Origin of the sequence: Syntrophotalea acetylenica (assembly GCF_001888165.1) — a bacterium.
Taxonomy (GTDB): domain Bacteria; phylum Desulfobacterota; class Desulfuromonadia; order Desulfuromonadales; family Syntrophotaleaceae; genus Syntrophotalea; species Syntrophotalea acetylenica.
Genome location: NZ_CP015455.1, coordinates 857,672 through 973,014, shown reverse-complemented (window position 1 = coordinate 973,014; position 115,343 = coordinate 857,672). Strand labels below are relative to the sequence as shown.

Sequence of the window (115,343 nt, the reverse complement as noted above, 5' to 3'; positions counted from 1 at the left end):
ATGGCTCCGCAGTTTATCGCCACAAAGGGGCAATCACCCCTGGCGCTTTGACGGTGCAGAGCGCGAGCCACCAGTTCTTTGCCGGTCCCTGTTTCGCCAGTGATCAGCACCGGGCTGAAAGACTGGGCCACCCGGGAAACCATCGCCATGAGATGCTCCATGGCCGTACTCTGAAAAACAATCTCGTGATTCGATTTTCCTCGTGACAGTTTTTTGCGCAGCAGGGCATTTTCACGCTGCAGCCGCAATTTTTGCTGGGCTTTGCGCAGAGCAAGGATCACCTCGTCCGGCTTGAAAGGCTTGGAGATATAGTCATAGGCCCCTGCCTTGAGGCACTGGATGGCCGTCTCCACGCTCCCGTAGGCGCTCATCATAATCACAATGCCACCAATATCCCGGGCTGCAATCTCCCGGAGGAACTCCAGGCCATCCATCTCCGGCATCCGGATGTCACAGAGGATGAGGTCATAGTCTCCGTGCCGCAGATAATCCAGGGCTTCGCGACCATCTTTGGCCTCGGTAACGCGATATCCCCCCTTTTCGAGAACCAGGCGCAGCATATGTCGCATGCCGGCTTCATCATCGACAATCAGCACATCATTTTTTTCATTACGCATCGCCGCTGTACTCCCGTCTCAAAACCACCTTGAAATGGGTTCCGGCCCCGATTTCACTTTTGACCTCGATCCTTCCCCCCGCCTCTTCCAGTACCCGCTGGCAAACGGCGAGCCCCAGCCCGCGCCCCTTGCCAGGGGCCTTGGTGGTAAAGAAAGGATCGAAAATATAAGGAAGGATCGCCTCGGGAATCCCCTGTCCATCATCGGCTATCTCCAGCCAGACCGTCTTGTCATCAAGCCCGCCCGACACGTGGATCTTGCCCTTGAGCGGCGATGCATCCCGCGCATTGACCAGCAGGTTGACAACAACCTGCATCAACCGGTGAGGCGCCATCCTTACAGACGGCAAGTTCTCGGGCAAATTGTCCACCAGCGTCACCACGTCAAACATGCCCTGGCGTTGCAGCATGGTCATGGCCTGGCGTGCCACAGGAGCGGGGTCAATGAGTTCTTCCCGATCGGGATTGGGTCTGGCATAATCCAGCAGGTCACGGACCAGATGGTCGATGCGCTCCAGCTCCGTTCCGGCATGATCGATGATCTGCCGTGTCCGACCTGGAGGCAAATCCATTTTGAGAACTTCCATATAACCGATCAGGGCCGACAGGGGATTGCCGAGTTCATGGGCCATACCCGCGGCAAGATGCCCGATGGAGGCCATCTTTTCCGAACGCAGCAGCGCATCGCGGGTCTCCTTGATCTCCCGGTTGGCCTGCTGCAGCGACCGGATATGTTCGTCAGTGCATCGGCGACTGTCGCGCAGGGTCTCGAGCATAAAATTGAAGGAGCGCGCCAGAGAGGCGATTTCCGCGGGGCCCTCTTCACTGACCTTTTCTTCGAGATTGCCGCCGGCCACCGCCCGCGTGGAAGCCATCAATTTTCGAACCGGCCCGGAGACATTTCGATTCAACTGGTAGAGACCGAACAGAAAAAGCACCGCACCGTAAAGAAACACATATGCGACAAGGATCTTCAGAGATGCGCGGACACGTAAGCCGATCCCGTTCAGGGGAAAGCGCATCTGCAGGACCCCGACGAAATTGCCCCGATCATACAGAGCCCGGGTAATTTTATAATATGAAGCAACGGCATTCGCCGAAGAAAGCCAGGCCTGGGAGTAGGAAAGAAAGCATTGGGAGCCTTGCAGATAGCGCACCGACGCAAGCCTCTGCGCCGAGTCCAAACCGACACCCGCGGCATCCTGCAAAACCATGGAATCGAGGTCAGTTCCCGTCCAACGCCAGACACCGGCAGCCGTCCCGTGGGGCAGGTGCTCGAACAGAGGAGCGGTGCGCTGCCGCAAAATATCGGTTCCCGACTCTGAACCGAGCATGTCGCCGAGGGTGCTGCCCAGAATTTCCGCCGTAATATTGAGGCTGGCAACCCGCTGATCGAGAAGTTCCCGCTCCGTCAGCTTAAGAATCAAAAAACCGCCGAACAAAAGAGCGGCACCCAGCAACATGGTCATATGCAGGATAATCTCGGTGCGTAAACCGAAAGCCCTGGCCATTCTTTCCCCCCGGAGCAGCCTGAATTAATTTACACTAAACAAACGCCAAAATAACACAAGCATCACCCGGGAACAATGAAATGATAAAATCTTTTGCAGACGTCAGGATGGCCGCCAAAACTGGCAGACGAGGCCAGCTCCGGACAAGAAACCGGGTAGCAGGGAATTTCCCGCGTGATTCCAGGACAACCGCTTTTTCATTATGGTGAATCGAGCGCCGTGACCACACTACAGCACAACATAAAAAAACTCTACATCTTCGCCTTCCTCAAGATGACCCTGTTTCCCATGGCGGTCATCACCCTGTTCTGGAAGGACCACATAGGCCTGGACCTGACGGAAATTCTGGTGCTGCAAGGGCTGTTTTCCCTGGCGAACGTGCTGATGGAGTATCCCTCGGGTTACGTCAGCGACCGGCTCGGCTACCGGGCAGCATTGACTGTGGCATCGCTCTTCGGCATTGCCGGCTGGTCTTTTTACCTGGTGGCGGAATCCTTCGCCGGGGCACTGCTGGCGGAATTGCTGCTCGGCGTCTGCTACGCCTTTATCAGCGGCTCGGACAGCGCCCTGTTGTTCGAGACGCTGCAGACCGACGGTCGCGAAGAACACTATGCGCGCTACGACGGACGCATGACCAGTTGGGGGCAGACCGGCGAGGCGGCGGGAGCGCTGTTCGCCGGGGTGATGTACGCAGCCTCGCCGGCCCTGCCCTTCGCGCTGCAGATCGTCATCTGGGTGCTGGCGCTGGGCATCTGCCTGCGCTTGCGGGAACCCCCCGCCGAACATGGCGACATCATCCGCTCGCACCTGCGCGAAGCGCTGGGGGTGTGCCGCTATGCCTGGCGCGAAAATCCGGCGGTGCGCACCACCATGATGTTCGGCACCCTGCTGGGTCTGGCCTCCTTTTATACGGTATGGATGATTCAGCCTTTCATGCAGCAGTGCCGGGTGCCCCTGAGCTGGTTCGGGCCGGTCTGGGCGGGCGCCAATTTGACCGTCGCGGCCTGCTCCCTGGCCAGCCATCGGCTGCAGGCGGCCATCGGCCTCCGCAACATGAGCCTTTTGTTCATCGGCCTGATTGTCGTTGCCTACGGCGGCCTGGGCCTGACCGCGGGAGTGGGAAGCTTTGCCTTCTATTATCTGCTGACCGCCATGCGCGGCCTGCAGGGCCCGATGATACGCCACCGGTTGCAGCAGGCCAGCGCCCGCCGCAACCGGGCCAGCATCCAGTCCCTGCACAGCCTGTCCTTCCGTCTCGGCTTCATTGTCACCGGCCCCCTGATCGGCATGGTGGCTGACAAGTGGGGGCTTGACAGTGCTTTTTTACTGCTGGCAGGAGCGTTTGCCGTGCTGCTGCCGCCCACGGCGAAAAAGTTCTTAACCCGCACCGCAACCTGAATTCTCAGCACCCAGCACTCAGCACTCAGCACTCAGCACCCAGCACTCAGCACTCAGCACCCAGCACCCAGCACTCAGCACTCAGCACCCAGCACTCAGCACCCAGCACCCAGCACCCAGCACCCAGCACCCAGCACCCAGCACCCAGCACTCAGCACTCAGCACTCAGCACTCAGCACCCAGCACTCAGCACTCGAGTTTCGTCCCCAACCCATCCGCCAGTTGTTCGAGAAACGATGCCGCATCCATGACAATACCGAGGGACTGGCGGCTGCCGCGATCCTGCAATTTGGTTACGACCGCCGGATTGACATCGACACAGACCGTTGCCACCGCCGCCGGCAGCAGATTGCCGGTGGCGATGGAATGCAGAGTCGTGCCGATCATGATTGCCATGCCGACACCGGGAATGAGGCCGCGCATGGCGCGCTGCGCGGCGAGCACGTCCGTGATCACATCGGGCAGAGGGCCGTCGTCACGAATCGAGCCGGCCAGCACGAAAGGCACGTCGCAGGTAATGCAGGCGTGCATGATGCCGCCGGCGAGGCTGCCATCCGCCACCGCTGCGGCGATCGAACCTGCCCCGCGGATGCGGTTGATGGCCCACAGGTGGTGGGCGTGCCCTTGGGGGCCGGTGCATCCGTCATCCAGGGGCACGCCCAAAGAGGTTCCAAACAGGGCCGATTCGATGTCGTGGGCCGCAAGGGCGTTGCCGGCGAACAGCACATCGATCCAGCCGTTGCGGATCAGGGCTTCCACTACCGGCCCGGCACCGGTGTGAATGATGGCGGGTCCCCCCACCAGCAGAAGCTTGCGCCCCGCCGCTTTCACGTTGCGCGCGGCCGCCACGATTTTCCGCATCAGTACCCGTTTGGGTTTTTCCGCCGACACGGCACTGGCCATAAAACGAAAATCCTGCTCCTGCCGGTTGCGGTCAGGATAATGCACACGCACCCCCTGCCCCCCGACCACAATGCGCTGACCCTTCCGGACATCGGCCATGGGGACGGCGTGCGCGCTCATGGCCTGCGGCTCCACGACGATGGCCAGGTCCATTTCCGTTCCCTCCACGGCAAGCCACTTCTCGCCCACCAGCACTTGCGTGGGCAGGTTGGTGGTAGCGTAAAACCGGTCGGGCAAAACGCCATCGGCGGGCGCTTCATGCAACACCGCAGGCTTTGCCTGCAGCGCCACAGCTCCCAGCAGGGAGATTTCGCTCAGCACCGCGGTGAGAGTGGCCTGGTCCGGTGCGCCGATGTTCAACAGCACCGTGCTTTCATCCCTGCGGGTGCGGCCGATCGACAGTTCAGCAATTTCCCAGCTACCCCCTGCCAGTTCCACGGCATCGAGCACCCGTGACAGGATCTGCCGGTCGATAACATGGCCCTGCAACTTCACCTGCTGCTCTGACATAACCGCCCTCCTTCAAAAACGGCGCCGCCTGCTTCCTGGCCTGTGATGTTTACCCTGGCACGCGATGCCCCGCATACGGTAGAATAAAACCGGTTGCAAACGAAAGAGATCCCGACATGATCGATGCCCTTGCCCTTCTGGACAAATACTATCCTCCCGGCAGTGACGCCCACAGCATCCTTGTGCGCCACAGTCGAAGTGTCGCCGCCAAAGCCGCCCGTGTTACACGATGCCTGCCCGCCGCAACGGTGGACAAGGCGTTTGTTATCCAGGCGGCCCTGCTGCACGACATCGGCATCCGTTTCACGGCCGCGCCGGCCCTGGGATGTTTCGGCGAACTGCCTTATCTGTGCCACGGCCTGAAAGGACGGGAAATCCTCGAAGCTGAAGGGCTGCCACGCCACGCCATGGTGTGCGAAAGGCATATCGGCGTCGGCCTGACAGCGGCGGAAATCCGTCGGCAAAACCTTCCGCTGCCATGCCGCGACATGGCGCCGATCACGCTGGAGGAGCAGATCGTCGCCTACGCCGACCTGTTTTTTTCCAAAGATCCGGCCAGGGATGGCAGCGAGCGCTCCGCCGATCAGGTCCGGAATGCCCTGATGCGTTTCGGGACGGATAAGGTCGCTATTTTCGATCAGTGGCACGCTATGCTCGCCGTCTGACAAAGCGGTTTCAACGCCACCGCAACCTTCGAAAAAACGGCCGCCTCCCCCGGGGAAAGACGGCCGCTTCCACATGCGTTGCGCTATGGTTCCATCTCGTCAAACTGCAAGTACCGATAAATCTCCTCTTCCCGTGGCGCTATGCGATCCTGATAAACACTGAAATACCTGTCCGGGGTAGGAATCCGCCCCAGGGTCGCCACGATGGCCGCCAGTTCGGCGGAGCCCAGATACACCCGCGCATCATCACCGAGGCGGTTGTCGAAATTGCGCGTCGAGGTCGAGAACACCCGGGCGCCGGCCGGAACCCGGGCCTGGTTGCCCATGCACAGGGAGCAGCCGGGCATCTCGATGCGGGCACCGACAGCGCTGAAAATCGCCAGGCGGGCCTCGTCACGCAGTTGCCGGTAATCCATCCGGGTCGGCGGACAGACCCAGGTGCGCACCGCGGCATTGAAGGAACGGCCCTCCCACAGAGCCGCGGCTGCCCGAAAATGGCCGATATTCGACATGCAGGAACCGATGAAGACATCATCGATAGCCTCCCCGGCGATCTCCGACAACGGGCGCACATCGTCCGGATCGTTGGGACAGCATACCAGCGGTTCCTTCAGCTCATCGAGGTCGACTTCGATAACGGCCGCGTAACCGGCGTGGGCATCGGCACGCAGCAGCCGGGGCTCGGCCAGCCACTGTTCCACGGCGGAAATGCGCCTCTCCAGGGTTTCGGCATCTTCGTAGCCATCGGCAATCATACTCTTCATCAAGGCCACGTTGGAGCGCAGAAAAGCCGCGACCCGCTCTTCCGAAAGCTGGATGCAGCCGGCGGCGGCGCTGCGCTCGGCGGCGGCGCAGGTCAGCTCGAAGGCCTGCTCTACGGTCAGGTCATCGAGTCCCTCCATTTCGAGAATGCGCCCGTTAAAAATATTCTTCTTGTTCTTTTTCGGAACAGTCAGCAGGCCCTGGCCGATAGCCGCATAGGGCACGGCGTTGACAACGTCCCGCAGGGTAATGCCCGGCTGCAGGCTCCCCCTGAAGCGCACCAGCACCGATTCCGGCATATCCAGAGGCATGAAGCCGAGCGCACCGGCAAAAGCCACCAGCCCCGACCCCGCCGGAAAGGATATGCCGACGGGAAAGCGTGTGTGTGAATCGCCGCCGGTGCCGACGGTATCGGGCAACAACAGGCGATTGAGCCAGCTGTGAATGACGCCGTCTCCCGGGCGCAGTGCCACGCCGCCACGCTGCGACATGAATGCGGGCAGCGTGCGGTGCATTTTTACGTCGGCAGTCTTGGGATAGGCTGCCGTGTGACAGAAGGACTGCATGAACAGCGGCGTCTGAAATTTAAGGCAGGCCAGCTCCTTCAGTTCATCGGCCGTCATCGGCCCGGTGGTGTCCTGGGATCCGACGGTGGTCATGCGTGGCTCACAGGCGGTTCCGGGCAGGACGCCGGGCAGGCCGCAGGCTCTGCCCACCAGTTTCTGTGCCAGGGTATAAGCCTGATCCGGTGGCGGCACGGGATTGTCCGGCCGGGTGAAAAAGCTTGCCGGCTCCAGGTCGAGAGCCTTTCGTGCCCTGTCGGTAAGCGCCCGGCCGATGATCAGCGGGATGCGCCCGCCGGCCCGGTATTCGTCGGGCAGGGTATTGGGGGACAGGTCAAAAGTCGTCAGCAGCTTGCCTTCGGCATCCAGGATGCGGCCGGCCAGCGGTTCGATGATCACTTCATCGCCATGCGCAACTCGGTCGACGTCGGCACGGATCGGCAGCGCGCCGGAATCCTGCGCGGTGTTGAAGAAAATCGGCGCGATGGCGCCGCCGATAATCACCCCGCCGCGCCGTTTGTTGGGCACTCCGGGGATATCCTCGCCGATATGCCACAGCAGGCTGTTGCAGGCCGATTTGCGGGACGAGCCGGTACCGACCACATCTCCGGCGAAAGCGATCTGGTGGCCTTCCCTGCGCCAGCGGGCGATGGTTTCGATGCCGCCGACGAAACGGCTGTGCCCCATGCTCAGAGCGTGCAGGGGGATATCCGGCCGGCTCCAGGCATCCCCTGCAGGGGAAAAATCGTCGGTGTTGATTTCGCCTTCAACCTTGAAAATCTTTACCCGAAGGCGGGCGGGGATTTCGGGGCGGGAGTGGAACCAGTCAGCCCGCGCCCAGCTTTCGATCACCTGCCGGGCAAAAACGTTCTCCGCCGCGAGCTTTTGTATGTCTTCAAAAGCATCGTAAACCAGAATCAGACCGCTCAGGGCACTGGCCGCCCGTGACGCCAGCTGGTCATCCCGCAGCGCCGCCATCAGCGGTGCGATGTTGTATCCCCCGAGCATGGCGCCCAGCAGACGAATCGCGTCTTCCCTGCCGATCAGCGGGCTGCTCGCCACGCCGCCCAGGATTCGCCCCAGAAACTCAGCCTTGACCTGCGCCGACGGGTCGACGCCGGGAGATATGCGGTTTTCCAGCAGGTCAACCAGCAGGGCTTCGCGACCGGCAGGAGGAGCGGTCAGCAGACGGCAGAGCTCCTGGGTCTGCGGCACATCCAGCGGCAGCGGCGGGATCCCCAGAGCGGCCCGCTCATCAACATGGTGCAGGTATTCATTGAGCATGGAATATCTCCTCGTATGTTTAAGGCATCGGAAACGGCCGATTGCCTACACCTGTTTAAATGTAAGGACATATGTGTATGCGGTCAAGCGCCGTCTGTCACCGCGCCGGATTTCCCCGCTGGTACTGAAACGCCCGCCCGGATCGGCTCCGGACGGGCGTTTGACAGCGTTTTTTCGAGAGATCTTACTAAGGCTGCATGTTCATTGCTGCTGATTCGGCGTAATGGTAATAGCGACCCGACGGTTCATCTGGCGGCCGGACTCGGTGTCGTTGCCGGCAATCGGCTTGCTTTCACCATAACCGACAGTCGTCAGTCGCGCCGGAGCGACGCCGTAACCGACCAGGACATTTTTAACCGATTCGGCACGTTGCCGGGACAGGGTCATGTTGTACTGTTCGCTGCCACTGCTGTCGGTGTGCCCGGCGATCAGGATATTGGTCTGCGGGTAGTTGTTGAGCACACCGGCCACCCGCTGCAGCTCGTCATAGCCTCCGGGCTTGACCGTATAGGAGTTGATATCGAACAGAAGATCGGACTTGAAGGTCACTGCGAGCACATCGGCGTCGCGCTGGATGCTGGCCCCTTCAACCCCGGCCAACTGCTGGCGCATGCTATTCTCCTGTTTTTCCATGTAGTTGGCGAAAAACCCGCCGGCCGTCCCCCCCAGCGCCGCGCCGATACCGGCGCCAATGAGAGTGCCTTCGGTGTCGCCACCGATCAGCTGACCAAGCCCGGCGCCGACAGCGGCACCGGTACCGGCGCCGACGGCCACGCCTTTCTGGGTACCTGTCATCGGCTGGCTGCAACCGGCCGCCAGCAGGGATATCAGCGCAAAAACCGTGAACATTTTTTTCATAAACTGCTCCTTCCATGAATGAATGGGTGGTAAGAACAAGCGTGCCGATCGCACAAATCATCTATCACATGGGTTGATTTCCGGCATGTATCCGCCCGGAAACGCCAGAGCGATACCGCGTGGGTTCATATGCAAGGCGAGCCATTTTTCGTTGTGGCAGACAAACCCGCGGATTGACGCCGCCATGGCCAAAAGGGCCATTTCAGGATGAAAGCTAGCATGCTTCCCGGAAAAAGCAAAGTCTAATAATGGCGACACATTGCCCTCCGGAAAAAACCGTACGGGCTTTTTGCTTCGTGGACTCAGACGAAGAACAGGCCGATAAGTTTACCTGAAAAACGACGGGCATCCTCATCTGGATAACCACAACCCAATCAAGCAAAGTATAGCATCGCCTGGCCGCACCGTAACGAACACGAGGCGCCTTTTGCCGCCCGGCGTTTTGCGATGCAAGGGTTAAATCTTGAAACACGCTTGTTTTCCATGCTAGTTTGACAGTTTGTGAAAAAGGGTATCTTTCTACAGAGGTGAACCGATGAAAATACAGAGACAACAGGTTGAGCACGTCGCGAAACTGGCACGGCTGGCCATGACGAAGGCGGAACTGGACACCCTGACGGGCGAGATGGACGCGATTCTCGATTATGTCGAAAAGCTCAATGAGCTGGACACGGACCATATCATCCCCACGGCCCATGCCGTGCCGGTGGAGAACGCCTTCCGCGAAGATGTCGCGGGCGCATCCATCGGCACCGAAAAGGCTCTGCTGAACGCCCCGGAAGCAGGAGGCGACTGCTTCGTCGTTCCCAAGGTCATCGAATAGGTTTCCGGCCCGCGGCAACCGGACGCCGCGGCTCCGTGCGACGCATACAAGATACAGGAGAGCAACATGGCATTAACGGATCTGACCATCCACGAACTGCAGACACTGCTGAAAAACCGGGAAGTCTCTTCCCGCGAACTTACCGAAGCTTTTCTGACGCGCATCCAACTCACCGACGCCCAGATCGGTGCCTACATAACCCTTTGTGAAGAACCGGCACTGAACAGCGCCGATGCCGCCGATGCGCGGCTGGCCGCCGGCAATGCCGCCGCACTGACGGGCATCCCGCTGGCGCTCAAGGATATTTTCGTTACCGCCGGGACCCGCACCACCTGCGCCTCAAGGATCCTCGACAACTTCATCCCCCCGTATGACGGCACCGCGGTGCGCCGGCTCAGGGAACAGGGGGCGGTGCTGCTCGGCAAGCTGAACATGGACGAATTCGCCATGGGCAGTTCCAATGAAAACAGCGCCTTCGGCACGGTCAGAAACCCCTGGAATCAGGCATGCGTGCCCGGCGGGTCGTCGGGCGGGTCGGCTGCCGCCGTGGCGGCGCGCCAGGCGGTGGCGACCCTGGGCACGGACACCGGCGGATCGATTCGCCAGCCGGCCTCCCACTGCGGCGTGGTCGGGCTCAAACCGACCTACGGCCGGGTGTCGCGCTACGGCGTCATCGCCTACGCCTCCTCCCTCGATCAGGTCGGACCGCTGACCCGCGACGTGGAAGACTGCGCCATCATGCTCGGCGCGGTGGCCGGTTACGACCCCGCCGACTCGACTTCCGTCAACCTGCCGGTGCCGGATTATCAGGCTGCGCTCCGTCAGGGAATCAAGGGCCTGCGCATCGGTCTGCCCAGGGAATATTTCATCGAAGGGCTCGATAAAGACATCCGGCAGTGCGTCGACAAAGCCATCGCCACCCTGCGGGAACTCGGCGCCGAACCGGTGGAGGTCTCCCTGCCCCATACCGAATACGCCGTGGCCTGTTACTACCTCATCGCCACCGCCGAAGCTTCCAGCAACCTGGCCCGCTACGACGGCGTGCGTTACGGCCGGCGTGTGGATGAGGGGCGAGGCCTGATCGACATGTATATGCAGAGCCGCGCCGCCGGCTTCGGACCCGAGGTCAAACGCCGCATCATGCTCGGCACCTACGCCCTGTCATCGGGTTATTACGATGCCTACTATCTCAAGGCCCAGAAAGTGCGGACCCTGATCCGCCAGGACTTCCTCGACGCGTTCCATCAGGTCGATGTCATTCTCACGCCCGTGGCGCCGACACCGGCATTTCGCATCGGCGAAAAAACCGCGGATCCGCTGCAGATGTACCTGTCGGACATCTTCACCATTCCGGTCAACCTCGCCGGCACCTGCGGCATCAGCGTGCCCTGCGGTTTCTCCCGGAACGGCCTGCCCATCGGCATGCAGCTCGTCGGCCGGCCGTTTGACGAGGCAACGATCCTGAAGACCGCCCATGCCTACGAGCAGGCAACCGACTGGCACCGTCACAAGGCGCCTCTGTAGCCTCGGCATCGACCATGATATTCGTGCAGCAACGGGCCGGAACCGCCCGCTGCCCGCATGCGGAAGGAATCGACCATGAAATCGCGCTATGAAGTTGTCATCGGACTGGAAGTCCACGTTCAGCTCACCACCCAAACCAAAATCTTCTGCAACTGTTCCACGGCCTTCGGCAACCAGCCCAACAGCCAGACCTGCCCGGTATGTCTCGGCCTGCCCGGCGCTTTGCCGGTGCTCAACCGCAAGGTGGTGGAATACGCCATCAAGACCGGCCTGGCCACCAACTGCGGCATCACCCCACGCTCCATCTTCGCCCGTAAAAACTACTTTTATCCGGACCTGCCCAAAGGCTACCAGATTTCCCAGTTCGAACTGCCGATCTGTGAACACGGGCGTCTCGATATCGAGGTGGATGGCCGATCCAAATCGATCGGCATCACCCGCATCCACATGGAGGAAGACGCCGGCAAACTGCTGCACGACAGCGGCGACACCTCTCGGGTCGATCTCAACCGCGCCTGCACGCCGCTGCTGGAGATCGTCTCCGAACCGGACATGCGTTCCTCCGACGAGGCCATCGCCTACCTGAAAAAACTGCATCAGATCGTGGTCTATCTTGGCGTCTGCGACGGCAACCTGGAGGAAGGCTCTTTCCGTTGCGACGCCAACGTATCGATCCGCCCCTGGGGGCAGAAGGAATTCGGCACCCGCGCCGAACTCAAAAACATCAACTCCTTCCGCTTCATCAAGCAGGCCATCGACTACGAGATCGAGCGCCAGACTGACATCCTCGATGACGGCGGCAGGGTGGTGCAGGAAACCCGCCTGTTCGACACCGCCAGCGGCACCACCCGCTCCATGCGCGGCAAGGAAGAAGCCCACGACTATCGTTACTTCCCCGATCCCGACCTGGTGCCGCTCATGGTTTCGGCCGACCTGGTGGAGCAGATGCGCCGTGAGCTGCCCGAGCTGCCCGAAGCCAAGATCGCCCGCTTTATCGGCGAGCTCGGCCTCGCCCGATACGATGCCGAAGTGCTGGCCGCCGACCGCGCCATGGCCGAATACTACGATGCCCTGGTGGTGCTCAACGGCAATGCCAAGCTGTGCGCCAACTGGGTGATGGGCGAGCTGCAGCGCGCCCTGAACGATTCGGGCATGCGTGTCGCCGACTGCCCGGTAACCCCGCCGATGCTGAACGGCATGCTCAGGCGTATCGACGACAATACCATCTCCAACAAAATCGCCAAGACCGTCTTCGATGCCATGTGGCAGAGCGGCAAGGACGCTGACGCCATTATCGGGGAACAGGGTCTGAAGCAGGTCACCGACACCGGGGCCATCGAAGCCGCCATCGACGCTGTGCTGGCCGCCAATCCCGGTCAGGTCGAGGAATACCGCGCCGGCAAGGACAAGCTGATAGGCTTTTTCGTCGGCCAGGTCATGCGCGCCACCAAGGGCAAGGCCAATCCCGCGGCCCTGAACGAGCTGCTCAAGAAAAAACTGGCGGGGGAGTGAACCAGCTGCTTTTTACAGGAGTTGTCCATGTCCATCAGACCCATTGAATATCGGGACGGAGCGATCCGCATGATCGATCAGCGCCTGCTGCCGACGCAGGAGGTGTGGATCCGATACCGCGACTATCAAAGCGTGGCCGAAGCCATACGCAGCATGGTGGTTCGCGGCGCGCCCGCCATCGGCGTGGCGGCGGCCTTCGGCGTCGCTTTCGGCGCCCGCGACATCGCGGCGGCCGGCTTCGGAGAGTTTTACGCCGAACTGGAAAAGGTGTGCGCCACCCTGGCCGCTACCCGGCCCACGGCCGTCAACCTGTTCTGGGCGCTGGACCGCATGCGGACCCGCGCGCGACAGCTGGCCGGCAGCCCCCTCGACGACATCCGCACAGAGCTGCTGAACGAAGCGCTGGCTGTCGCCGCCGAGGACGAGGCCATCAACCGCGCCATGGGCCGCCACGGCGCGGTACTGATCCCCGACGGTGCACGGATACTGACCCATTGCAACGCCGGCGCGCTGGCCACCGGTGGCTACGGAACGGCTCTGGGCGTGATCCGGGCCGCGGTGGAAAGCGGCAAAAGCGTCAGCGTACTGGCGGATGAAACGCGGCCGTTTCTGCAGGGCGCCCGCCTGACGGCCTGGGAGTTGCACAAGGATGGCATCCCTGTCACGCTGATCTGCGACAACATGGCCGGCGCGCTCATGCGCCAGGGAGAAATCGACGGCGTCATCGTGGGCGCCGACCGCATTGCCGCCAACGGTGATGTGGCCAACAAGATCGGCACCTACAGCGTCGCGGTTCTGGCCAGAGAACACGGCCTGCCCTTCTATGTCGCCGCGCCGCTGTCGACCATCGACCGCAACATTGCCGACGGCGACCAGATCCCCATCGAGGAGCGGGACGCCATCGAGGTCACCCACTGCGGCGCCACCCGTCTGGCTCCGGAAGGCATCCGGGTGCGCAATCCCGCTTTCGATGTCACTCCGGCACGGCTGGTGACCGCCATCATTACCGAGCGCGGGGTGGTTCGTGGCGATTACGTCGCCGGGCTGGCCCAGCTTTTCAGGGAGCATCGCTGAGCCATGAGCCCGGAGCAACTGTCGGCCCGACTGGAATCCCTTTGTGTCCAGGGAGATGAAAAAACCCTGGCCACCGTTGCCACCGATCTCGGTTTTTCCGAGGGTTCCAAAACAGCCGCCAATCTTCTGTGTCTCTACCCCTGGGCGGGCAACGGCGCCGCGCTCGCGCGCCTTGCCCGCCAGGCGTTGACCGCGGCCGACCCCGACCAGGCTCTAAACGGTCTCGAACGTCTGGCGGGGATGCTGTCCCCGCTGGACCGGCAGGACCTGTTTTCCCGAAACGAAGCGTGCGGCATGCTGCTGGTGATGCTCGGCGCATCGACCTTCCTGACCAATATCCTGTGCCGGCGCCCGGCCCTGTGTCGCCCACTGTTTGTCGATGACCAACTGCTGCGGGGCAAGGACTTCGACCGCATGCTTGCCGAGCTTCAGCAAACCGCGCCGGGTCCCGGAAATTTCCCGGAACTGCAGAAACAGCTGCGGCTGTACAAACAACAGGAAATCCTGCGCATTGCCGGCCGGGATCTTAACGGACTGGCCTGCCTGACGGAAACCACCGCCGAGCTGTCCGACCTGGCCGCAGCCTGCCTGCAGCGCGCCGTCGACATCTGCGGCAACCTGCTGCAGGCGGAACACGGGGTGCCCCTTGTCGCGCCGTCCGCGGATGCGCCGGCCGCCCGTGCTGAATTCGTGGTTCTCGCCATGGGTAAATTCGGCGGCCGCGAACTCAATTTCTCCTCCGACATCGACCTGATTTACTGCTATTCGAATGATCGCGGCACCACAACCGGCATTCCGGACGAGCACGGAGGCTTGAAAAACCAGCTGATATTGCATCAGTATTTCGTCAAACTGGCGGAACTGGTCACCCGCGCCATCGGTCAGCGCACCGAAGACGGGGTGGTCTTCCGGGTCGATCTCAACCTGCGCCCGGAGGGCAGGAGCGGCGAAGTGGTCAACTCGCTGCGCGGCACCGAATCCTATTACGAAAACTGGGGACAGAGCTGGGAGCGCTGCGCCATGCTCAAGGCCAGGCCGGTGGCGGGCTGCCTGGAACTCGGCGAGGAACTGCTGCGCTATCTGGATCCATTCATCTACCGGCGCTACCTCGATTACACCATGATCGAGGACCTGAAAATAATGAAGCAGAAGATCGACCGCAACCTGACACGTGAAAGGGAGGGCGAGCTCAATCTGAAGCTTGGTCAGGGCGGCATTCGGGAAATCGAGTTTTTTATTCAGGCCATGCAGTTGATCCATTCCGGCAAACATCCGGGCCTGCGCGAACGGAATTCCCTCAAGGCACTGAGCCTGCTGCGCCGCGAAGGCCTCGTCGATGAAGAAACCTACGATATTCTGTCAGCCGCCTACGTATTTCTGCGCAACACCGAACATCGCATCCAGGTAGAGCAGGAGCGGCAGACCCACAACCTGCCGCGCAACCCCCGCGAGCTGCAACTGCTGGCGCGGCGCTGCGGCCATGTCGATGGCTCCGCATTCCTCAGTGAGCTGGAGCATCACCGTGCCGGGGTGAAGGCGATCTATCACGACCTTTTCTATACCGGAGAGGAGGAAGCCGCCGCCGAGGTCGGCCGCGAGGTGCGCATGCTGCTCGACCCTGCCCTCGACAGCGATCTGGCCAAGGATGTCCTTGAGGAAAAAGGTTTCGGCAACCCGGATGCCGCCTATGAAAATCTGCTGACCCTGCGGGACGGGCCACCCTTCGTGCGCCTGTCCGCCCTGGGGCGCCGGCATCTGGAGCGGATCGCGCCGCTGCTGCTGCAGGAATGTCTCGATTCCCCCGAGCCGGACATGGCGCTGGGCAATCTGGAACGCTTCCTGTCGGGGCTGCATGCCCGCGCCACCTTTTACGCCCTGCTGGCCGAAAACCGGCAGATCCTCAAGCTGCTCATCTCCCTTTTCGGCACCAGCCAGTTTCTGTCGCGCAATCTCATTTTGCATCCTGAAATCCTCGATATGCTGGTGGCCCGGGCTCACGCCGTGGAGCGCAAGTCCCGTGCCGACATGGAACAGGATCTCGGACGTCTGCTGCAACTGGCACCCGACTACGAGAGCCGGCTCGACGCCCTGCGGCACTTCCGCAACGAGGAGTTCCTGCGCATAGCGCTCAACGACCTGCACGGCCGCATGCCTCCCCAGGAAGGCCCGCGGCAGCTCACGCAACTGGCCGAGGTGCTTCTCGACAAGGCGGTGTCCATCGCCCGACAGGAACTGCTGCCGCGCTTCGGGCTGCCCATGTGCCGGCAACAGGACGGTTCCCTTGCGGAAGCCGGTTTTGTCATCATCGGCATGGGCAAGCTTGGCGGCCGGGAGATCACCTACCACTCGGAGCTGGACATTATTTTCATCTTTGAGGGGGAAGGAACAACGGTTGCAGCACCGCAAACCGATCCGCGGCGGTTTCGCCGGCGCGACAACCGGGAATATTTTGCCCAACTGGCGCAGCGCATTATTTCCATCCTCAGTCTCACCACCCGCGAAGGGTATGTCTACCGGCTCGATACCCGGCTGCGCCCTTCCGGTCACCAGGGCCCCCTGGTCACCAGCCTGGACGCCTACCGCGCTTACCACGCGTCTTCGGCCCAGTTGTGGGAGCGGCAGGCTCTGATCAAGGCCAGGGTGGTGGCCGGCACGGGGCCTCTGGCCGACCGCGTCGCTACCTACAACCGGGATATTGTTTATCATCAGCCCCTGCCCGCCGGTCACCGGAATGAAATTTACCAGCTGCGCCAGCGCATGGAGCAGGAACTTGCCCGGGAAAATGGCGGCCGCCTCGACATCAAAACCGGCCGGGGGGTATGCTCGATGTCGAATTTCTGGTTCAGTACCTGCAGTTGCTGCATGGTGGCGGGCACCCGTCACTGCAGACGCCCAATACCCTTGAAGCCCTCAAGGCACTGCGCCGCGACGGGCTGCTGGAAAAAACCGAATACCGTCTGCTGGCGGGCGGATACCAGTTCCTGCGCCGGCTGGAGAGTCGCCTGCGGCTGGTCCACGATCAATCCATCAACACTTTTTCCGGTGACAGCGCCACCCTGGCAAAGCTGGCACGGCGCCTTGGCTATGAGCAGGCCGGCGCCGACCGGCAACTCATGGCCGCCTACCACAACGCCACCGAAAATATCCGCGCCATTTTCAACCGCTGCCTGGGTGCCGGCGACAGCCGCGAGAGCTGAATCCCGGCGGCGCCCCCCCTCCCTTCAATCCGGACACCAGCGGAAACGCTACGATGAAGGCTTCAGTCGATGCGAATTTGCCGGCCCTCAAACCCGACGGTCTGTCCGGAGCGGATTTTACACCTTTTGCGCAATTCCACCTGACCGTCAACCGTTACCTGCCCCTGAGCCACGGCCGTTTTCGCCATGCCGCCGCTACCGCACAGCCCCGTCACCTTCAACAGGCTGCAAAGTTCGATAAATTCCTGTCCCCGCAATTGGAAAATCTCCATGATCTGTTGTGTCCCCCTTATGGAATGCGTGCGAAACCGGCTGTCATTATGCCCGCGGCCCACCTTGCGGTCAATCGCAAGTCAGGGGCAAATGCGGGCTTGCGGTCCCGGTGCCGCCTGTGGTACCAATGCCAAAATTTTGTACCTGGAGAGACACCATGATTCACCTTACCAATATCACCAGACAACACGGATCACAGATCCTTTTCGATGGGGCCAGCTTTCAGATACCCGCCGCGACACGCACCGGCCTGGTCGGCCCCAACGGTGCCGGCAAGACCTCCATTTTCCGCCTGATCACCGGCGAGGAAATGCCGGACCGCGGTGAAATCAGCTGCGCAAAGAAAGCCGTCATAGGCTATTTTTCCCAGGATGTCGGCGAAATGTCCGGACGCTCCGCCCTTGAAGAGGTCATAGCCGCATCGGCGCGCACCGTGGAACTCGGACGGAGAATCCGCGAAATGGAAACGGCCATGTGCGAACCGATGCCGGACGATGCCCTGGCAGACCTGCTGGAGCGTTACGGCGACGCCCAGCAGGAATTTGAACACCGCGGCGGCTACGAGCTTGAAAACCGTGCCAAAGCGGTTCTGGCCGGCCTCGGCATCGATCCGCAGGCCCAGGCGCGGCCGGTTGAATCGTTCAGCGGCGGCTGGAAAATGCGTATCGCCCTGGCCAGAATCCTGACCCTGAATCCGGATGTACTGCTGCTCGACGAACCGACCAACCATCTCGATGTCGAATCGATCGTCTGGCTGGAGAACTGGCTGGCGGAAGAATACAGTGGCGCGCTGCTGATGACCAGTCACGACCGCGACTTCATGAACCGGCTGGTAAGCCGCATCGTGGAAGTCGGCAACGGCACCATCACCACCTACGGCGGCAACTACGACTTTTATCTGCGCGAACGCGAAATCCGCCGCGAGCAGCTGCTGGCCAGCTTCCGCCGCCAACAGGAGATGCTGGCCAAGGAGGAAGAATTCATCGCGCGTTTCGCCGCCCGCGCTTCCCATGCGGCGCAGGTCCAGTCACGGGTCAAAAAGCTGGAAAAAATCGAGCGCATCAAACTGCCGCCGGAGCAGAAGGTGGTTCGCTTCGAATTCACGGAACCGCCCCGCAGCGGCGACGACGTCGTCGTCATGCAGGATCTCGGCAAGACCTGGGATCTCCCCGAAGGCGGCGGCAAGTCTGTATTCGGCGGCGTGTCGGGCCTCATCCGGCGCGGCGAAAAAATCGCCGTGGTCGGGGTCAACGGTGCCGGCAAGTCGACCTTTCTCAAGGTTCTGGCAGGACACACCGCCCCCTCGGCCGGTGCGGTGACTATCGGTGCCAACGTGCATGCCGGTTATTTCAGTCAGCATGCCATGGATATCCTCGACCCGGGCAGAACCGTTCTGGAAACGATCAGCGAGGCCCTGCCCACGGCCAGCGTCGGGGTGGTGCGCAACCTCTGCGCCGCCTTTCTGTTTCAAGGTGACGATGTGGATAAACGCATCGAGATCTTGTCCGGAGGCGAAAAGAGCCGCGTGGTGCTGGCTACCCTGCTGGCCCGGCCGCTCAATCTCCTGATTCTCGACGAACCGACCAACCATCTGGATATCGTGTCCCGCGAAGTCCTTCTGGATGCGCTGAAACGGTTTGGCGGCACCGTGGTGCTGGTCAGCCATGACCGGCATTTTCTGCGCAGCCTGGTCGACCGTGTTTATGAAATCGACCACGGCCGCATGCTGGCCTATGAAGGTGATTACGATTATTACCTGCAAAAATCCGGGCAGGAAGCCGTTTCTATCACTCAGGCCGTTTAAAACGGCAAGCTTGTGTCCATCCGGAGGCCCGCCATGGACACAAGCCGGGCCTTGACGTGATGCTCCGGAAAAGGATAAACAAAGGTCTAACCGTTCGGCGTCAGGTATCAAGTTCCATTGGCAATGACGCCGGCAGACATCTGTTGGAGGGCTGCATGAAAAAAATTCTTGTTCTGCACGGGATCAACCTGAACATGTTCGGCAAGCGCGATGCAGCCCATTACGGGACCATCACTTCGGCCGAGATCGACGCCCGCATCGCCGCATGGGCGACCGGTCTCGGCGTCGAGGTCGAGTGTTTTCAAACCAATAGCGAAGCCGACATGGTCGAGCGCATTCACCGCGCCCACGGGGAACAGGTCGCCGCCGTGGTCATCAATGCCGGTGCCTGGACCCATTACAGTTACGGCATTGCCGACGCGCTTGGCATCCTCAACATCCCCATCGTGGAGGTGCACATGTCCAACATCCATGCCCGTGAAGCGTTCCGCCAGCATTCGGTCATCGCCGCGCTGGCAAAGGGGCAGATTTGCGGGTTCGGCGCAGAGAGCTATCATCTCGGCCTGCTCGCGGCCGCAAGCCTGATCCAGGACAACGACTGACACCTTCACGGCGCCGTATCCGTACCGGCGGAAAAACGTTCCCCCTGAAAAACAAATCCTGTTGTTTCATTGCAAAGGGCCCCCGTCCATAGACGGGGGCCCTTTGCAAAAATCACGGCGGTAACCCCTATCAGAGCAGCTGGTTCACCGCATCGATAGCGGCCTGGTAATCGGGTTCCTCCACGACCTTCCTGATCAGCGTCAGGGGATTGCCTTTAAATGTCACCAGTCCTGTGCGTTCTTCGGGCATGGATGCACTCCTTTGAATGGGTTGAGTCGATTTATCAGGAGTATCGCATGTGCATGCATCGTCAAACAGTTCAGGCGAACAGCGGGGGCGACGATTCCTGTCAGGGGCCTTTTTTTCCGCACAATCCGCAGCGGCTGCAACCGGGACCGCAGGGCGGGGTCGGTTCGCCGCGCCGGGCGCGATCGTATTCGGCCCGCAGGAAGCTGCGCGGCACCCCCTGATCGATGATTTCCCAGGGCAGCTTTTCATCTTCGGCGCGTTCCCTCGTCACGTAAAATCCCGCGTCGAGTCCTTCGCGGCGGCAGGCCGCAGCCAGGGAATCCCCTGCGGCCAAGTGCGGCAGCAAACGGCCAGTGCGGCGATCGCCACGGGACAGCAACGCCTGAAGTTCCGAGGACTTGAGGGATTCACAGATGAGGCTGGTGTTGGGCATGCGCCCGACCTGGCGTTTCAGATACTGCAGCTTTTTTTTGAGGGACGCGATCGGTTCCATGGCCGCCCACTGCAACGGCGTGAACGGTTTGGGAATAAACGGATTGACGGACAAGGTCAGGTTACCGAGTCGGCCCCGCCGGCGTCCGGCATCGAGCCATACCCGCCGGATGTCTTGCGCGAGCCGCAGCAGGCTTTCAATGTCCTCAAAGGTTTCGGTGGGCAGGCCGATGAGAAAATAGAGTTTCAGATTGGGAATGCCCCCTTCGGCGATAAGACGGGTGGCGGCAAGAATCTGTGCCTCGCTGAGCCCCTTGTTGATAAAATCGCGAAGCCGCTGACTGCCGGCCTCGGGGGCGATCGCCACGGTACGGTGACCGGAGGCCGCCATCGCTTCGATATCACCGGCCGTCAGCGAATCGATGCGCACGCTGGCCACCGAAATCTGGCCGCCAGCCTGAAGAATCTGCTGAGCGATAGCGTCGATTTCACTATGATCGGCAACCGCCGGGCTTACCAGCCCCACCCGTTGCCGGTTCGCCAGGCCCTCCTCGATGATGGGCCGCAAACCGGCAGCGGAGCGCTCGCGAGGCGGCAGGTAGATATAGCCGGCCGCACAAAAGCGGCATTTGCGGGAGCAACCGCGCGACACCTCGACCAGGGTCATATCGCCGAACTCGGTATCGTCGGCATAGACGCAGGTGCGGCTGGGATGGTCGTCAAGGCGTCGCAGCCATTGGCGCCGGACATGTTCGAGAGCCCCCGCGCAGGGCACCATGCTGGCAAGGGTTCCATCCTCGGTGTAATTCACCCGGTACAGGGAAGGGACATAGATCCCCGGCAGCCGGGCCAGATCGGCCAGCATTGCCGCCCGGGTTTCGTCCGTCCGGCGCAATCTGTCCAGAAACGGGGCCAGCAGAACCTCGGCTTCACCGACGGCAAAACAATCCATGATGCCCGCCAGCGGCTCCGGATTCAGAAACGCACAGACGCCGCCGCACAGCACCAGAGGATATTTATCCTGCCGCTCCTCTGCGAACAGCGGCATGCGCGCCAGCCCGAAGATGTGCGGCAGGTTGAGATAATCGTTTTCGAAGGAGAGGGAAATGGCGACGAGGTCAAACTCTTCGAGAAACCGCCCTGATTCCAGAGAAAACAACGGATAGCCGGTTTTGCGATGTTCCGCCAGATCTTCGAGGTCCGGCAGAAAAAACCGCTCGCACAGCGCATCGTCGCGCCGGTTGATCCACTCGTAGACGGTCTGGAACCCCAGGTTGCTCATGGCCTGATGGTAGACATTCGGGTATATCAGAGCCACCGCCAGTCGCCCGCCCCATGGCCTGGAGGGCAGCCCGCGCTCGGCAGCCAGGCGGCGCTGTGCTTTGTCCAGAAGCTTTCGTGACATGCATTTCTCCCGAAACGACAACAAGCGGGAAGCGATCTTCCGCCCGTTGTGGTGATGCCCGGCGCTGTCCATCGGCACCCATGCGTCGGAGCGGCTATCTTAATCCAGAGCGGTTCTGGTGAAAACCCGAAGCGTAAGAATCGAAGGACCTTCGTGGAAAAGCATGCTTCGGTGATCGCGACCTCGGCAAAAACCTTGAAGCCGGCAGCTTGAAAAAACGGGGGAACCGTCTCAGGCTCCCCCGTCTGGGAATCATCGGATACTACAAATTCTGGGAACAGCGACCCACCGCCTGCCGGCATCACCGACAGACCCCGACCGGCGCGTTCGGAAAAGCGGACACAGGGCGGAGATCCCCGCATCCGGCCGATCCGGACCTGACGCGTCTGGGCCGATGGCCGACCGGATCAGTCGACCCGCTTGCGCATAAAGGTAGGGATGTCGTACTCGTGCTCATCCCCGAGCGTGGTGCGGAACGCCTTTGGCGCCTCTTTCTGCCGGTCACGGATGAAGGTCGGCAGATCACGGTCGACCTTGTCGAGTCCGGCGATGGCCCGGCTGCGCAAGTCCTCGACGTTGCGGCGCCCTTTTTCGAAGGAATCGCCGAAACCGGTCGCGATGGCGGTGATCTTGATGCGGTCGCCCATATCCTCATTGATCACCAGGCCGATAATGATGTTGGCCTCTTCGTGCACCTTGTCATGGATGATGCTGGAAGCTTCGTCGAACTCCTCCATGGTCATGTTGGAGGATGCGGTGATGTTGACCAGCACACCCTTGGCGCCGGAGATATCGATATCCTCCAGCAGCGGGCTGCTGATGGCTTTCTGGGCGGCTTCCGCGGCACGGCGCTCGCCTTCGGCAAGACCGATGCCCATCATGGCCATGCCGCGCTCGCTCATGACCGCCTTGACATCGGCAAAGTCGACGTTGATCAGGCCACTGGTCGTGATCAGCTCGGAGATGCCCTGCACCGCCTGTCTGAGCACGTCGTCGGAGGGCTTGAAGGCATCGAGAATGCTGGTGTTTTTACCGGAAAGACCGAGCAGGCGGTCGTTTGGAATGACAATCAGGGAATCGACCACGTTTTTCAGGTTATCGATACCCTGCGCCGCCTTTTTCATGCGCTGCTTGCCTTCGCGGCTGAACGGCTTGGTCACCACCGCCACCGTCAGAGCACCCTGCTCCTTGGCGACTTCGGCGATGATCGGAGCCGCCCCGGTACCGGTCCCCCCCCCAGGCCAGCAGCGATGAACACCATGTCGGCACCTTCCAGGATCTCGGCCAGGCGCGAACGGTCTTCCTCCGCCGCGTCACGGCCGACCTCGGGATTGGCGCCGGCGCCGAGGCCTTTGGTCAGCTTGCCGCCGATCTGCAGTTTGACCGGTGCGCGGCTTTTACGCAACGCCTGGGCGTCGGTATTGGCGGCCACGAAATCGACCCCTTCCAGCTCCGCCATGATCATGGTGTTGACGGCATTGTTGCCGCCGCCACCGACGCCGATCACCTTGATTTTTGCGGTCTGGTCGATGTTTTCATCGAATTCGAACATGATATGATCCGACATAAATCCCTCCGATTCCCTTGTAGACCGGATCTCTCCGTAACCCGGCCGCGTTGATTAAAGCGCTGCCCCGCCGTGCTCAGAAAAACTCCACAAACCATTCCTTCATGCGACGGAAAACCCGATCGAACAGGTTATCCGTGCTCGCTTTGTTGAACTTGGGCGCACCGCCGCAACGCGCCCCGTATTTGATCAGACCGACCCCGGTGGCATAAATGGGCGAGTTGACCACATCGGTCAGGCCGCCGATGCCCTGCGGCAAGCCGCGGCGCACCGGCAGGTTGAAAATCTGTTCGGCCATTTCCGGCATGCCGGGCAGGATGCAACTGCCCCCGGTCAGCACGATGCCGGAAGCGAGCAGATCCTCCAGGCCGCTCTTGATGATTTCACGCTGCACCAAGGTAAAGATCTCCTCGACCCGCGGTTCAAGAATTTCGGCCAGCAGATGCCGTGACAGGATGCGCGGTTCACGCCCCCCCACCGAGGGCACCTCGATGGTTTCATCCTTGCCGACCATCGAGGTCATGGCGCAGCCGTATTTCTGTTTGATCACCTCGGCTTCCGCCATGGGGGTGCGCAGCCCGACGGCGATATCGTTGGTCAGATGGTTGCCTCCCAGCGACAGCACCGAGGTGTGCTTGATGGCTCCGTCCACAAAAATGGCAATATCGGTGGTGCCGCCGCCGATATCGACAATGGCCACGCCGAGATCCTTTTCGTCCGGAGACAGCACCGCTTCGGACGAAGCCAGCTGTTCCAGCACGATATCGGCCACTTCCACATCGGCTTTGTAGCAGCTGCGCACGATATTCTGGGCACTGGCGGTGGCCGAAGTCACGATATGCACCTTGGCTTCAAGGCGCACGCCGCACATGCCGAGGGGGTCGAGAATGCCGTCCTGGTCGTCGATGATATATTCCTGCGGCAGGGTATGGATGACTTCGCGGTCCATGGGGATGGCGATAGCCCTGGCCGCGTCGAGCACCCTGCGGATATCGTCATGGGTCACTTCCCGCGTCTTGATGGCGATGACGCCCTGGGAATTGAATCCGCGGATATGGCCTCCGGCGATACCGGCATACACGCTGTCAATCTTGCAGTCAGCCATCAGTTCGGCATCGTTGAGAGCCTTGCGAATCGCCTCGACGGTACTTTCTATGTTGATCACCACGCCCTTGCGCAATCCGCGCGAAGGGCTGGTGCCAATGCCGACGATATCCAGACCTTCTTCGGTCTGATGGCCGACAATGGCGCAAATCTTGGTGGTGCCGATATCCAGGCCTACGATCAGGCTGTTTTTGTTATTGCTCATGTGCGTGCCTTCCCCCTTGGTATCTAACCCTTGCCTCTTGCCTCGCCGGTTTCCAGCTTGACGATAACCCGCCGCGCGACATTCAGGTCGATGTAATCGATGATCCCCAGCCGTGTTGCCAATTGGGGAAAAATTTTCTCGAGGCGATCCAGCTTGGCACTGAAACCATCGTGTCCCAGGCGCACCGGCACGCCGCCTTTGCAAGTATAAAGCGTAATGCCGCAGGTGTCGTCAAGTTTTAATTCGGAAACGTCCGCCGGCCTGAATACCTTGCGGTGCTCCAGTTCTTCCAGCAGCCGGATCGCTTCGTTGAGTCGCTGCAGGGTCGCATCCCTGTGCTCCAGCAGCGCCTGGCGCTCGATGCCGGAAATCACCGGAAAATTCAGACCATCGCCCCGTTCCAGGCGCTTGAAGATCTGCCCCGAAGCGTCAACGTAATACAGATAGTCGAGACGCACGATAGCTTTCGGGGTGCGCTCCTCGACCCGGATGACGAGTTGATCGGGAAACATGCGCCGCACCCTGGCCTCGGCGATCCAGGGATTTTGCTCGATGCGCCGGCCGATACGTTGCAGATCGAGTTCGAAAATATTGGCTCCGGCACGGACATCCGAAAGGGCGAGTATTTCCTTGCCGGGAATCCGGCGGTTGTTCTCCACCCGGATGTTCTCGATCCGGAAAAAATCGGAAGAGGACAGCGTCTGGCCGGCAAAGCGGGCGCCGGCAACCACCAGCGCCGCGCTGGCCAAGGTCAGGACAATCAAAAGTCCGCCGGTCAACAGGCGGCGCCAGGGAACAACCCGGCGCGGCTTCCTGAAATGATTGCCTTTGCCCTTGGAACGCCGCTGTTTAGGGGGGGCCATATTCACCATGCTCACCTACCCTCTCCGGAAAATGTCTGGCTGAAGCAAGCTATTTCCTCAGAGCGGCACCTTCGAGAATGCGCTCCACCAGTTCATCGAAAGACAGACCGGCGGCCTGGGCCGCCTTGGGCAGCAGACTGGTTTCGGTCATACCCGGAATGGTATTGACCTCCAGACAGTAAAAATCCGTATCGGTCACCATGAAATCGACCCGCGCGGCGCCCTGGCAACCGACCGCCCTGAAAACCCTGACGGCGGCTTCCTGCAGTGCCAGATAAGTCGCCTCCGGCAAGGGTGCGGGCAGCAGATATTCGGTTTCACCCGGCGTATACTTGGACTGGTAGTCGTAAAATCCGCCCTTGGGTACCACCTGGATCACCGGCAACGGCTGACCATCGAGAACGCCCACTGTCACTTCGGCACCGGCAATGAACTGTTCCACCAGCACCAGGTCATCGTGCCGGAAAGCCTCCGCCAGACCTTCCTCCAGAGCGCGCCGGTCGTTGGCTATGCTGATGCCGATGGTGGAGCCTTCCCGGGCCGGCTTGACCACCAGGGGATAATCCGGCAGGTTGTCCGCAATAACATCGCCCTGGCGCAGCTCCGCAAACGCGGGGGTAACGATGCCATGGTAACAGAGCATCTTCTTGGTGGCCACCTTGTCCATGGCCAGGCTGGAAGCGAGCACGCCACTGCCGGTATAGGGAATGCCACATAGTTCCAGCAATCCCTGAACGGTGCCGTCCTCGCCGAAACGGCCATGCAGGGCAATGAATACCACCTCGGCACCGGCCCGCTCCAGTTGAGCCGGAAGATCCCGCCCGGCATCGATTTCAACAATCTGATAACCGCAGCGCTGCAATGCCTGACCGATGGCGCGGCCGGTGCGCAGCGATACGTCCCGCTCCGCCGAAAGTCCCCCCATTAATACCGCAATCTGCTTTTGTTTCAATTCCTGGCGCTGCATTTTGTCTCCCATTTCTGTTTGGTCGGGGACCCGCAAGGGCCGTCAGGCGTCGCCCACCACCTGTACTTCCGGTTCAAGCAGGATGCCGGTTTGTTCCCGGACTATTCTCTGAATCTCGGCGATCAGGGCCAGCACGTCCGAAGCCCTGGCGCCGCCGCGATTTACAATGAAATTGGTATGTTTTTCCGAAACCTCGGCATTGCCCACCGCGTACCCCCGCAGTCCGGCCCTGTCGATGAGTTTCCAGGCCTGCTCGCCTGGCGGGTTTTTGAACACCGAACCGGCGTTGGGCTTGCCGACGCCCTGCGCCTTGCGCCGGTTCTGCAGGCGGCTCTGAATGCGCTGCTCCAGCCATTGCGGGTCCGCGGGCTGAAACCGCAGCAGCGCCGCGGCGACAATCCGCCCATGCGGTAGCGCTGCCCGGCGGTAGCCCAGGTCGAGGCGTGCCGCGCTGCAGATTTCGATACCGTCCGGTCCGGCCAGAGAAACCGTCTCCAGAACTCCGGCGATGTCCTGGCCGCCAGCCCCCGCGTTCATGGCCACCGCACCGCCCACGGTCGCCGGAATACCGGCGAGATCTTCCAGACCGGCAAGACCCTTCCGGGCACAGGCGCGGACCAGGCGCATGAGCGGCAGGCCGCCGCCAACCCTGACCCTGCCTTCACCCAGGAATTCCGAATCGCGCAAGGCGCCTGTATGAATCACCGCGCCGCGAAAGCCTCCGTCTCTTATCAGCAGGTTGCTGCCGGTTCCAAGGGGCAGCCAGGGCACATCGACCCGCGCCAGAAGCCGCAGCGACGCCAGCAGTTCCGTCTCGTTTCGCGGTGCGATGAAAATATCGGCGGGGCCACCAATGCGCCAGGTGGTGTGGCGGCGCAAAGGTTCGCCGACCAGCACCGGTCCCTGCAGAATGTCGCGCAATTCGGCGGCCAGAAAATTCATCTCAGCCTCGCTGCTTGAGCCATTCGGCCAAAGTTTCGCCAACCTGCCAGACATTGCCGGCCCCCAGGGTCAGCACCAGGTCGCCAGGCTTGACAACCTGTTGCAGATGCGCCATCACCGCCTCGGCATCCGGGCAGAAATGGACCTCGCGATGACCGTGTCCGGCGATACCCTCGGCCAGCAGGCGGGCCTCGACCCCGGGAATCGGAGTCTCGCCGGCGGCATAGATATCCATCACCACCAGATAATCCGCCTGATAGAACGCGGTCACGAATTCATCGAACAGCGCGTGGGTGCGGCTGTAGCGATGCGGTTGGAACACCGCGACAATGCGGCGGTTCCACCCGGTACACGCAGCGGCCAGGGTCACCTTGATCTCGGCGGGGTGATGGCCGTAATCATCCACCACCATGATGTCCTGCCCCTGGTATTTGGGCTGGAAGCGCCGCTGCACACCGCAGAAATCGCGAAAGCCTTCGGCGATCCGGTCAAAAGGGATTTCCAGTTCGCGGGCGACGGCCACGGCAGCCAGCGCGTTGAGCACGTTATGCCGCCCCGGCATGCGGATCGACAACTGCCCGAGGCGTTCGCCCTGATAACAGACCGTAAAGGTGGTCCGCTCTTCCTGATGGCAAACATCCAGTGCGTTGTAATCGGCCTGGGTAGTCATGCCATAGGTGACGAAACGCTTGCGCACCTGGGGGATCAGGGACTGCACGTTGGCATCGTCAAGACACAGCACCGCCACGCCGAAAAAGGGAATTTTGTTGATGAAGTCGACGAAGGTCTGCTTGATCTGATCCAGGTCGGCGTAATAATCGAGATGATCCGCGTCGACATTGGTGACCACGGCAATGGTCGGCGACAGCTTGAGAAACGAGCCGTCCGATTCGTCGGCTTCGGCAACCAGAAACTTGCCCTGTCCGAGTTTGGCGTTGGAGCCGATGGAATCGAGCCGCCCGCCGATCACCACGGTCGGGTCGATGCCGGCCCGGGACAAAACGGTGGAAACCATGCTGGTGGTCGTGGTTTTGCCGTGGGTGCCAGCCACCGCGATGCCATATTTCATGCGCATCAGTTCTGCCAGCATTTCCGCACGCGGAATCACCGGGATCAGCCGCCGGTGGGCTTCGACCACTTCAGGGTTTTCGGGCTTGACGGCTGTCGAGGTCACGACCACATCCGCTTCTCCGAGGTTTTCGGCAGCATGCCCATAGGCAATGACACCGCCAAGATCGGTCAAGCGGCGGGTGATCTCGGTTTCCCGGAGGTCTGAACCGCTGACCCGATAACCAAGGTTAAGCAGCACCTCGGCGATACCGCTCATGCCGATGCCGCCGATACCCACAAAATGTATGGTGCGAATTTTTCCGTACATAAACCGAATATTGACTTTCCCCGCTCAGAGCGGTGTTAAAAAACCGGTCAGTGTCTGTCGTACACGGAGCGACAAACGTTGAGAATGCGGTCGGCGGCCCCGGCAATGCCCAGCGACCTGGCCGCTGCCGCCATGTTCATCAGTTGCGAACGATTATCGAGCAAATCGCTGACGAGGCTCGCCAGGTGTTCGGCGGTCAGATCAGGTTGCGGCAGAACCAGCGCCGCCCCCTTTCTGGCCATCGCCCGGGCGTTGATGGTCTGGTGATCCCCGGCCGCATGCGGATAGGGTATCAGAATCGCGGCCCGCCCGCAGGCCGCCAGTTCCGCCAGGGTGGTAGCGCCGGCGCGGCACACCACCAGGTGCGCCCGGGTGTAGGCGGACGCCATGTCGTCAATAAAAGGCACCACGGTTGCCTGAGGCCAGCCGGCCTCCGCATAGCCCTTTTGCACCCGCTGCAAATCCTCGGAGCCGGTCTGGTGCACGATCGTCAGCCTCTGCCGCCACCGGGAGAGCAACGGCAGGGCCGCCAGCACCGCGTCGTTGATGGCGCGGGCGCCGCGACTGCCGCCGAAAATCAGCAGTTCGGGCTGGTCGCCGCCGGGTGGAGAACTGGCTTCCATACCCTTGCGCAGGGGATTGCCGGTAACGATGGTGGTGGCGCGATGGAAGGCCCGCTCCGCTTCTGAAAAAGACAGGCAGACACAGCGTGCCCAGCGTCCCAGCAGGCGATTGGTCAGCCCCGGCCAGGCATTCTGCTCATGAATCACGGCGGGAATGCCCTTGAGCCGTGCCGCCACCAGCAGAGGCGCCGAAGCGTAGCCGCCGACACCGAGCACCACGTCGGGCCTGAATTCCCGCAGGATGCGCAATCCCTGCCAGACACTCCGTACCAGGCAGGGGACCATGCCGAGCTTGCCCAGCAGACCCCGATTGACAAAACCGCGGATATCAATAAACCGCAGCGGCATGCCAAGGGCGGGAATCACCCGGGCCTCGATGCCGCGCGTGGTACCGACAAACAGTACCTGTGCGGTCGGATCCTGTTCGATAAGCCGCTGCGCCAACGCCACGGCCGGAAACAGATGTCCGCCGGTACCTCCACCTGCCAGCAGCAGTCTCATGCCCGTCCCTCCTTGACCTGACTCGAGACATTCAGAAGTATGCCCACGGCGACCAGCGAAGCGACCAGACTGCTGCCGCCATAGGAAAGAAACGGCAATGCAAGTCCCTTGGTCGGCAACAACGAAGTCACCACTGCCATATTGGTAAACGCTTCGAGCCCCAGCAGCAGGGTCAGACCGAAGGCAAGATAGCGGCCGAAATCATCGGGCGCCATCCACGCAATGCGCAATCCCAACCAGACCAGCACCAGAAACAGCAGCGCAATGGTCAGCACGCCGATGAAGCCGGCCTCTTCGCCCACCACCGAAAAAATGAAATCGGTATGCGCCTCGGGCAAAAAGAACAGCTTCTGCTGACTCTGTCCGAGGCCCTGCCCCTTCCAGCCACCGTTGGCAAATGCGATGAGGCTCTGGGTTATCTGAAACCCCTCGTCGGAGGGGTATTTCCAGGGATCCATGAATGCCATCATGCGGCGCCGGCGGTAATCGACCCGCCAGATGGCCACATACAGGGCCGGCAGCGCCGGCAGAATGGAGAGCAGCAGGTGCCGGAGGCAACTGCCGGCGATCAGCATCATCCCCATCGCCACCGCCCCCATGGTCATGGCGCTGCCGAGATCCGGCTGCAGCATCAGCATCAGCAGCATCATGCCCAGAATGACCAGATAAGGCAGCACGCCAAGCTTGAAAGTGCGCAGGTTCTTTTCCGGCTTGCGGGCCAGCGAATGCGCCATGAACAGCACCAGAGCCAGCTTGGCCAACTCCGACGGCTGCATGGTGAAACCGGCTATGCGGATCCAGCGGGCGGCGCCGCCGGCGGTGGATCCGATACCTGGCACCAGCACCAGGGCAAGGCCGATGGTGCTGACCAGCAATCCCAGAGCGGCGAACTTCCGCAGCCGATGGTAATCGCAGCGCATCAGCCCGACCAGCAGCAGCATGCCGAACAGGGCATAGGCGCCCTGCCGCTTGAGGAAATAGAAACCGTCCTTGTAATGTTCCGCCGCCATAATGGAGGAAGACGAATAAACCATCAGCACACCGATGGCGGTAAGTACCGCCGTTACCGCCAGCAGCCAATAATCGTATCCGCCACGCTCGGTCATGCGCTCAGCCCCTTGATTGCAATGCCTGAACCGCGCGACAGAAGACTGCCCCACGTTCGGCATAGCTGCGGAACATATCAAAACTTGAACACCCCGGGGATAGCAGCACGGTTCCTCCCGGAGCGGTCAGATCAAAGGCCATCTGCACGGCTTCCTCCAGGGTCGCGGCACGCAGAATCCCGGTCAGTCCGGAAAAAGCCTGCTGCATCCGGTCCGCAGCCTGACCTATAAGGATCAGATGCGCAACCTTGTCACGCATCAATTGCGCCAGGGGCGCGTAATCTCCGCCCTTGTCCTTGCCTCCGGCGATCAGGGTCACAGGGGCTTCCAGTCCGGCAAGACTTTTGACCACGCTGCCGACGTTGGTTCCCTTGGAATCATCGTACCAGGTGACCCCGTCGAGCTCCCGCACCCTGACCATGCGGTGATCGAGGCCGGAAAAACCGCATACGGCCTGCCATGCCAGATCGGCGGGGCAGCCCTCCAGCAGCGGCGCGATGAGGGCGGCCATGGCGTTTTCCACGTTGTGAAGCCCTTTCAGGCGCAGTTGCGAAACGGCAAAGCGCTGCTCGCCACCGTCAAACCGCCAGACGATGTCCTGCCCGTCAAAGCCCATGCCCTGCTGCAACACACGGCTTGAGGAAAAGCAGATCTTGCGGCAGGGCAGCGCTTCAGCGCAACGCATCACCAGCGCATCGTCGGCATTGAGGATCGCCACGTCGGCGGCCGTCATATTTTCAAACAGACGCAGTTTCGCCGCGACATAACTTGCCATGTCGGGATACCGGTCGAGATGATCTTCGGTCAGGTTGAGCAGCAGGCCGTACCGTGGCCTGAAGGTCTCGATGGCTTCCATCTGAAAAGAGGATATTTCCGCCACGATCCAGTCCCAGTCGCTGTCCCGGGTGGCTTCGATAAGCGGTGTGCCGAGGTTGCCGCCGACAAAAGCGCGACGATTCCAGCGCTGCAGGATTTCACCCACCAGACAGGTGGTGGTGGATTTGCCGTTGGTGCCGGTGATGGCGATCATGGGAGCAGCCAGTTCGCGGGCGGCGATCTCGATTTCACCGAGCACCGGCACCCCGGCGGCCATGGCGCCTGCCACAGCGGGCACGTCCAGGGCAATGCCGGGGCTGATCGCCACCAGATCTGCAGCTGCCATCAGCGCCGCGTCGTGACCGCCGCAATCGAACCGCACGCCACGCGCCGCCAATTCTTCGACTCCGCCGATATCTTCCCGGCGGCGGCTTTCGGAAAGGGTGACGTCGGCTCCACGATCAAGAAAAAAGCGCGCCAGCCCCAGGCCCGTACAGCCGGCGCCGACAACGATCACATGTTTTCCCGCATATGCGGACATGGTTACCTCAGCTTCAGGGTGGAAAGCGCCACCAGCGCAAGAATGATGCTGATAATCCAGAATCGCACGATGATTTTCGGCTCGGCCCATCCCTTGAGTTCAAAATGATGATGGATGGGCGCCATGCGGAAAATCCGCCGGCCCAGCAGCTTGAACGAAGAGACCTGCACGATGACGGACAACGCCTCTACCACGAAAATGCCACCGACGATAACCAGTACGATCTCCTGTTTGGTAATGACCGCGATGGTACCGAGGGCGCCACCCAGTGACAGACTGCCGACATCACCCATGAACACCTGGGCCGGATAGGTATTGAACCAGAGAAAACCAAGGCCGGCGCCCACCATGGCGCCGCACAGCACCGCCAGTTCCCCGGCCCCCTGCACGCTGCTGATCTGCAGGTACTCGGAAAGCCGGGCATTGCCCGCCAGATAGGCGAACAGCAGATACGTACCCGATGCAATGATGGTCGGTCCGATGGCCAGGCCGTCGAGACCGTCGGTCAGGTTCACCGCATTGCTGGCACCAACGATGACCAGCACCGCGAAGGGAATGTACAGAAGCCCAAGTTCCGGCCGCAATCCCTTGAAAAAAGGAAACGCGAGGGTGGTCTGGAAAGGTTGGTAAACATACAGTACAAACCCGGCGGTAGCGGCAATCAGCATCAACCAGAACATCTTCTGCCGGGCCGAGAGGCCATCACTGTTGCGCAGCTTGACCTTGCGGTAATCGTCGATAAAACCGACCGCGCCAAACCCCACGGTGACCAGCAGGGTCACCCAGACATAGATATTGCCCAGGTCGGTCCATAGCAGGGTCGGCAGCACGATGGCCAGCAGGATCAGGGTGCCGCCCATGGTTGGCGTGCCTTCTTTTTTGAAATGGGACTGGGGTCCGTCCTTGCGGATACTCTGCCCGATCTGCAGTCTGGATAATTTGTCGATGAGCCAGGGACCCATGATAAACGAAATCATCAACGCCGTGATGGTCGCGTAAATCGCCCTGAAGGTGATATAGCGGAAAATGTACAGCGCCGAAAACTGTTCATGCAGCGGATAAAGCAGATGGTACAGCATCCTTGGGTCTCCTAATGCCCGGCGGACGGGCGTCCGTCCTTGGCGCGCAGGCCATCACATATTTTTTCCATGGTCATGCCGCGCGACCCCTTGACCAGCACCCGGTCCCCCGGGCGCAACAGATCCTGCAGCAGGCTTACAGCCTCCTGATGGTTCTTTACAACCCACACCGATTGCGGCGGCAAACCGCCCTGCCGCGCGCCGGCGGCGGTATCCTCGGCCCTCTGGCCGAGAAGAATCAGCAAATCGGTGCATTTCGATGCCTTCAGGCCGGTCTGGCGGTGCAGACCGGCGGCGGCCTCACCAAGCTCCAGCATATCGCCCAGCACCGCGATGCGGCGACCGCTGCCGGGCAGATCGTCCAGAACCGTCAACGCCGCTTCGACAGCCAGGGGGTTGGCATTGTAATAATCCTCCAGCAAAGTGGCGCCGCTGGCGAGTTCCGTCACTTTCATGCGTCCGCTGCAGGAGCGGAAATTTTCCAGGCCCTGAACGATCTGCGCGCCGTCAACCTTCAGGGCATGCGCCGCCGCCGCGGCGGCCAGGGCGTTGCAGACGTTGTAGCGTCCGGGCACCGACAACCGTACCGGCCAGACCTTTTCGTCCAGCAGCAGATCAAAACGCATGCCGTCGCCATCCGCGGTCAACCCCTCGGCACGCACCTGCGCTTCGGATCCGCAACCAAATATCAGGCGGCGCACGCCGTTGGCGACAGGCAGTTGCAGCACCCGCGGGTCATCCCCGTTGATCACTGCAGTGCCGCCAACCGGCAAAGCGGCAAACAGTTCGCCCTTGGCTCGCGCCACGCCGTCCAGGGTCAGCAGAGTTTCCAGGTGAGCGGGGCCGACGTTGGTGACGATGCCGACATCGGGACGGCTGATCTCGGCCAGGCGGGCGATTTCGCCGCGAGCGCTCATGCCGAGTTCCAATACCGCCCAGCCATGGTCGGCCTCGAGACGCAACAGGGTATGAGGCAATCCAATGAGATTGTTGAAATTGCCTTCGGTCTTGAGTCCGGGGCCGCGCAGGCCGAGAATGCCGGCGAGCATTTCCTTGGTGCTGGTTTTTCCGGAGGAACCGGTGACCGCCACCACCGGCCCGTCGAAATCCTGGCGCACGGCCGCCGCCAGATCACCCAGCGCCCGAAGGGTGTCCGCCACACGAACAACCGGCACGGGCAAGCCCGCGACCACCTCTTCGCTCAAACAGGCGCTGGCACCGCCGCGAACGGCCTGCACCAGATAATCGTGGCCATCGAAGCGGGGGCCGCGCAGAGGTACGAACAGATCCCCGGGACGCAGCGAGCGGCTGTCGGTGGACACGCCGGTAACGATCGCGGCAGCCCGATCGGGGATCAGGGTGCCGCCGGTGATCGAGGCGATTTGTATCAGGTCGAAACGCATTTTCCCTCCACCGATGCCAGAGCCTTGCGCAACTCCTCGCGATCGTCGAAATGCAGGCGCTGCGTGCCGATGATCTGGTAATCCTCATGGCCCTTGCCGGCCACCAGCAGCACATCGCCGGGCTGCAGCACACTGACGGCGAAACCGATGGCTTCGCGGCGGTCGCACAGGGTCAGGTATCCCCGGCCGACAGCCTCCTGGACCTGCTTCAGGGACCAGGGACCGGCATGCACCCGTCGCAACCCCTCTTCAACCTGGGTTATGATGCTCAGCGGCTCTTCGCTGCGGGGGTTGTCCGAGGTCAGGATGGCCAGATCGGCCAATCGGCCCGCCACTTCACCCATGACCGGCCGTTTACCGGCGTCGCGGTCGCCACCGCAACCAAACACGCACAACAACCGCCGCGGACCAAGCTGGCGCAGTGTTGTCAGAACGTTTTCCAGGGCATCACCGGTGTGCGCGTAATCCACCAGCACCAGCGCACCGATCCGATTCGGGACGCTTTCCAGACGACCGGGCACCTGCGGCGCGGCGCCAAGGGCTTCGGCGATCGGCCCGGGCGGCACATTCAGGGCAACGCCCACGCCCGCGGCGCACAACAGATTCTGCACATTATAGTTGCCGATCAACGGCGACCGCAAACGGGCCATGCCGGCAGGAGTACGCATTATGGCGCTGATGCCGTGCAGAGAGATGGACACCTGTTCGGCGCCGACCGCGCACGACGGCGTCAGACCACAACCGACCACCGCCGGCAGCATGCCGGCAAGCCGGGCGCCCCAGGGGTCGTCGAGGTTGACCACCGCCTGCCGCGGGCAACGTTCGCCCAGCCCCGTAAAAAGCCTGAGCTTGGCGCTGAAATAGTTTTCCAGGTCGCCATGGTAATCGAGGTGTTCCGGCGTCAGGTTGGTGAACACGCCAACATCGAAAAACACGCCATCCACCCGCCGCTGCTCGAGGGCGTGGGATGACACCTCCATAACCAGTGCATCGGCACCCATCCGCCGGAACTCGGCGATGGTGGCCATCAGATCCACCGACTCGGGAGTTGTATGGCTGGAAGGCAGCCGCTGATCTTCGAAACGGTAATCAACGGTTCCCATGACGGCCGGACGATAACCCGCCTTTTTTAGCAGCGCTTCGAGCAGATAACTGATCGTGGTCTTGCCGTTGGTGCCGGTGATTCCCACCACCAGCATATGCCTGGTGGGCTCGCCGTAAAAAGCGGCGGAGGCCAGGGCCATGGCCCGGCGGGCATCCCTGACCTGCAGGCCGGTAACCCCGGCAGGCAATGGCTGAGGGTCCTCCATCACCACCGCAATGGCGCCCCGCTCGACGGCCGCCGCGATAAACCGGTGCCCATCGACGCTGGCGCCGCGCAGGGCAAAGAACACCCCGCCCGGAGAAACGCGCCTGGAATCGAAATACAGCCCGCTTATATCCCCGGCAACCGGGCCGGTGATATCGCAGGGATCGATACTCTGACAGAGGATGGAAATATTCATGGAAACGGTGATTTTCCTTTCCTCAGAGGAAAAAGTCAAAGGGATTTTTCAAGCTGGCGGCTCCAGTTTTACCCAGACTTCGTCGCCGTAACGTATGGTCTCTCCGGGGTTCGGAAACTGGTCGACCACACGCCCTGATCCCCTGATCCGGATATTGAGCCCGAGACGATCCATGAACTGCAGAACCTGCCGACAACTCATGCCGAAACATTGGGGCATGACCGGCAGGCCTTTTTCGGAAACCTGCAATGTCTGCACTTCACCGGTGGTGATGGCCTCCCTGGTCTCCATGGTTTCCGGTGGCAGGGGCGGGTCCATTTCCGCCTCGCTGGGCGGCACCCCGAGATAGCGCAGCGCCTGACCGGCAATGCGCGAAAACACCGGGGCAGCCACAAGACCTCCGTACACCTGCGAACGGGGTTCATCGACCATCACCATGATCACCAGGCGGGGATTCTCCACCGGGGCAAATCCGACAAAGGAAGCCACCCGCTTGTCCGCCGAGTATCCTCCGGTTACCGGATCGACTTTTTGCGCCGTGCCGGTTTTCCCCGCGACCCGATAGCCGGGAACCGACGCCAGCGTGCCGGTACCGCCGTCGCGTGTGACCAGTTCCATCAGGCCGCGGATCCTCCCCGCAACCTGCTCGGAGACGACTCGCCGCAACACCCGGGGTTCGTTGCGTTGCACGACTTCGCCGTGATCGTTCACGATCTGCCGGACCAGGCCGGAGTGCATCAACAATCCGCCGTTGGCGATGGCGGCAGTGGCGCGGGCCAGCTGCAGCGCCGTCACGGTCATGCCCTGGCCGAAGGAGACGGCCGCCAGGTCGCCTTCAAACCAGAGTTCCGGCTTGCGTAACTGACCGGTAGCCTCACCGGGAAAATCGATGCCGGTCCTGTCTCCGAACCCGAACTTCCGCAGATAGTCGAAATAGCGTCGACGTTCCAGAATCTTGCCGATTTTGGCGGAGCCGATATTGGAACTGAGCCGCAGCACATCGGCAACGCTCAAAATATCGTGAGGGTGATGATCGTGAATCGTCATCCCCCCACCCGGTAAGCGCCATTCTCGCAGTTGATCAGTTGCTCCGGCCGCACCAGGTTTTCGTTCAGAGCCGCCGCAACCAGGAACACCTTGAGGGTCGAACCCGGTTCGAATTCATCACAGACGGCCCGGTTTCGACGGCTGGATGCGGGAAACCGGCCAAAGGCATTGGGATTGTAGGTCGGCTGATTGGCCATGGCGAGGATATCCCCGCTGGCCGGATCGACAATGACGACGCAGCCGGCCCGCGCCTTGTTCTCCTGCAGGGCTTTGGCCAGCTCCTTTTCCGCCAGGTACTGAAGATTGCGATCAACGGTGAGATAGAGGCTGTTGCCGTCACTGCCCCCTGGATCACCTTGTCGCTCGCGCCCATCCCTTTGCGGCGCCCGTCCTTGGCAGCGACCAGAAATCCTTCCTGGCCCTGCAGCTGACTGTCATAAAAACGTTCCAGCCCCTCCAGACCACGCGGATCCAGCCCGGTAAACCCGAGCAACTGGGCGGCCAGATGCCCGTTGGGATAAAAGCGCTGATGTTCCTTGGTAAAAGCGATGCCAGGCAGCTTCAGACCACGAATCCGCGCGCTCTGCTCCGGCTGCATCTTGCGCTTCAGCCAGACGAAACTGCGGTTGGATGTCAGTTTTTTACGCAACGTCCCCGAGCTCTGCCCGAGCAGCCGGGACAGGGCTCGCACAGTGCCGTCGACATCCTCGATGCGCAACGGTTCGGCAAAAACCGAATCGATGCTGATGCTGCGGGCCAGTTCCGCGCCGTTGCGATCGAAAATGCCTCCCCGTTTTGGCGTCAGCGGAACAATCCGCTTGTACTGCTTTCGGGCACGCGCGGCAGTTGCATCCGCATCGATGACCTGCAGCCAGAAACCGCGCCCCACAATCGCCAGAAAAAAGAGCGTAAAACCCACTCCCATCAGGACAATGCGGATTTTGCAACTTTTCTCCGGCGTCAGTTTCATCGGACAATAATCACCTGGCGGGGTTCCGGATAATGGAGATTCAGCCTGGTGGTGGCAACGCGTTCGAGATGGGCGGGGTTTTTAAGTGTCGCGACTTCCAGTCGCAGGCAGTTCTCTTCGCGCTGCAGATCGAGCAACTGGCTTTCATAACTGGAAATGGCATATCCCAGCTCAATGAACTGGCTGCAGGACCAGATATAGAAAACGCCGGCTGCGACCAGAGCTATCAGAAAAACCATGAATTGCCCGACCGAAAAACGCCGCTTGAAAAGACTGCCGATGACAATTCCGGGCAGCACGCGCTGGGTGGAAAACGACATAACAAACCTCCCGTCATACCAGGGCCGCATAGCGGCAACATTGGATCCTAAAGCCGGCGAATCGCTCTGAGTACGGCACTTCGTGCGCGCGGATTGGTTGCAACCTCGAGATCGGTGGCCCGCAACCCTTTACGGGTCAGCAACACCGCCTCGGGCTTGCGGCCGCAGACACAGACCGGCAACCCCGGCGGGCATGTGCATGTCTGCACAGCCGCGCGAAAAAACTGCTTGACGATGCGATCTTCCAAAGAATGAAAACTGATCACCACCAGCCTGCCACCCGGCCTGAGTACAGCCATGGCACGCCGCAACCCGTCCCGCAGACTGTCCAGTTCGGCATTCACGTAAATGCGCAGAGCCTGAAACACCCGCGTGGCCGGATGAATACGCGCCGGAACCCGCCCCCCCGGCACCGCGTCGCGCACCAGTTCGGCCAGCTCCCGGGTGGTGAGCAGCGGCGCCTCGGCGCGCACCTTTTCGATGCGCCGGGCAATGCGGCGCGCATGGCGTTCTTCCCCGTAATCACGGAATATCCGCGCCAGTTCCTCCGGCGGCAGAAAATTGACCGCATCGGCGGCGGTCGTTCCGCCGGAAGTGTCCATGCGCATGTCGAGAGGGGCATCCGTCTGAAAGGAAAATCCGCGTCTTGCCGTATCGAGCTGGAAGGAGGAGACGCCGAGATCGAGCAGAATGCCATCCACGACATCGACGCCGAGTTCCTCCAGAACGCGGTCGATGTCGGCAAAATTTCCGTGACGCAACAGCACCCGGTCGCCAAAGGTCGCCAATCCGCGACCGGCCGCGGCGAGGGCTTCCCGGTCCCGGTCCAGGCCGATGAGGCGGCCGTCGGGCGCCGTGGCTTCAAGGATCAGGCGGGCATGCCCGCCGCCACCGACGGTGCCATCGACAAACACCTCTCCAGGCCGGGGCGCAAGACATTCCAGCGCTTCTTTGGGCATGACCGAACTATGTTGGAAATCCTCAGAAGCCATGGCCTAAAACCCGAGATGTTTGAGTGTCTGCGATTCGTTTTTGAGCAGTTCCTCGGCCTGTTTGCGCATTTCAGCGTGTTTGGCACGGTTCCAGATCATGATCTTGTCGATGGAGCCGACCACCACGATTTCCCGGATTTCCGATTCAAGACCGGCATAACAGCGTTGTGCCTTGGTCAGCTGGATGCGGCCCTGCTTGTCGAAGGAGCATTCCACCGCCGGCGAGATCAACGCCAGGTTGATGGCATCCTTCAAATCACTGGCAGGCAGCGCCTCCACCTTTTCCAGGACCTTTTCCCACTCCTGCAGGGGATAGGCGGCCAGCCCGCCATCTCTCTGGGTAACCATGAGACGGTCATCGCCATAGGTGGCGCCGAGCGTTTCCCGGAACCTTGCCGGAATGCTCGCCCTCCCCTTGCCATCGATGGCGTTATTGAATTCACCCTTGAACAGCATGGCACGTCCCAGGCCCGGTTTGACACAATTTAACACTTTGTGGCCAACTATAACGAGCACTCCCCACCTTGTCAAGGCGTTTATTCTAATTTTTTAAGGGTTTAGAGCATCGCCGAAACAAAAAAAATCCCCTTGCCGGGGATTTTTTTTGTTGCTTCCAAAAGACGCTCGTAGACGGGCTATTGCGGAGGCATCTGCAGCTCGATTTCTTCGATACGGTGATCCAGAACCTGGCGCGCGGTCAACCGGATCTCCCCCACCTGGCAACTGTCTCCCGGATGGGGGATGGTGCCCAACTCACCGAGCATGAAGCCGGCCAGAGTCGACGCGTGTTCTTCGGACAGGCCGAGATCGAAGCGCTGATTGACGGCTCGCAGCGGGATACTGCCATCGAGCAGGTAACGACCGGATCCCAGTTCGCAGATCAGGTCTTCATCGATATCGTATTCGTCCCGGATTTCGCCGACGATTTCCTCGACCACGTCTTCCAGGGTCACGATGCCTTCCATGCCGCCGTACTCATCCACCACCACCGCCATGTGCACCTGACGGCGCTGAAACGCTTGCAGCAGGGTGTTGATCCGCTTCGCCTCGGGCACGAAAAAAGGTTTGCGCGCCAGTTTTTCCAGGGAAAATTCGTCGGCCCGGTGCACATAGCGCAGGATATCCTTGGAATGAATGATGCCGATGATATTGTCCAGGGACCCCTGGTAAATCGGGAACCGGGAATGGCTGGACTGCTGCACGGCGCTCAAGACCTCGGTAAAGGAATCGGAAACCTCCAGGGCCACGACTTCGGTGCGCGGAATCATCACATCCCGCACGCTGATCTGGGAAAGATCGAAAATCCCGTCCAGCATGCGCCGTTTGTCTTCGCCGACCACGCCGCTCTGCTCGCCAACGCTTATCAGGGTCCGGATTTCATCCTCGGAAATAACGGGTTTCGGCTCGCTTTTGACAAACAGGGTCAACAGTCGGGAAAGGCCCGTTACCAGCCATACCACCGGACGCAACACCAGCATCACAAGCATGATGGGGCGCAGCACCAGAAAAGAAACCCGTTCAGGATGACGGGCCGCGAAGGTCTTGGGGCAGACCTCGGACACGATAAGAAGAACCGGCGTCAAAATAAGGATGGTCATCAGCTCGCCACGGTCGCCGAACAACTGCACGAAAAAAGTGGTTGCAAATACCGAAGCAGCGATGTTGACCAGGTTGTTGCCAACCAGGATGGCCCCCAGCAGATCGTCGGGGCGGCTGAGTATCCTTTCAAGCTGGTGCGCGCCACGCTGCTGCTTGTGCACAAGATACTTGACCCGCAGCGAGTCGAGGGACAGCAGAGCCGTTTCCGATCCGGAAAAAAAAGCCGAAAACAGCAGCAGCAGCAGTAAACCGGACACATAGAAAATATAGTCTTGCATCAGCACCTTCCGGCATCATGAATTTTCGCCCATAAATAACGGGCAGGAGTTTACCCCAGAAGCGCGGGGATTACAATCGCGCGGGATCGTGCATGTTTGAAATATGGCCTGCCCTGTGCTATAAGGCGCTCAGCACGCCATCACGACCGTCCCGGACCCTCTGCGAGGTATTCATGAACAAGGCCGAAGCCAAAAGCCGCCACCGGCAGCTGTGCGCCGAGCTGCACCGCCACAACCTGCTTTATTATACCCACGACCGTCCGGAAATATCGGATGCCGAATACGACCAGCTTTTCCGGGAACTCCAGGAACTGGAACAGGCCCATCCCGAACTGGTGACGCCCGCCTCGCCCACCCTGCGGGTAGGCGCGGCGCCGCTGGTACAGTTCGAGCCGGTGCGCCACGCGTTGCCGATGCTGTCCCTTGAAAACGCCCTCAACGAGGCGGAATTGCGGGATTTTGACGCCCGCGTAAAACGCTTCCTGGGCCGCGAACAAACCGTGCGCTACGTCTGCGAACTGAAGATCGATGGCGTAGCGGTGGAGCTGGTCTATCGTGACCGCGTCCTTGCCGTCGGCTCTACCCGTGGCGACGGCGCCACCGGCGAGGGTATCACCGAAAATCTGCGCACCATCCCTTCCATCCCCCTGGTTTTGAGCGGCGACGCCCCCACGCTACTGGAAGTTCGGGGCGAAGTGTATATCGATCTGGGCGATTTCCAGACCTTCAATCAGGAACGGCAGGAAGAAGGCCTGCAGGTGTTCGCCAATCCTCGCAACGCGGCTGCCGGCAGCTTGCGCCAGCTCGACTCGTCGGTAACCGCCAGGCGGCCCCTGAAAATTTTCTGCTACGGCATCGGCCAGTTCTCCGGTGCGTTGCCGACCAGTCACCACGAACTGCTGCAGCAACTTCACCAGTGGGGACTGCGCGTGAATCTGGACCACACCCGGACCTTCGAGGGGATCGAGCCGGTCGTGGACTATTTCCGGCAACTGCAGGACATGCGCGACCGGCTGCCTTACGAAATCGACGGCCTGGTGGTAAAAGTCGACGAACTGGCCCTGCAGCGCGAACTGGGAGAAAAAACCCGTTCCCCGCGCTGGGCCATCGCCTGCAAATTCCCGCCGCGTCAGGCCGTTACCATAGTCGAGGATATCATCCTGCAGGTCGGACGCACCGGCGCCATCACCCCCGTGGCCCAGCTCAGGCCGGTGGAAGTCAGCGGCGTCACCGTGTCGCGCGCCAGCCTGCACAACTGGGACGAAATCGCCCGACTGGATGTCAAAATCGGCGACACGGTGATCGTGGAACGTGCCGGAGATGTCATACCGGATATTGTCAGGGTGTTGATGGAGCACCGCAACGGCAGTGAGCGCAGCGTGCCTCTGCCGCAATACTGCCCGGTCTGCGGCGGACCGGTGGCAAAACTTGAGGGCGAAGTGGTCCCTCGCTGCCAGGAATTGTCCTGTCCGGCACGCCTGCGCGAATCGATCAAGCACTTCGTCTCCCGCCGTGCCATGGACATTGACGGCCTCGGCGAACGCACCATCGAGCAACTGCTCAGGCTGGAGCTCATCGACAGCGTGGCGGACCTCTACCGGCTTACCCGGGAAGACCTGCTGCGCTGCGAAAGACTGGCCGACAAATCGGCGGACAAACTCCTGAAAGCCATTATAGCCAGCAAATCCCGCCCGCTCGGGCGCTTCCTCTTCGCCCTGGGAATCCGCCACGTGGGGGAGCACCTCGCCAGCCTGCTGGCCCGCCATTTCGGCTCACTGGAAGAAGTGTGCCGCGCAACACGCGAGGAGCTGCTTGCCATTCACGAAATCGGCCCCCAGGTGGCCGACAGCGTCATCGACTTTTTCGCCAAGACGCGCAACCGTGAAATCCTCTCCGCCCTGCAGAAGGCCGGCGTGGCGCCACAAGTTGAAACCCGGCGCGGCAACGGCCCGCTGACCGGCAGGATCTTCGTTTTCACCGGCAGCCTGACCCGCCTCAACCGCAAACAGGCGCAGCAAACCGTCGAACGCCTTGGCGGACGCGCCAGCGGCTCCGTCAGCGGCAAAACCGATTGGGTAATCGCCGGAGAAGCGGCCGGCAGCAAACTGGCCAAGGCGCGTGAACTGGGGATTCGCATTCTCAGCGAAGAGGAGTTCCTGCAGATGATGAGCGAAATGGAAAAAGCATGAAAGTGATGCGGGTAACGGTAAAAATCCAGGGCCGGGTGCAGGCAGTGGGGTTCCGCCATTTTACCCTCAAGACCGCCCTGCGGCTGGGACTCACCGGCTGGGTGCGCAACCTCCCCGACGGCGGCGTCGAGGCGGTGGCCGAAGGCACACGGGAACAGCTGGATGAATGGCTGGCGGTCCTGCAAGAAGGGCCACCGGCCAGCCGGGTTGAGGGCATGAGCATCCATCGGCAGCCCGCCGACGGTTCTTTCGACCGCTTCGAGGTGCGCTTCTGAATCGCGACCTTGTCCCTACGCGTTTTCGTCATCCGGCAGGGTAAGGCTTTCCCTGTAAACCTCGCTGCCGGAAAGCCCGAACTGCCGGGCGACCTCCTTGACGATCTGACGCATGGGCAGATCGGTGTCCCTGCGCCATCGCAGCAGCGCTTCCGCCACCGTTTCCTTCGGCACCTGTGCGGAAGCGGGGCCGACCATCAACACAATTTCGCCGCGCACGCGGTCCCGTCCGAAGTATTCCACGGCCTGCCCGGCGGTTCCCCGGAACACCTCCTCGTGCAGTTTGGTCAACTCACGAACCACGGCAACTTCCCGGTCGTCACCCAGAGCTTCGGCCAGATCCTGCAAGGCCGCCCGCAGCCGATGGGGAGCCTCGTAAAATATCAGGGTACGCTTTTCCTCCCGCAAGGCATGCAGCAATTTGCGCCGCGCCACCGTCCTGGGTGGCAGAAAACCTTCGAAGGCGAACCGTTCCGTAGGCAGGCCGGACACCGACAACCCCGCGATCACCGCCGAAGCTCCGGGCACAGCTGTCACCGGAAGGTCATGATCGCGACAGGCCCGGACCAGCAGAAAGCCCGGATCGGAAATGGCCGGCGTGCCGGCATCGGTTATCAGCGCCACCGACTTGCCCTGTCGCAGCAGGTCGAGAATTTTCTCCCCCTTGAGGCTCTCGTTATGGGCGAAATAAGACGTCAGGGGCGTTGAAATGCCGTAATGATTGAACAGCTTGCGACTGTGGCGCGTATCTTCGGCCGCCACCAGATCGACCTCCCTGAGCACCCGCAGAGCCCGAAAGGTCATATCCTCCAGGTTGCCGATGGGAGTCGCCACCAGATACAGGGTTCCGGGAGTTGCCGTCTCACCCTTCACCGACAACTCCTTCAAGCTGATGCAAATCATCGAGCCACAATGCGGCACTGGCATCACTCGGCATGCGCCAGTCGCCCCGCGGTGACAGCACTACGCTGCCGACCTTGGGCCCGTCCGGCAGACAGGAGCGCTTGAACTGCTGGGAAAAAAACCGCCGATAAAAAGTTTTCAGCCAGTGCAGCAGTTGCGGGTCGCTGAAATCCCCGCCAAAAGCCTGTTTGGCAAGAAAAAAGATTTTTGAGGGCCGGTTCTGCAAGCGCACGGCGTGGTAAAGGAAAAAGTCGTGCAGCAGGTAGGGTCCGATCTTGTCTTCGGTGCGCTGTTTGATCTCGCCATTTTCATGGGGCGGCAGCAGTTCGGGCGAAACCGGAGTATCGCAGACATCGTGCAGAATCGCCGCAATCGCACCGCTGAATTCGGCATCGGCGCACCAGCTCACCAGATAACGCACCAGGGTTTTCGGCACACCGGTATTCACGGCGTACATGGACATGTGATCGCCGTTGTAGGTGCACCATCCCAGTGCCAGTTCCGACAGATCGCCGGTACCGATGAGCAGCCCGTTGACCTGGTTCGCGATATTCATCAGGATCTGGGTCCGTTCGCGAGCCTGGGAGTTTTCATAGGTAATATCATGCACGGACTCGTCATGCCCGATATCGGCAAAATGCTGGCGCACCGCGGCATCGATGGGAATGACCCGCAAACTGGTGCCGAGCATCTCCGCCAGGCGCTCGGCGTTGCTCCGCGTGCGCTGCGTGGTACCGAAGCCGGGCATGGTAACGGTTTCGATACCGGAACGGCTGAAACCGAGCTTGTCGAACGCCTTGACCGTAACCAGCAGCGCCAAAGTTGAATCGAGTCCGCCGGAAATGCCAATAACCGCACGGGTGGCACCGGTATGCAACAGCCGCTTGGCCAGGCCGGTGGTCTGGATGGCGAAGATTTCATGGCAGCGATGGGCCCGTTCCTCCACGGCCTGCGGCACAAAAGGCGTCGCCACCACGGGGCGCAGCAGTTGCTCGCAGGTCAGGTCGGCAAGGGAAAATTCGATCACCCGGAAGGACGCTTCGGAGCGGGAGGAGCCGTAACTGTTGTTTTTGAAACGCTCGTTGACCAGCCTTTCGATATCGAGATCAGCCACGATTATCTGACTATCGAACCGAAACCGCTCGGTCTCCGCCAGGATGGCGCCGTTTTCCGCGATCAGCGAATGACCCGAAAAGACCAGATCCGTACTGGATTCCCCCGGCCCCGAGGAAGCGTACACATAGGCGGCCAGGCAGCGCGCCGACTGCGCCTGCACCAGGGCGCGACGATACTCCATCTTGCCGAGAAGTTCCGGACTGGCGGAAAGATTCAGCAATAGGGTTGCCCCGGCAACGGCCAGGCGGCCACTGGGCGGGTTGGCGACCCAGGCATCCTCGCAGATTTCGATGCCGATCAGACAATCGGGCATGCTTCCCGCGCGAAACAGCAGATCATCGCCGAACGGGATGCGTTGACCTTCCCACTCCAGGTGCGTCGCCTCCAGGTCGGACGCCGAAGAAAACCAGCGTTCTTCGTAAAACTCCTGGGTGTTGGGCAAAAACCGTTTTGGCACCACCCCCCGGATTTCCCCGTCGGACAGAAAAACCGCACAGTTGTAAAGCCTGCCCCGAAAAGCGATGGGCGCCCCAACGACCAGGGTCACCCGGTGTTCCGAGGTAAAAGCTGCCAATTCAAGCAGGGCGCTGCGTGCCTTTTCGACCAGCAACGGTTGAAAAAACAGATCCCCGCAGGTATAGGCGGTCACACACAATTCGGGAAAAACGAAAAAACGGCAATCTGGAGTTTCCGCCACCAGATTGCGAATCTGTTCGCAATTGTAAGCCACATCGGCAACCCTGCAGGCCGGCGTACAGACTCCCACCCTCACATATCCATGCGACGCCATGCGAATATCCATAACAGTTCATCCTTCCGCGCGAGTTACGAGGGATTTTGCTGCCGGCATTGTAACCGGCGGGCGAGGCAAAAGCAATGCATGGACCTCGCCGGGATCATCTACCAGCCGTCCGCGTCGAAAGCAGCGGCAATATGCTGAATCCGCGCCGATTCGCCATCGCCAAGCACCGCCACGACATCGAACCGGGCCTGCAGTTTTTCGAGTCGCTGTTCGTTCACGTACCACTGGGCGGCACGCAGAATCTGTCGCTGTTTTGCCATGCCGACAGCCTCCTGCGGATAACCGCGGGAAAGCCCGCGCCGGGTCTTTACTTCCACAAACACGAGGGTGCGCCGACAGCGGGCAACGATATCGATTTCACCGACCGGGGTGCGGACATTGCGTCCCAGTATTTTCATCCCCTGCCGGATAAGATACGACGACGCCACATCTTCCCCCCAGCGTCCAAGGCTCAGATGACGGCAGGTCATAGATACTCCCTGACCCCGCGAAACGTTTTCCGGTGCAGGGCGCAAGGCCCCGACCGGGCGATGGCTTCCCGATGCGCGGCGCTGCCGTAGCCCTTGTGCCCGGCAAAACCGTAGGCCGGATACCTGGCGTCGTAGGTAACCATCAAACGGTCGCGCACCACCTTCGCCAACACCGAAGCCGCCGCGATGGACAACGACCTGCTGTCTCCCTGCTTGAGCGTTTTCTGCGGCAAAGACACCGGCAGCGGAGTAATACCGTCCACCAGCAGATAATCGGGAGGTTGGGAAAGGCGGCCGACGGCACGTCGCATGGCGAGCAGGGTGGCCTGCAGAATGTTCAGGGTATCGATTTCTTCGGCATGCGCCAGGCCAATACCGTAATCCAGGGCCTGCTCGCGGATTCGGGGAAACAGCCGCTGCCGCAGCGTCGCGGAAATTTTTTTTGAATCGTCGAGTCCGGGCAGATCGAACTCGGCGGGCAGGATAACGGCGGCGGCCACCACCGGACCGGCCAGAGGACCGCGGCCGGCTTCATCGATGCCGGCAATCCGGCCAAATCCCTGACCGCGCAACTGCCGTTCGAAATGCAAAGGAGATATTTCTTCGGCGGGAAAAAGCTCGAGCATAAGCAATCCTGATCCAAAGATGCGGCGGCCGGCCCCAAGCGTACCCGGCAGGTTAACCGCGGCGCAAAGATCAGAAACAAAAGCCCCGGCATGCATCCGGGGCTTTTGTCGGCGAAACGGCTGATTACATGCGGCGCTTCTCGCGAATGCGTGCAGCCTTGCCCTGCAGTTTGCGCAGATAGTACAGTTTGGCGCGGCGCACCCGACCCACCATCACCAGTTCGATCTTTTCCACGGTCGGCGAATGCAGCGGAAAGACGCGCTCGACGCCCATGCCATCGGAGATTTTACGCACGGTGAACGTCGAACCCAGACCTTTATTGTGACGCTTGATGCAGACACCCTGAAACACCTGGATACGCTGTTTGTCGCCTTCCACGATTTTCACGTGAACCTTGAGAGTATCCCCGGCTTTGAAGGGGGGGATATTCTTCTTCATCTGTTCCATTTCCAAGCAATCGATAATATTCATTTTCATCCTCCTCTAGAGCGAGTCTTGGCATTTTTTGATTGATACTTCAGGCCGGCCTCACCAGCAGTCGATCCAGCATGATCGCCGCTGCGGCGCGCACCGGCAGATGATTATATCCGCCTCGTCCGCGGATCGGCTCCAGCACCGTCCATCCGCGTTGAAAAAGTTCCGGAGCAAGCCCCCAGCCGGTACCAAAAACCAGCAGCAGAGGATTTTTCTCGATCACCGCGGCGCACTCGGCGAAAGAAATGCCGTCCGCACGAGCAGCACCGGTCAAAACCGGCAGGGCATCAGGCCCCGCTTCGGCCCGCCAATCGGCGAGTGCTTCGTCGAGGGAGGCGACAATCCGGATCAAGGACAGCGCGGCTCCGCGATGGGCATTGTAGGACGCACCATGACCGTCAAGCCAATGTGACAGGATGCGCTTCACCAGTACCTGCTGCTCGACCACCGGCGTCACCACATAGAAGCGGGCGACCCCGTAGGTCCGCGCGGTGCGGGCGATATCATGCAGATCGAGGTTGGTAACCGCGGTGCTGACCACATCGCCGCGACGGTCGACCACCGGATGATGCACCAGGGCAACGGCAACGGGACGCTTCACGAGGCGCAATCCTCGCCTGTCTGACGCTGCACCTCGCGCAGCACCAGACGGTCCTCGTCGCTGAGGCACGCCGTTTCAAGCAACTCGGGACGCCGCAGCCAGGTGCGCAGAATCTGCTGCCGCCGGCGCCACGCGGCAATGGCGGCATGATTGCCCGACAACAGAACGTCGGGGACGCTCATGCCTTCAAAATCCGCGGGCCGGGTATATTGGGGATACTCCAGCAAGCCGTCGCTGTAGGAATCGCCGTCAGCGCTGTCGCGATTGCCAAGCACCCCGGGCACCAGCCTGGCAACGGCATCGATCATGGCCATGGCCGCCAGCTCACCGCCCGTCAGTACAAAATCGCCAAGAGAGAATTCTTCGTCGACCATGGTACGGATCCGCTCGTCGAATCCCTCGTAGCGACCGCAGAGAAAGATCAGGCCCTCCTGCTGCGCCAGTCGCCGGGCGTGCGCCTGGCGAAACGGCTGCCCCTGGGGTGTCATCAGCAGGACTTTGGATCCGGGTTGCCGACAGCGCAGCTCCCGCAGGGCTCTTGCCACAGGTTCGGGCTTGAGAACCATGCCATCGCCGCCACCGTAAGGCACATCGTCGGTGACCTTGTGCTTGCCTTGCGCCCAGTCGCGCAGATGATGCGCTGTTATCTGCACGAGGCCCTTGTCCACCGCCTTGCCAACAATACTGTCGGCAAAAGGCGAATCGAACATGCCGGGGAAAAGGGTCAGAACGTCAAAGACCATCATTCTTCCTCAACCAGCCCCTCGGGCAGGTCGAACAGGACATACCGCTTTTCGAGATCAACCTCGACCAGGAATGCCGCCACGGCGGGCACCAGAACCTCGCCGTAGGCCCCGCGAATTACATAGATCTCATGCGCGGGCGTAGTAAAAATGTCGTCCAGGCGACCGATGTCTCCCAACCGGCGATCCCGCGCCGCCAGACCTTTGAGCTGGAACCAGTAATATTCACCGGCGGGCGCCGCAGGCACATCTTCCGAATGAACCGCGACCTCGCAACCGACAAGATGCTGCACGGCATCAATACTGTCAAGACCCGACAACGACACCAGCAGCTGCCCCTTGTGCCAGTCGGACTTGCGCCGCACGCACTCCAGCACCCTCTGATCATCCCGCAGGAAAACCAGTTGACGGATTCTGGAAAGCAGGCTCGCATCCCTGGCGCAACCGCGTACCTTGAGATCACCCCGCAACCCATGGGTACCGACAACGACCCCAAGGATAAGTAAAGCGCCTGGTTGCAGAACCATCACTCCATAATGTGCAGGGAAGCCCGTTTGGCTTCGCGAGTCGCCTTGGCATTTAGCAAAGTGCGCATCGCCTTGGCGGTGCGCCCCTGCTTGCCGATGATGCGCCCCATGTCTTCGGGAGCTGCCGCGAGCTTCAGGAGGACGCTGCCGTCCTCCCCCACCTCTTCGGAAACGGAAACCGCATCAGGATTTTCTACCAGGGATTTAGCGATGAATTCGATCAGCTCCTTCATAGTCATCGGTCCTTTGGAGAAAAGCGGCCCGTCAGGTCACCTGCCTGGAATCAGACTGCTCAGGCCTGCTTGAACTTGGCCCAAACACCCTGGCTGCGCAGCAGACGGCGAACCGTATCGGTCGGTTGGGCGCCTTTGTTCAGCCATTCAAGAGTCCGGTCTTCCTGCAGGTTGACCATCGACGGATTCTGCCGGGGATCATATTGTCCAAGTTTTTCAATAAAACGACCGTCGCGCGGGAAACGCTCATCCGCTACCACTACCTGGTAGAAAGGTTTTTTCTTGGCGCCACCGCGAGCCAGTCTGATTTTTACCGCCATGTGTTATTCCTCCTGGGTGTTTCAAAAACGTTTGTACGAATGTTGTTGAAGTATATCAGCTTCCTGAAGTTCCTTTGCCACTAAAAAGCGGGCCATGCGCGGCCCGCGCGACGTCGGCCAAACGGCGCGTCTGAGCACGGACCGGCGGAACCGGCCGGCCCGAAATTTTCTACATGGGCAAACCGCCCCTGCCCATCATGCCTTTCATGCCTTTCATGCCTTTGGGCCCGAGTTTTTGCAGCTTTTTCATCATCTTCTGCGCCTCGGTAAATCGCTTGACCAGCAGATTGACATCCTGCACCGTGGTACCGCTGCCCCGGGCGATGCGCAAACGGCGCGAACCGTTGAGGATGCGCTGATCGCGGCGTTCGGCGGCGGTCATGGAGTTGATGATGGCTTCGATTTTTTTCAGCTCCCTGTCCGGAAGCTGCATGTCCCCCACCTGTTTCATGGCCTTGCCGGCCCCGGGGATCAGTTTGAGCAGCGATTCCATCGAGCCCATCTTCTTGATGGTCTTGAGCTGGTCGCGGAAGGTCTCAAGGGTAAAACCCTCCTTGCGCAGCTTCTGCTCCATGGCCTGCGCTTCATCTTTGTCAACCGCAGCCTGGGCCTTTTCGATCAGCGACAGAACATCCCCCATGCCAAGGATGCGCTGAGCCATGCGATCGCCATGAAAAGTCTCCAGAGCATCGAGCTTTTCACCAAGGCCCACGAGCTTGATGGGCTTGCCGGTCACGGCGCGGATCGACAAGGCGGCGCCACCACGGGCATCGCCGTCGAGTTTGGTCAGGATCACGCCCGTAATGTCGAGCTGCTGATCGAAACTCTCCGCGACATTGACGGCATCCTGACCGGTCATGGCATCGGCCACCAGCAGAATCTCCCGCGGCTGCAGCGCCTGCTTGATACGCTGCAACTCGGCCATCAGCTCCTGGTCGACATGCAGCCTTCCGGCCGTGTCGAGGATCAGGGTATCGTAACCGTTCAGCTCGGCAAACTGCCTGGCGTCAGTACAAAGTTTAACCGGATCGACATCCGCGCGGGAATCGAAAACCGCAATATCAAGCTGCTTGCCGAGGGTCTTGAGCTGATCGATGGCCGCGGGCCGATAAATATCGGCGGGCACGAGCAGTGGGTTGCGTTTTTCGCGACGCAACTTCAGCGCCAGCTTGGCACAGGAGGTCGTCTTTCCAGCACCCTGCAAACCGCAGAGCATGACCGGCACCGGCGGACGGGCGGCAAGGTCGAGGTGATTGTCCTGTCCCTCGCCCATCAGGCGGCCGAGTTCATCACGCACAATCTTGATCACCTGCTGCGCCGGGTTGAGACTTTTGAGAACTTCCTGCCCTACGGCGCGCTCGCGCACATTGGCGACAAAATCCTTGACCACGCGAAAATTGACGTCCGCTTCGAGCAGCACCAGGCGGACTTCCCGCAGGCTCTGCTGAATATTGTCTTCCGTCAGCCGCCCCTGACCACGCAGCTTCTTGAAGACCGAATCGAGTTTGTCCGTCAAGTTGTCAAACATGTTCAAATGCCTGTCCGCACAATAGAATCAAGCCTAGCGTAAATGCGAACTATAGGAGAGCCCCCCTGCTTTGTCAAGGGAAAAGACTTGCTGCCGCGTGCCGCGAAAACAGGCCGCGGAGCTGCGGCGGGATTGACAGCTACACCGCCTGAAGCTAGACTGATGGACCCCTCCGGAAACGGTTTGCCGCGATCGCGCCAACGGCGCCACAACCGCTCCGGCCCGCACTCTCGAACCGAAAGTATCGCCATGAGTTCTTCCCGAAACCGCATCGACGGTATCCAGCGCGTCCTGCAGCAATGGCTTGCAGGCCGCGGCATGGACGAAAAATTCGGCCGTTACCGCGTCTGGCAATTATGGGAAGAGGCTGTCGGACCACAGATTGCGGCCCGCGCCCGGCCGATACGCCTGCGCGGCACGACCCTCGAGGTGCGCGTCGACCACCCGATCTGGATGCAGCAGTTGCAGCTGCTGAAACCACGTATCCTGTCCCGACTCAATGCACAACTGGGCGACCACCGGATCGATGATCTGTACCTGCGGCACGGACGGCCCAATGAAGTCGCGGCCGACGTGCAGCCCGATCCCCTGCCGCCCCAGTGGCAGGATCAGCCGCTGACCGAAGAGGAACGCCGGCAGATCGAACATAAGGTAGCCACTGTCGCCGACCCCGAACTGCGCCGGCACCTGCGGCACCTGATGGAGATGCAGTGCCGTCTTGACAAGGCTCGTGGCGAGCGGCAGGACAAACCTTCCAGATAGCGGCTCATCCTTCACCATACATGGCCATCACTTCCGCCGAATACCCGGATCCCTCGTAAATGAACAGCGGGGGCAGCACCGCCAGCCCCGCCGCGCCATCGCGCCGCCCCTCCACCAGCACCAGACGCGCCGCTTCACCGGCGCGGGAGTGCACACAGCGCAAACGCTTGGGTTCCAGTCCCACACAACGCATTTCCCCCAGCAGGTCGACCAGGCGTTCGGCCAGATGCACCAAAAAAAACCGGCCGCCGCTTCCAAGCAGGTAGGCCCCCGCGGCCAGAAAATCCGCCAGTGCGCCATCCAGCTCGTGGCGCGCCCGCGCCCGCTCGTCCCGAGGCGCGATCCGCCCGCTGCAAGGCCGTCGGTAGGGGGGGTTGGCCAGCACCACGTCGAAGGATCCGGCACGCATCCGCGCCTGCACCTGGCGCACGTCCTGGTGCAGTACTTCGACACGGTCCTGCAGCCGATTTAACAGTACACTGCGTGCCGCGCGCTCTGCCAGTTGCTGCTGAATTTCCAGTCCGACGATCTGTGCCGCCGGGCTGGTGCGCGCCAGTATCAGGGGAATCACGCCGCTGCCGCTGCCGAGGTCGCAAACCGATGCCGCCGGCCGGATATGCGCAAAGGCGCACAACAGCACCGGATCAAGGGAGAACCGGTAGCCGTCTTTCTTCTGGATGATGCGCAGGCCGCCCAGCCGCAGATCATCCAGCGTTTCACCGGGCCGCAACAACGGATCAGCTGCCATAGGAATGCAATCCGGGCAGAAACAGATTGACGCCAAGGTAGCAGAACAAGGTTGCGGCGAAGCCGCCGACCGCCAGCCAGGCCGTGGCTCGCCCGCTCCATCCGCGGGTTAACCGGGCATGCAGAAAGGCGGCATAGACCAGCCATACAATCAGGCTCCAGGTCTCCTTCGGATCCCAGCTCCAGTAGCGGCCCCAGGCATAGTTGGCCCAGGCCGCCCCGGTAACGATGCCAACGGTCCAGATCGGAAAGCCGACCGCCACGCACCGGTAGTTCATATCGTCCAGGACATCGATTGCAGGGAACAGGCGCAGCATCCCCGACCAGATGCCGATGCGGCCCCCGCCTTGTGTCCGGGCCCTGATCAGATACATCAGCGATACACAGAAAGACATGGCAAAGGCGCCGTAGGCCAGAAAACAGCTGATCACATGGTAGGTCAGCCAGCGGCTGCGCAGTGCCGGCATCAGCGGTTCGATGGCTTCGCGTCCCGACAACTGGGCCCAGCCCATGCAGGCCAGAGCCAGCGGAAGCGCAAACACACCGAGAATGCGCCGGCGCACGCGCAGGTCGGCCATCAAATACGCCAGCACGATGGTCCAGCCGAAAAACACCACCGACTCGTAAAAATTGGCAAACGGCGCATGCCCCACATCTCCCGGCAAGCGATAGGACTCATACCAGCGTAGCCCGATGCCCGCCGCATGCACGACAAATCCGGACCAGGTCGCCGCGAGGCCGGCGCGCCCCAGAGCTTCGCGGCGGGTTCCGGCATGGGCAACCAGCAGCCAGAAACCCAGAAAATAAGCGCTGGTGGCGAAGCTCAACAGATAAAAACTGGTCATGATCGCTCCGGTGAGGAACCGCTTTGCAGCTCCCGGCAAAGGGCGTCAAAACGTCGGGCAAAGGATTCGGTATGGCGATGGGACTGGGCCGAGAAAACCACCAGAGTGCCATTCTGGTCCTGGCGCAGCTGCAGCCACCAGCGCTGATGAGAGAAATAAAAGGCGGCCAGGGTTCCGGCCACCAGCAGCAGGCAGCCCACCCAGACAAGCATCACCCCGGGATCCCGATTGACCTGCAGGCCGGTATACCAGCGTTGCGCGACAGACAGAATCCGAAAATCATAGGGCACGTCGCCATCTCCGGCGCGCAGGTGCTCGGACTGGAAGGCCATGGCGCGGCCATGTCCGCCGTCGGGATAATGCAATTCCAGTCCGGCGGCAGGTCCCTGCCCGTCAAAATCGGTGACATAGCCTGCTATCGTCACGGACGTGCCGTCGGGCAGGCCGACTTTCTGCCCGGAGGGCACTTCTATTTCGAAACGTCCGCCCCCGGCCCGCGGCGACACCGACAAATGAAGCAAATAACCGTCCAGACCGTAACCGGATTGGTAGAAATTCAGGCCACGATAGCGCAGCGGGTGGTTGACACGCACCGGCACCTGCGTCAGGCCGGGGACTGCGCGGCCATTTTCGAGGATGGTCAGAAGGCTGCGATATTCCCGGGGCCGGTCGGAATTTTCATAGCGTTCGATGGCAAAACGGTCGCATCGCACCCCAAACCCCAGCGGCCGCGACTGGCGGCCATCGTCCAGATAAAACCGGTCCGCAATCTGTCCTTCGGCGATGGTCACATAGCCACGAAATCCCCCCAGGCTACCCATCATGCCGCCCAGCAGGATGACCAGAATCGCGCCATGGGTGATGTAGGCGCCAAACCGCGACCAGCCCTGCTTCTGGGCAAACAGCCAGACGACGCCGCGCACCTCGCCGTGCCGGACCTTTCCGAAGCGTTGCGTGAAAATATTACTGAACTCGGGAAGGAGCGCCTCGGGAGCACGTGCATCCCTCCAGCGGCAATGACAGGGGCGGCCCTGCAGCCAGCGTTCGCCGGGGGCGGGATCGGGATGCAGAACCTGCCGCCAGACGCCCGGCAGGCGATGCAGGGAGCAGGCCGCCAGATTCAGGGCGAACAGCCCGAGCAGGCCCAGAAACCACCAGGCATGGTACATGTCGCTGAGTTGCAGAATACCGATGATGTGGGCGCCAAGAGGGCCCAGACGCCGTTCGTATTCGGACAGAGGCAGGCCCTGCGGCAGGATGGTCCCGATCACGGAACTTCCCGCCAGCAGAAACAGGGAAATGAGGGTCAGCTTCAGGGAGCGCAGGCCGCGGGTCAGGGAGGCCCGCATCCGTGCAAAGTATTCGGAGTTCATAAACGCTCCCGTCAGCGGAATCCAGCACCCGGGCCGTTGCGACCCGGGCCGGGCGGGGGGATCAGAAGCCGTCGCGCACCAGGCGCTCCTGCAGCGCCTCGGCTTTGGCCGTCACACCGTCTGCAAGTTCACGTTTAAAACTCTCCAGCTTTTCGATCATGTCCGGTTCGTCGCCGGCAATGATCTGGGCGGCGAAGATGCCGGCATTGCGAGCGCCGGCCTTGCCGATGGCCATGGTCGCCACCGGAATGCCGGCCGGCATCTGTACCGTGGCGAGCAGGGCGTCGAGCCCCTTGAGGGCCGAGGCATCGACCGGCACACCGACCACCGGCAGAGTCGACTCGGCAGCCACCACCCCGGCAAGGTGCGCGGCGGCGCCGGCCCCGACGATCAGCACCCGCAGGCCGCGTTGCCGGGCGGTGCGGGCATATTCCGCGGTGCGCTGCGGCGAGCGGTGTGCGCTCGAAACCGTCATCTCGAAAGGGATGCCAAAGCGCTTCAGGGCGTGGGCCGCCTCGACCATGATGTCGTAATCGCTGTCGCTGCCCATGAGGATTCCGACCAGCGGCTTGCTTTTCATGCGTTGATTCTCCTGATGGTTTTGTGAATCGGAATGTGATTTACCCAAGGTCAACACTCAGCGATTCAGCGCCTTGCGGCCGATATCGTTGCGGTAGTGCACACCTTTCCAGTCGATGGCCCTGACGCCAAGGTAAGCCCGATCGATAGCCTCGGCAACGGTGGTTCCGAGGCCGGTCACGCCAAGCACGCGACCACCGTTGGTGACGACCCGGCCATCCCGCAGGGTGGTGCCGGCGTGAAACACGACCAGATTGTCGATGGCGGCAGCAGCCTCGAGGCCTTCGATCGCCTGCCCCCTGGCATACTCTCCAGGGTAGCCGCCGGCAGCCATGACCACGCACACGGCGGCCTTGTCATGCCACTCGAGCTCAATGCCGGACAGATCGCCGCGCGCACAGGCCATCAGCACCGGAACGATATCGGACTTGAGGCGCGCCAGCAGCGGCTGGGTCTCCGGATCGCCAAAGCGGGCATTGAATTCCAGCACCTTGAGTTCGCCATCCCGGATCATCAGGCCGGCATACAGAATGCTGCTGTAGGGACGGCCCTCGGCGGCCATGCCGGCGATGGTCGGCTTGAGAACCTGCGCGATGATCTTGTCATGGATCTCCGGGGTAACCACCGGCGCGGGAGAATAGGCGCCCATGCCTCCGGTGTTGGGGCCGGTATCGCCATCGTAAGCCGCCTTGTGGTCCTGCGACGAGGCCAGCGGGACGATCCGCTCGCCGTCGGTAAAAGCCAGAAAGGAAGCCTCCTCCCCGTACAGAAATTCTTCGACGACCACCCGCGCGCCGGCACTGCCGAAAGCCCCTTCGCACAGGATCGATTCCACCGCGGCGATCGCCTCCGCCACCGTAGCGGCCAGAATCACGCCTTTGCCGGCGGCCAGGCCATCGGCTTTGACCACGATCGGCGCGCCCTGGCGCTCGATGAAAGCCACCGCCTGGTCGCGGTCGGTAAAAGTACCGTAAGCGGCGGTCGGCACACCGTATTTGGCCATCAGATCCTTGGAAAAGCTTTTGCTCCCCTCGATCAGCGCAGCGGCCCGGGTGGCTCCGAAAATTGTCAGCCCCGCCTCGCGAAAACGATCCACCACGCCCAGGGTCAGAGGCAGCTCGGGCCCAACCACGGTCAGCCCGATCTGCTCCTTGAGGGCAAAATCGAGCAACCCGTCGATGTCGTCGACCTTGAGCGGAACGCAGGTCGCCTGCCCGGAGATGCCGGCGTTACCCGGCGCGCAGAAAACCCCCTCGACCAGAGGCGACTGGGCGATCTTCCAGACCATGGCGTGCTCACGACCACCACTGCCGATAACCAGAACCTTCATTTGTCACATTCCTTTCCAGCCATTGCCGTCTTTGGCTATGGACCCATGGTATCCGGGGAAACCTCAGCTCGCAGCTCTCGGTACCGCCCTATTCTAGTGCCGGAAATGCCGCATGCCGGTGAAAACCATGGCAATGCCGTGTTCGTCGGCGGCGGCGATCACTTCCTCGTCGCGGATCGAGCCGCCGGGCTGGATAACCGCCCGGATGCCGGCCTTGGCGGCATTGTCCAGACCGTCGCGGAAGGGAAAGAAAGCGTCCGACGCCATCACCGAACCCGGCACTTCCAGTCCGGCCAGGTCGGCCTTGATGGCGGCGATGCGCGCGGAATTGACGCGGCTCATCTGCCCGGCACCGACGCCGATGGTCATGCCGTCCTTGCCGTAGACGATGGCGTTGGACTTGACGAACTTGGCCACCCGCCAGGTGAACAGCAGATCCCGCATTTCCGCCTCGTTGGGGGTCCGCTTGGTCACGGTCCTGATGTCGCCGCTCAGCAGCAGATCCGCATCCTGCACCAGCAGGCCGCCGTTGACCCGTTTGTAATCGTGGCGGGCGATGGGCTCCTGCGGCCAGTAACCGCATTCGAGAAGACGCACGTTTTTCTTGGTGGCGACAACCTCGACGGCTTCGGCCGACACGGCCGGAGCAATGATCACTTCGACGAACTGGCGATCGACGATCGCTTTCGCGGTGGTGCCGTCCAGTTCGCGGTTGAAAGCGATGATGCCGCCGAAAGCCGACTCCGGATCGGTGGAGAAGGCGCGGTTGTAGGCCTCCAGAAGATTTGCGCCCAGCGCCACCCCGCACGGATTGGCATGCTTGACGATGACGCAGGCCGGCCCCTCGACAAACTGCTTGACGCACTCCAGCGCGGCGTCGGTATCGGCGATGTTGTTGTAGGACAGCTCTTTGCCCTGCAGCTGGCGGGCGGTGGAAATACTGGCTTCCCGCAGGTTGCGCTCGACATAGAAGGCGGCCTTCTGATGGGGGTTCTCCCCGTAGCGCATATCCTGGGCTTTTTTGAACTGCACGGTCAGAGTGTCGGAAAACTCCGCAAGTTCATCCCCCATGCGCTGCCCCAGCCAGTTGGAAATGGCACCGTCGTAGGCGGCAGTGTGCTGATAGACCTTGACCGCGAGCCTGAAATTGGTGGTACGCGACACGGCGCCACCGCTGCCCTTCATCTCCGCGAGCACCTGGGCGTAATCGGCGTGATTGACCACTACCGTGACATCGCGGTTGTTTTTGGCCGCGCTGCGCAGCATCGTCGGGCCGCCGATATCGATGTTTTCTATGGCGTCTTCAAGGCTGCAATCGGGCTTGGCGACCGTCGCTTCGAAGGGGTAGAGATTCACCACCACCATGTCGATCGGTTCGATGCCGTGCTCCTTCATCTTGGCCACGTGCGCGGGGTTGTCGCGCATGCCGAGCAGGCCGCCGTGCACCTTGGGGTGCAGGGTCTTCACCCGGCCATCGAGCATCTCGGGAAAACCGGTGTATTCCGAAACATCCTTGACCGCAATACCTTCCTGCCGCAGCAGGTTGGCCGTGCCGCCCGTCGAAAGGATCTCGACCCCGAAATCCGCCAGTTCCCTGGCAAATCCGACGATACCGGTTTTATCCGAAACACTGATCAGCGCGCGCTTGATGACGGCCATATTCTTCTGTCCTTTCCTGCTGAAAATACATTTCTGACGACATCCGCGGCAACCTGGCCGCAACCGCGTCATCCTTTGGGGTGGAAAACAAAAAAAACCGTCAGGCCGGCGGTTTTCTAGAAATTCATGGCGTGGATAAAAGCCTTTTCAAAGGCCGGAGAGCCCGACAGGGGTAATGGCTGAAGGGTCGCGGCCAATCGCTGCACCTTGTCCGGGCCCTGCGCATCACACAGCAGGCGCCCGACTCCGGCAAGGACGCCGACCTCGGCAAAACGCACCTTTTCTACCATGTTTTCCGGGAGCATGGCAACCCTTTTCAAAACCCGTCGGGACAGGGAAAACCCGAAGGCACCGGTCAGAACAGCCTGTGCCACATCGGCGGCTTCCAGTCCGGCGCGCCGCAGCAAACACTCGGTGCCGGCCCGCACCGCGGCTTTGCCCAACTGGAACTGACGTACGTCCTGTTGCGTCAGCAACAAATCCACCGCGGCATCCCGGTACAGGCGCAGGGCCCGTCCGCTGGCGGTCTCAACAATGTAGCCAGACAGATTGGTCGGAACCTCCAGGGGATCCACGATGCTGCCGCGCGCATCGATCAATCCGCCGTCCAGGGCGGCGGCCAGCGCAGCGACCAGGCCGCTGCCGCAGAGACCGCGAGGCGGCCCGCCTCCCAGAACCAAAAGACCCAGGCGATCATCCTCGATGACAACGTCGTGGATCGCGCCCGCTTTGGCAACCATGCCGCAGGAGATACCGCCGCCCTCGAAAGCCGGACCGGCAGCCACCGAGGTAACCCGCCAGCGGTCACCGCTGAAAAGGGCCATCTCACCGTTGGTGCCTGCATCGAGAAAGAAACTGGCCTCGCCCACCTTGCCCTGGCCAAACAGAAAAGCCACCAGGTCGCCGCCAACGTAGCCGCTGATCAGGGGAAAGATATAAAGGGGAACCGGCAACTGCAAATCGATCTGGTCGGGGGAAAGGAAGACTGCATCGCGCCAGGGTGGCCGATGGGGCGGATAGAGGATCGACGTTACCGGCAGGCGCCGCAGCAGATAGACCATACCGGGGTTGCCGGCGGCGGCGGCGCCGCGGATATCGCGGCGGGCCAGCCCCGCCTGTCGCAGCATGCTGTCGACGATCTCGCGCAAGCCATCCAGCAGCAACAGCTGCAAACGCAGATCCTCGCCGGTCATGGCGTTTTCAAGCCGGCGCATGATATCGGCGCCAAGTACCGACTGGGGATTGAGCAGACGCTCCTGCGCCAGCACATGGCCGTCGCTATCGAGCAGGCGGCCGGCCAGAGTGGTCGTGCCGAGGTCCAGCGCCAGCAGGCAGCCTCCCTGGGGCATCTTTCCTCCTTGGCTAGTTTTGCACATTCGCAAAAATTGAAGCCGGTCGCCAGCGACCGAAAACCTCAGTCATCGCGCGTTACGCGCGGCACCCTTTTACTGAACTGGCAGAATACCTCATAACTGATGGTGCCGATGCGTCGCGCCCATTCGTCGGCGGTGATGCACTGACCGTTGTCGCAGCCGAGCAGGGTGACCTCGTCGCCGACCGCGACCCCGGGAATGTCGGTCACATCGATCATTGTCCAGTCCATGCATACCGTTCCGGCGACCCGCGCCCGCCGGCCGCGCACCAGCACCTCCCCAACGTTGGACAAGTGTCGGCTGTAGCCGTCGGCATACCCCACCGGAATGATCGCCAATACGGTAGGCCGGCCGGCAACGAAGCGATGTCCGTAAGACACTCCGGTGCCTTCGGGGACGCTGCGCACCTGCGCCACCCGGGTGCGGAAACTCATCACCGGCCGCAGGTCGAATCGTCCGGCAAATGCCTCACTGGGCAGCCCCCCGTAGAGCAGAATGCCGGGACGCGCCAGATTGCATTCCGGAGCTTCGCCGGTCAACAGCGCCGCGCTGTTGCTCAGGTGCACATAGCGGGGTGCAAATCCGGACTGGCGCACCCGGGCCAGACAGTCGCGAAAAACATCGTGCTGCCGCCGATTGACAGGATCCTTCGGCTCGTCGGCCAGAGCCAGATGGGAAAACAGACCGTCCATGCGCAACCCCGGAAGCGTCCTGAGCTCTTCCAGAACCCATGCCAGATCCGCAGCCCGGAAACCGACCCGGCTCATGCCGGTATCGAGCTTCATGTGATACGGCAGCACTACCCCGGCGGTCCGGGCGCAGGCATCCAGGCGCCGGGCCGTATCCATGTCGAACAGCGTAGGCACCAGGCCGAACCGCAGAAGTTCCTGTTCCTGGCCGGGATACAGCCCGCCGAGCACCAGAATCGGACACACCACTCCCGCCTCGCGCAGCGAAACGCCTTCCTCGACGATAGCCACCCCGAACATCCGCGCGCCGACATCCTGAAGCGCGGTCGCGACGTGGGCGGCGCCGTGTCCGTAGGCATCGGCTTTGACCACCGCCAGAATCCCCTGTTCGGGGCCGGCCAGGGTCTGCGCCTGGCGGAAATTGTGTTTCAGAGCCTCAAGATCGATTTCAACGCGGGTGGGCCGGTGTCCCCAGGGATCACTCATGACGTTCTGGTCCTGAATTTGCGGGATAAGCGGCCGCACAACGGCCGGAAAAGTGATAGCGTGAAAAGTCGGCGGAGCCGCTGCAAAAAGCAAACGGCCCACGTTTCGGAGCCAAACTCTTAGCACGACGTCTTGCCACTGTAAAGGGCAAAAAACGTGCGTGGCAGCGACCCGCAGGACATCCGCCGGCCCCCTCCGGGCGCTCGCTTGACAGACTGCGGAGCATTCGCTAGAGTGACGGCCAACGCTTCGCATCCGGTGGAATAAATAGCCGCAATGGCATGAATTGCTTTGCACATCCGACCCGTGACGTATTAAAATGGATGAGCGCGTATACAGTATCCGGATACAAAAACACAGCCGCTGGGGGCGTCACTGCACTGAGAGTCCCAGATAGACGGGACAACCCTTGGAACCTGACCCGGATCATGCCGGCGTAGGGAAGCGGTGTCGCAGGGCAATCGTGATAACGTCACGTGCTTTACGGCCGTGACGTTTTTTGTTTTCAAAAATCGAGGACGCCATGAAAGACCGACCGTTGCAGGGATTGTACCTGATCACCGACGATTCCCGGGGAGAACGACTGCAGGCCAGGGTCGCGGCCGCCCTCCAGGGAGGAACCCGCATCGTCCAGTACCGGGGCAAACAGGTTCCCGTTTCCGACCAGCGGCATGAAGCGCGGGCCCTCGCCGGGCTGTGCCGTCAGGCCGGCGCCCTGTTCATCGTCAACGATGATCCACATCTGGCGCTGGACTGCGGGGCCGACGGTGTGCATCTGGGTCAGCAGGACATGACCGTTGCCGAAGCCCGCGCCGTGCTTGGTCCGGGAAAAATCATCGGCACCTCCAACCGTACCGTCGCCCAGGCCCTCGCCTCCCGACAGGCTGGCGCCGACTACATCGCCGTCGGCAGCATCTATCCCACCGGCACCAAACAGGACGCCGTGCATATCGGCCTCGACACCTTGCGCGCCGTGCGCCGCGCCGTCGACCTGCCGCTGGTCGCCATCGGTGGCATCGATCGCGACCATACCGGAGAAGTCATCGATGCCGGAGCCGATGCCGTCGCCCTGATCTCGGCGGTCATGGCCGACCCGTCGCCGGCGCTGGCCGCACGGGAAATCGCCCTGCAGTTCAACCGCCGCGCCACCCCGCCCCGCGGTCGCGTTTTGACCGTAGCCGGGTCTGACAGCGGCGGCGGCGCCGGCATTCAGGCCGATCTCAAAACCATTACCCTGCTGGGCGGCTACGGCATGACGGTCATCACCGCCCTGACGGCACAGAATACCCGCGGCGTGCGCGGCATCCATCCCGTTCCGGCGGCATTTGTCGCCGACCAGCTAACGGCGGTGCTCGAAGACCTGCACCCGGAAGTGGTCAAAACCGGCATGCTGTTCGATGCCGCCATCGTTGAGCTGGTCGCCCGGGAACTTTGGACACGTGGCCTGTTGGCGGTGGTCGATCCGGTCATGGTCGCCAAAGGCGGCGCCCTGCTGCTGCGCGACGATGCCGTTCAATCCTGCCGCGAGCTGCTGCTGCCGCGCACCTACCTGCTCACCCCCAACCTGCCGGAAGCGGCGGAACTCGCCGGATTTCCGGTGGAAACCGAAGCGGACATGGAGAAAGCCGCACGCCGCCTGCAGGAGCTTGGCGCACGCAACATTCTGATCAAGGGCGGACACCTCGACGGCGAAGCAGTCGATCTGCTGCTCGACGGCAGCACCCTGCACCGGCTGCCGGCCGCACGCCTCGACAACCGCAACACCCATGGCACCGGTTGCACCAGTTCCGCCGCCATCGCCACCCTGCTCGCCGCCGGCCAGCCGCTGCCGCAGGCGGTGAAACTGGCCAAGGAGTTCATCACCGAGGCGATCCGCACCGCTGCCGACCTCGGCACCGGCCACGGACCGGTCAACCATTTCGCCGCGGCCCGATACCTGTTGAACAAAATCGAAGGATCTTGACAACCGAAAAAGCCATATAGCTCTCAACTTTCATCTTAAAACTTACAGCTTAGAGCTTTGACGTATGAAAGGTAGATTCATGACGCAACTCGAAATGGCCCGCCAGGGCATCGTCTCCGACAAAATGAAGCAGGCCGCCGCCGACGCCGGTATCGATGCTGAAATCCTTCGCCAGCGCATTGCCGAAGGCACGGCCATCGTCTGCCACAACAACAGACACGCTAACGGCCGCCCTCTGGCGGTGGGTAAAGGCCTGCCGACGCGCATCAACGCCAACATCGGCACCAGCAAGGACGACACCAGCATCGACAAGGAACTGGAAAAGGCCCGGGTGGCCATGGCCGCTGGCGCCGACGCCATCATGGACCTGTCCACCGGCGGCCCCATCGATGAAATCCGCCGCGCCATTATCGCCGAAACCGACGTTTGCATCGGCAGCGTGCCCCTCTACCAGGCAGCCTGCGACACGGTGGTAAAAAAGGGCAAGGCCATTGTCGACATGACCGTCGACGAGATCTTCGACGGCATCAAAAAACACCTGGACGACGGTGTCGACTTCATTACCGTGCACTGCGGTGTGACCCGCGCCACGGTGGAGCGCATGGACCGCGAAGGACGCATCATGGAGGTGGTCTCCCGCGGCGGCTCCTTCACCGTCGCCTGGATGACGCGCAACAATGCGGAAAATCCCCTTTACGAACACTACGACCGCCTGCTGGAGCTGGTCAGGCCCTACGACGCCACCCTGTCGCTGGGGGACGGCTTTCGCCCCGGCTGCCTGGCCGACGCCACCGACCGCGCCCAGATCCACGAACTGATCGTGCTCGGGGAACTCACCCAGCGCGCCTGGGATGCCGGCATCCAGGTCATGATCGAAGGCCCCGGCCACGTCCCCCTGAACCAGATCGAGGCCAACATCCAGTTGCAGAAAAGCCTCTGCCACGGTGCCCCGTTCTATGTGCTCGGCCCGCTGGTCACCGACATCGCCCCGGGCTACGACCACATCACCTGCGCCATCGGCGGCGCCATCGCCGCCAGCGCCGGAGCCGACTTTTTGTGCTACGTCACCCCCAGCGAACACCTGTGCCTGCCTACCGCAAAGGACGTGCACGACGGCGTCATGGCGACCCGCATCGCCGCCCACGCCGCCGACATCGTCAAGGGACTGCCCGGCGCCCTGGAAAAAGACATCGCCATGAGCAGGGCGCGCAAGGCCCTCGACTGGGAAACCCAGTACGGCCTCGCCATCGATCCCGAGCTGGCCCGCAAGCGCCGCGGCGAATCGGGGGTCGACGAGGAACATGGAGCCTGCACCATGTGCGGCGAATTCTGCGCCTACCGGGTCATGGACGAACGCAAGAAGCATCGATGAGGCCCTCGGCGCGGACATGCTCCGCTCCGCCCTGCCCCGTTCAGCCTAGTATCCATCCGGAAACTCCGGATGGATACAGCGTAGTTTTCATATGGGAAACGAGCAATTTTTCGTTGTGGCAAGGAAATCAAGGGGTTGCGCGGAGGCGTACATCGGTACGCCGCACAAGCAAGCCTGCGGATTGACGCCGCTACGGCGGAAAAGGGCCGTTTCCGGATGAAAACTAGCCTAGAGCCACATTGGAGAGCCCCCGAAACGCACCGTTTTGGGGGCTTTTTACCACCACGATATTATTTCCCTTCTTTTTCAGGGCGATCCATTCCGCAACCCCTTTTTCTCTGCAAAAAGCGACAAATCTCTATCTCACGATTGTTGTACATTCACCGAAATTGAATTATAGTACTCAAAACGCTGTTACACAGCTATTGTGAGGAGCGCGGGAGCCACTTTGGACATTTTTGGGAGGTTACTATGAGTAATGAGAAGTTGGAGTCAAAGCGCTGGTTTATTGCTTTGGCGGGCATTGTTTTGCAGTTGATTCTGGGGACTGTCTATGCGTGGTCTGTCTTCAAGAAACCGCTCATGGCAAATCATGGGTGGAGTGAAACAGCTACTCAGGGCACCTTCATGATCATCATCGCGGTACTTGGACTGGCCGCTGCTTTCGGGGGTACCCTGGTGGATAAAAAGGGACCGAAGCTGGTAGCCGTCATTGGCGCCGTCTGTTATGCCATCGGCACCCTCTGTGCCGGCCTGGCGGACCTGACCGGGAACATCTGGGTATTGTACCTCGGTTATGGCGTGATCGGTGGCCTCGGCAACGGTTTCGGCTATGTGGTTCCCATCGCCTGCCTGATTCGCTGGTTTCCCGACAAACGCGGTTTGGTTACCGGCCTTGCCGTCATGGGCTTTGGCGCCGGCGCCTTCTTCATCGGCAAGATCGTTCCCGGCATGATCGTCAGCATGGGCGTGGCCAACACCTTTTTTGTTCTCGGCGTGGTTTACCTCGTGGTGAGCACCGCCGCGGCCCTTCAGTTCAGGGATCCGCCGAAGGGCTGGACTCCCGAAGGCTTTGTTCAGAGCACCAAGACCGTCTCCCATGCGGATTCCTTCAATTTCGAGCAAGCGCGCCGCACCCCGCAATGGTACATGATCTGGTTCATGCTGTTCCTCAACGTTTCCGCCGGACTCGGGCTTCTTTCCCAGCTTTCGCCCATGGGGCAGAAGATCCTTTCCCTGAGCATCGCTGATCCTGAGCAATTGGCCATCAAGGGTGGTCTGATTCTGGCTATCGCCTCCATTTTCAACGGTCTGGGGCGTTTGTTCTGGGCCTCTGTATCCGACAAGATCGGCCGGAAAAATGTTTTTCTGGTCATGTTTGCCAGCCAGGCTCTGCTCTATTGCTACATCCCTCAAATCACCAGCGCAACCGTTTTCACCATCGCAGCCTGCTATCTGCTTGCCTGCTATGGTGGCGGCTTTGCAGTCATGCCCTCGTTTGCCGCGGATTCTTTCGGCCCCGGCTATATCGGCAAGGTATACGGCATCATCCTTACCGCCTGGGGCGCGGCCGGTGTCGCAGGGCCTCTGGTTTTCGCACAGGTCAAAGGCGCACCCGCCCTGTATGTTGCGGCGGCACTTCTTGTCCTCGGTTTTATCATTACCTGGAGTTACAAGCCGCCTGTCAAGGCTACCGCTTAGATGGGTTGGGCTCCCGCTGCATAGAATAGAGCATGAAAAAAATGGATCGTTGATTTACAGGGGCTCGGACAGAGCCCCTTTTTTTTCAATGCTGTCGATGTATAATTCCGGCTGAATTCCAGCGAGGCCGGAGACCTTTCCGGATCGGCCCGCGCACCACTCAACAACATCTCAAGGAGGAAATGATCCATGAAAAAATGGGCACTGGCATTTTTATGCTGTTTTCTGGCGTCCGGAGCGTTTGCCGCACCCCAGAATTTCCAGTTGAGCCTGACCCCGGATGTCGCCATCCATTCCAGAAGCACCCGGATCAACGGCGTGTCTCTCGGCATCTGGAGCCAGAATCCGCAAAACGCGCTGGCCCTGGGGATTGTCAATGGCTCCACCGGCAGCAGCTCGGGGCTGTCTCTTGGCTTGCTGGCCAATTATGCCGAAAACTACAAAGGCGCGCAGCTGGCCTGCATCGCCAATTACGCCTCGGGAAACGTCACCGGGTTGCAGTGGGCGGCCTTCAACTATGCAGGCAACCTGCACGGCCTGCAGCTCGGTTTCGTAAACTTCGCGGATAACGCCGACAAAGGCGTGCAGATCGGCCTTATCAACATCATGAACGCCAATAAAAGATGGTTCGGCAACCTGCCCAACGAGGTCGCCCCAGCCATGGTGTTCGTCAACTGGCGCTACTGATCCTCGGCCGCCGAACCGACCCTTCGCGCCACGCCATCCTGGCCCGCCGGACATCCGGCGGGCTTTTCAGCGTCTACGCACCAACCTTCTCCGGACATACGCCAAAACAGCATAAGTTGTCTTGACAACCTGACAGACCAGGTCTAAGATGAACACCATTGCAGGGAGGCGCAAAGCATGCTCAACCCCGACTCACCCATACCGCTTTATCACCAGCTTGCCGAGCGACTCGGAGACCAGATCCGCAACGGCGAACTGGCACCGGGCCAGCGCATCCCGTCGGAGCCGCAACTGGCGGCCCGGTACGGCATCGGGCGCCCCACGGTGCGCCAGGCGCTCGACTCCCTGGTGCGGCAGGGTCTGTTGTGCCGGCGCCGCGGCTCGGGGACTTATGTCAGCGAACCGGCCCGCGAGATCGACCTTTTTTCCCTGGATGGCACGTCGGCGGCATTCCACAAAAAAGGCCTGGCGGCAACGACCCTCATCCGCGAAGCGATCCGCCTGCAGCCAATCGAAGATGCGCCGGACAACCCTTTCAGCGGCCGCACAGCCTACTTCTTCTCGCGCCTGACCTGTCTCGACGGTGCCCCTGTGCTGCTCGAAGATCTGTACCTGCATCCGCAACTGTTCGCGGGGATCGAGAGTCTGGACCTGGCCGGCCGTTCCCTGTCGAGCGTCGCGGCAAAGCATTTCATGTTGCGGCCGATGGGGGGCAAACAGAGCTTCCGCATCGGCTACCTCGACGCAGTGCGGGCCCGCTGCCTCGACGTCAGCGTTACCACACCCCTGCTGCAGGTCGAACGGCGCCTCGATTTCGCCGCCGGCCGTGACGGTTTTTTTTCGCGGCTGTTCTGCCGCACCGACCATATCGTCTTCTCACAACACATGGGAGCATCCGGCCATGGATAAACGCGGCTATTTTTCCGGATTCGGCGGTTGTTTCATCCCCGAAATCCTCAATGAAACCTTCGTGGAACTGGTCAAGGCCTATGAAGCCGCCAGGGCCGACTCCGCTTTCTGGCAGGAATACCTCGATGTCATGTCGAACTACTCGTGCCGCCCGACCCCGCTGACTTTCGCCGGGAATCTGACGCGGCATTTCGGGGGAGCGCGCATTTACATCAAACGCGAGGATCTCAATCACACCGGTGCCCACAAGGCCAACAACGTCATGGGCCAGGGGCTGCTGGTCAAACGCATGGGCAAGACCCGCGTCATCGCCGAGACCGGCGCCGGACAGCACGGCGTGGCCACCGCCACCATGGCAGCGCGCATGGGATTCGAGTGCACCATCTACATGGGCGAGGAGGACGTGGAACGGCAGCGCCCCAATGTTTTCTGGATGGAGCGCCTCGGCGCCACGGTGGTGCCGGTAACAGACGGCTCCCGCACCCTCAAGGACGCCATCAACGAAGCCTTCCGCGACTGGGTATCCAACATGGACACCACTCATTACGTGCTCGGTACCGCCTGCGGGCCGCACCCCTTTCCGGAGATGGTCGCCTGGTTCCAGTCGATCATCGGTACCGAGGCGCGCCAGCAGATCCTTAAACACGAAGGGCGCCTGCCGAAGCGCGTCTACGCCTGCGTCGGAGGCGGCTCCAACGCCATGGGGCTGTTTTCCGGATTCATGGACGACCCGGTGGAGCTGGTCGGGGTCGAGGCCGGGGGCAAGGGGCTGGACAGCGGCAGGCATGCCGCCCGCCTCAGCTCCAGGGATGCCAGCGTCGGCGTGGCGCAGGGTTACAAAACCTACTTTTTGCAGGATGGCGATGGACAGATGAAGGACACGCACAGTATTTCGGCGGGTCTCGATTACGTCGGCGTCTCGCCGATCCTGGCGCACCTGCAGGCCATCGGCCGCGCCCGCTTCGAGGCGGCAACCGACGCCGAAGTGCTTGACGCGGTAACTTTGACCATGCGCAAGGAAGGACTGATTCCGGCACTGGAATCGTCCCACGCCTTCGCTCAGGCCTTCAAGGAAGCGCCGACGCTGTCAAAGGACGACATCATCATCATCAACCAGTCCGGTCGCGGCGACAAGGACATCTTCACCGTCGCCGACGCTTTCGACGACCCGGCCTGGAAGGAATTCATCAAACACAAGGCGGAGCAATACCATGCTTGAGACCACCATCCGCAACAAACTGGCGCAACAGGATATCCTGCTGATGACCCATATCGTCATCGGCTACCCGGATCTGGAGACCTCCTTCGAAGTGGTCCGCACCATGGTAGAAGCCGGGGTCGACCTGATGGAACTGCAGATCCCCTTCTCCGAGCCGATGGCCGATGGCCCGGTGATCCTCAAGGCCAACCAGGAGGCCCTGGCCACCGGCATTACCGTCGACCAGTGCTTCGATTTCGCGGAAAAAGTCGCCGCCACCTTCGATATCCCGTTTTTGTTCATGACCTATTACAACATCCTGTTCAAATACGGAGTCGGGGCCTTCGCCGAGCGCATGGCCAAAGTCGGGCTGTGCGGAGCCATCGTGCCGGATCTGCCGCCGGAAGAGGCCGACGACTACCTGTCGGCCATGAGCAAGTACGGCATGGCTCCGATCTTCATCTACGCTCCCAACACCAGCGAGGCCCGCATGCGCCAGATCGCCGAACACGGCAAAGGTTTCATCTACTGCATGGCGCGCAAGGGCGTCACCGGCCTGCAGACCGATTTTTCGGGACAACTCGGCACCCATCTGGCCCGTTGCCGCGCTTCGACGCAATTGCCTCTGGCCCTCGGTTTCGGTGTCAAGGATCGCGCCGATGTGGAATTTATCAAGGGCAAGGCCGATATCGCCGTGGTCGGTTCCCAGGCCATCCGGATTCTGGATGAAGGGGGAGTGCCGGCGGTGAACGCCTTCATCGCCTCCCTGCGCTAAGCCCGGGCGGCGGTGCCTGCTCTTTTGAAGAGAAAACTTTTACGGCAATTTTTTTCCGGTTTCCGTTGCATTTGAACGCGTTTTATGTTTATTATTGTTCGTACCTGTTGTTTTGTTATCGATATAAACAAAAAACACTATTCAATGCATCAACGCCACCCGCATTTTGTTTTGCGGAACAGAACGGCTTGATCCAGCGTCCAGGCAAAAGGAAAATACCATGGTCAAGGGTCTTATCTTCGATTGCGACGGGGTCCTGTTCGACAGCCTGCACGCCAATGTGGCGTTTTACAGTGCCGCCCTGCAGCAACTGGGCATGCCTCCCATCGCCCATGACGACCGGGAAAAAATCTATCTCTGCCATACGGTGACCACGCCGGAACTGTTCGAAGCGATTCTCGGGCCGGAACGTCTCGAAGAGGCGCTGCAGGTTTCCCGCGGCATCGACTACAGCCGGTTCATCCCGCTGATGGTCCCCGAACCCGGTATCCTGGAAGCCCTTTCGCGCCTGTCGGCCCGCATGCCGCTGGCGGTTGCCACCAATCGCGGCGGCAGCATGCATGACATCTCGCGACATTTCGGGCTGGAGCGTTTTTTCAAAACGATTCTCACCAGCAAGGATGTCGCGCGCGGCAAGCCTCACCCCGACATGCTGCTTTTGGCCTCCGACAGACTCGGCATCGATCCCGCCAACCTGCTGTTCATCGGAGACATGGATGTGGACCAGGAGGCGGCCCGCCGCGCCAACATCCGTTTCGTCGGGTATCGCGGCCGGTTTGCCGAAGCCATCAACATCACCAGCCACAACCAGCTGTTCGATCTTATCGAGCAGCTCTGACATCGGACAATCGCCTAATGAACGTTCATTTGTGCATTGACACGCCCCGCTGAATCATCCTATCTTCTCGGATCACAGCCGGAAGCAAAGCTTCCGGCTCTCCGAACGTCTTCCTTCGTTTCCCAACACCTCAGACCGCCTTTTTTGCCACGCAGGTACCATGAAAAAAGCCATTATTCTGACCGCAACGATACATCAACTTCCAGTTGCCCCAGCAGCAACGCGCCCTGCTGAGCCCGGGCCTGCCGGTGCGCGTCACCAGTGACTCCCGCTCCGGCCGCAGCCGATCATGATGACATCCGTCGCCACCATTGTCAGCCACTTTCCCCTGACCCTGGTCATCGCCGCCGGCGCCGACGTTTGACACAAACCAGAGGGCGATAAAAGGGCCGGCGAATCGATCACCCCTATTTCACCATCTTTTGAGAGAACGCCGTGCGTATTCTTTTTCTCACTCCCAGCCAGCCCCATACAACCGGCAACTGGGTATCGGCGCTGCGCCAGAAAAAAGAGCTGGAAAATCTCGGCCATTGCGTTCGCATCCTCGAGGTGACGGAGGATACCGCACACCTCGAAGCACAGGCCAACAGCTTTGCTCCGGACATTGTGAACGCGCTGCACGCTTACCGCAGCGGCGTGCCCTGGCTGACATGCCCGGCCTCGCAATCCATCCCTCTCGCCGTAACTCTGACCGGCACCGATGTCCATCAAGGACTCGATGACCCGCAACAAAGACCGGCCATCCTGCAGGTTCTGGCCCGTGCCGACGCGATCCTTACACTATGCCCAGCCACTCGGCAGTTTCTGGAACACACTTACCCCGCACTGACGTCGAAACTGCACCATGTACCGCCCGCCGTTGATCTCGGCGCAGAGCCATTCGATCTGCGAAAACCATGGAACATTCCGGATAGCGCCGTCCTGTTTCTGCATCCGGCGGGCATTCGCCCGGTCAAAGGCAATCTGGAGCTGTTGGAAATGTTCGACAAGGTCGTCGACAGCCAGCGATGCCGCCTGGCATTTTGCGGTCCGGTACTTGACAGGGACTATGCTTCCCGATTTTTCTCCGCCCTGCAAAAGCGCCCCTGGGCAGTTCACGTCGGCGAGATACCGCACACAGCCATGGCCGCCGTTATGCGGCAAGCCGACGTCATCCTCAACAATTCCGCCAGCGAAGGCTTCTCCAACACTTTGCTGGAAGCCGGCAGCCTCGGCATTCCGATCCTGGCCCGAAACATTCCGGGCAACGCGGCGGCTTTTCGGCCAGGGCTTCAGGGGCTTGTTTTCGACACTGCCGAGCAGTTCATCCGGCAAGCCATCATGCTGGCGCAACATCCGGCCATGCGTCAGCGATTTTCACAACCCCTGGCTTCGTCACAGTCCATGCAGCAGGAAGCCCGGCAAATGGCATCGATTTTCTGTGCACTCAAAGTCCGGCGGCGCGCGACCATTGTCCACCCCCGGATGGACACCAAATAACAAAGCCAGGCCTCAACACCGCGTACCGATTTGTTTTCAATGTGAATCAGACAGAAACATCGAGAAGAGAGGAGAAAGCATTGCTGATTATAGAAAGAAAAATCAGCGTGACAGGTTTTCGACTATTTTACGATAACAAGAAAACTTTTTGTTCATCCTTCCTGTTATTTCATTTTTACACAAACTGCAAACCTTGATCGCAAGATCCGGACAAACACTCGCACAAAAAGCGCATCCGTAACAGTGACCACCTTCAAGAAAAACAGCCACCGAAAAAATATCGTCATCCAGATTTTCATCAAGCTTTATCAGATCTCGTGGACAAGCAATAGTACAAAGACCGCAGCCTTTGCATTTTTGTATATCTATTTCAATATAAGCAAACATGGCTTTACCCTTATCAAATATATCGATATTTGAATCAAGGCAAAGCTAACAACCTTTTAAAATAGAGTCAATGTTTTTAAAAATCTATATAACACAATAAAATACATATAAAGTATTTTACAAAAGCTTTTTACCATGTATGGATTAATTTAAAATATAGATTCTGCGTCTTTATCGACGCCAACGATCTCTTTTCTCATATTGAAAAACCACAAGCCGGATTTGTGTCGTCGGCGAGACGATTCATTATCGTTGCGGGTAATGCCTTCGTCCGCATCGCCCACCTAAAAGGCCGGCACAATGTTCCATCCGTAGGGGCAGATCCATGTGTCCGCCCTGCTTTTTGCCTAGCTGCGCCTGATCTTTCATCAGGATAAACTTTTCCCCTTTAACAACCCGCCCGGCGTGGTACAATTTCCGCGCATGATCGCGTCATAATCGTTTTCTCCGCCGGTGAGGTCTATCAATGCGGGTTTCTCTGCGCGATGTAATAAGTCTAACACTACCCCGTCGGGTTGCGATTTGGCTTTGCGGCCCGATGCTTTTGGACCGGTCCGGCTTCCCCCCTGGGCAGACTTTTTTGCAAACTCTTCGGCTACTTCTCGGTCTAGAGCGACCGAAACCCCTAAAGTACCAACCGGGCTACCCGAAACAGTACCGCCGCGACCGAAGGTAAACGCGTCCAGGTCCGAGACGGTGCCGTGGTAAACAGGCATTTTCGTCCAAAATCCCATATCCTCAGCGCTGGCATTTTTGCCGGGCGCTTCATCCCCGCGCCTGCGGGGAACGGCGCTTGCTCTGCGTCCTCTCGCGACACACCGGCGGTTCATCCCCGCGCATGCGGGGGACGGGTGCCAGCCGTTTTTTGCAAGGTTTAGCGATTCGGTTCATCCCCGCGCCTGCGGGGAACGGCACCAAATTTTCAGGCCGCGCCAGCCAAAATACGGTTCATCCCCGCGCCTGCGGGGAACGGGTGGTCGGCGTGTGGGGCACGCGGGTCAAGACCGGTTCATCCCCGCGCCTGCGGGGAACGGAGCAGGCCGCGACGCAAGGCGGCAAGGTGTGGCGGTTCATCCCCGCGCCTGCGGGGAACGGCGCGGGCTCATTTGCCGGTGCTGTCTCAGGTGCGGTTCATCCCCGCGCCTGCGGGGAACGGCACGCCGCCAACACCACCTATTACAGCAACGGCGGTTCATCCCCGCGCCTGCGGGGAACGGATCGCTGGCGACGTTCTGCATACTGCGAAAGGCGGTTCATCCCCGCGCCTGCGGGGAACGGCTCCCCGCCAGCCCCACCTTTTTTACCGCTCGCGGTTCATCCCCGCGCCTGCGGGGAACGGTAAATCAACCGGACTGGTTAAACGGGCGTTGTCGGTTCATCCCCGCGCCTGCGGGGAACGGAGCATGTTCGGCCAGCGCGGTTTCGTGGGCTGCGGTTCATCCCCGCGCCTGCGGGGAACGGATGTGGGCCGAAAATGTATAAACTACAGCAGGCGGTTCATCCCCGCGCCTGCGGGGAACGGTCAGCGGCATAGACGTACCGATACCCCTGTTCCGGTTCATCCCCGCGCCTGCGGGGAACGGAAACCACGCACAGGCCGTATTGTGCGCCACAGCGGTTCATCCCCGCGCCTGCGGGGAACGGCTGGCTTGGTATGCTGCATGCCGCTCATCCTCCGGTTCATCCCCGCGCCTGCGGGGAACGGAGCTATTTCGGCGCGAAAGCCTTCCGGGGCAACGGTTCATCCCCGCGCCTGCGGGGAACGGCAGGGATCTCAACGTTGATCTGCATCAGGCACCGGTTCATCCCCGCGCCTGCGGGGAACGGTGGTGCAATTTAGCAGCTGCACAGTTACCTCACGGTTCATCCCCGCGCCTGCGGGGAACGGTTTAATCTCACGCCTTCGTGCCATGCCCCGGCCGGTTCATCCCCGCGCCTGCGGGGAACGGTCGACACCTCCCAATTTACCGGAATCACCCCGCGGTTCATCCCCGCGCCTGCGGGGAACGGCCTACCACGCTTTAATGCCCAACGAACAATGTCGGTTCATCCCCGCGCCTGCGGGGAACGGGGCGGGGACAAACGCGGAGAACCGTTGCATCTACGGTTCATCCCCGCGCCTGCGGGGAACGGGGCCTGTAATACTCCCTATCCCGCCAATCGTGCGGTTCATCCCCGCGCCTGCGGGGAACGGCGGTTTTTGCCCAACGGGGATGCAGTGGTTAACGGTTCATCCCCGCGCCTGCGGGGAACGGGGATCAATAGTTAACGGCGAAGAAGATCATATCGGTTCATCCCCGCGCCTGCGGGGAACGGATGATGACAATGATGGTCTTATCACTGGCTATCGGTTCATCCCCGCGCCTGCGGGGAACGGATTATTTCGGAATACCCACTAAAGTGGCAAACCGGTTCATCCCCGCGCCTGCGGGGAACGGGTGTACTTAATGGGCTGTTGCCACTCGAACCTCGGTTCATCCCCGCGCCTGCGGGGAACGGACCTATGCGGAGGCCGTGGACGCGGCGAAAACCGGTTCATCCCCGCGCCTGCGGGGAACGGTGTCGATTCAGAAGAGCCTTTTGCCCAGCAGCCGGTTCATCCCCGCGCCTGCGGGGAACGGACTATCTTTATCTACTAGAAATCATATGATTATTTCTTGCAAGAAAAAATCACCACCGATTTTGCTTAAATTTCAGCCACCGCTATTTTGTATGCCTGACGGGGTTTCCGGCAGAAAAGATACAAGCTTTACTCCGTCCATTTCTTTTGGAATGCGGCGATTGACACCAAGGGTCATAAAGTCGAAACCGGATTCGGTATTGGTACTCCAGGCCAAGACGGCATTGCCCTCTTCGATACCCTTATCAACCGTGTCCCAGATCATTTCCCGCACGCGTCGAGATACCTTTCCGACATAGACACCAGCACGAACCTCCAACAGCCAAAGGGCTAATCGCCCCCGTAGACGCGGAGGAGCATTTTCAACCACGATGACCAGCATTGCCGATGCCCTCCTTGTTGGGGATCGCCACTTCAACGGCCTCTGCATGGGCCTTTGGAACTTCCAGATCCCCTGCCTTTAACACTTGTTCGATGGCTGGAATGATACGGCTCAAAAGCTTGGTCTGACGAAAAACATCCCGACAGGCCAACCGCACCTGGCGCTCGGCATCAAACGGTTTCTTGGCGGCGATTCGAAAGGCTATCGGAACAACTGTATCGAACTTGAAAATATCGGCGATGTCATAGACAAAGGATTGCGGTTTACCTGTATGGATAAAACCAACCGCCGGCGCATACCCGGCAGCCAGAATGGCTGCTTCGCAAATACCATAGAGGCAGGCGGTGGCAGAGGAAAGGCATCGGTTGGGCACATCGCCGCTGCCCCATTCGGTATGGTCATAGTTTCTGTTTTTCCAAGGGACTCTGTATTGGCGGGCAAGCAACTCATACATTTTGCGCACCCGGGCTCCCTCTATTCCTCGCAACTGCTCAACACTGCGGCGATCCGGAGGTTTTTCCTTGAAGCGCATTTCGTACATCTTGCGCACTACCTTGAGCCGGGCCGCATCATCCAGAGCGAGCTTAGCCTGGTATAACAATCGATCAGCTCGCGCCCCGCCCGGTTGCCCGGAAGCATAAAGCCGAACCCCCGCCTCGCCTACCCAGACCAGCAGACAGCCAACCCGGGACGCCAGAGTGACGGCGGCATGGGACACTCGGGTGCCAGGCTCCAGCATCAGACAAGCCACGCCGCCGACTGGAATATGGGTCCGCACCCCGGTCTTGTCGACCAGCACGAACGCCCCGTCGAGGACATCAAGATGGCCTTTTTCGACGAATAGCACCGAGAGCCGGTCCTTCATCGGAATCGGTTTCAACTGCGGCAGGACAGGTTCCATTCGTTTGCTCTCCTGTTATTGGAGTAGGTCGCTTGACAGCCCACCGGGTATGACATATCGTCACACCCATAACCGTTGTCAATCTTTGCAGGATGCCAAACATGCCAAAAACCAAAGTTGTCATCACTCTTGATAAAAAAACCTTGAGCGAAATCGACCGACTGGTAGCCGGCCATGTATTCCCAAGCCGCAGCCGTGTCATAGAAGAAGCGCTCCAGGAAAAGCTGGCGCGAATGAGCCACAATCGCCTGGCCCGCGAATGCACCAAACTGGACCCAGAGTTTGAAAAGGCCCTGGCCGAAGAAGGCGCGAGTGAGGAGCTTGGCGAATGGCCCGAATACTGAGAGGCGACATCCGCTGGGCCGACCTCAACCCGGTACGCGGCAGCGAACAGGGCGGCTTGCGTCCTGTGCTGATCATCAGCCAGGATATTTTCAACGCCCGCTCCGGCACGGTCATTGCCCTAGCCATCACCAGCCAGCCTCAACGAGCCGGCTTTCCCCTGACCCTGGAACTCACCTCCCCCGCCCTTCCCAAGAAATCGTGGGTCAAGATCAGCCAGATCCGCACCCTTGCCGTGGAACGTATTGGCAAAAAGCTCGCCGAGGCCAGCCCCGAGGAGCTGGCCCGGGTGGTGTAGGGGCTGGGGGAGATTGTTGGGTAAGTATTACGCCCGCCGCACCATCATCAGCCCGCAACCAAAGGCTTTGGCGGGGCCGATACCATTGAAAAGCATTGCCTGGAACAATTCAGGATCGACCACTAGCAGTTCACCGTCAAAATCTACGGAACTGAAACCGGCATCCCTGCCCTTTTTCGGCATGGCGTGCCAACGATAACCTTCTGCCTGAAACTTAAATCGTTTTCTGCCGTTCATGCTTTCATCATGGACAAGCTCAAAACCGTTCCGTGCTCCTTTTTCCCTTAGCCAGGATTCAAGCGCGGAATCAGAAACTGCTTTTAATGCCCAATCAACCAGCTGTGCCGACGTCAGATTTGCTTCCAACAACGACTCAAATCGTTCATTGGCCCGAATAACTTCACGTAATATTTCAGAGCATGATCGATTTTCCGACTCTCTCCAGGCATTGAAAACATGATGGCGCAAAACCGATTTTTTCAGATGCTCGACATCGGAAAAGCCAAGGCAATACGCAAGCTCCCTGAGCAAGCGCCGTTGGGCATCCATGACAACATCATGACGTACGGAATGTTTTTTATCGGGTGTTTTTCTGGAAACAATGGGATTTGCGCGTAATTTAAAGGTGAGTTGCTGGCCTTTGTTGATCACCGGCGCATATTTTTTACTCTCAACAAGAAAAATGGGGGTTTCATTTAACGGTTTATGTCTGGAGACAAGATAGAAAAGAGACTCCCCTTTAACGCATCTTTGATTTTTCAACTGTTCTTTGGCAATTTCCTCTCGAAACAAAAAAGTGCGTTTCTCCTCTGTCGGAAAAAGGTCCCATAACAATTGATGCAGCCCATAAGAGTTCGTTGTTAAAACATGACTCAACTGCGAAGAACGTTGAACATCCGGCTGAAGCTGGACACGTGAAAAATACATCAGACATCCCCCTTCACGATGCGCAAATTTTCCGCACGCTGAGCAAATTGCCAACGGACTCGTGACAGAGGCTGATCATGACGGGTCAAAATCTGTTGCGCCTTTAAGATGTTATCTTCTCCCTCCCAGTAATAGCGAATCTGGTTGTCCACGGGGATCCATCGTTGCTCATCAGCGGGATCGACCATCAAAGATTTGAGTTCGATTTCATCGAGAGCTTGTCCGAAACTTCTCCAGTCCCTGACAACGGGATCAAGGGGAACAGCCAGAGGACAAGATTTACGACCAAGGTAGAGATGAAATTCCGGCTTCAACAATTTTTCTCGAACCATATCCAGGGAGAAAGGAGCCGTTTCATTGGCCCTGACAGCGACCAGAGCCATTGTGTCACAGCGATATTCGCGGCTGGAAAGAATAGTTCCCAGACGCGCTTTACCACGAATCAACTCTTCTCGACGGGTCCGATAGACCAATTTCCCAGCTGAATCTGGAACTTGCGTTGTATGATAGTCTCGCAACAACGAACCGGTCCGCAAAACCTTGACGGCAAATTGATAGCCAGCAGCCAGTTCAGCTTGGCGCTCCTCCTCGTCACGTCGAACGCCCAGGGCTGCAGCCAGCAAGCCCAGCAACGCCGACTTGCTCGGATAAACCGCGGAATGCCGGGATTCTCCAACGGCAATCTCTCCCCAAGCCGACAATGGCCCGTAGAGGCGAAAAACTAAATGTTTCATTCATGCCTCCTTAACCAATTACAAAGTCAAGCAAATCCGCCATGGTCCCCTCTCCAGTCAGGGCATTAATCGCATAGGCCTCATCCGCGCAATTGCCATAAACCTTATCCAGGTTTTTACGATGCGTCTCCAAGGCTTGAACTGCGGCGGTGCCAAAATCCTGCTCGTCGCGACAAAGCGTCCTGTTATCGATCGGCTTCAAAAAGGCGACCGACAGGGCGCGGGGTTGTTGATCGCCCTTTTCCGCCAGCACATAACTGGCATAAGCACGACTGGCAAAACTATTCTGCTTACCGTTGGGAGGCACTTTCACAGCAGCTTCGGTCAGTGAGGCAATGGCCCGTTGCGCCAGGTTATCATCACCACCCAAATTATCCACCAGCAGACCATGGTTAATGCAGATGTACGAGTAAAACAGGCCGGCGGCAAAACCAGTTTCGCCTATGTGGGCGGCTCCAGCATCTTCGCTGCCGTCGTTCAGATCATCAACCGCCGTGAAATAATCGTCTTCGATCACAACCGGATGCACGCTGATGGCATGCGCCACTTGGCAGGCGGCATCGACATTAAAAGCGGGGCTTGAAGCCAGCATCCTGCCGAAAAGCGCAATATCAACCGAGGTCATTTTCTGCCGCAGCAGATTCAACTCTTCGGGTTGCGGACCCTCTTTTCTTTCCGCGATCCGATTTGTCAACTCCAAGACGGCCAACTCTTCTCCCTGATCGAAAAAAGCCAACTGCTCGATTTCCACTTCCACCAGCTCTTTTTCCCGCCGTTTTGTGGCAGGAAGGTCTTTCAGAGCTTTTTTTTCATTGTCAGTCAGTTTTTTCAGTTTCCCGAAAACGCCGGCAATGGCCCCGGCCCAGGCCAACGCGTCTTTATGCCCGATCCCCTTTTCCAGTAACCGCGCATAAACCTTACGCCCCATCTCTTTGGTTCGCGTGCCGATATGATCCTTCATGGCCCGCTCAAACAAATCCGAAGTTCTCCACGCCCGCTTCAGGCTCTGCGAAGAGACGCGCAGACGATCCACCCCGCCCATTTTTGCGGTTTTCGGTCGTCCGAGATCATCCCGGTTGAGATTGGCCGGAGGATACGAGGTCAGCAGATGCAGTTGAATAAAACGACTCATGACGATGTCTCCTTTTATTGGTTGAGTAAATAAGTTATTTCGCAACGTAGTAATCGTTGGCCCAGCGTACCGCCAGTCGATCAAAAGGTTTCAGGCTGGTTCCGTAACGATATTCATTCATCCAGCGCCGAATACTGTCAGCCAGCGAGAGGATATTCACCTGTCCATCAGCCAGCTTGACCGCACGAATCAAACGCCGAAAAAATTCATCCGGTGTACGGCTTTTCTGCAATTGCTGAAAGCGCAGTTCGCTCATGCGGGACCTGTCGGTTCCCGGTTTCGTTGAAGCAAGCTGGGCGGCAAACGATTTTTTCCCATCGTTATCTTTGACATGGGCAAGGACAGCCGCGATCATGGCGGCAATGGGGAGGTTCTGTTGCAACGCCCAAACCTCCGGCATCTGCCGCAAAAAATTGAAAAACGGCTCACTCAGAACGACGTCGTCCGGCGTTTCAGCCCGACGCATGCGGGCACGGTCGCCGCGATTTTCCTGCAGCCAGGAAAACCAGGACCGTAATTTCTGTTGCGCCTCTTCCGTCCAGAACTTCTGCTCGTTCACTCCTTACCCTCCTTTTCCGTTGTGGATTTCTCCCGTAATATTTTCATCACCTTACTGGTGCGAAGATTCTTTTCCAGCTCTTTACGGGCACCGATAATCCGTTTCATATCCATATCCTCAGCCGGAGATTCCAGCGCCCAGGAATCAAACAGATCGAGTGCGAGATTTCGGATTGTCTGTTCCCAGAATGCATAGATCTCCGGTGGTGCTCGGCGCTGTTCGCCGGGAAGATCGGAAAGTCGTTTCAGCAAATCGTAGAAATCCTTTTCACTCTGCTGCCAGAATTCCGTGACAACAGCATTCATGTCGCCTTTGACATCTTTCGTTCGTTTGAACCAGGCTTCCTTGAGCTGGTTACGCAATAAATCGGAAACGACCTTTGCTGCTTCAATCAACTCCCCTGCCCAAGCTTGCATATTTGAGGCTGTTCTTTCATCTGCTAAAAGCGGAAAAACGGCATCATACCAACGCTTAACGTCCGCACTTTTAGCAACATACCCAAAACACCATAGACGTCCCCTGTCATTCAAATCTTCTAATCGTTCATGTATAAAAGCCGAAACATTTTTTGCGCATTGGCTTTTATCCCCGTCGCCTCCTAACTTTCCATTAAGCGTAAGTGCAGACCAATCCCTATAATCATCAGCCAGATGTGTTCCCAAAACAGGACTCGCAAAACTCAGTCTGTCTTTTCGAAAATGAGGAGTTAATGGATGCATCCATCCACCGGTATAATAAACACCATCTTTGATTCTTTTATATTTTCTAATTCCTTTAGAAATAGGCTCTCCGCTCAAATCACATTTTCCATCAATTTCTTCGACAAATAATCTTATTCGTCGTGGCATCGGCCAATAATGTTGAAGAGGGTTTCCATCAGTAGGAACTGTTGGCTTTTTATCAGGACTCAATCGGGTATCAGTCAGCCATGGGAAAATGTATTTCTTCTCAAGAAGCTCTTTCTCTCCGGGAACAGAATCAAAATCTTCAGCAGACAACACATTCAGCCATAATTTTCCCCACAGAGTTGCGTCCTTATGTGTGGGCAAAACCAATGAAGTAATGGGACCATTTCCCCGAAGTCCAATTCGATGTTGTCCCCAAGCCAAAACACCTGTCGTCTGTACGTTGAACAGTGCAATTGCCGCCCAATAAGGAGAAACAACTGAAACTGTTCCTCTTTTAGTAAACAAATCCCGATTTTTTGATCTCGTTGTATCGCTAATAGCCCCCCTATTAAGTCTTCGATAGGAAGTTCTTCACCGTCAAAATCATTAAAATCCTGCATAAACGCCGGGCCGTCCGGATTCTCCAGCTCAAACGCCGAAGATACTTTTTGAAAGCAGCCTCTCAACTGATCAACCGTCGGCATTTCATCCCAATACTCCAGCCATTCGTCATGGTCCTCCGGAGCAAAACAGGTCTGCAACAAACCGATCAAAAACTGATAGAGCGCGCCTTGGAAATCGGGGCGCGGAGCCGTTATCTCCAAAACAGGATTGGTTGTCTCAACGATCTGCCAGGGGGCAATCTTGTCCGGCCCCTCCTCCCGCAAAACCGGCAGCCAGGCATCTTCAATCAGATTCACGTTTCACCTCCTTGTTCAGGCTCCAGCCTTTATCCTTGTCGTAACAGGGCAATAAACCATCAACCAACGGCAGCACTTCGACCCAGGTAAGCGCTTTTTCCTTTTCGCGCAATTCATCGATACGCGATTGCCATTGTTGTGGAATCCTTTTGCGCACGTCTTCCCATTCCCTTTTCGGCAGGCTGAGCATACTCATATCCCACGGGTATCTTTTCACCGGAGCATAGGGCTGTAAGGGTCCATTTATTTCAACAACCAGAGCGACATCCACCGTCGGTTCGGAAAGCCGGGTGGGGATATTGGTATCTTCATCCCATCCGCCGCTATCTTCGGCGCTGCGCCGGGAATAACCTTTGGAGAGATCCAGCCGGTTCAACCGGGCAATGCCGCGTTTTCCGCCGGCATCCCCTTCCGCCTCCCAGGATAGACCACGCAAGGCTTCGGGAATGTGATCCTGGGCCTCTTCCCCGAAAACTTCCTCGATCAAGGTTCTGGAATTGTTCATGGGCGCGATCACCTGTTCTTTCAGCAAAATCTGTTGGGTCAACCAAAGCTGGCCGACATGCCGATAAACCGCTTGCGTACCCGGCAGAACGTCTTTCAGCCATGTTTCTTCCGGTGCCTCGCTCGGCTCGGGTGCCAGGATGTAAAACACGGGTGGTTCACGCCGATCCGTCGCCCCTTTTTCCCGCTTCCTGTTGCCGCCCTCATCCCGGATATGACGATGTTCGCGACCAACACGCTGAATCAGCAAATCAATAGGGGCCAGATCGGAAATCAGCACATCAAAATCCAAATCAAGGGATTGCTCGACAACCTGCGTGGCGACAAGCACCCGGCCACAACGCATTTCCGCATCTGAGTCTTTACCAAAGAAGGCCAAGGTTTCATTCTCAATGCGTTGTCTGTCGATCATGGCAAAGCGGCTGTGAAACAATGAAAGCCGCTCTGTTTTCAGCCACTCGCAACAGGACAACACATCGAACGCGGTACGGGCATCGCCAACCGTGTTGCGTATCCAACAGACGCATCGGCCGTGTTCAACCTGTTCACGAATAAGTTCCAGAGCTTCCTGCTCGCTCTTCAACCAGTCAATTGCCGTGGAACGCGCAACTTCCTTTCGTGTTTCAATCGCAACCTCAGAAAACACATTCGGTGCGACGTGCGTTACCAAGGGATAGTCCGCGTTTTCCGACAGAACGCGAGCCTCGCAGCCAACACCGGCACAAAAGGCCTGGACATAATCCTCCCGCATTGCGTTGGGCAAAGTCGCGGAAAGAAGGATGGCGCTACCCCCGTTGGCCGCATGGGCCTGCAAAAGAGTTTGTAGCAAAAGGTTCATATAGGGATCGTAAGCATGAACTTCATCAACAAGCAGGATTTTTCGCGAAAGACCCAGCAAACGCAGGGACTGGTGTCTTGCGGGCAGGATGCTCAACAGGGCCTGGTCAAGCGTTCCTACGCCGACTTCAGCAAGCAGGGCCTTTTTACGACTGTCTGCCAGCCAGGCGTGACAATAGGCTTCGCCGCTTGACTCCCCTTTTGCGTAGCCCCCATTTTCCCCTGTGTTGTCCGGCAAGCCGACGGATTCACGAAAGGCATCCGACAGATGCCGCGCGCCATGCGCCAAGACCAATGACGGCTTTTTCTCACTGCCGAATAAACGTCTATAGGCCTTGCCCAGACGAAGATACATGGCATTGGCCGTCGCCATTGTCGGCAATCCGGCATAAACACCGTCCGCTGCACCGGCGGCCAGTAAACGATGACACAACGTCATTGCCGCTTCGGTTTTCCCCGCCCCGGTTACATCCTCAAATATAAAAAGCTGGGGCTGATCATTAACGTCAACGGAAGTCGACCACTCCTGTAGAGGGGTTGGTTGTTTAATGAAGGGAAACAGATGGTGAATGCCGGCAAAGGGTGCGCAGGCAGTCGGGGTGAGATTCGCTGCGACAGCGATCTGTTTGGCCTGAGGCAAAGCCTTCTTAAACCAGTATTCAGACAACGGGATTTCATCCGAACGATACTGGTCCTCTAACAGGCTGGAACCCTGCCAATCTGCCAAGACGGTTATTCCGGCCAGAACCCACGAATACTGTTGCAGTTTTTTCTTGAACTGTTTATTAGCCAAAATGTCCAGATTGATGTCGTTCAGAAGAAGATGCGAAACACCTAGAAAAAAATTCTTCGCTGCTTGTTCGTCATTCTCGGTAAAAAAATCCTGATGGCGATTCAAAACCTCTTTGGGGGGAATCCCATGGTGGCCGGTCACGATCTTCAGCCAGGGTTCAAAAGCACGAAGTTGCTTGGCGGAAATATCAATTTTCTGTCCTGGCTCTAAAGTGCCCCCAAAGGCTTTACAACTTTTTGCCAAAGTAAAAACCCCAAACTGTCATGCCGCTCATTGTAGGGCATGCCCTGTACGGCTGGGACGAGATGCTCGGACAAGTTTGGTTTGAGGCCCTGAAAAGCCGTTGCGAATTTTCCGATGTCATGCAGCGCCAGACAAAAAACGAACCACTGCCGAAGCCATTCAGCGGAGACACCTAATTTTGAACAGAGCCACTTCGTCACAGGCTTATCCGGTGCAAGAAGCAGCCACCCAACCGCCGCCACATCCAGACAATGATATGGCAACAGATGATATCTGCCATCATCGGAGGATTTGCCCCAGTACCAAAAATAACTACCCATTCTCAATCCACCCTTTTTCTCAACATAGTCTACCACTGAATTCTTCCTGACCATTGCGACAAAATACGTCACACCGACCCCGAAATTGCCAATTGTCCGGGTTTTCCTTGTCCGATGCCCAGCGGGCCGGATTGCTTTCAATGTACCTGCGGATGTGTTGCAATTCGTCGTCATTGCGGATGATGCGCTCGTAATAATTGCGCTGCCACAGCCGACCGGCAAACCGTGGCCAGCCATAGTTGTTGACACCCCGCATATAGGCGGCGAGGGTCATCGTTTTAAACCATTGCACACTGGTTCGTACGGATGGATTTGCTTTGTCGGCCAGGCGGACACATGGGTCCGCCCCTACGATCCGCAGGATCCCGTGGAAATGGTTGGGCATGATGGAATATTCATCCAACCGCGTCGCGGCAAATTTCCGCCATCATTCATTGGCCATCTGCCCCGCTTGGTTCAAAATCGTCGCCCCTTCCCAACAAACATTCCCGTTTCTGAATGCACATGGTCACGAAATATGCCCCCTCGGCTGCATAATCGTATCCCTTCAGACGGATGATTGCTTGCGGCGGGAAGAGAGCCGTTTGTCTCGACGGCAAAGACGCTTTGGATGGTGTTGCTGAGGAAGATGGAGGTTCGGCCACAGCCTGCTCCTCTGCGGCCCGGGACGCGTGCGAGCGTAGCGGGTGATTTCTAATGAATTCCCAATGAAGCTCTTTATGGAAAATAGCAGAGGACGCACCCTCTTTCAACGGCTTTAATATTAATTTCCCGAGCCGCGAAAGCCAACGCACAAACGCCGGCATCTCCTTGGTGGAGAGCCGGCGCCGTGCCGTGGTGCATGGGTGATAGGCGTGCATCCTTGCCGACCCGAAACGGCAGGCGGCAGCGGAAGCGCTGTTACCGCACCCGCTGCAGGTTGCAGATGGCAGGATGGTGGAGCATTATTTTGTGAGCAGTTGCAATACCACATCCTTGAAAGGATTGGCGAACAGCAGGATCATGACCACGACGAACACGTAGATGGCCAGCGATTCGATCATGGCAACGCCGATCATCATGGTGGTCAGAATCTTGCCGCTGGCGCCGGGATTGCGGGACACGCCCTCCAGGGCGGTTTTTACTGCCATGGCCTGCCCGATGGCGGGCACCATGGCGCCAATGGCCATGCCGAAACCGGCGACAATCACAACCCAGGTGTAAAAATCCATTGTTCTTCTCCTTGTCTGTCTCTGGATGGGACGGGCTTGAGCCGTCACTGCGTTTTTGTTTCGATGGTCTTGTTCCCGGATCCGGGGCCGGTCTCCGACGTGAAGTCAGTGTGCCTCCTCCAGCGCCCCGGCAATGTAGATCATGGACAACAGCGTGAAAACAAAGGTCTGGATGAAGGCGACAAAGATGCCCATGATCATCATGGGGATCGGCAGCAGCAGCGGCACCAGGGTAAAGAAAATCATGAGAATGATTTCGTGGCCATACATATTGCCAAACAGTCGCAGGGACAACGACAGAGGCCGCGCCAGATGACCGATGATTTCGATGGGCAGCAGCAGAGGCACCAGCCACCAGATGGGTCCGGTGAAATGTTTCAGATAGCGGATGCCGTGTTCGCGAAAGCCGATGATATGGGTCATGGCGAATACGGTGAGGGCCAGGGCGAGGTTGGTGTTGAGGCTGGCGGTGGGAGGCGCGAACCCGGGAATCAGGCCAAGAAGGTTCGACACCAGCAGAAACAGCGCCAGCGTGGCGATCAGGGGAAAATAGACCACCCCTCTGGAGCCCATGGTTTCACGGGCCATGCGCCGCAGTTCGACCAGTATCGCTTCCACCAGGTTCTGCAGACCGGTCGGCACCATGTCGGCCCGTCGCGTGGCCAGCCAGCCGATGGCCGCGAGGAAGGCCATCACCAGCCAGGTGTGGGTGACATGCTGGAAAAATCCGTGATGCGCCAGCATGTCCGTGGACAGACCAAACCGCACTTTTTCGAGCAGCCAGTTGAGAAATATAAAGGGATGTGTCATGGTTTGCGTCCCGCTTTACAGGGTTTGTCCTGCCCGTCAACGCCGTCTGCCGCGAGAAACGACCTGGATGCGCACCAGGGCGCGTCGCAGGGCGGCCTGCAGGTTGTGGTATTCCTTGTCCATCGGGGTCAGCTCCTTGAGCCGCGCCTCGGCGCGACCCAGCGCCGTCCGCGCCCGTGCAAGGTCGATATGGTCCTGCCGCTCGGCAGTCTCCACCAGTACCAGGACCCGGTCGTCGGCCACTTCCACGTAGCCCCAGTTGACCGCCAGATAGGTCACCTCGCGCCCCTTGCGGTAGCTGAATTCGCCGACCTGCAAGGTGGTCAGCATTGGCGTATGGCCCGGCAGCACGCCAAACTGCCCGAGGCTGCCCGGCGCGGTGATCTCGTCCACCTTTTCGCTGAGCACCTGACCGGCCGGCGTCACCACTTCCAATTGCAGTTTCTGCGCCATGGGGACTTTCCTTTTTAAGGTGCCATCCGGGCGGCGTTCTCCAGCACTTCGTCAATGCCGCCGACCATGTAGAAGGCCTGCTCGGGCACGCTGTCGTGCTGCCCTTCGACGATTTCCCTGAAACCCCGGATGGTCTCGCTCAGTTCCACGTACTTGCCCGGCGTACCGGTGAAGATTTCCGCCACATGAAACGGCTGCGACAAAAACCGCTGGATCTTGCGCGCCCGCGATACGACCAGCCTGTCCTCTTCGGACAACTCGTCCATGCCCAGAATGGCGATGATATCCTGCAGGTCCCGGTATCGCTGCAGCACGTACTGCACGTCACGGGCAACCCGGTAGTGGTCTTCGCCGAGCACCTGCGGATCGAGGATGCGGCTGGTGGAATCGAGGGGGTCGACAGCCGGATAAATCCCCAGCTCGGCGATCTGACGCGACAGCACCGTAGTGGCATCCAGATGCGCGAAGGTGGTAGCCGGCGCGGGGTCGGTCAAGTCGTCGGCCGGCACGTAGATCGCCTGCACCGAGGTGATGGAACCGTGCTTGGTGGTGGTGATGCGTTCCTGCAGCTCCCCCATCTCGGTGGACAGGGTCGGCTGGTAACCGACCGCCGACGGTATGCGCCCCAGCAGCGCCGAAACCTCGGAGCCGGCCTGGGTAAAACGGAAGATGTTGTCGATGAACAGCAGCACGTCCTGGTTTTCCTGGTCGCGGAAGTACTCGGCCACGGTCAGCGCCGACAGCGCTACGCGGGCGCGGGCGCCGGGCGGTTCGTTCATCTGCCCGTAGACCAGCGAGGTCTTGTCCAGCACCCCGGACTCCTTCATCTCGTTCCACAGGTCGTTGCCCTCGCGGGTGCGCTCGCCGACCCCGGCGAAGACCGAAAAACCGCCGTGTTTCTTGGCGATGTTGTGGATCAGCTCCATGATCAGAACCGTCTTGCCGACCCCGGCGCCGCCAAACAGGCCGATCTTGCCGCCGCGGGCGTAGGGCGCCAGCAGGTCGACGACCTTGATGCCGGTCTCGAAGGCTTCGACCTTGGTCGACTGGTCGACGAATTCGGGAGTGGGGCGGTGGATCTCCCAGGTTGTATCGGCCTCCACCGGTCCCTGTTCGTCCACCGGCTCGCCGATGACGTTGAGGATGCGCCCCAACGTGGCACGGCCGACCGGCACGCTGATCTGGCGGCCGGTGTCGAGCACCTGCTGGCCGCGCACCAGCCCGTCTGTAGAGTCCATGGCAATGGCGCGCACGGTGTTTTCCCCGAGGTGCTGGGCGACTTCCGCCACCAGGTTCCATTCTCCGTCGCCAAGACCCGGATTGGTCACCTTCAGGGCATGGTAGATCTCGGGTAGCTGTCCGGGCTCGAATTCGACGTCGATGACCGGACCGATAACCTGGGTGATTCTGCCTGTGTTCATGATATGCCTTCCTTTTTCACCGCCCGTTCGCTCCGCCTACTCGGGCACGCACAGAACGCGGAGGAAAGATCATTTATTTGTGGATTTTTCTGCGCCCTCCGCGGGCTCTGCGGTGAACGCCGCTGTTTCGGTCAGCCCTGCCTAATTACTGTATGGACGCCGCTCCGGAGATAATCTCCACCAGTTCGGTGGTGATCACCGTCTGGCGCACCCGGTTGTACTGCAACGTCAGCCGGTCGATCATCTCGGTTGCATTTTTGCTGGCGCTGTCCATGGCGCTCATGCGCGCGCCGTGCTCGGAAGCCATCGATTCCAGAAACGCCCGGTAGATCTGCACCTCGATATGCTTGGGCAGAATCGAAGCCAGCACCTCGCCGCGCGTCGGCTCGTACAGCGGATGCACCGGAAATCCGGTATCGGCCGGCGCAATGGGCACGGTGGGCGCGATGGGCAGCAGCCGGTCAATGACGACTTCCTGGCGAATGGCACTGAAAAAAGCGTTGTAGATCAGGTACACGGCGTCGCAGGTGCCCGCGCAGTAGTTTTGCACCACTTCCTGGCCGAGCAGCGCGGCAGTGGCGTAGGTGGCCTCGGCGGTGATGTCCTCATACACCTGATCGGCCTGCAGACCGCGGATTTTCAGCTGTTCACGCCCCTTGCGCCCGATCACCACCAGTTCAAAACCGTCGAACCCATCGGGATTGTTTCCAATCAGCTGCTCACAGGCCTTGGCGATATTGAGGTTGAAGCCTCCGCACAAGCCGCGGTCGGAACCGAGCGCCAGCACCATGGCGCGGCCGCGCCGTTCGTGCTGCTGCAGCAGCGGATGCGCCTCCGGGTCCTCATGCAGTGCCAGAAACGCCAGCACCTGCTGCATCCGCTGCGCGTAGGGCCGCGCCGCCACGATAGCGGCCTGCGCCTTGCGAAACCGTGCCGCCGCCACCATTTTCATGGCCCGGGTGATCTGCTGGGTGCTCTTTACCGAGGCGATGCGCTTTTTGATATCCTTCAGGTTTGCCATGGGTCCTTCTTTCTCCGAAAGAAGATCTGTCAGTTCGAAGCTGTAAGCTGTAAGTTAAAGGCAACTATAAGTTTTGTTTTTTAAGGTTTTAGCTTGCAGCTTAAAGCTTCGCCCCTCAGGGTGCGAATTGCTCCCCGAATGCCGACAGGGCAGCCTTGATGCGCCCGTCGAGTTCGCCATCGATGGCTTTCTTCTCCGCCAGGTCGGTCAGCAGCGCCCCGTGATGGGTTTCCAGATAGCTGTACAGATGTTCTTCGTAGCGCCGCAGCGCCCCCAGCGGATAGGCGTCGACATAGCCGTTGTTGGCGGCATAGATGATCAGGATCTGCTTTTCCACCGCCAGCGGCTGGTACTGGGGCTGCTTGAGGATCTCCACCAGCCGCGCGCCCCGTGCCAGCTGCTTCTGCGTGGCGGCGTCGAGGTCGGAACCGAACTGGGCGAAGGCCGCCATCTCCCGGTACTGGGCCAGCGACAGCCGCAGGGTGCCGGCCACCTGTTTCATCGCCTTGACCTGGGCGCTGCCGCCGACGCGGGACACCGACAGGCCGACGTTGATGGCCGGGCGCACCCCGGAGTAGAACAGGTCCGCCTCCAGAAAAATCTGCCCGTCGGTAATGGAGATGACGTTGGTCGGGATGTAAGCCGACAGGTCGCCGGCCTGCGTCTCGATGATCGGCAGCGCCGTGAGGCTGCCGCCGCCGAGTCCGTCGTTGAGTTTGGCGGCCCGCTCCAGCAGACGGCTGTGCAGATAAAAAACATCGCCGGGAAAAGCTTCACGGCCGGGCGGACGCCGCAGCAGCAGTGAGAGCTGCCGGTAAGCCACGGCGTGCTTGGACAGGTCGTCATATACGATCAGGGCGTGGCGGCCGCTGTCGCGAAAATATTCGCCCATGGTCACCCCGGCATAGGGGGCGATGAACTGCAGCGGTGCCGGCTCACTGGCCCCGGCGCACACCACAATGGTGTAGTCCATGGCGCCGTGCTGTTTGAGTTTGTCCACCACCTGCGCCACCGTCGACTGTTTCTGACCGATGGCGACATAGATGCAGACCATGTCCTGGCCTTTCTGGTTGATGATGGTGTCGATGGCCAGTGCGGTTTTGCCGGTCTGCCTGTCGCCGATGATCAGCTCACGCTGCCCGCGCCCGATCGGCACCAGCGCGTCAATGGCTTTCAGCCCGGTCTGCAGCGGCTGGTGCACCGATTTGCGCGTGACGATACCCGGCGCCTTGATCTCCACCTGCCGCGCCGTGGCATCCTGCAGCGGCCCGCCGCCATCGATCGGCTGCCCGATACCGTTGACCACCCGCCCGACCAGCGCTTCGCCCACCGGCACTTCGACGATGCGCCCGGTGCGCCGCACGCTGTCGCCTTCCTTGATGTGATGCGTCTCGCCCAGAATCGCCGCCCCGACGTTGTCTTCCTCGAGGTTAAGCACCATGCCGATCACGTCGCCGGGAAATTCCAGCAGCTCGCCGGCCATGGCGCGATCCAGACCGTGGATGCGGGCGATGCCGTCCCCGACGGAGATAATGGTGCCCATTTCGCTCAGTTCGATCCGACTATCGAAGTTCTCGATCTGCTGCTCGATAATGGCGCAGATTTCTTCCGCTCTGATGTCCATGACCTGTTTCACCCTTTATGCTTTCCCGGGAAAGCCTCTTCGTTGAGATATACCGCCATGCGCCGCAGCCCGGCCCGCAGTGTGCCGTCGAGCACCTGCCCGGCGACTTCGATACGCACCCCGCCCAGCAACTGGGCATCCACGTGCGTGTCAAGCTCGGCTTTGCCGCCGAAACGACGTTCCAGCACCGCCTCGATGGCCCGTGCCGTATCCGCCTCCAGCGGCGCGGCACTGTCCACCCGCGCCCGCACGATGCCAAGTCGCGCATCGATCAACTGCCGGCAGACGTCGACCAGCGCGTCGAAACTGTCGAGCCGCTGACGCTGCTGCAACAGCCGCAGCAGACTGCGCAGTTCCGCATCCAGCTGCAGATAGTCGCAAAGGCCCGCCAGCAGACCGGCCTTTTTCGTGCCGTCCAGCGTCGGGCTGCTCAACAGTTTAAGCAGACGCGGCTCGCAGGCAAACGCCCGCTGCAGACGGGTCAGCTGCTGACCAAGCCCCTCCAGATGCTGCCGCCGTGCCGCCAGATTCACCAGGGCCATGGCGTAGCGTTTTGCAATGACGCGGTGTTTCATGACTTGTCCTCCACCTCGCGCAGGCAGGCGTCAATCAACCGCGACTGCTCCTGCGGTCCGAGCTGCTGCTTGAGATGCTGCTCCGCCAGTTCCATCGCCAGCCGCACCGCCTCGGCACGTAACTGCCGGCGCGCCGCCTCGATTTCCCGCTCGGCGCTACGCGAGGCCTCGCGGCTTATCTGCTCCGCCATCTGGCGCGCCTGTTCTTCAATACGCGCACTTTGACCGGCGCTCTCCGCGGCCAGCTCGGCACGCAGCTGCGCGATGCTGGTGTCGGCATCGGCCAGCTGCCGCTGGCAGGCTTCGTAGCACTGCTCGGCAGCCTGCTGCATCTGCTGCGCCTGTTCCAGCTCTTCGGTCACGCGCCGCTGCCTCCCCTCAAGGGCCCGCTTCAAGGGACCACGCAGTATCAGGTACAAGGCCCCGGCGGTGATACCGAAATCGAGCAGGCGATAGGCAAAATCCTTCATCTGGCCGCCACCGTGGCCGCCAGCCTCGGTCGCCAGTGCCGTCGCCGCAAACACCAGCGTCACCAGCAGCCCGCAGCCGCCGGCCAACACACCGCACCGTAACCCCTTCACAACGGCCTCCCCAGCAGCCGCGCCGCAGCTGCTTCTCCCAGACGCGCGGCCAGTCGCGGCAGCTGCTCGGATTGCTGTTGCAGCTGCCCGGCCACCTCGTGGCGCACCTGCGCCAGCACCTGCGCCGCCTGCGCATGGGACTGCTGCAGCAGCTGGGACTGCTGCCGCTGAGCCTCGGCCAATACTGCGGTTCGCGCCTGTTGCGCCTCGTTGCGTACCTGCGCCAGCCGGGCGTCATAGGCCTGCTGCTGCCGCTCGGTGTGTTCCTCCAGCTGCCGGCTGCGCTCCAGAGCCTGTTCCTGCCGTGCCTGGCGCTGATCCACAACCGCCTGCAGCGGCCGGTACAGCAGACGCTCCAACAGGACTATCAACACCACGAAGTTGCCCGCCTGCAGCCACAGCGTCCAGTCGATATTGTCCACAGTGCTACCTCACGTGAATACAAAAATCAGTACTGACGGTCCCGGTTTGCGCAGCCAACAGCGACAAGCACAAAACGGTGAACCGCTAAATTGACCAAAAAAAAGGCAGACACGCCGAAAAACCGTGCAACAGTTTTTGGAATGGCCCACCCTGGTCACCAAATCTGAAACTTCCGCAGCCGCCAAAATGCATTATTTCAGCCTCCACGAGCACGGTGAAACTTGCCCGGGTCGCCTGGAAGACAGCGGCTCTTGCCGGCGCGGCCAGCCCTGTCACGATGTGCAAAATCTGCAAGATTCGTGAATCGGCAGACAGCGCCCTGCTGCCCTATGAAGCCGACTCAGCGACGCGACAGGCACCGCCGCATTTCAGCATATTCCATGCCACTCAGCCATGCTTGACAATCCGGACGGGAAGATCGTACCGGGCGAGAATCGCATCGACTTCCGCCAGCTGTGCCGGGGTATGGGCAGGCATCTCTCCCATGGGGTACTGCATATCGAGTTGACGGTATTTGGTGACGCCGAGGCGATGGTAGGGCAAAACTTCGACGCCCCTCAGATTGGCCTTACCCTGCGCGGCCCGCACCAGCCAGTCCAGTGTACCAGACAAGGCTGCGACGTCGTCGTTCACCCCGGCAATCAGGGGCATGCGCACCACGACATTGGCGCCCATATCCAGCAACATGCCCAGATTGGCAAGAATACGCTCATTGCCGGCGCCTGTAAAGGCCCGATGTCGTTCGGAATCGATGTGCTTGAGGTCGAAAAGGAAAAGATCGGTGCAGCCGGCCAGCTCGCGATACACCTCCGCCGCAGCCTGGCCGCAGGTTTCCATCGCGGTATGCACGCCGTTGCGCCGGCACTCCCGCAAAATAGCGCCGGCAAAGTCGTGCTGCATGGTGGGCTCGCCGCCACCGACGGTCACCCCGCCGCCGGAAGTCATGTAAAAGAAGTGATCCTCCATGACCACCTCGACAACTTCCCCCACCGTCATCTCGCGTCCGGCAACACGCAGCGCCCGGGCCCCGCAGCTCGCAACACAGGCGCCGCAGCCCGTACAGGCGGCCTGCCTGTCGATCCGATGTTGCATCGGACCATTATCGACCGCGACCAGGGTGTGAACGCCCGCGGGGCAGACCTCCACGCAGCGGCCGCAGGATACACACTGTTCAGCCAGGCACATCACCTGGAAACCGGGGGCGAGACTCTCAGGGTTGGAACACCACTTACAGCGCAACGGACACCCCTTGAGAAACACCAGGGTCCTGACACCGGGCCCATCATGCATGGAGTATTTCTGAATATCGAAAACCATGCCTTGCAACTGTCCCTGTTCGCTCATGGTGCAACTCCTGTTGCCGGCGGGTTCCCATCTGATGGAAAACCCTGGTGGAAACCGGATAAAACCTTTCGGTTGTGTGAATCGTGACTGAAAAAACCGCTCATGGCAGGGTACCGCTTGTTCGCATCGTGGCCGCCCCGAATTGAGGGGCGGCCACGATGCGCCGTATCAGACCTTCCAGGCTTTGGGCAGATATTTGAGACGCCCCTGCCCGAATTCGGTAATGGCATAGTTCACCACCAGATTACCGTCCCGGTCCAGTTCGATATCCCGGGTTTCGATCAACCCGCCGGCCCTCATGGAAAGAAGGTGTTCGCCGATGACATTTTCATTGAACTGCCCTTCAGCACCATACTCGGAGCGCAACGCGTTCATCAGTTCTTTGATCGAAGACTCCTTCACTGTCGAGAAAAAGTGAAGAATACGGAATCGCATAGGAAGTACAGCTGCCATGTTAAGCCTCCGCCCGCAGGTTGATCATTTCTTTGGGATTGCCGACAACCAGGATGGCGCCGATGGTGATAACGATCGCGCCAACCACCAGATTGCTGGTAATCGCGACATCGGTCATGAAGTAGGAAAATACCAGACCCCAGATAGCGTAGGTGATATTCAGTGCCATGCAGCGACTGCAACCGCACATGCTGAAAGCCTTGTACCAGAGCAGATAGGAAAAGCCGCCGGCCATGCCGGCCAGAGCGATGACCCAGATAACATTGGGCGTGATCAGGGCCTGCCCGAAAATGGCCAGTCCGGCGACCAGGGGCAATACCGCCAGTACGGAAACGACACAGGAGGTCGCTTCACGGATATTGATGGCCACGGCGGGATCAACCATATCCATGCCAAAGGTAGCCAGTACGCCTTCCGTACCCCAGCCGAAAGCGGCCAGCAGGGAACAGCCGATGCCGAGATAGAAGTTGGGCATGGTGCCGCCCTCGGGCGGAACATAGCCGAGGATAACCGCGCCGGTGACGCAGGTGAGAATGCCGAACCACACGCGGGGGCTGATCTTTTCCTTGAGAATCAGCCGCGCCATAATCGCGCCGACAACCGGATAGCCGGCTGATATGCCCATGGCGTAGGCGGCCCCGGCGAAGTTGATGCCGAGCAGATAGGCGCCCATGCCGATAGGCCCGCCAAGCAGGGCGGCCACACAGACAATGAAGCCGGGAAAGGTCTTGAGAGAGCGGCCGATGTCTTTCCAGCGCCCGGTGAACAGGTTGTAGAGAGCCAGCCACAGTCCGGCAAAGCCGTCATGCAGAGCCGACCCGGCCAGCGGGGCCGCATACATGGTGGCCCCGGCGGTAAAAGGGGCCATGGCCAGCGCAATGCCGAGAACAACCCCGTCCAGCCCCCACAACATGCCGGAGCCCAGGGCCGTTGCCAGGCCGCGTTTGACAAACCCCAATTCCTTTCGTTCGAAAACCTGCCTTGCCGAAACGCGGGTTCCGGCCATACTTGCTGTTTGCACCCCGTTAGCCATAATGCCGTCTCCAATAAAATGGTTGTTTTGTCCTGCCCCCGATGTGACCCCTGCCACAGGCAAAGGGCATTGCAATCATTTGTGCGACCGTGCAGCTTTTCAAACCATCAACCGTCGGACAACGGATCCGGAACACCCCGACGGACCGACCCTTGTGCCGAAGCCGGCGACGGCGCAACGCTTTGAAAAGACCGTCGCACCCGGATGGGTGAAACGTTCATATGAACACCTGAATCGTATGGCATGTTCGTTTATGTTGTCAAGTGTTATTTCGGACACAACCCAAGCATCTTAGAACACGCTTCCACACTTCCCATCTGAAGGATTGGCATCCTGCCGGGAGCCCGGCACGGCGCTCAATATATTTTTGTAAAGCCCTGTTTTTGAAAGCCTTAAATAAAACAAACCAGACAACCCGACAGCTGAAAACGGACATCTTCGACGCGCCCAACCCTTTTAAGACGGTGTACACTTTCATACCAAATCGTTCATATTTTATCAGAAAAACTACCATCGCATCTCACATCCCCGATATTTTGCGGGCAATAATCACCCCTGAAACTCCAGATCAGTTGCAATCCGGGAGTTGAAAAAGAAAAACACCGTTGAAAGTCTCTGGGAGAGAAAACTTTCATTGCTCTGAAGCGGTTGGAAATGTTATAAAAGAACAAAAACAGAAAGGATCGAACAAATACGCGATGCTCGAAGAGAATGGTAAAATCACGAGATCCGAGAGTGCTTCCGGCAGCAACGACCAACTGCTTCCGGCCGAACGGCACATGCGCATCCGCAACCTGCTGCGCGAACGACTGACCATCCGGGTCACCGAATTGAGCGACATGATGGGCGTTTCAGAGATGACCATCCGTCGCGACCTCGAAACCCTTGAGCGGCAGGGCCTTCTCGAACGGACCTACGGTGGCGCGGTTTACCGGCAGGAGCGCATGACCCACGAAGAGCCCTACGAGACCCGGCTCAAGGAACTGCCCGACATCAAGGACCAGATCGGTCGCAAGGCCGCCTCCCTGATCGAACCCCATGACACGCTGCTGCTGCACTCGGGCACCACCGCGCTCTACGTCCTGCGCCACCTCGACCCGGAAATCCCGGTGCGTGTCTACACCAACAATGTCGGCGCCATCCAGGAGGTCAAGGGCAAACGGGCCGAACTGATCCTGCTGGGCGGTGAGTATCGTCCCGAGACACACTCCATGGAAGGTCCGCTGACCATGGAAACGCTACAGGAACTGCACCCCAAAAAGACCTTTCTGATCCCCGACGGCATCAGCTTTCGGGACGGCATCACCACACCGTCCTTCACCGAAGCCGCACTGGAACGAGCCATGATCCAGCAGACACGGGGACAGGTCATCGTGCTCGCGACACACAATTCTTTCGGCAGGGTGGCGGACCTTGTCGTCGCCCCCATCGACAAAGTCGATCTGCTGATTGTCGATCACAAGCTGCCCGAGGAATACCTGCGAGACCTCAAGGCCCTCGGCATTCGCGTCCTGGTGGCGGATTAAATGCCCGGCGGGGGTCCTCTGATGCAAAGAAAACGGCACCAGGTTTCCACGGTGCCGGATTTTTCCTACCCGACCCAGCTTTCCTGCAGGCTGATGGCCGAACAGGCCGCGCGGGTAGCCAGGGACTGCTACGATATCGGCGAACTCCAGGACATCGTGCAGCTGTACGGGGGCTATACCAACCTGAGTTTCAAGGTCATCACCCGCACTGCCGGCGGTTTTCAAAAATACTTCTTGCGCATTTACCGCCAGGGAACCCCCATCGAGCATATCTGCTTCGAACATTCCCTGGTGGAGCATATCGTCGACCGCGGCGGCCACATGGTGGCCGCCCTGATCCGCACCAGAGACGGCGCCAATTTCGTCCGGCGCCCGATTCCCAATCCCAACAGCAGCGGAGAGCTTTTGTACGCGATGTTCGCGTTTATCGGCGGCGAGGACAAATATTCCTGGACCTGCAACCACCTGAGCAGGGAAGAATACATCTACTCGGGCCGCATGCTCGCCGAGTTGCATCGATGTGCCGCCGGCTTCGATCCGGGGGAGCTGACATCGATGCACCGACCCATCAGCGAACGCCTCGTCACCCTGCCGGTCGAGTTTGCACACTGTGCCGAACAGACGCGGCAGAGTTGCTTCGACCGCTACTTCCTTAAAAACCTCGAAGACATGGCAGCGGTCGCGGAAAAAATCCACAACCGTCTGGTTGCGGCTTCAAACCTGCCGATCATGGGTATTCATGGTGATTTTCACCCGGGGAACCAGAAATACAATCTCAACCGGGTGATCGGCGTGTTCGATTTCGACCGCGCCTGTTACGATTTTCGCCTGTTCGATGTGGCACTGGCGGTTATCTATTTCTGCTGCTGCTGGGAAAAAAAGATGGATGGCAACCTGTGGCTGCGCAAGGCGGATCTGTTCCTGCGGGCTTATCAGAAACGCGCCGCGCAGTGGCCCGCGCCAGGGCCACTAAACCGCGAAGAGATCGAAACATTCTCCCCCCTGCTGACCGCCGCCGCCCTGAGCCTGATCCGCTGGGCCACCGTTGAAGCCTACTACCTTGAGCGGGAGAACTGTCCGGACCAGGAATATCTGTTTTACCTGAAGCACAATGTCCGACTGGTACGCTGGCTCGAGCATAACCGCGGCCGCGTCGAGAACATGCTGCGCAAGGCCCTGGCCTGACCCTCCCTGCCCGCCTCCTGCCGACGGCACATACCGGCAAACCCCATCCATCAAACCATGCCTCAACGGCAATCCCTGTCTCGTACACATTTCGCAAAAAGGCTCCCCGCAAGCCGATCGGCCCGAGCGGGGAGCCCGTAAGAGAATTGCCCTGCGGCCATGACAGCCACGTCAGGGTCAGAAAGTGAAGGTTACATAGGCTTCAACCACCATCATGGCCTGATCGTCGCCCCAGTACTGCTCCGCGGCTTCGCCGGGGAACGCGCAGCCGAACACGCCACTGAGCCAGACGTTGTCGTTGAGGGCATAATCGGCGTACAGATTGATTTCGTCGGCATACTCGTCGCTGGTCACCGGCGTGCCGAAAATGTTGTTTTTGTCGAGCTTGAAGTTGTAGTAGATGGCGCCGACGGAGAGCTTATCGGTCGGAACCAGGTTCAGATGCACCATCTGGATCTGCTGGTTGCTGTTGAACAGATGATATTCGCCAACCACCTCGCCCATGAAATGGGTGCCCCAGCCGCGCAGAAAACCGTAAAACAGAGGATCGAAGGATTCGTAATCGGAGGTATCGGCATCGTCGCCGGAGAAAAACGCGTACCGATAGCTCAAGGTCGGCGTCCAGGGCAGGTTGCCGAAGGTCCAGCCCGCCTCGACATAGTAACCGTAAGCATCGACGTCGGCCCGGTCACCGCCGGCCTGGTCGGCGTATTCGCCGGACAGGAAGAGTTCTTCGAGGCCCCAGGCGGTCAACGGATTCCCCTGAAAACGCACGCTCCAGACATCCATGCCATCGCGGTTGGCATAGAAGTTCTCGGTCACGCCGTCTTCATAGAAGGCATTGGCGTCGGTGATGGTCATCCAGGAAGCACCGAGGGTGCCGAAACCGTCCTTGATGTACTCGACATTCACCCCGTACAGTTCGGTATCGGCATAATCCTTGTCGGCCTTCAGATAGAAGAAATCGGCCCGCACCGGTTCGGTGTTGACTTTGAGGATGGCGGTCTCGCGGAAGGATTTGTGGGGCGCGATCCAGTAACAGCCTTTGGCGCCGTCGAATTCGCCGTCGGCGATCAGAAAACCGTCGCCGACGGAAAACACCTGCTCACCGAAACTGATGTCGATGACGTTTTCAGGCAGGCCGGGGATCAGGTTGCCGGATTTCCAACCGGCATAGAACAATTCGGATTCCCAGTCGCCGGGGTTTTCGCTGCCGCCGAAGGTCTGTGAGAAACCGGCGGGATCGATACCGCCGAAGGTCTGGGTGCCGACATAGGAAAACTCGCCGTAAAAGGTACCGAATTTTCCGGTGTCGTAGGACATGTTGAGGCTGGGCATGATATAGACTTCAAACCAGCTGTTATCCTTGTCGCCGTTCTTGACGCCGCCAGCCCCGAAATTGGAATTGTTGGTGTGAAAGGTGCCCATGGCGGCACTCAAGCCGGCGCCGGCATGAAAGCCATTGTAGTCGATTGCGTAGATTTCCGCACCGGCCGGCGCCGCGCCGAATCCGACGCCCGCGGCCAGCAGTCCGAGCAGCAGACTTTTAATCCACCTTGCTTTGCTCATTGCCTTGTTCCTCCATCGAGTATTTTCTCGCCCAGTGCGCCGGCGCGCCACAATCCGCCAGCGACTGCCAAGTTCAAATGCGAGTTAACCTGCCGATCGTGCAACACCATCAAGACACGCAAACGCCATTCCTTCCTGATGCATTGCGGCATAACACCATAAATTACATTTGAAAAACCGTGCCACCCAGAGACTCAACGCTGTAAAGTTCAAATTTTCATCACTATCTTCCGTGACAGGTTTTTCGGCAACCCTCCGGCGGGCCATATGCCGGCCCGCCGGGAATCTTCTTACCTGGTCGCCATCCGGAAACTCCGGATGGCGGCCCGCCTAAAACCCCTGCAGCGTGGTGCGGCTGATGATTTCGTCCTGCACTTCCTTGCAGAGTTCCACGAAGAAGGCACTGTATCCCGCTACGCGGATCATCAGGTCGCGATATTCTTCCGGGTTCTGCTGAGCCTGCTTCAGGGTTTCGTTGTCGACATAGCTGAACTGCATCTGGCCGTTGCCCAGAATGGAGGCGGTGCGCAGCAAAGTGATCAGGCCGGCCTCGCCTTCGGGGGTCTCCAGGACGCCTTCCATCAGCTTGAAGTTGTGCACCATGCCGATATTCATCGATTCCACATTCATCTTGCTGACCGACTTGATGATGGCGGTGGGGCCTTTTTTGTCGGCGCCCTGCACCGGGCTGATGCCGTCGGACAGCGGCGTGAAGGCCAGGCGGCCGTCGGCGGTGGCACCGGTGATTTCGCCGATGGGGGTGTTGTTGGAAATCGACAGGGTCCCGTGGCTCATGGTGGAATACAGCATCTTGAACTGACGGCAGGCCTTCTCGGTGTATTCGACCAGGTCGGCGGCGATCCTGTCAGCGTAGTCGTCATCGTTGCCGTACTTGGGTGCGCTCAGGCAATCCTGGCGCATCTGCTCGTAGCCTTCCCAGTTGGCGTCAAGGGCCTTCTGGAAATCGGACAGGGTGTATTTCCTGTCGTCGAAGACAAGCTTCTTGATGGCGGCCATGGAGTCGGTATAGGTGGCCAGGCCGGAAAAAATCAGGCCGGGACCATGGTTGAGGACAGCGCCGCCGGCGGTCACATCCTTGCCGGTCTCCATGCAGCCTTCCACAAACAGGGACATCAGAGGCTTGGGCGCCACGTCCCGGTGCACGCGCTGGCTGATGACGGTACCGATAGCCGACAGCTTGCAGATATATTCGATCTGCTTCTTGACGGCAGCGTCAAACTGCTCGTAGGTGGCGAACTGATCCAGATCGCCGGTATCGAGGCCCTGCCTGGTGCCGTGCCACTTCATCACGCCGCGATTCAGAACAAACTCGATGGCGACCGGCCACTGGGTATAGCCGGTGGAGGTCCACTGATAGATACGGCCCGATTTCTGTGGCTCGACGCAGCCCATCAGGCAATAATCGCGGGCGTCTTCGAAATCGTAGCCCTTGCGCAGCATCATCTTGATATGGGCATCGTCGAAATGGCAGGCGGGGAAGCCCAGACCCGCCTTGACCACTTCCACGATCTTCTGCAGATACTTGTGCGGCGACTGGTTGTGGATGCGGCAGGCCAGAGACGGCTGATACACGCCAAGCTTGCGCACCACGTCCATCACCAGATAGGTCAAATCGTTGGTAGCGTCGCCGCCTTCGCGTTTCTGGCCGCCGACGCACAGATTGATGAAAGGCTGGTAGCCGGCGAAATACTTGGCGGCCAGTTCGCTGGTCAGCCACATCATTTCGGCGCACTTGATAATGAAGCAGCTCAGCAGTTCAAAGGCCTCGGTTTCTTCGAGTTTACCGGCTTTGACATCCGCTTCGTAGCAGGGATAGACGTACTGGTCGAGACGGCCAAGAGACAGACCGGTCTGGTTTTCCTCGATGACAAACAGCGACTCGATGGTCCAGATCGACTGCAGGGCTTCCTGGAAGGTCCGCGGGGGATTGGCCGGCACGCGGGCGTTGACCTCGGCAATCTTTTCGAGTTCGGCCTTGCGCCCGGGATTCTGCTCCTTGCCCGCAAGTTCGCTGGCGTAGGCGGAGAGACGACTGGCGTAGGTGATGATACCATCGCAGGTATGAATGGCGGCTTTGTAGAAATAAATCCTGTCGATGTCTTCCGGCACGTCCATGGACAGCGTCGCCAGGTTGGCTTCGGCCTCGGCCTTGATGCCGCTTACTCCCTTGGTGAACAGGATCACGTCGAAACCGGGGCAGGTGTCGCCGCCGCCGTTTACCTGATGGTAGGACAGATCGCTGACGAACGCCTCGGCGGCAAATTCCCACAGTCCCGCTTCGCGATACTGGGTTTCACAGACTTCATCGAGGGACTTGCCTTCCCAGAAAGGGAAGATCTGCTCACGCATGATTTTTTTGTCTTCATCGCTGACCTCGAAAGGATCCTGCGAACGGGTACCGATGCTGTCGAGTTCGTCGCGCACCCATTTCCAGGCGATATCCGGGGAAAAGGCACCGGCACGAGGTTTGCCGCAGGGATGCCCGACGATCAGCTCGTCGTCCTGGATCAGCAGCGGCGCATCCTCGCAGGCCTTCTTGAACGCCAGGGCGCGACGCAGAATGTTCGGCAGGCCCGGGTTCTGTCGGGTGATTTCCGTAAAAGCCAGGGCGCGACCGACGGCAATGCTGGGTTTTACTTGCAGGTAGGCATCCTTGAGACGCTGAATCCGTTCGGGAAGTTCGTACTTTTTACGGGTGGCGCCTTCAGCCATTCCCCCACAACAGGTTCCTGCCATGATCAACCTCCGTTATTTTGGGTGTAAAAGGTTAGCAACCGTGGTTAGACACTCTCAACCAGAAGCCCATCCTCTCCGGCCGGCGGGGCCAGGCGCTCAAAAGAATGAACTGTTGTGTTCGAAATCAATGTAAATGATGTTCGTTTTTGTTGTCAAGAGTAAAAACCTAACCACAACAAAACATTTTTTGCAAAGAACCTTTCACGCACCGCTCTTCTCCATAAACCACCAAAACCCACGACTGCCACGTTTTTTCAATACCTTAAACCGCAACCACAATTTTGATCACCCGCCGGGCGCAAGATAATTCGCGCCCTCCGACGGACAATACACCTCACAACTTATCGGACAAACCTTAACAAAACAGCAAGCGACAGCAGCCCGAAGACGCCAAAGACACCGTTTCAGCGGCCTGAAAAGTCGTATACATTCAGACGCCTCCACGCCACATGCCCGCCCGATGGCCAGAGCAAACACATTCAACAGCATTGCGGGCTCCAAAATGTTTGACTGCTCTCAAAATAACGTTCATTTCCTATTGAGCCCAGGCCTTGTTTGCGGCAGAATGAACACAGCAATTCCTTGCCATGCAAGCACGCCGTTCGCGACTGGAGGTTCCATGAAAAACGACACCGCCGCCGACAGGGCAAAATCCTTTGCCGATTCAGGCTTCGGCCATTTGAAAACCGCATCCTATGATGCCGCGCTTGACGCTTTTGCGGAAGCCGCCAGGCTCTGTGAGCAAGCTGGCGACAAGGCCGGCGAGGCGACGCAGCGCATGATCATGGCCGACATCTGTTTTGCCACAGGCCGCCAGGGCCAGGCACTGGATATTTATCGGGAGGTTCTTGCCATTCTGAGGCCCGACGCTGACAAGGCACGTATTGCCGCCGTGCAGAACAATATCGGGCTGCTTTTGAGCCGCCTGCAGCGACACGCGGAAGCCATGGCGGCGTTCGGTGAGGCCAGGGCTGGATTCCAGGCATGCGGGCAGACGCAGAGAGCAGCCGAACAGCTGGGAAACATGGGGTCGCTGTGCCGCGACCGCCAGGCCTACGAAGACGCCCTGAATTATTACCAGCAGGCATTGGAGATGTTCGAGGAGATGGCCCTGGCGGAAAAAATCGCGGATCAGCACGCCAATATCGGCTATATCCACGCCATGCGCGGCGACAAGGACGCCGGTTTGTTACACTTTGAACAGGCTCTCACGCTATATCGGCAGTCGGGAAATCAGGACAAGGCTCTGGAAACACAAAAAAACATCGACACGCTCAACAACTGAGGGCACAGACCATCATGCAGGGATTACAACTGGCGCGGGAATTTTTCCTGGCCCACGGCCAACCGATGCTCGAAAGCCGCTTCGGCGATCTGTGGCCAAGGATCGCCGTCGGCCTCGTCGGACCAGGCTCGGAGTGTTACGGCTTCGATGACGCCATCTCCCGCGATCACGACTGGGGACCGGGCTTCTGCCTGTGGTTGACTGGAGAGGATTACGCGACCTGGGGCGCGCAGCTGCAGGCTGGCTACCGCAGCCTGCCACCAAATTATGCCGGGTACGGTCCGCGCCGCAGCAGCCCCGGCGAGGAACATCGCGTGGGGGTCATGAGCATCGAGAATTTTTATGGTCGCTATACGGGCCTCGACCATCCGCCAACAGCATTGCGGGAATGGCTGCGGCTGCCGGAGCAGAATCTGAGCGTCTGTACCAACGGCGCAGTGTTCCATGATCCCGCGGGCGTTTTTTCGACATGGCGCCAGGCGCTGCTCGCCTACTACCCGGAAGATATCCGTCGCCAAAAAATTGCCTCGCGCTGCATGACCCTGGCGCAGAGCGGCCAGTACAATCTGGCGCGCAGCATGCGGCGCGGCGATCCTTTTGCCAGCCGCTATGCCGAAATGCAGTTCTGCCACGACCTGATGTCCATGGCATTTCTGCTCAACCGATGCTACCCGCCATTTTACAAGTGGCTGCACCGGGCCACGGCCCGACTGCCCATTCTCGGCGCGGTGATTCACGAAAAAATCACCTGCCTGGTCACCAGCACCGAGGATGCGGAAAAGCTTTCCATCATCGAGGAGCTTTGCCAATTCATCATTGACGAATTGCGCAGGCAGGGGCTGAGCGACGCCCGCGGCAACTTTCTGCTCGACCACGCGTTCCCCGTGCAGGCCGGTATTGCCGACCCCGTATTGAGAAAAAACTTCTCTATTTCACCCTGAAAACCAGGAAAGGTGCTGTTTATGAGCCATCGTGCAACAATCACCGACCAGATTCTGGAATGTGAACTGGCCATGTTCCTCGCCGTTCCGACCGACCAGCCCTATCGCTGCCAGCAGGACCCCGAGAGCTTCAAACTGCACCGGCGGGCCCAGTTTGCGGCCTGGTCGCTCGCAACCCTCCAGAGCTACCTGGCCGACCTGCAGCAGGCCCGCAAAAACAGCCGCAATCTTCTGGCCATCAAATATGCCCGCATGGAGAATCTCATCCCCTGCGACAATGCCAGCCCGGTTATCGACACCATCATCGCCATGGCACTGGACGGGCAAAAACGCTTCATTGCGGCGTATCCCTTCCTGATGCGGGGCGGGCGGCCGCTGGACAAGGCTCAGGACAGCCCCGGCGTGACCTCTTTTGAAACCTACCTGCGAGGCGAGCTGGAAACCTATTCAGAGAGCACCCTGGCGTTGCTGCTTCAGGACCTGCAGGAGCTGGAGCGGGCCGGATCGAGCCTGTCCGAAGCCACCTATCGCCACCTGGCGGCAGAGTGGGGATTCGATTCGCTGCAAGCGCTTGAGAAGACCCTGGAGGAAAAAAACAAAACTTCCGACAGATAAGAAACGCCGGCGCCGAAGCGACAGACCTTTCCTTACAACCGTTGTCCGCGGTCAGGGGCGGCTCTCAGCGCACGTTTCCCCCGGCTGACCCTGCAATGCCGCCCTGGATCTGGTACGCTTCGAGAAGACGCACTGAAAGTGACGCTATTCCAGAACCGGAGGTCGAACATGGGGAACAGACACGAACTGGAAAATAAGCTCAAAGGTGAATCGCTGGTGCGCAAAGGGCTGATGAAATCCCATGCGCATATCAAGCCGATCCGGCTCATTCCCGATCTGCACGTGATCAAGATCGGCGGACATGGCACCATGGATTACGGTCGTGAAGTGGTGATCCCCCTGGTACAGGAACTCGGCGAACTGTCCAGGAACCACAAACTGCTGGTCGTCACCGGCGGTGGCGTACGGGTCCGGCATATCCTCGACATCGGCATCGACCTCGGCATGCCCACCGGTGTGCTGGCGGAACTGGCCGGCAAAATCAGCGAGCAGAACGCCGAAATCATGGCATTGCTGCTATCGCCCTATGGAGGCACCCGTATCAAGAGCGACGATCTGCTTGACCTGCCGATGATGCTGAAGCTCGGTTTTCTGCCCGTCACCCACGGTACGCCCCCCTACGGCCTGTTCGAGCATCCGCCCGGAACCGGGCTGATCCCCCCGCACCGCACCGACACCGGGGCGTTTTTGATGGCCGAGGTGCTCGGCGCCCAGAGCTGCATTCTGGTCAAAAACGTCGACGGCCTGTTCACCGAAAATCCCTTTGTCAATCCCGAGGCGAAACTGATCCCCGAAATAACCGCGGAGGAACTGCTGGCCATGGACATGGAGGACATGGTTCTGGAGCGCAAACTGCTGTACCTGCTCAAAGATGCCGCCAACCTCAAGGAAGTTCGCATCGTCAACGGACACAAACGCGGAACCATCATCCGGGCGATGCGCGGCGAGCCGATCGGGACCGTAATTCGCGCCTGAAACTTGCTCTCGAACCGGCATTTAGTGGTATACTATAAGTGCAACTGTATCTACCGCTATCCAGAGCGGTACAACGAGAGGAGGACACCATGGCAGGCAAGATTTTTTACCGCGAGCGGGAAAAAATTGTGGACGGCGCCAAAACTCCGCGCTACATCGTCGGTGCCGTGTCGGACGTGAACCTCAAGGTTTACAGCAAGCACATGCGCATGTGCGAGCTGAAACAGATTGCCGAAGAACTCGGGGCGGAGCTTATCGCCCTGAAACGCGGCCCGAAGCACTAGGTTAGTATCCATCCGGAAACTCCGGATGGATACAGCGTAGTTTTCATATGGGGAACGAGCAATTTTTCGTTGTGGCAAGGAAATCAAGGGGTTGCGCGGAGGCGTACATCGGTACGCCGCACAAGCAAGCCTGCGGATTGACGCCGCCACGGCGGAAAAGGGCCGTTTCCGGATGAAAACTAGACTAGAGGCTGTGTAAACAGGCAAGGCAACACTGCGGCCCGCCACAATTGTGGTGGGCCGCTTTTTTTATTGCCGCCCGATGGCCGCCAGAAAGCACTTCGTCACACGGGCCAGCCTGTCGTCGAGGCGACTGAATGCTTCCTTGGCGATGACATCGGGCACCGCGCCGCAAAAGGCCTCGGCCACCGCCCCGGTGATGCAGGCGATGGTGTCGCTGTCGCCGCCAATGGAAACCGCATTGCGGATGGCATCTTCGAAGTCGTCGGCCTCGAAAAAGGCCTGCAGAGCCTGGGGCACCGACCCCTGGCAGGTTACGTCGAAGTGATACCAGGGCCGGATGTCTGCGAGGGTCCATTTGAAATCGTAACCAAAGCGCGCGGCGACAAATTCCCGGATGGCGGATTTGCACTCACCGCTGCGGGCCAGGAAAATGGCCGACGCCACCGCCTGGGCCCCCTTGATGCCTTCGGGATGGTTGTGGGTCACGGCGGCGCTGCGGCGCGCTTCGTCAAGAACCTCCGCAAGGTCGTTAAAATACCATCCGACCGGGCTCACGCGCATCGCCGAGCCGTTGCCAAAGGAATTGTACGGCTCCAGAGAATCGCTACCGGCCCATTGCCGGAAAATCCCCCCATAGCCGGCGTCGGGATACAGGCGGAAATACTCTTTCAATTTCCGGGCGAAGGATTCCCCGGTAAGCAGGGCGTCGGCCTGTGCCACGGTCAATACCGTATCGTCTGTAAACCGCGAGCTGTCCGTAAACAGTTCGAAAACCCTGGTCTTGATATTGTGCCACTCAAACCGCGAACCGATAATATCGCCAGCCAAAGCCCCGAGCATAGCCGCACCTCCCGCACAAATCCACCTGCACCTCGATCAATTATAACACGGCCGAAGCGACGCCCCGTGCATCGACGGGGAGACAAACCTCGGGTGATTGTTCAAAGGTCTTGGCAAATCCCCGGGCAACGCTATATAATCCACAACAAATCGCATATCCGCCCGTTATCCCCCTGCGCTCATCGCAACGACCTTGACGGCGGACATTCTCTCTGGCGATCGCAAAACGCCAGGCATTACGGAGCTTGCTGTGGATTTCATATTCGATTCGCTCAAAACAGCCTTTGTACTGATCCTTTCATGGGACCCCGAGGTTTACAAAACGGTCTGGACCTCTCTGTACGTGTCCCTGATCGCCATCGTGTTCTCCACCGTCGCCGGCGTTCCGGCCGGCATGGCCATCGGGCTTGGACAGTTTCCCGGCCGGCGCGCGGTCATTACCCTGCTCAATACCCTCATGGCCCTGCCGACGGTCGTTATCGGACTGGTGGTGTACGGATTTTTCAGCCGTTCAGGCCCCCTGGGGCAGTTCGGCCTGCTGTTCACCCCGACAGCTATGGTCGTCGGGCAGATTATCCTGGCCACGCCGATCATCGCCAACTATACCCTCGGCGCACTGAGCGCTTCGGACAGCCGCATCATGCCGACCGCCCTGACCCTCGGTGCCAGCACCAGCCGCGGGGCCCTGCTGTTGATGCAGGAGATCCGCTTCGGCGTGATGGCCGCCATTATCGCCGGATTCGGAAGAATTATCGCCGAAGTCGGAGTCGCCATGATGCTGGGCGGCAACATCCGCGGCTATACCCGCACCATGACCACCGCCATCGCGCTGGAAACCAGCAAGGGGGAATTCGCCTTCGGCCTGGCCCTCGGCATCTTCCTGTTGTCGGTCGCCCTGCTTATCAACATGTTTCTGAACTTCCTGCAACAGAGGTAACCGTGACCCCTTTTTTAGCGCTGCACGCCATCGAAAAACGCTACAACAGCCACCTGGCTCTGCAACTCGAGGAAATCCGTTTCGAGTCCCGGAAAATCTATTCCCTGGTAGGCTCCAACGGTTGCGGCAAAAGCACCCTGCTGCAGATTGTCGCGCTGTTGCTCAAACCTACCTTCGGAGAGATGGTCTTCCAGGGCGAAAAGGTGGTCTGGAAGAAAAAAAACCTGCTGCGGCTGCGTCAGGACATCACCCTGGTGCACCAATCCCCCTACCTTTTCAGCCGCTCTGTGCACCACAACATCGCTTACGGGCTGAAAATGCGCGGCACCAACAGCAAGGACCAGCACCGCCTGATTCACGGTGCCCTCGAAATGGTCGGGCTGGAAGGGTTCGGCCGGCGCAGCGCCCGTGAACTGTCCGGCGGCGAACAGCAGCGGGTGGCCATCGCCCGGGCGCTGGTGTTGCGTCCCCGGCTGCTGCTGCTTGACGAGCCAACCTCCAACATGGACCGCGCCAGCATCGAAGCCTTCGACAAACTGCTGCCGCTGCTGGTGGAACAGGGCATGACCATCATCCAGGCCACCCACTCCCCGGATCAGCCGGAACGTCTCAACAGCACCATCATTCGCATGGAGGACGGACGCCTCGCCTGAATAAACCGTGTGCGGCGCGCCCTCCCGCCGTTTCGGCAAACCGTTTTGCGCCCCCGCTCCGGAGCAGCCCGGAGGCTGCCTTGCGCGGTGCTTTGCGCCACCGGCATTTCTGTGATAATCGTTAAAGACGGTTCAAGCGCAGGCCTTTGCAGGAGGAGGCAGCATGGAGCAAGCGGACATCGGCGTTGTCGGCCTGGCGGTCATGGGACAGAACCTGGCGTTGAATATCCGGGATCACGGCTATCGGGTGGCGGTCTATAACCGCACCACTGCCAGAACCGAATCATTCGCCGCCTCACCGGAAGCGAATCACGGAATTCTGCCCTGTTTTTCCATCGACGGACTGGCGCTGGCCCTGAAGCGCCCCCGCAAGATCCTGCTGATGGTCAGCGCGGGCAAGGCGGTCGATGATACCCTGGGGTTGCTGGTGCCGCACCTGGAAGCCGGCGACATCATCATCGACGGCGGCAATTCCCATCCGGACGACACCCGTCGTCGCAGCACGGCACTGTCCGCACAGAAACTGCTGTTTGTAGGATGCGGCATTTCCGGCGGCGAGCAGGGCGCGCGGCACGGACCTTCCCTGATGCCTGGCGGCAATCCCGACGCCTGGCCGCATATCCGACCGATCTTCGAGGCCATCGCCGCACGCGTCGATGGCCAGCCCTGCTGCCGCTGGATAGGACCACAGGGCGCCGGGCACTTCGTCAAGATGGTGCATAACGGCATCGAATACGGCGACCTGCAGCTGATCGGGGAAACCTACCATCTGTTGCGTTCCGGATTGCACATGTCCCCGGAACAACTGTCCGGGTTGTTCCATCGCTGGAACCGTGGTCCGCTGAATTCCTACCTGATCGACATCACGGCCCGCATTCTGTCCGCCAGGGATGATGACGGGACCCCGCTTATCGACAAAATCCTCGATACCGCCGGGCAGAAAGGAACCGGGCGCTGGACGGCCATCGAAGCGTTGAAACTGAATACCCCGCTGACCACCATCAACGAAGCGGTCTTTGCCCGGAACTTGTCCGCCCGCCGAGAAGAACGGCTGCTGGCGGCGCAACAGCCCGCCGCGCCGCTGCGTCCGTGGCCAAAAGCGGATGAAGAGACGCTGCAATTCGCCCACGACGCACTGTATGCTTCCAAAATTATTTCCTATGCCCAAGGCTTCATGCTCCTGAAAGATGCTGCCTCGGCCTACGACTGGGATCTCGATTACCGGGGGATTGCCCTTATCTGGCGCGGCGGCTGCATCATCCGCAGCATCTTTCTGGACGACATCGCCGCTGCATTTGACGCCGATCCCGAGCTGCAGAGTCTGCTGTTGGCGCCCTTCTTTGCCGGACAATTACGGCGCGCCGAAACAGGCTGGAGGCAGGCGCTAACGCTGGGGATCGGGCTCGGCATCCCCCTGCCGGCCATGGCCGCCTCCCTCACCTTTTTCGACGGTTACCGCTGCGCCCGCCTGCCGGCCAATCTGCTGCAGGCCCAGCGCGACTTTTTCGGCGCCCACACCTACGAGCGGACCGATAGACCGCGCGGCACGTTCTTTCACACCGACTGGGACCCTCCCGATGAATAACATGACCGAACCCTGCACTTTCGTCATTTTCGGTGCGACCGGCGATCTGGCACGCGGCAAGCTGCTGCCGGCCCTTTACCATCTCGATGCCGCGGGACGCCTGCATCCGGGCACGCGCATCCTCACCACCGGGCGGCGGCATCCGGACCGTGACGCCTGGTTGAGCGAAACCCGAGCCGACCTGTCCGGCACTGTGCGGGGCGGTCTTCAGCAGGAGGTTTTCACCAGGTTTGCCGACCGTGTCGATTACATGCAGGGCGATCTGCGGCAAGCCGATTTCTATAAACAGTTGCAGGCCAGACTCGCCGATCGACAGGGTTTTCCCGCGGATACCGCCTTTTACATGGCCCTGGGGGCGTCGGACTATGCCGGCGTTATCGAAAACCTGGACCGGGTGGCCCTGCTGGAGGAGCAATTGGGATGGCGGCGGGTGGTCATCGAAAAACCATTCGGAAACGACCTGCAAAGCGCCGCGATATTGCAGCAGAAACTGTCCAACCATCTGCGCGAAGAGCAGATCTACCGTATCGACCATTACCTCGGCAAGGAAACGGTACGCAACATCCTGGTGTTCCGTTTCGGCAACGTATTGATGGAACCCCTCTGGAACCGTGACACCATCGACCATATCCAGATCATTCATGCCGAACCGCAGGGCATCGGCAAACGCGGAGCGACCTACGATGCCTCCGGTGCCCTGCGCGATATGATCCAGAGCCACCTGCTGCAACTGCTGACCTTCGTTGCCATGGAATCGCCGGTTTCGATGGCGGCCGAGGCCCTGCACGCCGAAAAGCTTAAGGTTCTCAAATCGATCCGCCCCATCCCCGCCGACCGCATCGGCGACTACGCCGTGCGCGGCCAGTACGATGCCGGCAAGGTCGGCCCCGATGACGTCATCGCCTATCGCGATGAAGGCAGGGTGGCTGCCGACAGTCACACCGAAACGTTTGCCGCCCTGAAGCTCCATATCGACAACTGGCGCTGGGCCGGTGTCCCTTTCCTGCTGCGCACCGGCAAGCGTATGACTGCCAAACAGGCCATGGTCGCCATCTGTTTCAAACAACCGCCCCAGCAGTTCTTCCGCTCCAGCCATATCCGGTGCGATGCCTCCAACTGGCTGTTGATCGGCATTCAGCCCAACGAGTGTCTGCGCCTGGAAATGACCGTCAAAGCGCCGGGAGAGGCGCTCGCCACACGCCAGACCGCTCTCGACGCCGCCTTCCGAAAAGCCGATGAGACCGTCAATGATGCCTATGAAGAACTGCTGCTTGATATTGTTCGCGGTGACCGCTCTCTGTTTTTAAGTTACGAGGAAGTCACACAGGCATGGCAAATCATCGACCCCGTACTCAAGGCATGGTCGAAACCGGGAGAAGATCTGCACCTTTATCCCGCCGGATCCTGGGGTCCACGGGCCGCCGACAGGCTGTTCGACAGTGCCTGTCAATCCTGGCGACACACCCTCGGGGCGTGTGGGTGCGGCATGGAGAAGCTCTAGGTTATTAGCTGTAAGCTGTAAGCTGTAAGCTGTAAGCTGTAAGCTGTAAGCTGTAAGCTGTTAGTTTAAAAGCGGAAACAACTGACCGATGACCGATGAACAAAAAATCATATGGCACTGTTTAGCCGATGCCGACGCCGTTGCTGAAAATGCGGCGGATCGCATATTGGCGGCCGCAAAGGAGGCTATCGTCCGGCACGGCCGGTTCCGCATCGTTCTGGCCGGGGGCCGCACGCCGGAAGCGGCCTACCGGCTTCTGGCCAACGCGAATGCGGATTGGCGCCGCTGGCATATCTATTTCGGCGACGAACGCTGCCTCCCGCCGGCGCACCGGGAACGCAACAGCACCATGGCCGCCCGGATATGGCTCGATCATGTGGCTATTCCCCGGCGGCAAATTCATGTCATCCCCGCGGAACTCGGACCGGCAGAAGGCGCCAGACGTTACACCGATGAAATCGTCGGCGTCCTGCCTTTCGACCTGGTGATTCTCGGCCTCGGCGAAGACGGCCATACCGCGAGCCTGTTTCCGGGGCACCGCCCCCTGATGGATCGCCTCGTCGTCCCTGTCACAAATGCACCGAAACCACCTGCCGAGCGCGTCAGCCTGAGCTCCTTCTCGCTCGGACAGGCCGAACAGGTGCTGGTGCTTGTGACCGGCATGGAAAAACATGGAGCGATACAAGACTGGAAGGCAGGCAGGCAACTTCCGATCTCAGATATCATGCCGAAAAATCCGCTGCATGTTTTGCTGGACGATTTGGCCGGCACATGATCATAACGGCACGGGCCGGATGCCTTCTCCGGCATCCGGCCCGTGCAAATCACCGCTGTTTTGGCTGGCGCTTGCGCCGCTCATCCACTGCCCGGCGGATAGCTTCCACACAGCTATAAGGGATGCGCAGGTTACCGCGGCCCCCTCCGATCACAATCTCCCCCCCTCCCCGCCGTGAAAATCGCTGCCGCCGGTGACGATGAGATTGCGCCTCCGTGCTTCGCTTATATACCAGTCGACATCGTCATTGGAAGAACGGTTGTTGTAAGCCTCGATGCCGTCAAGCCCCAAAGCGGCGAAAGCATCGAACAGGCGGCGCAGCTGACCCCGATCCCCGGTGATGTAGGGAGGATGGGCCAGTGAGGTTATGCCGCCGGCCTGATGAATCAGGCCAATGGCCTCATCCATGGGAAAGTAGCGTTTGGGCACGTTGCACGGAACCAGATACCGCGCAAAAGCTTCTTCCGAATCCCGCGCGTAACCATGGTCGACAAGCACCCTGGCGATGTGCGGTCGGCCCAGGGTGCCTTCGGCATGCCGCCGCACCTCGCCAAAGGCGATCGGCGCACGATTCTCCTCGGCCAGCTTCTGGTTGATGCGTTCGAGGATACGTTGGTTGCGGCCGGCACGAAATGCACGAAAATCCTCAAGAGCGGCACTCAGTTCGCGGTGATGGTGATCCATACCGTAACCAAGCAGGTGGATATCGCGAAACCCACCCCAGACCACTGAAAGCTCGACCGCCGGCAACACCTCGATACCACAGGCGTTGCCGGCCTGCATGGCGGCATCGATACCGTCCACATTATCGTGATCGGCCAGGGCCGCCGCGGCCAATCCGGCGGCCGCGGCCCTGCATATCACCTCGGCG

Annotated in this window: 105 protein-coding genes, 5 pseudogenes, 1 CRISPR repeat array and 1 riboswitch (2 of these 112 running past the window's edge); of the genes and pseudogenes, 36 read left to right on the top strand and 74 right to left on the bottom strand. The window is 59.9% G+C overall.

The window, feature by feature from the left end:
* Positions 1 to 617, bottom strand: the start of a protein-coding gene (locus A6070_RS04415) for a sigma-54-dependent transcriptional regulator (RefSeq protein WP_072287232.1). The gene continues 742 nt to the left of window position 1, outside the view; 617 of the gene's 1,359 nt are visible here — the first part of the coding sequence; its start codon is at positions 615 to 617; the stop codon falls past the left edge of the window.
* On the bottom strand, positions 610 to 2,127 hold the full coding sequence (locus tag A6070_RS04410) for a sensor histidine kinase (protein ID WP_072287231.1): 1,518 nt from the start codon (positions 2,125 to 2,127) through the stop codon (positions 610 to 612). Before A6070_RS04410 ends, A6070_RS04415 begins: the two co-directional genes overlap by 8 nt.
* 219 nt (positions 2,128 to 2,346) lie before the next feature.
* Here A6070_RS04410 and A6070_RS04405 point away from each other — a divergent pair, with 219 nt between their 5' ends.
* A complete protein-coding gene (locus tag A6070_RS04405; protein WP_072288131.1) occupies positions 2,347 to 3,525 on the top strand; it encodes an MFS transporter in 1,179 nt (392 codons plus the stop codon).
* A 186-nt stretch (positions 3,526 to 3,711) separates the two neighbouring features.
* Here A6070_RS04405 and A6070_RS04400 read toward each other — a convergent pair whose 3' ends face one another.
* Positions 3,712 to 4,938, bottom strand: coding sequence for an ornithine cyclodeaminase, nickel-pincer nucleotide-dependent (locus tag A6070_RS04400; RefSeq protein ID WP_072287230.1), 1,227 nt, complete (start codon positions 4,936 to 4,938; stop codon positions 3,712 to 3,714).
* A 116-nt stretch (positions 4,939 to 5,054) separates the two neighbouring features.
* Here A6070_RS04400 and A6070_RS04395 point away from each other — a divergent pair, with 116 nt between their 5' ends.
* Complete coding sequence (locus tag A6070_RS04395; RefSeq protein WP_072287229.1) at positions 5,055 to 5,603, top strand: HD domain-containing protein; 549 nt, start codon at positions 5,055 to 5,057, stop codon at positions 5,601 to 5,603.
* Between the two features lie 83 nt (positions 5,604 to 5,686).
* Here A6070_RS04395 and A6070_RS04390 read toward each other — a convergent pair whose 3' ends face one another.
* Entirely contained in the window at positions 5,687 to 8,212 is a 2,526-nt protein-coding gene (locus tag A6070_RS04390; protein ID WP_072287228.1) for a bifunctional aconitate hydratase 2/2-methylisocitrate dehydratase, read from the bottom strand.
* Positions 8,213 to 8,413: 201 nt separating this feature from the next.
* On the bottom strand, positions 8,414 to 9,070 hold the full coding sequence (locus A6070_RS04385) for an OmpA family protein (RefSeq protein WP_072287227.1): 657 nt from the start codon (positions 9,068 to 9,070) through the stop codon (positions 8,414 to 8,416).
* Positions 9,071 to 9,605: 535 nt separating this feature from the next.
* On the opposite strand from A6070_RS04385, the gene gatC reads away from it, so the two are divergent.
* The 6 genes and pseudogenes from gatC (at position 9,606) to A6070_RS15985 (ending at position 17,200) form a co-directional block, all read left to right on the top strand.
* Positions 9,606 to 9,893: an Asp-tRNA(Asn)/Glu-tRNA(Gln) amidotransferase subunit GatC gene (gene gatC / locus A6070_RS04380; RefSeq protein WP_072287226.1), complete on the top strand. Its 288-nt coding sequence runs from the start codon at positions 9,606 to 9,608 to the stop codon at positions 9,891 to 9,893.
* Positions 9,894 to 9,959: 66 nt separating this feature from the next.
* Positions 9,960 to 11,417 carry an Asp-tRNA(Asn)/Glu-tRNA(Gln) amidotransferase subunit GatA gene (gene gatA, locus A6070_RS04375; protein WP_072287225.1) on the top strand — a complete coding sequence of 486 codons (1,458 nt, stop codon included), beginning with the start codon at positions 9,960 to 9,962 and terminating at the stop codon, positions 11,415 to 11,417.
* Between the two features lie 75 nt (positions 11,418 to 11,492).
* Complete coding sequence (gene gatB, locus A6070_RS04370) at positions 11,493 to 12,929, top strand: Asp-tRNA(Asn)/Glu-tRNA(Gln) amidotransferase subunit GatB (RefSeq protein ID WP_072287224.1); 1,437 nt, start codon at positions 11,493 to 11,495, stop codon at positions 12,927 to 12,929.
* Between the two features lie 27 nt (positions 12,930 to 12,956).
* On the top strand, positions 12,957 to 14,003 hold the full coding sequence (mtnA, locus tag A6070_RS04365; RefSeq protein WP_072287223.1) for an S-methyl-5-thioribose-1-phosphate isomerase: 1,047 nt from the start codon (positions 12,957 to 12,959) through the stop codon (positions 14,001 to 14,003).
* Between the two features lie 3 nt (positions 14,004 to 14,006).
* Positions 14,007 to 16,760: pseudogene (gene glnE / locus A6070_RS04360) on the top strand (bifunctional [glutamate--ammonia ligase]-adenylyl-L-tyrosine phosphorylase/[glutamate--ammonia-ligase] adenylyltransferase); the annotation flags it as partial.
* 62 nt (positions 16,761 to 16,822) lie between these two features.
* Positions 16,823 to 17,200 carry a [protein-PII] uridylyltransferase family protein gene (locus A6070_RS15985; RefSeq protein WP_236718923.1) on the top strand — a complete coding sequence of 126 codons (378 nt, stop codon included), beginning with the start codon at positions 16,823 to 16,825 and terminating at the stop codon, positions 17,198 to 17,200.
* A gap of 62 nt (positions 17,201 to 17,262) precedes the next feature.
* On the opposite strand, the gene A6070_RS04355 is transcribed toward A6070_RS15985, so the two are convergent.
* On the bottom strand, positions 17,263 to 17,472 hold the full coding sequence (locus A6070_RS04355) for an RNA-binding S4 domain-containing protein (RefSeq protein WP_072287221.1): 210 nt from the start codon (positions 17,470 to 17,472) through the stop codon (positions 17,263 to 17,265).
* A gap of 158 nt (positions 17,473 to 17,630) precedes the next feature.
* Here A6070_RS04355 and A6070_RS04350 point away from each other — a divergent pair, with 158 nt between their 5' ends.
* Both A6070_RS04350 and aroQ read left to right on the top strand, forming a co-directional pair.
* Positions 17,631 to 19,277: an ABC-F family ATP-binding cassette domain-containing protein gene (locus A6070_RS04350; RefSeq protein WP_072287220.1), complete on the top strand. Its 1,647-nt coding sequence runs from the start codon at positions 17,631 to 17,633 to the stop codon at positions 19,275 to 19,277.
* Between the two features lie 155 nt (positions 19,278 to 19,432).
* On the top strand, positions 19,433 to 19,879 hold the full coding sequence (gene aroQ / locus A6070_RS04345) for a type II 3-dehydroquinate dehydratase (protein WP_072288130.1): 447 nt from the start codon (positions 19,433 to 19,435) through the stop codon (positions 19,877 to 19,879).
* A 350-nt stretch (positions 19,880 to 20,229) separates the two neighbouring features.
* Here the strand turns inward: aroQ and A6070_RS04340 are convergent, their stop codons facing one another.
* The 20 genes and pseudogenes from A6070_RS04340 to A6070_RS04255 all read right to left on the bottom strand — a co-directional run bounded on the left by A6070_RS04340 (position 20,230) and on the right by A6070_RS04255 (position 41,772).
* Entirely contained in the window at positions 20,230 to 21,966 is a 1,737-nt protein-coding gene (locus A6070_RS04340; protein ID WP_072287219.1) for a radical SAM protein, read from the bottom strand.
* Positions 21,967 to 22,373: 407 nt separating this feature from the next.
* Positions 22,374 to 23,518: pseudogene (gene ftsZ / locus A6070_RS16675) on the bottom strand (cell division protein FtsZ).
* A 91-nt stretch (positions 23,519 to 23,609) separates the two neighbouring features.
* Positions 23,610 to 24,842 (bottom strand): cell division protein FtsA, encoded by a 1,233-nt coding sequence (ftsA, locus tag A6070_RS04330; RefSeq protein WP_072287218.1) that lies wholly within the window; start codon positions 24,840 to 24,842, stop codon positions 23,610 to 23,612.
* A gap of 23 nt (positions 24,843 to 24,865) precedes the next feature.
* On the bottom strand, positions 24,866 to 25,714 hold the full coding sequence (locus A6070_RS04325) for a cell division protein FtsQ/DivIB (protein WP_235605495.1): 849 nt from the start codon (positions 25,712 to 25,714) through the stop codon (positions 24,866 to 24,868).
* 40 nt (positions 25,715 to 25,754) lie between these two features.
* Entirely contained in the window at positions 25,755 to 26,672 is a 918-nt protein-coding gene (locus tag A6070_RS04320; protein WP_072287216.1) for a D-alanine--D-alanine ligase, read from the bottom strand.
* 42 nt (positions 26,673 to 26,714) lie between these two features.
* Positions 26,715 to 27,614, bottom strand: a complete 900-nt coding sequence (murB, locus tag A6070_RS04315; RefSeq protein ID WP_072287215.1) for a UDP-N-acetylmuramate dehydrogenase — start codon at positions 27,612 to 27,614, stop codon at positions 26,715 to 26,717.
* A gap of 1 nt (position 27,615) precedes the next feature.
* Positions 27,616 to 28,992 carry a UDP-N-acetylmuramate--L-alanine ligase gene (gene murC / locus A6070_RS04310; RefSeq protein WP_072287214.1) on the bottom strand — a complete coding sequence of 459 codons (1,377 nt, stop codon included), beginning with the start codon at positions 28,990 to 28,992 and terminating at the stop codon, positions 27,616 to 27,618.
* A gap of 47 nt (positions 28,993 to 29,039) precedes the next feature.
* Positions 29,040 to 30,116 carry an undecaprenyldiphospho-muramoylpentapeptide beta-N-acetylglucosaminyltransferase gene (murG, locus tag A6070_RS04305; RefSeq protein WP_072287213.1) on the bottom strand — a complete coding sequence of 359 codons (1,077 nt, stop codon included), beginning with the start codon at positions 30,114 to 30,116 and terminating at the stop codon, positions 29,040 to 29,042.
* Positions 30,113 to 31,222 (bottom strand): putative lipid II flippase FtsW, encoded by a 1,110-nt coding sequence (ftsW, locus tag A6070_RS04300; protein ID WP_072287212.1) that lies wholly within the window; start codon positions 31,220 to 31,222, stop codon positions 30,113 to 30,115. Before ftsW ends, murG begins: the two co-directional genes overlap by 4 nt.
* Positions 31,223 to 31,226: 4 nt before the next feature.
* The gene (murD, locus tag A6070_RS04295) at positions 31,227 to 32,579 is read right to left on the bottom strand and encodes a UDP-N-acetylmuramoyl-L-alanine--D-glutamate ligase (protein ID WP_072287211.1); all 1,353 of its coding nucleotides are present in this window, start codon (positions 32,577 to 32,579) and stop codon (positions 31,227 to 31,229) included.
* Positions 32,580 to 32,581: 2 nt separating this feature from the next.
* A complete protein-coding gene (gene mraY, locus A6070_RS04290; protein ID WP_072287210.1) occupies positions 32,582 to 33,658 on the bottom strand; it encodes a phospho-N-acetylmuramoyl-pentapeptide-transferase in 1,077 nt (358 codons plus the stop codon).
* An 11-nt stretch (positions 33,659 to 33,669) separates the two neighbouring features.
* Positions 33,670 to 35,061 (bottom strand): UDP-N-acetylmuramoyl-tripeptide--D-alanyl-D-alanine ligase, encoded by a 1,392-nt coding sequence (locus tag A6070_RS04285; RefSeq protein WP_072287209.1) that lies wholly within the window; start codon positions 35,059 to 35,061, stop codon positions 33,670 to 33,672.
* On the bottom strand, positions 35,046 to 36,566 hold the full coding sequence (locus A6070_RS04280) for a UDP-N-acetylmuramoyl-L-alanyl-D-glutamate--2,6-diaminopimelate ligase (RefSeq protein ID WP_072287208.1): 1,521 nt from the start codon (positions 36,564 to 36,566) through the stop codon (positions 35,046 to 35,048). Before A6070_RS04280 ends, A6070_RS04285 begins: the two co-directional genes overlap by 16 nt.
* A 48-nt stretch (positions 36,567 to 36,614) precedes the next feature.
* Positions 36,615 to 37,613 carry a penicillin-binding protein gene (locus A6070_RS16305; protein WP_269085284.1) on the bottom strand — a complete coding sequence of 333 codons (999 nt, stop codon included), beginning with the start codon at positions 37,611 to 37,613 and terminating at the stop codon, positions 36,615 to 36,617.
* Positions 37,610 to 37,810, bottom strand: coding sequence for a penicillin-binding transpeptidase domain-containing protein (locus A6070_RS16300; protein ID WP_269085283.1), 201 nt, complete (start codon positions 37,808 to 37,810; stop codon positions 37,610 to 37,612). The genes A6070_RS16305 and A6070_RS16300 overlap by 4 nt, the downstream gene beginning before the upstream one ends.
* Positions 37,811 to 38,061: 251 nt before the next feature.
* Positions 38,062 to 38,538 (bottom strand): annotated as a pseudogene (locus tag A6070_RS16295) (penicillin-binding protein); the annotation flags it as partial.
* Positions 38,539 to 38,579: 41 nt separating this feature from the next.
* Positions 38,580 to 38,903 (bottom strand): cell division protein FtsL, encoded by a 324-nt coding sequence (gene ftsL, locus A6070_RS04270; RefSeq protein ID WP_072287206.1) that lies wholly within the window; start codon positions 38,901 to 38,903, stop codon positions 38,580 to 38,582.
* Positions 38,904 to 38,950: 47 nt separating this feature from the next.
* Entirely contained in the window at positions 38,951 to 39,895 is a 945-nt protein-coding gene (rsmH, locus tag A6070_RS04265) for a 16S rRNA (cytosine(1402)-N(4))-methyltransferase RsmH (RefSeq protein ID WP_072287205.1), read from the bottom strand.
* A 3-nt stretch (positions 39,896 to 39,898) separates the two neighbouring features.
* The gene (locus A6070_RS04260) at positions 39,899 to 40,351 is read right to left on the bottom strand and encodes a division/cell wall cluster transcriptional repressor MraZ (RefSeq protein WP_083558719.1); all 453 of its coding nucleotides are present in this window, start codon (positions 40,349 to 40,351) and stop codon (positions 39,899 to 39,901) included.
* A 179-nt stretch (positions 40,352 to 40,530) separates the two neighbouring features.
* The gene (locus A6070_RS04255; protein WP_072287204.1) at positions 40,531 to 41,772 is read right to left on the bottom strand and encodes an HlyC/CorC family transporter; all 1,242 of its coding nucleotides are present in this window, start codon (positions 41,770 to 41,772) and stop codon (positions 40,531 to 40,533) included.
* Positions 41,773 to 41,945: 173 nt separating this feature from the next.
* On the opposite strand from A6070_RS04255, the gene ligA reads away from it, so the two are divergent.
* Together ligA and A6070_RS04245 are read left to right on the top strand one after the other, a co-directional pair.
* The gene (gene ligA, locus A6070_RS04250) at positions 41,946 to 43,961 is read left to right on the top strand and encodes an NAD-dependent DNA ligase LigA (RefSeq protein ID WP_072288128.1); all 2,016 of its coding nucleotides are present in this window, start codon (positions 41,946 to 41,948) and stop codon (positions 43,959 to 43,961) included.
* Positions 43,958 to 44,236 (top strand): acylphosphatase, encoded by a 279-nt coding sequence (locus tag A6070_RS04245; RefSeq protein WP_072287203.1) that lies wholly within the window; start codon positions 43,958 to 43,960, stop codon positions 44,234 to 44,236. Before ligA ends, A6070_RS04245 begins: the two co-directional genes overlap by 4 nt.
* A 15-nt stretch (positions 44,237 to 44,251) precedes the next feature.
* Here the strand turns inward: A6070_RS04245 and rsmI are convergent, their stop codons facing one another.
* The 11 genes from rsmI to ffh form a co-directional block, all read right to left on the bottom strand.
* Positions 44,252 to 45,109 (bottom strand): 16S rRNA (cytidine(1402)-2'-O)-methyltransferase, encoded by an 858-nt coding sequence (gene rsmI, locus A6070_RS04240; protein WP_268807483.1) that lies wholly within the window; start codon positions 45,107 to 45,109, stop codon positions 44,252 to 44,254.
* The gene (locus tag A6070_RS04235) at positions 45,099 to 47,057 is read right to left on the bottom strand and encodes an NAD(+) synthase (RefSeq protein WP_072287201.1); all 1,959 of its coding nucleotides are present in this window, start codon (positions 47,055 to 47,057) and stop codon (positions 45,099 to 45,101) included. The genes rsmI and A6070_RS04235 overlap by 11 nt, the downstream gene beginning before the upstream one ends.
* 98 nt (positions 47,058 to 47,155) lie before the next feature.
* Positions 47,156 to 47,527: a YraN family protein gene (locus A6070_RS04230; RefSeq protein WP_072287200.1), complete on the bottom strand. Its 372-nt coding sequence runs from the start codon at positions 47,525 to 47,527 to the stop codon at positions 47,156 to 47,158.
* Positions 47,524 to 48,153, bottom strand: coding sequence for a ribonuclease HII (locus tag A6070_RS04225; RefSeq protein WP_072287199.1), 630 nt, complete (start codon positions 48,151 to 48,153; stop codon positions 47,524 to 47,526). Before A6070_RS04225 ends, A6070_RS04230 begins: the two co-directional genes overlap by 4 nt.
* A gap of 124 nt (positions 48,154 to 48,277) precedes the next feature.
* Positions 48,278 to 48,625 (bottom strand): 50S ribosomal protein L19, encoded by a 348-nt coding sequence (gene rplS / locus A6070_RS04220; protein WP_072287198.1) that lies wholly within the window; start codon positions 48,623 to 48,625, stop codon positions 48,278 to 48,280.
* Between the two features lie 46 nt (positions 48,626 to 48,671).
* Positions 48,672 to 49,229 (bottom strand): RNA methyltransferase, encoded by a 558-nt coding sequence (locus tag A6070_RS04215; RefSeq protein WP_072287197.1) that lies wholly within the window; start codon positions 49,227 to 49,229, stop codon positions 48,672 to 48,674.
* Complete coding sequence (gene trmD / locus A6070_RS04210; RefSeq protein ID WP_072287196.1) at positions 49,226 to 49,972, bottom strand: tRNA (guanosine(37)-N1)-methyltransferase TrmD; 747 nt, start codon at positions 49,970 to 49,972, stop codon at positions 49,226 to 49,228. The genes A6070_RS04215 and trmD overlap by 4 nt, the downstream gene beginning before the upstream one ends.
* Positions 49,972 to 50,499, bottom strand: a complete 528-nt coding sequence (gene rimM / locus A6070_RS04205) for a ribosome maturation factor RimM (RefSeq protein ID WP_072287195.1) — start codon at positions 50,497 to 50,499, stop codon at positions 49,972 to 49,974. The genes trmD and rimM overlap by 1 nt, the downstream gene beginning before the upstream one ends.
* On the bottom strand, positions 50,499 to 50,732 hold the full coding sequence (locus A6070_RS04200; RefSeq protein ID WP_072287194.1) for a KH domain-containing protein: 234 nt from the start codon (positions 50,730 to 50,732) through the stop codon (positions 50,499 to 50,501). The genes rimM and A6070_RS04200 overlap by 1 nt, the downstream gene beginning before the upstream one ends.
* 59 nt (positions 50,733 to 50,791) lie before the next feature.
* Complete coding sequence (gene rpsP, locus A6070_RS04195) at positions 50,792 to 51,052, bottom strand: 30S ribosomal protein S16 (RefSeq protein ID WP_072287193.1); 261 nt, start codon at positions 51,050 to 51,052, stop codon at positions 50,792 to 50,794.
* Positions 51,053 to 51,221: 169 nt separating this feature from the next.
* Positions 51,222 to 52,580, bottom strand: coding sequence for a signal recognition particle protein (gene ffh, locus A6070_RS04190; protein WP_072287192.1), 1,359 nt, complete (start codon positions 52,578 to 52,580; stop codon positions 51,222 to 51,224).
* Between the two features lie 249 nt (positions 52,581 to 52,829).
* Between ffh and A6070_RS04185 the strand changes: the two genes are divergently transcribed.
* Positions 52,830 to 53,342 (top strand): DciA family protein, encoded by a 513-nt coding sequence (locus A6070_RS04185; protein ID WP_158514020.1) that lies wholly within the window; start codon positions 52,830 to 52,832, stop codon positions 53,340 to 53,342.
* Between the two features lie 4 nt (positions 53,343 to 53,346).
* Here the strand turns inward: A6070_RS04185 and A6070_RS04180 are convergent, their stop codons facing one another.
* The 8 genes from A6070_RS04180 to alr form a co-directional block, all read right to left on the bottom strand.
* Positions 53,347 to 54,090 carry a tRNA1(Val) (adenine(37)-N6)-methyltransferase gene (locus A6070_RS04180; protein WP_072287190.1) on the bottom strand — a complete coding sequence of 248 codons (744 nt, stop codon included), beginning with the start codon at positions 54,088 to 54,090 and terminating at the stop codon, positions 53,347 to 53,349.
* On the bottom strand, positions 54,080 to 54,934 hold the full coding sequence (gene ccsB / locus A6070_RS04175) for a c-type cytochrome biogenesis protein CcsB (RefSeq protein WP_072287189.1): 855 nt from the start codon (positions 54,932 to 54,934) through the stop codon (positions 54,080 to 54,082). The genes A6070_RS04180 and ccsB overlap by 11 nt, the downstream gene beginning before the upstream one ends.
* Positions 54,931 to 56,307, bottom strand: coding sequence for a cytochrome c biogenesis protein ResB (locus tag A6070_RS04170; RefSeq protein ID WP_072287188.1), 1,377 nt, complete (start codon positions 56,305 to 56,307; stop codon positions 54,931 to 54,933). The genes ccsB and A6070_RS04170 overlap by 4 nt, the downstream gene beginning before the upstream one ends.
* 61 nt (positions 56,308 to 56,368) lie before the next feature.
* Positions 56,369 to 56,887 carry a 5-(carboxyamino)imidazole ribonucleotide mutase gene (gene purE / locus A6070_RS04165; RefSeq protein ID WP_072287187.1) on the bottom strand — a complete coding sequence of 173 codons (519 nt, stop codon included), beginning with the start codon at positions 56,885 to 56,887 and terminating at the stop codon, positions 56,369 to 56,371.
* A gap of 57 nt (positions 56,888 to 56,944) precedes the next feature.
* A complete protein-coding gene (gene purD, locus A6070_RS04160; RefSeq protein WP_072287186.1) occupies positions 56,945 to 58,216 on the bottom strand; it encodes a phosphoribosylamine--glycine ligase in 1,272 nt (423 codons plus the stop codon).
* 93 nt (positions 58,217 to 58,309) lie between these two features.
* Positions 58,310 to 59,875 carry a bifunctional phosphoribosylaminoimidazolecarboxamide formyltransferase/IMP cyclohydrolase gene (gene purH / locus A6070_RS04155; RefSeq protein WP_072287185.1) on the bottom strand — a complete coding sequence of 522 codons (1,566 nt, stop codon included), beginning with the start codon at positions 59,873 to 59,875 and terminating at the stop codon, positions 58,310 to 58,312.
* A gap of 116 nt (positions 59,876 to 59,991) precedes the next feature.
* Complete coding sequence (locus A6070_RS04150; RefSeq protein WP_072287184.1) at positions 59,992 to 61,224, bottom strand: ASKHA domain-containing protein; 1,233 nt, start codon at positions 61,222 to 61,224, stop codon at positions 59,992 to 59,994.
* A 65-nt stretch (positions 61,225 to 61,289) separates the two neighbouring features.
* The gene (gene alr, locus A6070_RS04145) at positions 61,290 to 62,423 is read right to left on the bottom strand and encodes an alanine racemase (protein WP_072287183.1); all 1,134 of its coding nucleotides are present in this window, start codon (positions 62,421 to 62,423) and stop codon (positions 61,290 to 61,292) included.
* A gap of 355 nt (positions 62,424 to 62,778) precedes the next feature.
* Positions 62,779 to 62,883, top strand: a riboswitch (TPP riboswitch).
* Between the two features lie 63 nt (positions 62,884 to 62,946).
* Here alr and thiD point away from each other — a divergent pair.
* The 9 genes from thiD (at position 62,947) to A6070_RS04100 (ending at position 73,345) form a co-directional block, all read left to right on the top strand.
* Positions 62,947 to 64,386, top strand: a complete 1,440-nt coding sequence (gene thiD / locus A6070_RS04140; RefSeq protein ID WP_072287182.1) for a bifunctional hydroxymethylpyrimidine kinase/phosphomethylpyrimidine kinase — start codon at positions 62,947 to 62,949, stop codon at positions 64,384 to 64,386.
* A gap of 79 nt (positions 64,387 to 64,465) precedes the next feature.
* Positions 64,466 to 65,758 carry a phosphomethylpyrimidine synthase ThiC gene (thiC, locus tag A6070_RS04135; RefSeq protein ID WP_072287181.1) on the top strand — a complete coding sequence of 431 codons (1,293 nt, stop codon included), beginning with the start codon at positions 64,466 to 64,468 and terminating at the stop codon, positions 65,756 to 65,758.
* A gap of 471 nt (positions 65,759 to 66,229) precedes the next feature.
* A complete protein-coding gene (locus A6070_RS04130) occupies positions 66,230 to 67,459 on the top strand; it encodes an L-lactate MFS transporter (protein WP_072287180.1) in 1,230 nt (409 codons plus the stop codon).
* 189 nt (positions 67,460 to 67,648) lie between these two features.
* Positions 67,649 to 68,146 carry an LA_2272 family surface repeat-containing protein gene (locus A6070_RS04125; RefSeq protein ID WP_072287179.1) on the top strand — a complete coding sequence of 166 codons (498 nt, stop codon included), beginning with the start codon at positions 67,649 to 67,651 and terminating at the stop codon, positions 68,144 to 68,146.
* Positions 68,147 to 68,323: 177 nt separating this feature from the next.
* A complete protein-coding gene (locus A6070_RS04120) occupies positions 68,324 to 69,055 on the top strand; it encodes a GntR family transcriptional regulator (protein WP_072287178.1) in 732 nt (243 codons plus the stop codon).
* Positions 69,048 to 70,274, top strand: coding sequence for a tryptophan synthase subunit beta (trpB, locus tag A6070_RS04115; protein WP_072287177.1), 1,227 nt, complete (start codon positions 69,048 to 69,050; stop codon positions 70,272 to 70,274). The genes A6070_RS04120 and trpB overlap by 8 nt, the downstream gene beginning before the upstream one ends.
* Positions 70,267 to 71,028 (top strand): tryptophan synthase subunit alpha, encoded by a 762-nt coding sequence (trpA, locus tag A6070_RS04110; RefSeq protein ID WP_072287176.1) that lies wholly within the window; start codon positions 70,267 to 70,269, stop codon positions 71,026 to 71,028. Before trpB ends, trpA begins: the two co-directional genes overlap by 8 nt.
* A 220-nt stretch (positions 71,029 to 71,248) precedes the next feature.
* Positions 71,249 to 71,866: an HAD family hydrolase gene (locus A6070_RS04105; RefSeq protein ID WP_072287175.1), complete on the top strand. Its 618-nt coding sequence runs from the start codon at positions 71,249 to 71,251 to the stop codon at positions 71,864 to 71,866.
* A 435-nt stretch (positions 71,867 to 72,301) separates the two neighbouring features.
* On the top strand, positions 72,302 to 73,345 hold the full coding sequence (locus tag A6070_RS04100) for a GPMC system family 4 glycosyltransferase (RefSeq protein ID WP_072287174.1): 1,044 nt from the start codon (positions 72,302 to 72,304) through the stop codon (positions 73,343 to 73,345).
* 102 nt (positions 73,346 to 73,447) lie between these two features.
* Here A6070_RS04100 and A6070_RS04095 read toward each other — a convergent pair whose 3' ends face one another.
* From A6070_RS04095 to cas1e, 4 genes are all read right to left on the bottom strand, one after another.
* Positions 73,448 to 73,732, bottom strand: a complete 285-nt coding sequence (locus tag A6070_RS04095) for a 4Fe-4S dicluster domain-containing protein (RefSeq protein ID WP_072287173.1) — start codon at positions 73,730 to 73,732, stop codon at positions 73,448 to 73,450.
* A gap of 368 nt (positions 73,733 to 74,100) precedes the next feature.
* Positions 74,101 to 74,448, bottom strand: a complete 348-nt coding sequence (locus A6070_RS15300) for a hypothetical protein (protein ID WP_145926413.1) — start codon at positions 74,446 to 74,448, stop codon at positions 74,101 to 74,103.
* Positions 74,449 to 74,493: 45 nt separating this feature from the next.
* A CRISPR array of direct repeats spans positions 74,494 to 76,353; the repeat unit is 29 nt; unit sequence CGGTTCATCCCCGCGCCTGCGGGGAACGG.
* A gap of 72 nt (positions 76,354 to 76,425) precedes the next feature.
* Positions 76,426 to 76,734 carry a type I-E CRISPR-associated endoribonuclease Cas2e gene (gene cas2e / locus A6070_RS04090; RefSeq protein WP_072287172.1) on the bottom strand — a complete coding sequence of 103 codons (309 nt, stop codon included), beginning with the start codon at positions 76,732 to 76,734 and terminating at the stop codon, positions 76,426 to 76,428.
* Entirely contained in the window at positions 76,715 to 77,635 is a 921-nt protein-coding gene (cas1e, locus tag A6070_RS04085; protein ID WP_072287171.1) for a type I-E CRISPR-associated endonuclease Cas1e, read from the bottom strand. Before cas1e ends, cas2e begins: the two co-directional genes overlap by 20 nt.
* A gap of 101 nt (positions 77,636 to 77,736) precedes the next feature.
* On the opposite strand from cas1e, the gene A6070_RS04080 reads away from it, so the two are divergent.
* Together A6070_RS04080 and A6070_RS04075 are read left to right on the top strand one after the other, a co-directional pair.
* The gene (locus tag A6070_RS04080; RefSeq protein ID WP_072287170.1) at positions 77,737 to 77,979 is read left to right on the top strand and encodes a ribbon-helix-helix domain-containing protein; all 243 of its coding nucleotides are present in this window, start codon (positions 77,737 to 77,739) and stop codon (positions 77,977 to 77,979) included.
* Positions 77,964 to 78,275 carry a type II toxin-antitoxin system PemK/MazF family toxin gene (locus A6070_RS04075; protein WP_072287169.1) on the top strand — a complete coding sequence of 104 codons (312 nt, stop codon included), beginning with the start codon at positions 77,964 to 77,966 and terminating at the stop codon, positions 78,273 to 78,275. The genes A6070_RS04080 and A6070_RS04075 overlap by 16 nt, the downstream gene beginning before the upstream one ends.
* A 27-nt stretch (positions 78,276 to 78,302) precedes the next feature.
* Here A6070_RS04075 and cas6e read toward each other — a convergent pair whose 3' ends face one another.
* The 21 genes and pseudogenes from cas6e to A6070_RS03970 all read right to left on the bottom strand — a co-directional run bounded on the left by cas6e (position 78,303) and on the right by A6070_RS03970 (position 96,861).
* Positions 78,303 to 79,202, bottom strand: a complete 900-nt coding sequence (gene cas6e / locus A6070_RS04070) for a type I-E CRISPR-associated protein Cas6/Cse3/CasE (RefSeq protein WP_072287168.1) — start codon at positions 79,200 to 79,202, stop codon at positions 78,303 to 78,305.
* Entirely contained in the window at positions 79,202 to 79,936 is a 735-nt protein-coding gene (gene cas5e / locus A6070_RS04065; protein ID WP_072287167.1) for a type I-E CRISPR-associated protein Cas5/CasD, read from the bottom strand. Before cas5e ends, cas6e begins: the two co-directional genes overlap by 1 nt.
* Positions 79,937 to 79,946: 10 nt before the next feature.
* Complete coding sequence (gene cas7e, locus A6070_RS04060) at positions 79,947 to 81,068, bottom strand: type I-E CRISPR-associated protein Cas7/Cse4/CasC (RefSeq protein ID WP_072287166.1); 1,122 nt, start codon at positions 81,066 to 81,068, stop codon at positions 79,947 to 79,949.
* 34 nt (positions 81,069 to 81,102) lie between these two features.
* A complete protein-coding gene (gene casB / locus A6070_RS04055; protein ID WP_072287165.1) occupies positions 81,103 to 81,627 on the bottom strand; it encodes a type I-E CRISPR-associated protein Cse2/CasB in 525 nt (174 codons plus the stop codon).
* The gene (gene casA, locus A6070_RS15965; protein WP_269085282.1) at positions 81,624 to 82,820 is read right to left on the bottom strand and encodes a type I-E CRISPR-associated protein Cse1/CasA; all 1,197 of its coding nucleotides are present in this window, start codon (positions 82,818 to 82,820) and stop codon (positions 81,624 to 81,626) included. The genes casB and casA (A6070_RS15965) overlap by 4 nt, the downstream gene beginning before the upstream one ends.
* 101 nt (positions 82,821 to 82,921) lie before the next feature.
* Positions 82,922 to 83,215: pseudogene (gene casA, locus A6070_RS16290) on the bottom strand (type I-E CRISPR-associated protein Cse1/CasA); the annotation flags it as partial.
* Positions 83,202 to 85,592 (bottom strand): CRISPR-associated helicase Cas3', encoded by a 2,391-nt coding sequence (gene cas3 / locus A6070_RS04045; RefSeq protein WP_201787916.1) that lies wholly within the window; start codon positions 85,590 to 85,592, stop codon positions 83,202 to 83,204. The pseudogene casA (A6070_RS16290) and the gene cas3, both read right to left, overlap by 14 nt.
* Positions 85,556 to 85,948 (bottom strand): CRISPR-associated endonuclease Cas3'', encoded by a 393-nt coding sequence (locus A6070_RS16285; protein WP_201787915.1) that lies wholly within the window; start codon positions 85,946 to 85,948, stop codon positions 85,556 to 85,558. Before A6070_RS16285 ends, cas3 begins: the two co-directional genes overlap by 37 nt.
* Positions 85,932 to 86,297, bottom strand: coding sequence for a transposase (locus A6070_RS15955; RefSeq protein WP_236718908.1), 366 nt, complete (start codon positions 86,295 to 86,297; stop codon positions 85,932 to 85,934). Before A6070_RS15955 ends, A6070_RS16285 begins: the two co-directional genes overlap by 17 nt.
* A 559-nt stretch (positions 86,298 to 86,856) precedes the next feature.
* Complete coding sequence (locus tag A6070_RS04030) at positions 86,857 to 87,123, bottom strand: ATP synthase subunit c family protein (RefSeq protein WP_072287160.1); 267 nt, start codon at positions 87,121 to 87,123, stop codon at positions 86,857 to 86,859.
* Positions 87,124 to 87,228: 105 nt separating this feature from the next.
* Complete coding sequence (gene atpB / locus A6070_RS04025; protein WP_072287159.1) at positions 87,229 to 87,933, bottom strand: F0F1 ATP synthase subunit A; 705 nt, start codon at positions 87,931 to 87,933, stop codon at positions 87,229 to 87,231.
* A 36-nt stretch (positions 87,934 to 87,969) separates the two neighbouring features.
* The gene (locus A6070_RS04020; protein ID WP_072287158.1) at positions 87,970 to 88,386 is read right to left on the bottom strand and encodes a F0F1 ATP synthase subunit epsilon; all 417 of its coding nucleotides are present in this window, start codon (positions 88,384 to 88,386) and stop codon (positions 87,970 to 87,972) included.
* A 14-nt stretch (positions 88,387 to 88,400) separates the two neighbouring features.
* Positions 88,401 to 89,807 (bottom strand): F0F1 ATP synthase subunit beta, encoded by a 1,407-nt coding sequence (gene atpD, locus A6070_RS04015; protein ID WP_072287157.1) that lies wholly within the window; start codon positions 89,805 to 89,807, stop codon positions 88,401 to 88,403.
* Positions 89,808 to 89,952: 145 nt separating this feature from the next.
* Positions 89,953 to 90,828, bottom strand: a complete 876-nt coding sequence (gene atpG / locus A6070_RS04010) for an ATP synthase F1 subunit gamma (RefSeq protein ID WP_072287156.1) — start codon at positions 90,826 to 90,828, stop codon at positions 89,953 to 89,955.
* 115 nt (positions 90,829 to 90,943) lie between these two features.
* A complete protein-coding gene (gene atpA / locus A6070_RS04005; RefSeq protein ID WP_072288127.1) occupies positions 90,944 to 92,452 on the bottom strand; it encodes a F0F1 ATP synthase subunit alpha in 1,509 nt (502 codons plus the stop codon).
* Between the two features lie 8 nt (positions 92,453 to 92,460).
* Positions 92,461 to 93,027, bottom strand: coding sequence for an ATP synthase F1 subunit delta (gene atpH / locus A6070_RS04000; RefSeq protein ID WP_072287155.1), 567 nt, complete (start codon positions 93,025 to 93,027; stop codon positions 92,461 to 92,463).
* Positions 93,024 to 93,608, bottom strand: a complete 585-nt coding sequence (locus tag A6070_RS03995; protein ID WP_235605403.1) for an ATP synthase F0 subunit B — start codon at positions 93,606 to 93,608, stop codon at positions 93,024 to 93,026. The genes atpH and A6070_RS03995 overlap by 4 nt, the downstream gene beginning before the upstream one ends.
* Complete coding sequence (locus A6070_RS03990) at positions 93,605 to 94,030, bottom strand: F0F1 ATP synthase subunit B family protein (protein WP_072287153.1); 426 nt, start codon at positions 94,028 to 94,030, stop codon at positions 93,605 to 93,607. Before A6070_RS03990 ends, A6070_RS03995 begins: the two co-directional genes overlap by 4 nt.
* Before the next feature lie 388 nt (positions 94,031 to 94,418).
* A complete protein-coding gene (cutD, locus tag A6070_RS03980; protein ID WP_072287151.1) occupies positions 94,419 to 95,375 on the bottom strand; it encodes a choline TMA-lyase-activating enzyme in 957 nt (318 codons plus the stop codon).
* Positions 95,376 to 95,543: 168 nt separating this feature from the next.
* Complete coding sequence (locus A6070_RS03975; protein WP_072287150.1) at positions 95,544 to 95,828, bottom strand: DNA-binding protein; 285 nt, start codon at positions 95,826 to 95,828, stop codon at positions 95,544 to 95,546.
* Between the two features lies 1 nt (position 95,829).
* Entirely contained in the window at positions 95,830 to 96,861 is a 1,032-nt protein-coding gene (locus A6070_RS03970) for a DMT family transporter (RefSeq protein ID WP_083558717.1), read from the bottom strand.
* A gap of 698 nt (positions 96,862 to 97,559) precedes the next feature.
* On the opposite strand from A6070_RS03970, the gene A6070_RS03965 reads away from it, so the two are divergent.
* Positions 97,560 to 98,387, top strand: coding sequence for a DeoR/GlpR family DNA-binding transcription regulator (locus A6070_RS03965; RefSeq protein ID WP_072287148.1), 828 nt, complete (start codon positions 97,560 to 97,562; stop codon positions 98,385 to 98,387).
* Positions 98,388 to 98,408: 21 nt separating this feature from the next.
* On the top strand, positions 98,409 to 99,572 hold the full coding sequence (locus A6070_RS03960; protein ID WP_158514019.1) for a phosphotransferase: 1,164 nt from the start codon (positions 98,409 to 98,411) through the stop codon (positions 99,570 to 99,572).
* Positions 99,573 to 99,749: 177 nt separating this feature from the next.
* Here the strand turns inward: A6070_RS03960 and A6070_RS03955 are convergent, their stop codons facing one another.
* Positions 99,750 to 101,141: an alginate export family protein gene (locus A6070_RS03955; RefSeq protein ID WP_072287146.1), complete on the bottom strand. Its 1,392-nt coding sequence runs from the start codon at positions 101,139 to 101,141 to the stop codon at positions 99,750 to 99,752.
* Positions 101,142 to 101,471: 330 nt separating this feature from the next.
* Positions 101,472 to 103,841 (bottom strand): annotated as a pseudogene (cutC, locus tag A6070_RS03950) (choline trimethylamine-lyase); the annotation flags it as partial.
* Positions 103,842 to 104,517: 676 nt separating this feature from the next.
* Between cutC and A6070_RS03945 the strand changes: the two are divergent.
* The 5 genes from A6070_RS03945 to A6070_RS03925 all read left to right on the top strand — a co-directional run bounded on the left by A6070_RS03945 (position 104,518) and on the right by A6070_RS03925 (position 107,998).
* A complete protein-coding gene (locus A6070_RS03945) occupies positions 104,518 to 105,183 on the top strand; it encodes a tetratricopeptide repeat protein (protein WP_072287144.1) in 666 nt (221 codons plus the stop codon).
* A 14-nt stretch (positions 105,184 to 105,197) separates the two neighbouring features.
* Positions 105,198 to 106,124: a DUF4037 domain-containing protein gene (locus A6070_RS03940; protein WP_072287143.1), complete on the top strand. Its 927-nt coding sequence runs from the start codon at positions 105,198 to 105,200 to the stop codon at positions 106,122 to 106,124.
* A 21-nt stretch (positions 106,125 to 106,145) separates the two neighbouring features.
* Entirely contained in the window at positions 106,146 to 106,739 is a 594-nt protein-coding gene (locus A6070_RS03935; RefSeq protein ID WP_072287142.1) for a DUF4125 family protein, read from the top strand.
* Between the two features lie 168 nt (positions 106,740 to 106,907).
* Positions 106,908 to 107,714, top strand: a complete 807-nt coding sequence (locus tag A6070_RS03930; protein ID WP_072287141.1) for an amino acid kinase family protein — start codon at positions 106,908 to 106,910, stop codon at positions 107,712 to 107,714.
* Positions 107,715 to 107,803: 89 nt separating this feature from the next.
* Positions 107,804 to 107,998 carry a hypothetical protein gene (locus A6070_RS03925; protein ID WP_072287140.1) on the top strand — a complete coding sequence of 65 codons (195 nt, stop codon included), beginning with the start codon at positions 107,804 to 107,806 and terminating at the stop codon, positions 107,996 to 107,998.
* A 249-nt stretch (positions 107,999 to 108,247) separates the two neighbouring features.
* Here A6070_RS03925 and A6070_RS03920 read toward each other — a convergent pair whose 3' ends face one another.
* Entirely contained in the window at positions 108,248 to 109,021 is a 774-nt protein-coding gene (locus tag A6070_RS03920) for an ADP-ribosylglycohydrolase family protein (RefSeq protein ID WP_072287139.1), read from the bottom strand.
* A 250-nt stretch (positions 109,022 to 109,271) separates the two neighbouring features.
* Between A6070_RS03920 and A6070_RS03915 the strand changes: the two genes are divergently transcribed.
* The 5 genes from A6070_RS03915 to pgl all read left to right on the top strand — a co-directional run bounded on the left by A6070_RS03915 (position 109,272) and on the right by pgl (position 114,472).
* Positions 109,272 to 109,958 (top strand): ABC transporter permease, encoded by a 687-nt coding sequence (locus A6070_RS03915; RefSeq protein WP_072287138.1) that lies wholly within the window; start codon positions 109,272 to 109,274, stop codon positions 109,956 to 109,958.
* Between the two features lie 2 nt (positions 109,959 to 109,960).
* Positions 109,961 to 110,611: an ATP-binding cassette domain-containing protein gene (locus A6070_RS03910; protein WP_072287137.1), complete on the top strand. Its 651-nt coding sequence runs from the start codon at positions 109,961 to 109,963 to the stop codon at positions 110,609 to 110,611.
* Between the two features lie 163 nt (positions 110,612 to 110,774).
* The gene (gnd, locus tag A6070_RS03905) at positions 110,775 to 112,196 is read left to right on the top strand and encodes a decarboxylating NADP(+)-dependent phosphogluconate dehydrogenase (protein ID WP_072287136.1); all 1,422 of its coding nucleotides are present in this window, start codon (positions 110,775 to 110,777) and stop codon (positions 112,194 to 112,196) included.
* Positions 112,189 to 113,697, top strand: coding sequence for a glucose-6-phosphate dehydrogenase (zwf, locus tag A6070_RS03900; protein ID WP_072287135.1), 1,509 nt, complete (start codon positions 112,189 to 112,191; stop codon positions 113,695 to 113,697). Before gnd ends, zwf begins: the two co-directional genes overlap by 8 nt.
* A gap of 88 nt (positions 113,698 to 113,785) precedes the next feature.
* Positions 113,786 to 114,472, top strand: a complete 687-nt coding sequence (gene pgl, locus A6070_RS03895) for a 6-phosphogluconolactonase (RefSeq protein WP_072287134.1) — start codon at positions 113,786 to 113,788, stop codon at positions 114,470 to 114,472.
* 150 nt (positions 114,473 to 114,622) lie between these two features.
* Here pgl and A6070_RS03890 read toward each other — a convergent pair whose 3' ends face one another.
* Positions 114,623 to 115,343, bottom strand: partial view of a PHP domain-containing protein gene (locus A6070_RS03890; RefSeq protein WP_330220600.1) — the 3' portion only. It continues 110 nt past the right edge of the window; 721 of the gene's 831 nt are visible here — the last part of the coding sequence; its start codon lies beyond the right edge, outside the window — the gene reads right to left on this strand; it ends in the stop codon at positions 114,623 to 114,625.

Coding starts and splice junctions, on each gene's coding strand:
- A6070_RS04410 (WP_072287231.1), bottom strand. CDS start 2,127: ATGGCCAGGGCTTTCGGTTTACGCACCGAGATTATCCTGCATATGACC.
- A6070_RS04400 (WP_072287230.1), bottom strand. CDS start 4,938: ATGTCAGAGCAGCAGGTGAAGTTGCAGGGCCATGTTATCGACCGGCAG.
- A6070_RS04395 (WP_072287229.1), top strand. CDS start 5,055: ATGATCGATGCCCTTGCCCTTCTGGACAAATACTATCCTCCCGGCAGT.
- A6070_RS04390 (WP_072287228.1), bottom strand. CDS start 8,212: ATGCTCAATGAATACCTGCACCATGTTGATGAGCGGGCCGCTCTGGGG.
- A6070_RS04385 (WP_072287227.1), bottom strand. CDS start 9,070: ATGAAAAAAATGTTCACGGTTTTTGCGCTGATATCCCTGCTGGCGGCC.
- gatC (WP_072287226.1), top strand. CDS start 9,606: ATGAAAATACAGAGACAACAGGTTGAGCACGTCGCGAAACTGGCACGG.
- gatA (WP_072287225.1), top strand. CDS start 9,960: ATGGCATTAACGGATCTGACCATCCACGAACTGCAGACACTGCTGAAA.
- gatB (WP_072287224.1), top strand. CDS start 11,493: ATGAAATCGCGCTATGAAGTTGTCATCGGACTGGAAGTCCACGTTCAG.
- mtnA (WP_072287223.1), top strand. CDS start 12,957: ATGTCCATCAGACCCATTGAATATCGGGACGGAGCGATCCGCATGATC.
- A6070_RS15985 (WP_236718923.1), top strand. CDS start 16,823: ATGCTCGATGTCGAATTTCTGGTTCAGTACCTGCAGTTGCTGCATGGT.
- A6070_RS04355 (WP_072287221.1), bottom strand. CDS start 17,472: ATGGAGATTTTCCAATTGCGGGGACAGGAATTTATCGAACTTTGCAGC.
- A6070_RS04350 (WP_072287220.1), top strand. CDS start 17,631: ATGATTCACCTTACCAATATCACCAGACAACACGGATCACAGATCCTT.
- aroQ (WP_072288130.1), top strand. CDS start 19,433: ATGAAAAAAATTCTTGTTCTGCACGGGATCAACCTGAACATGTTCGGC.
- A6070_RS04340 (WP_072287219.1), bottom strand. CDS start 21,966: ATGTCACGAAAGCTTCTGGACAAAGCACAGCGCCGCCTGGCTGCCGAG.
- ftsA (WP_072287218.1), bottom strand. CDS start 24,842: ATGAGCAATAACAAAAACAGCCTGATCGTAGGCCTGGATATCGGCACC.
- A6070_RS04325 (WP_235605495.1), bottom strand. CDS start 25,714: ATGGTGAATATGGCCCCCCCTAAACAGCGGCGTTCCAAGGGCAAAGGC.
- A6070_RS04320 (WP_072287216.1), bottom strand. CDS start 26,672: ATGCAGCGCCAGGAATTGAAACAAAAGCAGATTGCGGTATTAATGGGG.
- murB (WP_072287215.1), bottom strand. CDS start 27,614: ATGAATTTTCTGGCCGCCGAATTGCGCGACATTCTGCAGGGACCGGTG.
- murC (WP_072287214.1), bottom strand. CDS start 28,992: ATGTACGGAAAAATTCGCACCATACATTTTGTGGGTATCGGCGGCATC.
- murG (WP_072287213.1), bottom strand. CDS start 30,116: ATGAGACTGCTGCTGGCAGGTGGAGGTACCGGCGGACATCTGTTTCCG.
- ftsW (WP_072287212.1), bottom strand. CDS start 31,222: ATGACCGAGCGTGGCGGATACGATTATTGGCTGCTGGCGGTAACGGCG.
- murD (WP_072287211.1), bottom strand. CDS start 32,579: ATGTCCGCATATGCGGGAAAACATGTGATCGTTGTCGGCGCCGGCTGT.
- mraY (WP_072287210.1), bottom strand. CDS start 33,658: ATGCTGTACCATCTGCTTTATCCGCTGCATGAACAGTTTTCGGCGCTG.
- A6070_RS04285 (WP_072287209.1), bottom strand. CDS start 35,061: ATGCGTTTCGACCTGATACAAATCGCCTCGATCACCGGCGGCACCCTG.
- A6070_RS04280 (WP_072287208.1), bottom strand. CDS start 36,566: ATGAATATTTCCATCCTCTGTCAGAGTATCGATCCCTGCGATATCACC.
- A6070_RS16305 (WP_269085284.1), bottom strand. CDS start 37,613: ATGACGATTCACGATCATCACCCTCACGATATTTTGAGCGTTGCCGAT.
- A6070_RS16300 (WP_269085283.1), bottom strand. CDS start 37,810: ATGGCCAATCAGCCGACCTACAATCCCAATGCCTTTGGCCGGTTTCCC.
- ftsL (WP_072287206.1), bottom strand. CDS start 38,903: ATGTCGTTTTCCACCCAGCGCGTGCTGCCCGGAATTGTCATCGGCAGT.
- rsmH (WP_072287205.1), bottom strand. CDS start 39,895: ATGGCTTCTGAGGATTTCCAACATAGTTCGGTCATGCCCAAAGAAGCG.
- A6070_RS04260 (WP_083558719.1), bottom strand. CDS start 40,351: ATGCTGTTCAAGGGTGAATTCAATAACGCCATCGATGGCAAGGGGAGG.
- A6070_RS04255 (WP_072287204.1), bottom strand. CDS start 41,772: ATGCAAGACTATATTTTCTATGTGTCCGGTTTACTGCTGCTGCTGCTG.
- ligA (WP_072288128.1), top strand. CDS start 41,946: ATGAACAAGGCCGAAGCCAAAAGCCGCCACCGGCAGCTGTGCGCCGAG.
- A6070_RS04245 (WP_072287203.1), top strand. CDS start 43,958: ATGAAAGTGATGCGGGTAACGGTAAAAATCCAGGGCCGGGTGCAGGCA.
- A6070_RS04235 (WP_072287201.1), bottom strand. CDS start 47,057: ATGGATATTCGCATGGCGTCGCATGGATATGTGAGGGTGGGAGTCTGT.
- A6070_RS04230 (WP_072287200.1), bottom strand. CDS start 47,527: ATGACCTGCCGTCATCTGAGCCTTGGACGCTGGGGGGAAGATGTGGCG.
- A6070_RS04225 (WP_072287199.1), bottom strand. CDS start 48,153: ATGCTCGAGCTTTTTCCCGCCGAAGAAATATCTCCTTTGCATTTCGAA.
- rplS (WP_072287198.1), bottom strand. CDS start 48,625: ATGAATATTATCGATTGCTTGGAAATGGAACAGATGAAGAAGAATATC.
- trmD (WP_072287196.1), bottom strand. CDS start 49,972: ATGGTCTTTGACGTTCTGACCCTTTTCCCCGGCATGTTCGATTCGCCT.
- rimM (WP_072287195.1), bottom strand. CDS start 50,499: ATGGTTCTGCAACCAGGCGCTTTACTTATCCTTGGGGTCGTTGTCGGT.
- A6070_RS04200 (WP_072287194.1), bottom strand. CDS start 50,732: ATGAAGGAGCTGATCGAATTCATCGCTAAATCCCTGGTAGAAAATCCT.
- rpsP (WP_072287193.1), bottom strand. CDS start 51,052: ATGGCGGTAAAAATCAGACTGGCTCGCGGTGGCGCCAAGAAAAAACCT.
- ffh (WP_072287192.1), bottom strand. CDS start 52,580: ATGTTTGACAACTTGACGGACAAACTCGATTCGGTCTTCAAGAAGCTG.
- A6070_RS04185 (WP_158514020.1), top strand. CDS start 52,830: ATGAGTTCTTCCCGAAACCGCATCGACGGTATCCAGCGCGTCCTGCAG.
- A6070_RS04180 (WP_072287190.1), bottom strand. CDS start 54,090: ATGGCAGCTGATCCGTTGTTGCGGCCCGGTGAAACGCTGGATGATCTG.
- ccsB (WP_072287189.1), bottom strand. CDS start 54,934: ATGACCAGTTTTTATCTGTTGAGCTTCGCCACCAGCGCTTATTTTCTG.
- A6070_RS04170 (WP_072287188.1), bottom strand. CDS start 56,307: ATGAACTCCGAATACTTTGCACGGATGCGGGCCTCCCTGACCCGCGGC.
- purE (WP_072287187.1), bottom strand. CDS start 56,887: ATGAAAAGCAAGCCGCTGGTCGGAATCCTCATGGGCAGCGACAGCGAT.
- purD (WP_072287186.1), bottom strand. CDS start 58,216: ATGAAGGTTCTGGTTATCGGCAGTGGTGGTCGTGAGCACGCCATGGTC.
- purH (WP_072287185.1), bottom strand. CDS start 59,875: ATGGCCGTCATCAAGCGCGCGCTGATCAGTGTTTCGGATAAAACCGGT.
- A6070_RS04150 (WP_072287184.1), bottom strand. CDS start 61,224: ATGCCCCAGGGAGGCTGCCTGCTGGCGCTGGACCTCGGCACGACCACT.
- alr (WP_072287183.1), bottom strand. CDS start 62,423: ATGAGTGATCCCTGGGGACACCGGCCCACCCGCGTTGAAATCGATCTT.
- thiD (WP_072287182.1), top strand. CDS start 62,947: ATGAAAGACCGACCGTTGCAGGGATTGTACCTGATCACCGACGATTCC.
- thiC (WP_072287181.1), top strand. CDS start 64,466: ATGACGCAACTCGAAATGGCCCGCCAGGGCATCGTCTCCGACAAAATG.
- A6070_RS04130 (WP_072287180.1), top strand. CDS start 66,230: ATGAGTAATGAGAAGTTGGAGTCAAAGCGCTGGTTTATTGCTTTGGCG.
- A6070_RS04125 (WP_072287179.1), top strand. CDS start 67,649: ATGAAAAAATGGGCACTGGCATTTTTATGCTGTTTTCTGGCGTCCGGA.
- A6070_RS04120 (WP_072287178.1), top strand. CDS start 68,324: ATGCTCAACCCCGACTCACCCATACCGCTTTATCACCAGCTTGCCGAG.
- trpB (WP_072287177.1), top strand. CDS start 69,048: ATGGATAAACGCGGCTATTTTTCCGGATTCGGCGGTTGTTTCATCCCC.
- trpA (WP_072287176.1), top strand. CDS start 70,267: ATGCTTGAGACCACCATCCGCAACAAACTGGCGCAACAGGATATCCTG.
- A6070_RS04105 (WP_072287175.1), top strand. CDS start 71,249: ATGGTCAAGGGTCTTATCTTCGATTGCGACGGGGTCCTGTTCGACAGC.
- A6070_RS04095 (WP_072287173.1), bottom strand. CDS start 73,732: ATGTTTGCTTATATTGAAATAGATATACAAAAATGCAAAGGCTGCGGT.
- A6070_RS15300 (WP_145926413.1), bottom strand. CDS start 74,448: ATGCCTGTTTACCACGGCACCGTCTCGGACCTGGACGCGTTTACCTTC.
- cas2e (WP_072287172.1), bottom strand. CDS start 76,734: ATGCTGGTCATCGTGGTTGAAAATGCTCCTCCGCGTCTACGGGGGCGA.
- cas1e (WP_072287171.1), bottom strand. CDS start 77,635: ATGGAACCTGTCCTGCCGCAGTTGAAACCGATTCCGATGAAGGACCGG.
- A6070_RS04080 (WP_072287170.1), top strand. CDS start 77,737: ATGCCAAAAACCAAAGTTGTCATCACTCTTGATAAAAAAACCTTGAGC.
- A6070_RS04075 (WP_072287169.1), top strand. CDS start 77,964: ATGGCCCGAATACTGAGAGGCGACATCCGCTGGGCCGACCTCAACCCG.
- cas6e (WP_072287168.1), bottom strand. CDS start 79,202: ATGTATTTTTCACGTGTCCAGCTTCAGCCGGATGTTCAACGTTCTTCG.
- cas5e (WP_072287167.1), bottom strand. CDS start 79,936: ATGAAACATTTAGTTTTTCGCCTCTACGGGCCATTGTCGGCTTGGGGA.
- cas7e (WP_072287166.1), bottom strand. CDS start 81,068: ATGAGTCGTTTTATTCAACTGCATCTGCTGACCTCGTATCCTCCGGCC.
- A6070_RS15955 (WP_236718908.1), bottom strand. CDS start 86,297: ATGCCCAACCATTTCCACGGGATCCTGCGGATCGTAGGGGCGGACCCA.
- A6070_RS04030 (WP_072287160.1), bottom strand. CDS start 87,123: ATGGATTTTTACACCTGGGTTGTGATTGTCGCCGGTTTCGGCATGGCC.
- atpB (WP_072287159.1), bottom strand. CDS start 87,933: ATGACACATCCCTTTATATTTCTCAACTGGCTGCTCGAAAAAGTGCGG.
- A6070_RS04020 (WP_072287158.1), bottom strand. CDS start 88,386: ATGGCGCAGAAACTGCAATTGGAAGTGGTGACGCCGGCCGGTCAGGTG.
- atpD (WP_072287157.1), bottom strand. CDS start 89,807: ATGAACACAGGCAGAATCACCCAGGTTATCGGTCCGGTCATCGACGTC.
- atpG (WP_072287156.1), bottom strand. CDS start 90,828: ATGGCAAACCTGAAGGATATCAAAAAGCGCATCGCCTCGGTAAAGAGC.
- atpA (WP_072288127.1), bottom strand. CDS start 92,452: ATGGACATCAGAGCGGAAGAAATCTGCGCCATTATCGAGCAGCAGATC.
- atpH (WP_072287155.1), bottom strand. CDS start 93,027: ATGAAACACCGCGTCATTGCAAAACGCTACGCCATGGCCCTGGTGAAT.
- cutD (WP_072287151.1), bottom strand. CDS start 95,375: ATGAGCGAACAGGGACAGTTGCAAGGCATGGTTTTCGATATTCAGAAA.
- A6070_RS03975 (WP_072287150.1), bottom strand. CDS start 95,828: ATGGCAGCTGTACTTCCTATGCGATTCCGTATTCTTCACTTTTTCTCG.
- A6070_RS03970 (WP_083558717.1), bottom strand. CDS start 96,861: ATGGCTAACGGGGTGCAAACAGCAAGTATGGCCGGAACCCGCGTTTCG.
- A6070_RS03965 (WP_072287148.1), top strand. CDS start 97,560: ATGCTCGAAGAGAATGGTAAAATCACGAGATCCGAGAGTGCTTCCGGC.
- A6070_RS03960 (WP_158514019.1), top strand. CDS start 98,409: ATGCAAAGAAAACGGCACCAGGTTTCCACGGTGCCGGATTTTTCCTAC.
- A6070_RS03955 (WP_072287146.1), bottom strand. CDS start 101,141: ATGAGCAAAGCAAGGTGGATTAAAAGTCTGCTGCTCGGACTGCTGGCC.
- A6070_RS03945 (WP_072287144.1), top strand. CDS start 104,518: ATGAAAAACGACACCGCCGCCGACAGGGCAAAATCCTTTGCCGATTCA.
- A6070_RS03940 (WP_072287143.1), top strand. CDS start 105,198: ATGCAGGGATTACAACTGGCGCGGGAATTTTTCCTGGCCCACGGCCAA.
- A6070_RS03935 (WP_072287142.1), top strand. CDS start 106,146: ATGAGCCATCGTGCAACAATCACCGACCAGATTCTGGAATGTGAACTG.
- A6070_RS03930 (WP_072287141.1), top strand. CDS start 106,908: ATGGGGAACAGACACGAACTGGAAAATAAGCTCAAAGGTGAATCGCTG.
- A6070_RS03925 (WP_072287140.1), top strand. CDS start 107,804: ATGGCAGGCAAGATTTTTTACCGCGAGCGGGAAAAAATTGTGGACGGC.
- A6070_RS03920 (WP_072287139.1), bottom strand. CDS start 109,021: ATGCTCGGGGCTTTGGCTGGCGATATTATCGGTTCGCGGTTTGAGTGG.
- gnd (WP_072287136.1), top strand. CDS start 110,775: ATGGAGCAAGCGGACATCGGCGTTGTCGGCCTGGCGGTCATGGGACAG.
- zwf (WP_072287135.1), top strand. CDS start 112,189: ATGAATAACATGACCGAACCCTGCACTTTCGTCATTTTCGGTGCGACC.
- pgl (WP_072287134.1), top strand. CDS start 113,786: ATGACCGATGAACAAAAAATCATATGGCACTGTTTAGCCGATGCCGAC.